A 115,343-nucleotide genomic window follows, 5' to 3' on the forward strand; every position below is an offset into this window, starting at 1 on the left:
GCCTCCATCAGTTTTCGGCACTAGCAACAAGTTTTCAAGAGGTGCAGTTTCCGGGGCATTCTCTCTTTTGATTTTAAAAGTATAGGTGTGAAAATTCGGTCCGTTTTCTATGTAGATCACATCATCAGTATCTATAGAAACTCCGTTTCAGATGTTTACCAATTTACCTTGCACATTGAGCTGTTTCTTCTCTATCGCTGTTTCTGCCTTTTCAAGATTGGGCAAAAGCTGGCTTCTGTGCTTGGCTTCACTTAGGGAAATTCTTTGGGAAATAAGCCGCAGTTGGGTTTGTTGTTGCGCTTCTTCGTTGTGTAAGTCTTCGGTTCTGCAGGAATAAGCTGAATCACGATAGTATTATTTCATCTCCTATAAATTCTAATATCTTTTACAATAATATCTACAAACAAATTCCGTTCATTACTACTAAAACGATTACCATTCTTATTTTTATATTCTTGTATTTGATTTAAAGGAATTGGAGAGTCCCAATCAACAATAATTTTTGCTTTCTTATTTTTATAATAAGGATTAACAACAATGAATTCTGTTTGTAAAGCAGCAGCCTTTGGCTTACTAAATATATTTCGTAATCTTTTAATCTGTATGGGTTTAGCCCAACAGATAAAATCAAAAAATGGTCTATTGATTAAATGATCTTTTTTATATTTTTCTAGATATGTATTTAGATGGATATATGGATCATCATCTTTTATTGCTTTGGCTGCATTATGAGAAATGTAAAAATCTGCATTATAATTAAATTCTATATTTTTTATAATGTACTTTTTATATACATATTCTAATTCTTTAAAATTAGACAATTCATTTAAATTGTTTATTCTTTCACTTTCATAAAAAGGAGAGCTTTTCCATACAATATTAATTTTAAAACGACTTCCAAATTTTTTATTTACGTCAGTAAAATAAAGTTGACTATCATAATTACATCCTCTTATTTGAGTATATAAGCTTTGGGGTTGTAGTTTAATAATATCTTGCAAGAGCTTAGAGAGTGGCTGATTAATATACTGAGTTTTGTTAGCTTCAAATTGTTTCAAATAGTTTAGAGTGTCAATCTGAGCGTTGACTTTATATGATAAAATAATAAAGCTAAAAACTAAAAATATTTTTAGACAAGTCCTCATTATTTATAAACACGTATATCCTTTACAATCTTACCCCCATAATAATTTCTTTCATCATCTGTGAAATAAAAACTATTTTTATTTTCATAAAAATCTGTTTCTGATGCTGTTAAAGGAGTCTCCCATACAATTACCAATATAATATTACTTGAAAAGGATTCATCCATCTCACAAAATAAAAATTGTGAAAAAGGAGTCACATTTATATTTTTTGCGTTTATACCTGCCCAAACTGAGATAGGTTGTATTTGCGTCATATTATTTAGCAATTTTGAAAAAGGCTGATTGATATACTGAGCCTTATTAGCTTCGAATTGCTTCATATAATTTAAAGTATCTAGTTGCGCTGACATTTTTAGACTTACAAATAAAAATGAGCAAAATAATATTTTATATAAGGTTTTCATTTTTTTTAATTTTAAAGATTACAGTTATCTGTCTTATTATAGATTGATTTTTTAGGATTATTCGGATCTTTCAGTTCTTCAACAAAAATAGGTTTAAAATCACCATTGGCATCTTTTTTACTTAGTCCAATCCCTGAATTATACTTTTTCAAAACAAATGCCATCGCAAGTTCATAAGCCTCATTTTTAGATTTGCCTTGTTTTCTAAATGATCTAAATACTTCATAAAAAGTAATACCAATCTTTTCTCCTGCATCCCATATCTTTGTATCAGAGTCAAGATATGTATTTGGAGGGTATTTTTCTTTAAATTTATCAAAAAGATACTGATCTGTAATTGTATATACATATTCACTTCCTTCATAGGCTATTGTAAAATAATGATCAAAATCATTGTTTATTTTATTGGCCTCAATAAACGTGTATACATCTGCGGCTGAGGGTCCCGCAAATTCCACATTAGGGTGAGTATGTACACCTGCTTTTACTTTGAAATTGGGACTTTGTGCCACTATACTAACGTGTGTTCCGGAAAAATCTTCAAAAATAGGAGTTACCTGTTCGTTACCATTAGAATCTACACCCAATGAAAAAGATTTTTCATTAGAATTTGTACTAATATTTACTTTTACTTCAGCTAATCTTCCACTGGCTTTAGGCTTTGCCAAGAATTCTTTTGCCTTATTATTTTCAGCAACAATTTTTTCACAAGGATTTACTTTTGATGGCGGCATATCACTCGGTTGTGTAGGAAAACCAGTACTACACCCGTTCGGGTTCGTAATCCCAACTTCACTGGGATTATTGGCTACCGTGGTACAGTCTGGTGGTGTTCCCGGGTCTGTGTTGCCATTTCCTCCCGGTCCTGTTCCTGAACCTCCAGGACCTCCAGGATAATCGATCACTTCTGGAAGTTCCTCCATGTTGCAACCTCCCGTAATTATTGTGTAAACACCAGGTGGCGTATCGGCTTTGCATTTTGGCCACTGACTTACATTTGAGGCATTATGCACATTGTCACTACAGGTCACATAAATAGTTTCCTCATTCCAATTGCAGGTCATCTTTGCCAATTGTCCACCACTATTAAAACTTCCGTTTGCCAATTCGCTAATTGTCGTTTTTCCGTTGGTATTTACCGGCTCTCCGTTTCTTACTTTCTCTCTTTCTTGAGGAGTAAAATTGTAGGTTACCAAAAACTCTTTATAGCCTCCATCAGTTTTCGGCACTAGCAACAAGTTTTCAAGAGGTGCGTCTTCCGGTGTATTCTCTCTTTTAATAATAAAAGTGTACGTGTGAAAATTCGGTCCGTTTTCGATATAGATCACTTCATCGGTATCTATAGAAACTCCGTTACCATAGTTGATTACCTTTCCGTTGATATTCGTTTTAGAATTTTTAAGCCCCTCTTCTGCCTTTTCGATTTCAGGAAGAAGCATGCTTCTGTGTTTACTTTCATCCAGAGAAATCCTCTTTGAGGTAAGCTGAAACTTTGCGCTGTTGTTATAAGTTTCGTTTTCGTTGAGGTGATCTGTCCTGCAGGAAGAGATGGTAAGTGCGACCAAAAGAATCAGGCAGAGCCTGAGAAATAGATTTTTCTTCATTGTCATTTGTTTTTAAAGGGTTAAATATATCAATTTTTCTTAACTCCACAAATATGTGACAAATATTCTAAAAATAATGAGAAGAAAATTACTGGTTTCCGTATTATTTTTCTAAAAGAAAATTTATGTACTTTTGAAAAAAATACTTCGATTATGACACTGGGAGAGAAGCTGAAAAAAGCGAGAATCAACAAAAACTTTACGCAGGAATATCTTGCCGAGATGCTAAACGTTTCGCAAAAGACCTATTCTAATTTTGAGAACGACAAAAGCAAGCCCGGCTTTTCTCAGGTAGAAGAGATGGCAAAAGTATTAGACGTGAGCGTTCTTGATTTTTTAAGTGGAGACAGTATAACAGTTAATCAGAGTGATAATAAGGTTGCAATAGCTCAAAATTATGCAGCTATTAATAATTCGGATAAGCTTATCGAGCAATACGAAGAGCGGATAAAAGAGCTGAAAGAGCAGGTAGAATACTGGAAAAACCAGTCTCAGGGAAGTAAATAGCTTTCCTCCTCTCCGGAAAGCTTCCTGCATCCTGCAGCAGGTTTTCCGGTAACCGGGAAAGTTCCATGCACGCTGCAGGAAGATTTCCGGAAGCAGGGAATGTGTACCGCAATATGCAGCAGATATCTCCGTTAACTAAAAAAACAAATTTTAAAAAAATATGAACGCAATTGAACTAAAATTACTTCGAAACGCAGAATATCTGCAGTACGTAAAAGACTATTTGGGAATTATTAACCTGAACAATCCTACACAGCTAGGGATTGATGTAAAACTTAGCACTTTTACAAATAAAATATCCGAACTGGAATCGCTTTATAAAAAAGCTTTAGCCAGCGAAAAAACTCAGGAGCTTCTACTTATTGATGAAAGAAGGGATGCAGCCGTTACCGGCTTAAATTATTTTCTGCTTTCTCAGACCTATCATTTTGAAATTACAAAGCGAAAAAATGCACAGCTTCTTTTGGACAATATGAATCTATACGGAAGCAGTATCGCCCGCCTCAATTATCAGGCAGAAACTGCTACCATCAACAACATCATCCGCGACTGGGAAAACAAGCCCGAACTCATTGCAGCTATTTCAACATTTAACCTCACAGAATGGGTTTATGAGTTGAAAACTTCCAATGAAGAGTTTAATACAAAATATCTTTCAAGAACTCAGGAATATGGCGATGCAAGCCCGGAAACCATTAAACTGAAAAGAGAAGAAACAAATGTTGCCTATTATGCACTGAGAGACAGAATAGATACACTTCATCTCTTGGTAGAAACCCCGCCTTCACCTTATGCTACCGTTATCAACCAGCTTAATGCATTGACAGATCAGTATAATAAACTGCTTGTAAACAGAACTGACAGTTCGGTTTCAGGGAATGCGGAAAATCCGACTGCTTAAATATGATAGGTTTTATTATTTAACACAAAGTTGTTTGTCATTCCGGTAGGAATCTAAACTTAAATCATTAGTTTGTCATCGCTGAGATTCCTCCGGAAATCGAAGATTCGACGAAGTCAATGACAAACTAACTGTTAATCTATCGCAAAAATTATAACAAATTCAAAGCTTAAAAACAAAAATCGCCCGCATCAAAGATGCGGGCGATTTTATATATTAACAAAATTAAATTACTTCAATTTCTTCTTCACAGCAACCTCCTCGTATACTTCAAGGATGTCGTTCTGCTCGATGTCGTTGTAACCTTTAAGGTTCAGACCACATTCGTAGCCTTTTGTAACCTCTCTTACGTCGTCTTTGAAACGTTTCAAACTTTCTAGTTCACCGTCAAATTTCACAATACCGTCTCTTAGTAATCTTACTTTAGACTGTCTTGTTACTTTTCCGGTAAGAACCATACAACCTGCAATAGTCCCCACTTTAGAAATCTTGAATACTTCTCTAATTTCTACGTTACCGATAACCTGCTCCTGAATTTCCGGAGAAAGCATTCCCTCCATCGCTTCTTTTACTTCGTCAATCGCTTTGTAGATAATAGAATATGTTCTGATCTCGATTTCTTCACGGTCTGCAAGTTCTTTAGCATTTGCTCCAGCTCTTACGTTAAATCCGATGATAATTGCATCAGATGCTGCCGCTAAGTTGATATCAGATTCAGTGATCTGTCCAACACCTGAGTGAAGAATTTTAACACTGATTTCTTCTGTTGACAATCTCTGTAACTGATCAGAAAGTGCTTCCACAGAACCATCCACGTCACCTTTAAGGATAATATTCAATTCTTTGAATTCACCTAAGGCAATACGTCTACCCAATTCTTCAAGCGTCGTATGTTTCTTGGTTCTGATTGATAATTCTCTTTGTAACTGCTCTCTCTTGTTTGCAATCGCTTTACCTTCACTTTCGTCAGCATAAACTCGGAATTTATCACCTGCAGTAGGTGCTCCGTCTAAACCTAAGATCGTTGCAGGGATTGATGGACCAGCTTCTTCAAGGTTTTTACCTCTCTCATCAAGCAAAGCTTTTACTTTACCGTGATTTTTACCAGCTACTACATAATCTCCTACTTTTAAAGTTCCTGTTTGTACCAACATCGTTGCCACATAACCTCTTCCTTTATCTAAAGATGCTTCAATTACAACTCCGTTTGCAGCACGCTCAGGATTAGCTTTCAATTCAAGCATTTCTGCCTGTAACAATACTTTCTCCAATAAAAGATCCATATTATTACCCATTTTAGCTGAAATTTCCTGCGCCTGTACATTTCCACCCCATTCTTCTACCAAAATATTCATTCCGGAAAGTTGCTGACGGATGTTATCAGGATTTGCATTCGGCTTATCTACCTTGTTGATTGCAATAATCATTGGTACACCTGCAGCCTGTGCGTGAGAAATAGCTTCTTTTGTTTGAGGCATTACATCGTCATCGGCAGCGATTACGATAATTGCAATATCGGTAACCTGTGCTCCTCTCGCTCTCATCGCTGTAAAGGCTTCGTGACCTGGTGTATCTAAGAATGTAATTCTCTGACCATTTTCCAGTTTCACATTGTAAGCCCCGATGTGCTGAGTAATTCCACCAGATTCACCTGCGATAACATTGGTTTTTCTGATGTAATCCAATAATGAAGTTTTACCGTGGTCAACGTGTCCCATTACGGTAACAATCGGTGCTCTTGGTAATAAACTTTCTTCTGTATCGATTTCGTCTTCTGAATCTGTATCTTCAAGATCAGCATCCGAGAATTCAATTTTATAACCAAATTCATCAGCTACCAACAATAAAGTATCGGCTTCTAATCTTTGGTTCATCGTAACCATTACTCCAAGAGAGAAACATGCAGAAATAACCTCAGTTGCACTTACATCCATCAAACTTGCCAGCTCTCCGACAGTGATAAATTCAGTAACTTTTAGTGAAGTATCTCTAGCATCTGCTTCTTGCTGAAGATTATCCTGTTCTCTACGGTAAGATCTTTTATCTTTTCTGTGCTTAGATGATTTAGACTTACCTCCTTTATTGGTTAATTTCTCAAGCGTTTCCTTAATCTGGTTTTTAACTTGTTCGTCTGTTAATTCAACAGGCATGGTTCTTTGACCAGGTCTATTATTGTTCCCAAAACGGTTTCCACCTTGTCCCGGACCACCTGGACGGTTTTGACCACCCTGTCCTGGAGGTCTGTTCCCTTGAGGACCACCTGGACGGTTTTGACCACCTTGCCCCGGAGGTCTGTTCCCTTGAGGACCACCTTGTCCCGGAGGACGGTTTCCACCTGGGCCGTTTTGACCTTGAGGACGGTTTTGTCCGCCTTGATTATTTCCGCCTTGTTGGTTGTTCCCATTATTTTGGTTAGGACCACCTGGCTTTTCAATTCTTTTTCTTTTCTTTTTGGCTGCATTTGGCTTTGGCGCAAACTGCGTTAAGTCAATTTTTTCACCAACGATTTTAGGACCGTCAAGCTTCTGATAAACAGTTTCTATTTTCTGAGGCTCCTGAGATTCTTCAGGTGTAGATTCAGGTTTTTTCTCTTCCACTTTTTCTACAGGCTTTTCAACCGGCTTAGGTGTTTCTTTTACTGGTTCAGCAGGTTTAGCAACTTCTGCTTTTACCTCTTCTGTTTTAGGCTTGTCTTTTCTGGCAGGTCTGTTTCTATTCCCTTCAATCTGTGACAAATCTATTTTATCTAAAACTTTAAATTCCTGTTTTTCAGGAGTAGCTTTAACTTCAGAAACCGGTGCTGCTTCTTCTTTAGTAGCTTTTACCTCTTCTTTCACCTCCTTCACTTCTACTTTCTCTTCTTTCTTTTCTTCTACAGGCGCAGCTGGAGCAGGAGTTGGTTCTTCTGCAGCAGGTTCAGCTTTTTTAGGCTCAAGATCAATTTTGCCTAAAATTCTGGTTTCTGGTTTTGTATTAGCTTTAGCTCTTATTACTTCAGGTGCTTTTTTCTCTTCCATTTCCAGTTTTTCTTCCGGAACTTTAGAAATAACCACCTCATGGGAAGCTTTACGTTGCTCGCCATCTTTGGCAAACTCAGCTTCCAATGCAGAATATGCCGCTTCTTCTAATTGAGCGTTAGGATTGTTTTCAACCACAATATCTTTAGACTGTAAAAACTCTACCAGCCTAGACATTGATATGTTAAATTCCTTAACCGCTTTATTTAATCTTATTTTTGGCATCTATATTATTTACTGTTTTTTTTAATTCTTAAAATTAAAGTATTCTTTTACTGTTATTAAAATTTATTTCTAAATATTAATCTTCAAATTCCTCTCTCAAGATACGCTTCACGTCATCAATGGTTTCTTCTTCCAAATCTACCATGTTTAAAAGACTTGCCGTATCCTTATCCAACACAGATTTTGCAGTTGTAAGACCTACTTTCTTAAACTCATCCAAAATCCACTGTTCAATATCATCATTAAATTCTCTCAAGTCTACATCATCATCTTCGCTAGCTTCTCTGAAAACGTCTATTTCGTATCCAGAAAGCCAAGAAGCCAGCCTGATGTTTTGTCCTTGCTTACCGATAACTTTAGAAATCTCTTCAACCGGAGTATAAACCAATGCATAGTTTGTATCCTCGTTGATTTCAATTTTATTGATGGTAACATTTCCTAAAGCTCTCTTTACCATAATCTCAGGGTTTTTAGACCACTGAATTACATCTATGTTTTCGTTTCTTAATTCTCTTACGACACCGTGAATTCTAGAACCTTTCACACCAACACAAGCTCCTACAGGATCGATTCTATCGTCGTAAGCATCAACTGCTATTTTTGCTTTTTCACCAGGAATTCTCACTGCTTTTTTAAGCATAATTGTTCCGTCCTGAATTTCCGGAATCTCTAATTCCAATAGTTTCTCTAAGAATTTCGGCGCTGTTCTTGAAATGATAATCTGTGGTTTTGAACCCTTAAAATCAACTGTTTCAACAATAGCTCTGATGTTTTCTCCTTTTTTGAAGAAATCTGAAGGAATTTGATTTTCTTTAGGTAAGATAAATTCGTTCCCTTCATCGTCTAACAAGATTACATGTTTGTGACGGATGTGGTGAATTTCACCAATTACAATCTCCCCGATTCTGTCTCTGAACTGCTCATACAACATTGCGTTGTTATGCTCCTGCAATTTTGTTGCTAAAATCTGTTTCAGCGTCAAAATATTTCTTCTTCCTAACTGAGCAACCGGAATTTCCATTGTAAAATCTTCACCCACTTCAAAAGTCGGATCGATTTTTTTCGCTTCCGTAATTTCAATCTCAAGATCGTCGTCTTCAGACATTTCGTCTTCAACGATTGTTTTATTTAAAAATATCTGAAAATCTCCTTTATCAGGATTTACAATTACATCAAAGTGATCATCAGAATCAAATCTTTTTCTCAACAAAGTTTTAAGAGAATCTTCAATAATCGCCATAAGATCAATTTTACTGATCCCTTTTTCGTCTTTAAAATCACCAAATGATTCAATCAACGCTATATTATCCATGTATCTTTTTTTCTTTTAAAATTTAAGTACTACCAATGCTTTCTTTATCTCAGAGTAAGGAATTTCTTTTTCCTCCTCCACATCTACTTTACCTTTACCTACTTCTTTCGGTTTGCGATAACGCAGTACAAGAGTAATTTTTTCTTCATTCACTTTTGCAAGCTCACCTTCAACTTTTGAAGAATCATTCAGCAAAATTTCAATTTCTCTTCCGATATTTTTTTCAAACTGTCTCGGAATAGAAAGAGGCTCGCTTAATCCTGCAGACATTACCTGAAGGCTGAAATCATGCTCTTCACGATCCATATTAAACTCTATTGCACGGCTTGCATCCAAACAATCCTGTACAGTAACACCATTGTCACCATCCAAGATTACGGTAATATCGTCGCCGGCAGAAAACTTCAAATCAATTAAGAATAAATCTTCTCTCGTCTGAAGAAAATCATTCAATAATGTTTCAATATTTTTTCTAAACTCCATATTATTAATGCTGATTTACCAGTACGAAAAAAGGCTTTCTCTTCGAAGCCTTCTCATTTTTTCCGTAAATCTTATGCAAATATATGACAATTTTATAAAACATACAAACAGACTTCATAATCAACAGAATAAGAATTTCACAAAATTTAAAAAATACAATAATTCTAAAGCCTTCTAAAACAATATATCATTTTAATTCATGATATTTAATAAGTTATTATTCATTTAAAAAGACAGTGAAACAATTTTTAGTATTTTTGTCAGGAATTTTATAAAAACATATATTTTGAATATAACAATAGTAGGAACAGGCTATGTAGGTTTGGTTACAGGAACTACCCTTGCAGAACTTGGCAATTCGGTTTATTGTGTTGACATCGATGAAAAAAAAGTAGAAGGAATGAAAAACGGCGTCGTACCTATTTACGAGCCGAATCTTGAAGAAATGTTCCTGAGAAATATTCAGGCAGAAAGATTATTTTTCACCACTAATTTAAGAGAAGCTTTAGATAAAAGCGAGGTTATTTACCTTGCACTACCTACTCCACCCGGAGAAGACGGCTCTGCAGATCTTTCTTACGTATTAAAAGTAGCTAATGATATTGGCGAAATGATGACGAAATATAAAGTTATCGTTAATAAAAGTACGGTTCCTGTAGGAACAGCGAACAAAGTAAGAGAAACTATTGCAGCGAAAACAACGATTGATTTTGATGTTGTTTCAAATCCTGAATTTCTAAGGGAAGGTTTTGCTGTAGAAGACTCGATGAATCCTGCAAGAGTAGTTGTAGGATCAAGCTCTGATAAAGCGAAAGATATTATGGCTAAAATTTATCAGCCATTTACCAATACCGGAATTCCTATTATTTTTATGGATGAAAAGTCTTCCGAACTTACAAAATATGCTTCCAACTCATTTTTAGCGGTAAAAATTACGTTTATGAATGAAATTGCCAACTATTGTGAAAAAGTTGGTGCTGATGTAGATAAAGTAAGGCTAGGAATGGGAAGTGATGACAGAATTGGTCATAGATTCTTATTTCCCGGGATCGGATATGGTGGAAGCTGTTTTCCGAAAGATGTGAAAGCTTTAATTAAATCAGGAAAAGATGATGATTTTAATTTTCAGATTTTAGAAGCTACTGAAAAAGTGAATATTTCTCAAAAAGTGATTCTTGTTTCAGAAATTGAAAAATATTTCGGGGGGAATATTGAAGGAAAAACTATTGCTATATGGGGATTGGCTTTCAAAGCTAACACGGATGACATCAGAGAGGCATCTTCTTTAGATAACATCGAATTACTTCTTCAAAAAGGTGCAAAAATAATTGCTTACGACCTCATCGCTGAGGAAAATGTAAGAAAATTATTAGGCGACAAAATATCTTATGCAAACACAATGTATGATGCCTTGGAAGGATCAGATGCTTTGTTCATTGCCACAGAATGGCCGGAATTTAAAAATCCTAATTTTGATTTAATGGCCAAAAAGATGAATAATAAAGCTATTTTTGACGGCAGGAATATATATCCTTTGGAAGTTCCTGAGCAAAATGGGTTTTATTATAAGAGTATTGGAAGAAAAACGATTAAGTAAGAGTCAAATAAAAAGAATCAAGTTTTAAACTATAATTTTGAAAACGCCAAAAGCAAAGCTATCGGCAAAAAGCATATAATAAATATGAAAAACATTATCATTACAGGCGGAGCCGGTTTCATTGGCTCACATGTTGTAAGAGAATTTGTAAAAAATAATCCGGAATCTACCATCATCAATCTTGATGCTTTAACGTATGCCGGAAATCTTGAAAACTTAAAAGATATTGAAAATGAACCTAATTATGTTTTCGAAAAAGCAGACATCACAAAACCTGAAGAATTAAGAAAGGTTTTCGAAAAATATAATCCGGATGCAGTAATTCATTTGGCTGCAGAAAGCCATGTGGACAGAAGTATTACAGATCCGATGGCATTTATCAACACCAATGTAAATGGAACTGCCAATCTTTTGAATCTTTGTAAAGAATTCTGGACTTTAAACGAAGATCACACCCACGGAAGATTCCCAGATGAAAAGAGAACAAATCTTTTCTATCACGTTTCTACAGATGAAGTTTACGGGAGTTTGGGCGAGACAGGATTTTTCTTAGAAACAACATCTTACGATCCACAATCTCCATATTCGGCATCAAAAGCAGCTTCTGACCATTTGGTAAGAGCTTACGGAAATACTTACGGAATGCCGTTTATTGTTTCTAACTGTTCGAACAATTATGGCCCGAATCATTTTCCTGAAAAATTAATTCCGCTTTGTATTTCAAATATTATTAACGAAAAGCCTTTACCAATTTACGGTGACGGAAAATATACAAGAGACTGGTTATTTGTAATTGACCATGCAAAAGCAATCCACCAAATTTTCAATGATGCTAAAACAGGAGAAACTTACAATATCGGCGGTTTCAACGAATGGCAAAATATTGATTTGGTAAAAGAATTAATTAAGCAAATGGATGAAAAGTTAGGAAATCCTGCAGGACATTCTGAAAAATTAATTACTTACGTAAAAGACAGACCGGGTCACGACAAACGTTATGCAATTGATGCAACAAAATTAAATTCTGAACTAGGCTGGAAACCTTCCGTAACTTTCGAACAAGGATTAGGAAAAACAATCGATTGGTTCTTGGGAAATAAAGAATGGCTGGAAAATGTGACCAGCGGAGATTATCAGAAATACTACGAAAAGCAATACAACTAATAACCCACAAGATGAAAGGAATAATATTAGCCGGAGGTTCCGGAACCAGACTTTACCCTCTTACCATTGCCGTAAGCAAACAATTAATGCCTGTTTACGACAAACCGATGATTTATTATCCTCTATCTACTTTACTTTTAGCGGGAATTAAAGATATTTTGATTATCACTACTCCACATGATCAGGCAGGATTTATCAAGCTTTTAGGAGATGGCTCACAAATCGGATGTAATATTGAATATGTAGTACAGCCAAGTCCAGATGGATTAGCACAGGCTTTTATTTTGGGAGATCAGTTTATTGGAAATGATTCTGCAGCATTGGTTTTAGGAGATAATATTTTTTATGGTTCAGAAATGGGAACTTTATTGAAAAATAAGACCGATCCAAATGGCGGTGTTGTTTTCGCATATCACGTTTCAGATCCTGAGAGATATGGAGTTGTAGAATTTGATGACAACTTCAAAGCTGTTTCTATTGAAGAAAAACCGTTGCACCCAAAATCAAATTATGCAGTTCCAGGATTATATTTTTATGATAATGAAGTTGTAGAAATTGCCAAAAACATTCAGCCTTCTCCAAGAGGCGAACTTGAAATTACTGATGTAAACAATGTTTATTTAAGCAAAGGAAAACTGGAAGTTGGTGTTTTAGATAGGGGTACTGCTTGGCTAGACACCGGAACATTTGATTCTTTAAATGATGCTTCAGAATTTGTAAGCGTTATCGAAAAAAGACAGGGCTTTAAAATAGGATGTATTGAAGAAATTGCTTTTAGAAACGGATTTATCAATGAAGAGAAACTTCTTGAGACTGCCGTGAAATATGGTAAAAGTGGGTATGGGGAATACTTAAAGAAACTTGTCATTAAATAATATAAATTATTTAACAAAATACACCAAGCTATTGACTAAAGTCAGTAGCTTTTTTGTTCAAAAAAAATAAATATTATTATATTTACTCTGCATTTATCTGAATATGAAGAAGATTTCACGATTCAGTAAACTATAAATCGATTAATTATTTTAAATTTGTAAAAATTCCCCACAAATGAATGAACCACAACAGAAGTGGACAGAAACTATTGAGTCTAATCACTCTTTATTTCAACTCAATTTAAAAGAAGTATGGCGATACCGTGACTTGGTCTTAATGTTTGTAAAGAGAGATTTTATTTCGTCTTTTAAGCAAACAATTTTAGGCCCGCTTTGGTTTTTCATCAATCCTATTTTAACTACTATAGTTTTTACACTTGTTTTTGGAAACATTGCTAATTTGCCAACAGATGGCATTCCTCCTATACTATTTTATTTGGCAGGAAACACACTTTGGGGATATTTTAGCACTACAATGCTAAGCGTATCAAATGTTTTTACAGGAAACGCAGGGATGTTCGGAAAAGTATATTTTCCTAGACTAGTAACTCCGATTTCTACAATTATCTCAAGTTTCATGCGACTTGCTATACAGCTACTCCTATTTTGGATCGTTTTGGCGTATTACATATCCAAAGGTGAAGTACAACCAAATTCTTGGGCATTTTTCTTTCCTGTTTTAATTATTTTTTTAGCTTTATTTTCTTTAGGATTAGGAATGATATTTTCCTCACTTACTACAAAATACAGAGATTTGTCTTTATTATTAGGGTTTGGGGTGAGTTTATTCATGTGGTTTACACCTGTTATTTTGCCAACCTCATTAGTAAAACGACAATTAGGAAGTTACGGTTTTTTGGCAGATTTGAATCCTTTAACACCTATTTTTGAGTGTTTTAAATATGGATTTATTGGTTCCGGAGATTTTAATATCACAAGACTTTTATTTAGTTTTATATTTATCATTATTATATTATTAATCGGAATTGTTATTTTCAATAAATCTGAAAAATCATTTATAGACACTGTTTAAAGGAGTGATGATAATTATCACTAAATAGTTGATTAAAAATTTATATTAAATTAAACACATGCTTGCACTAAAGGCAGAAAACATATCGAAACAATACCGACTCGGACAGGTAGGAACAGGGACATTAACTCATGACCTCAATAGGTTTTGGCATAAAGTAAGAGGAAAAGAAGACCCCTACCTTAAAATAGGAGAATCTAATGATAGAAGTACTAAAGGCGGCTCAGAATATGTGTGGTCACTTCAGGATATTAATTTTGAAATCCAACAAGGTGATGCCGTTGGAATTATTGGCAGAAACGGTGCCGGAAAATCTACTCTTTTAAAACTTCTCAGTAAGGTCACAAAACCTACTACAGGAAAAATCTATACCAATGGCAGAATTGCTTCACTTTTGGAAGTAGGAACAGGTTTTCACCCTGAAATGACAGGTCGCGAAAACGTCTTTCTTAATGGTGCTATTTTAGGAATGACTAAAAAAGAAATTACCCGAAAATTTGATGAGATCGTAGATTTCTCCGGAGTTGAAAGATACATAGATACTCCAGTAAAAAGATATTCTTCCGGAATGTACGTAAGGTTAGCTTTCGCTGTTGCAGCTCACCTAGAATCTGAAATTCTTATTGTTGATGAGGTTTTAGCAGTAGGAGATGCAGATTTTCAAAAAAAATGTTTAGGAAAAATGGGTGATGTTACAAAAGGAGAAGGAAGAACAATTCTATTTGTAAGTCATAATATGGCGGCTGTGAAAAGTCTTTGCAACAACGGAATTTTATTAGATAAAGGTAGTGTTGTCTCTACTGGAAATATTATAGAAGTGGTGAACGAGTATCAAAAAAACTCTAATCTTATCCAAAATTATTATTCTTCCGGCAATATTAGCGAGAGCATCGGGAACGAAAATATTAAAATTTTAGAATTTTCAATTAAATCTAAAAATACTGAGTTAATTACTATCTCTTCTGAAATTGCAGGAAAAATAGTATTCTATAATGTTCGAGAAAATATAAATTTAGATTGTACAATAGAACTTTTAACTTTTGAAGAAATTCCGGTTTTTCACACCGGCTGCATTCTTAGCGAAAATAGAGACTCAAAAAAAGGGATTTACACCTTAGACTTTGCAATTCCAAGTGGACTTTTGAATGCGGGTAATTATTATTTTAAAGTAATCTTTGGCGAAAATCAAAGGTATATTCTCTATATAAATGAACAAATTTGCAGTTTTGAAATTATGAATGAAAGTTCATCATCAAACAGCTCTATATTACCTGGAATTATAAGACAAAACCTAAATTTTCAAATTAACTATGAGCCACAATTATAAAAAACCAACACTCATTGATTTTTCCAGAACAGGAGACCGTTCTACTGGCTATATTTCAATTGCTGAAAAAGAAAGACTTCCTTTTGTTCCTAAAAGAATATACTGGACGTATTTTACACCCGAAGATGTTGTAAGAGGTTTTCATTCTCATCACAATTTGGAGCAAGTACTTATTGCAATGGCAGGGAAAATAACTTTGAATATTGAAACAAATGATGGAGAATTATTTGAGTTTATCTTAGATTCTCCGGACAAAGGAGTTTATATACCAAAGCAATGTTGGCGTACAATGAAATACAGCCACAATGCTGTTCAAATGTGTATTGCAAGCATGGAATACGATGAAAGTGATTATATAAGAGATTATAGCTTGTTCAAAAAATAATATCAGCAAAAGTTTTGGAAGTTATAAAATATACTGAAGAATTCCGAAAAGACTGGGAAGAATTTATTACCACCGCTATTAATGGTAATTTTTTGCATTCCAGAGCTTTCTATGATCATAATGAGCAAAATATAAAAGATGATTTTTCGCTGCTTTTTATGAAAAAAAATAAAATTGTGGCAGTACTTCCTGCAATTATTTTTACCAAGGATGGGAAAAAAATTATAAATTCTCATGCAAGAAGTACATATGGTGGTTTTATTATATCAAAAGGCATTGGAGTTAAAGACGCTTTAGAGCTTTTAGATTTAACACTTAATGTTGCCAAAGAAGAATTGGCAGACGAAATTGTTGTTAGAAATCCATTCAAAATATTTTACGAAACCATTAGTGAAGAAACAGATTATGCAATGTGGTATTATGGTTTTGAGATCAAGTATAGAGAGCTCGAAACATATATAGACCTAAGACCTTCTATTGATGTTATAAAAAAACAGTATGATAAGGGCACTAAATACAATACTGTAAAAGCCTGGAAAAATGTACAGGTACAGGAAACAGAGGATTTCGAAGGATATTGGGATATTTTATCTAAAAATCTCTTTGAAAAATATCAAAAACAGCCTACACATTCTATTGAGACTATACTAAATCTTCGCAATAATGTTGGGAAAGAAAAAGTTAAACTATTTGGTGCTTACCACGAAAATATTTTGATTGCAGGTTGCGTCATATTTGTTTTAAACAAAAGCATTCACGCACAGTATATTGCACAAGACAACAGTTATCAAGAATTCAGACCAATTAATGCAATTATCGATTATATTATTGATTGGGGGAAACAAGAAGGTTTCAACTTCTTCAATTTGGGAACTGCAAATGAAAATGAGGGTAGATTTATCAACGAAGGGCTTTTCCATTTTAAAGAAAGCTTTGGAGGAAGAGGAGTATTAAGAGAAACTTTATACAAAAAATTACATTAAATATGGAAAAACAAAAAAAACTAATTATTGTAGGATTGGGCGAAACTGCCGAAATCGCATACGAGTATTTCACCTACGATTCTCCTTACGAAGTAATCGGGTTTAGTGTAAATAAAGAATTTCTTACAGAAAACAACCCATATCAACTTCCTGTTTATCCTTTTGAAGAATTAGAAAATTTATTTCCACCGAGTGAAGTAGATGTTTATGTTGCTGTTTCGTACGTTCAACTAAACAGAGTCAGAAAAAAAATGTTTCTTGAGGCAAAAGCAAAAGGATATACTTGTGCAAGCTACATCAGCAGTAAAGCTTTTGTTTGGAGAAATGTACAGGTTGGAGAAAACGTGTTTATTTTTGAAAACAATGTAATTCAACATCATGTAAAACTGGGAGACAATATCATTTTATGGTCGGGGAATCATATTGGTCACAGAACAGAAATTCAAGACCATGTTTATATTTCTTCGCACGTGGTAATTTCTGGTTTTTGCGTTATAGGAGAAAGTTCTTTCTTGGGAGTAAACAGTACTTTTAATGATAATATAACATTAGGAAATGACAATATTGTTGGTAGCGGATCTCTCATTGTGAAAAACTCTGAAGATGGAAAGCTATTAGTAGGTTCTCCTGCAAGACCAAGTTCTAAGACAAGCTATGAAGCTTTTCAAGTTTCTGAAGAATATTTATAATGTTTAAAAACGTTAATAAATTACTTTTAATTAAATAAGTACTTTTTTATGAATTGGGAAAAGATTGGTGCTTTTGATGCACAAAAGTATACTAACAATTGGTTTCAACATTCAGCTTTGCAACCTACTCCGATTGTTTTAGAAAATGAAATTAGAGTTTTCTGTGGCTTTCGAGATGCTTCGGGTATCTCAAGAGTAGGTTTTGTAGATTTGGATATAAATGACCCATCAAATATTTTGAGAGTTAGCGATAATCCTGTATTAGATGTCGGTACTCCTGGGTGTTTTGACGACAATGGTGTTGTTCCAAGTGCAGTTTTAAGCTTAAAAGGTAAGATATACCTTTATTATGCAGGATATCAAATCCCAAAAAATGTGCGATTTTTAGTATTCGGAGGACTTGCAGTAAGTGATGATTTTGGCAAGACTTTTACAAGATGCTTCAACGTACCAGTTTTAGACCGTACTCAAGATGAACAGCTCTTTAGAGTTGCTCATTCTGTATTAGAAATTAATAATGAATTTCATGCTTTTTATGGAGGTGGGTCTGATTTTGATTCTGGTAAAGACAAAACATTACCTAAATATGATATCAGACATTTAAAATCCCAGAACCATGACGAATTTCCCAAATCAGGAAATACTCTCCTTAAATGTGAAAAAAATGAACATCGTTTAGGGAGACCTTATGTGTTTAAAAATAAAAATCTGTATGAAATGTATTTTGGTTATGGTACCGAAGAAAATCCATATTGGTTAACTTCGGCGGTGTCTAATGATTTAGAAAACTGGCAAAGAAATCAAGAAAGAATCATTCCAAAAGGTAGTGATATGAATGATGATAAAATGCAAGCATATCCTGCTGTTTTTGAAGTAAATGAGACAAAATATTTACTTTATAATGGTAACGATTATGGCAAGTATGGCTTTATAATATGCAAAGAAATTTGATGTTACGAGGTAATTTTATATTGAATATATTTTAAAGATGATTAAATTTTTAGACCTTCAAAAAATTAATTTAAGACATGATGATGAGATTAAAGCTCGTATTCATCAGGTTTTATCAAGAGGTTGGTATCTTCTGGGAGAAGAAAATAAAATATTTGAGAAAAATCTCAGTCAATACATTGGCTGCAGAGAAATAATTGGTGTTGCAAATGGTTTAGATGCCCTTCGTCTGATTCTGAAAGCCTATATTGAATTAGGAATTATGCAGGAAGGTGATGAAATTATAGTTCCAGCCAATACTTATATTGCAAGCATATTAGCAATTACAGACAACAATCTTGTACCTGTTTTAGTAGAACCTGAAATCAGCACCTACAATATTGATATTTCGAAAATAGAAGAAGCAATTACACCAAAAACCAAAGCAGTATTAATTGTTCATTTATACGGTCGAGTTGTATTTTCTAATGATATACAAAAGATAACAAAAAAGCACAATCTAAAATTAATAGAAGATAACGCTCAAGCCATAGGAGCAAAATATGATGGTACGAAGACTGGAAATTTGGCTGATGCAGCCGGATTCAGTTTTTATCCGGGTAAAAACTTAGGCGCTCTTGGTGATGGTGGTGCTGTTTCTACAAACGACGCCTTATTAGCAAAAACGATTCGGGCATTAGCCAATTATGGTTCTGAAGAAAAATATGTCAACCAATTTAAAGGCTTAAATTCTCGTTTAGACGAAATACAAGCCGCAGTGCTAGATGTAAAACTAAAGTATCTTGATACTGATAATGATATAAGAAGGCAAATTGCAGAAAAATACATTTCCGGAATCAAAAATTCAAAAATTATCTTACCCGAAAATCCTCATGATGAGCATGTATGGCATGTTTTTGCAGTGAGAACGACGGAAAGAGAAAGTTTTCAGAAACATCTTTTTGAAAATGAAATACAATCTTTAATACATTACCCGATTCCTCCGCATAAACAACAAGCATATAAAGAATTAAATCATTTAAGCTTTCCCATTACGGAACAGATCCATAAAGAAATAATCAGTTTACCTATAAGTCCCATAATGACAGATGAAGAAACAGATTATGTCATCAAAACAGTAAATGAATGGCAGTAAGTGATGCTCCTTTAGTTTCCATTGGTGTTTTATGTTACAATACAGGAAAATATGTAGTAGAATCTCTTGATTGTATTAAAAGACAGAATTATCCTAATGTTGAACTTATCATCATTGATGATTGTTCCACTGATGAGGTTTCTGTTTCATATATTAAGGATTGGCTAGACCAAAATCAAGATTTAGGTTATAAAACTTATGTAAATTTTAGACAGAAAAATGAAGGTGTGCATGCCGGTTTAAATGAAATTTTAGATAAATCAACCGGTAAATATTTAGCTTTTATTTCTGATGATTTATGGAGTGATGATAAATTAATTAAACAAGTAGATCATTTAGAAAAATTAGGAGAGGATTATGCATTATACTATGGAAAAATGCTATCAATAGATAAAGACAGTCAACTATTAAAAGAAGAAAAACATCAACATTATTTCCCGAGTGATAGTGAATTGCCTAAAGGAGATGTTTTTGCGCATTGCATTAATAATTTTAGCTTTTGGATTCAATCCTGTACTATGAGATTGGATTTATTAAAAAAAATTAATTTTAAATTTAATGAAAATTATATTTCAGAAGATTGGCATTTAATCTTAGGGATTGCAAGAAATTATAAAATTTATGGTGACAGCAATGTGAGTGCATACTATAGATGGCTTGAGAATTCTATTACACGCCAACTTTGGCAAGAAAAAAACATGCACAATATTTATTTTTCACAATTTGATATGATCTTTTCTTTTCTAAATCATAGTAAAAACAATTCTTTAGATAATCTAGTGATTACTAAAAAACTTATGAATTTACTACTAGGAATAAATTGTTACAATTACACAATAAAATTGACTCTATTAAGAAAGTATTTCTTATTGGTTTCCAAATCCAAAAACAAGCGATATCTTATTGAAAGATTTTCACAGATTTTAAAAACTATGTACAGATGAATTTGCCCAAAATATCTATCATCACGCCTTCATATAATCAGGCACAATATCTGGAAGCAACAATTTTGTCTGTTTTAGGACAAAATTATCCTAATTTGGAATATATCATAATGGATGGTGGAAGCACAGACTCATCTGAAGAAATCATTAAAAAATATGAGAATAATCTCGCATATTGGCAATCAAAAAAAGATAGAGGACAGGCAGATGCCATTAATCAAGGATTTGAAAAATGTACCGGAGATATATTAATGTGGCTAAATAGTGATGATATGCTCATGCCTAACATCCTCCATTTTGTCGCTTCAAAATATTTGGAAGATCCTTCTAAGATTTATTTCGGCAACTGTATACATTTTAAAAATGAAGATAATCTTATTACTTGGGGAAGTGATGTCATTAAAGATGTCGAAATGTTGCGTTTAAATGAAGCAGACTATGTAATTCAACCATCATCATTTTGGTCAAAAGATATTTGGAAATCAGTTGGGCCTCTAAGTGAAAATGTTCATTTTGGCTTCGACTGGGAGTGGTTTTTAAGAGCCGAGAAAAAATACACCCTGCAACCTCTTTCTGAATGTATATCTTTATACCGTTTTCACAAAGATCATAAATCAGGAACAGGAGGTAATAAAAGACAATTGGAACTGTTAAAAATATATCAGCAATATAATCCTCATTTTGGTAAACTTTTTCAACTACTCATGAATGAAAATATGGATGATGTGAAAAATTTCTCAAATTATAAAATAAGACTTAAGAATAAAATTGGTCGAAAAACAAGTTTCATTCAAAAACTGAAACTTAAAAACCCTAAGTACCAGGAATTTTCAGAAAGAGAAATCAATCAATTAATAAAAATGCTTTGATCCTTTTGTTAATAATTTTTTTTGAAAAACGCACACATAAAAATGATTTACCCCAAAATATCTATAATTACTCCGAACTTTAATGGTGGAGATTATTTAGAAGAAACCATAAAATCAATAATTGATCAAGACTATCCCAACTTGGAATATATTATTATTGACGGTGGAAGTACAGACAATTCTATTGATATTATAAAAAAATATGAGAATCATTTGGCTTATTGGGTAAGTGAACCTGACAATGGGTTATACCATGCAATTCAAAAAGGTCTGGAGAAATCTTCTGGAGAAATTATGGCATGGCTAAATTCTGACGATATATACCACAAAAAGGCATTATTTACTGTTGCTGAAATTTTCACAAATTGCAAACCTGTAAAATGGCTGCAAGGTCTTCCCACAACAATAGATGAAAAAGGCAGAACTATAGCAACAGAAAAATTTAAAAGTTGGTCTAAATTAGATTATTATTTAGGAAAATTTGAATGGATCCAGCAAGAATCAACTTTTTGGCACCGCGATTTATGGCTTCAGGCAGATTCGAAAATTAATTCTAATTTAAAACTTGCCGGAGATTTAGATTTGTGGCTCCGATTCTTTAGATATGAAAAGCTTTATGTAACAAGCGCCTTAATTGGGGGATTTAGGCAAAGATCAAAAAACCAGTTATCATTAGACCATTTAGATAAATATTTAATAGAAGCTAGGTCACAAATTTCACTCGAGATAGAAAATAATTTAACAGTAACTGATAAAAAAGCTTTAGAAAATATTATACGCTATAGTAAGAAAATAAATTCTTCAAACAATAGAATATCATTCTATATCAACAGAAAAAAATATGGCAGTAAAATTAATTTTCTTAGAGAAAAATTTTTCAAAGCACCGCCTACTATAGTATTCGACAGATCTACACAGTCTTTTATTCTAAATAAAGTATCGATATAAAAACATTTACAATGTCTCCAAAAATATCCGTTATTACCGTCAGCTACAACAACAAAGAAGGTCTTGAAAAAACACTAAGTAATGTGATTTCACAGAGTTTTTCAGATTTTGAATATATTATAATTGATGGCGGTTCGCAGGATGGAACTAAAAATATTCTTGAGAAATACTCAGACAACATCACTTTTTGGGTAAGTGAGCAAGACAAAGGAATTTATAATGCGATGAATAAAGGAATTACTGCTGCAAAAGGTGAATATTTAATATTCATCAACAGTGGTGATCATTTCTACGATGAAAATTCTTTATCTGTGGCTGCAAAACATTTATCTGGAGAAGACATTATCTATGGTAATTTAGAATTGGCAAGTGATGAGCATACTTATATTAAAAAATATTCTTCAGAATTATCATTACTTTATTTCTACGATGAATCTCTTCCTCATCCCGCCACATTTATCTGTAAAAAAGCATTTCAAAAATGGGGTAATTATGATGAAAATCTTAAAATAGTCTCAGACTGGAAATGGTTCCTGATATCGATATGTACACATAAAGCAAGTTTTAAACATATTGATGAAACAATTTCAACGTTTTATCTTGATGGCCTGAGTTCCAATAAACAAAATCAAGAAAAAATAAATTATGAAAAAGAACTTACGTTTTCTGAGTATTTTCCAATGGCAAAATATGATTTACAGAAATTGTCAGCATTACAGAACGAAAATAAAAGACTCTTAAACGCAGAAAATAAATTTAATCATCTGAAAAAATACAGGCTTGTAAAACTCCTGCACTCCCTCGGATTGATAAAAATTCCGCAATAAAAATCTAAACACATTACAGAGGATAATCATTATATTTTTAAAATTATAAACTAAGCTAAATCAGGCTGAGATTTATTACATTAACACCTCTTAACAAACTATCTTTATAGCTGATTTTTTAATATCTTTACTGCTCTAAAACACAGTATGTCTCAGGCCTTTATTTCCATTATCGTTCCGTGCTATAATCAAGAGAATTATCTTAATGAATGTTTAGAATCTGTTTTTAAGCAAACATATAGTGACTGGGAATGTTTCATCATCAATGACGGCAGTACAGATAATAGCGAGGCAATTGCAAAAAACTGGACTCTTAAAGACTCTCGCTTCAAATATTATAAAAAAATTAATGAAGGACCATCTGCTGCAAGAAATTTAGGCTTAGAAAAATCTTTTGGAAACTGGATTCTCTTTTTGGATGGTGATGATGTAATGAGTGAAGATAAATTACATACATCTTTATCATATTCTGAAAATCACGACATGATAATTTCAAATTTTGAAATGTTAACAGGTAACATCACATCTAAACCTTTTTCAGATCTCAAAAAGTATGAAATCAACCTTGAAAATATTGTAAGAAGATGGGATATTGATTTTAACATTCCGATTCACACGATACTTTTCAAAAGAGATTTAATTAAAACAATAACCTTTAAAAAAGAACTGAAAGCAAAAGAAGACTGGATATTTTGGATTAGTATCTTTAGTAAAAATACTCCTTCAGTCCATTTTATAGATGAAGCCTTGGTTAAATACCGTCAACATCAAAATGGAATTTCAAAAAATTTCATCAGTGTATATAACGACAGTCAAAAAGCTAACGAATTTATTTTCAACACTTTTGAAGACAATATTAAAAAAATGTTATTCGAACGTCTCAATACGCAAAATTACATTCTTAATAATGAAAATCTAAATCAAAAAAACTATATAAGACAACTACAGAATACTAAAGTTTTAAAATATTACCTTAAATTTAAGTCACTGTGGTATCCCAAAAAGTAAATATCTCTGTAGCACTTTGCACTTATAATGGTGAAAAATATCTTTCTGAGCAGTTAGACAGTATTCTTCAACAATCAATTTCTGTAAACGAGATTGTTGTCTGTGATGATAGATCTACAGATAAAACCTTAACTGTCCTTAAAGAATACCAACGCAAACATCCTTCTCTTTTCAGTATTATACAAAATTCTGAAAATCTTGGGTACGTAGATAACTTTGAAAAAGCCATTAATCAATGTTCCGGAGACTTAATTTTTTTATGTGACCAAGATGACATTTGGCGAGAAAACAAAGTAGAAATCACTCTTGATTATCTGAAAAAAAATCCTGAGAAAAATGTTTTTTGCCATGATTTGGAATTATTATTTGATAAGGATAATATTTCTAAGTCAGAATCTTTTTGGAACAGTGAAGAATTTAATAAGGATTTCGATAATTATGAAATATCAGAATACCTTCTTTATAAAAGGAACGTCTTTCCAGGGATGACAATGGCCATTACAAAAGAAGCTAAAAATAAATATTTACCCCTGAAAAAAGTAAACTCTACCATTATTCATGACTATGAAATTGTTCTAAAATCATGCAATGATGGAAAATTCATAATGATGCCTGAAGTTTTATCTGCTTACAGAATTCATGATGGCCAGAATATAGGATTTAGTAACAATAAAAGCCAAAAAGACAACTTATCTGAAATTTACGATACAATTAAAAGACTTAAATTTGTAGAAAATTCAGTAGCTGATTTAAATTTGAATATAAAACTTTATAGTAATTATAAAAAAAAATGTGCATCTGATTATAAACAATTTATTAATAACCTTTCGTTTCCAAAAAATATAATAACCCATTTGAAAATGAAATATTATTATAAAATCTTAACTTTTTTAGACTAGAAAAATATAACTAATGATTATAGGAAAAGGGCTTATTGCAACATCTTTACAAAATATAGACTCCGAAAATATTATATTTTTTGCTTCAGGAGTATCTAATTCTTTAGAAACAAGAACCTCAGAATTTGAACGAGAGTTTTCACTGCTTCAAAATAGTATAGAAAACAATAAAGAGCATCAAATCATTTACTTTTCAACTTTAAGTGTAAACGATCAATCTAAACAAGACAGTCCTTACGTAATTCACAAACTTAATATTGAGAATTTCATAAAAAATAATTGCAAAAAATACCTTATTGTAAGGGTAGGAAATGTTGTCGGAAAAGGAGGCAATCCAAACACTCTTTTTAATTTTCTTAGAGAACAAATAAATAATGAGTCTTCTTTTGTCTTACACAACAAAGCGACTAGAATACTGATTGATATTGATGATATTTCTGAGTTCCTTTCCCACCACTCCTCCACCTTAACCAATCAGACCATCAATTTATCTTTCCCGTATAATTACAGTTTAAAAGAAATTATATCTTCAATTGAGGAAGATATTGAGAAAAAAGCTGTTTATAAAGAAACGGAACTGGGAGATTCTTACAAAGTAGATTTTAGTGACCACACAAAAGTTTTTTTCTCAAAATTTAGTTCAGATGAATATTTAAAGAAACTTATTCAAAAATATTATTAAGCCCAAATATGCCTAATATTCAAATCATTATTGTTACTTATAATGCCATGAAATGGGCAGAAAGATGCTTTAAAAGTTTACAGCAATCAACAGTTGCTGTACATACTATTGTGATAGACAATGGCTCTTCTGATGGTACTCAAAAATATATTAATGCTAATTTCCCGGAAGTTACTTTCATACAATCAGAAAAGAACTTAGGGTTTGGAAAAGCAAATAATATAGGAATTGAAACAGCATATAAAAACGGTGCAGATTTTTTTTATTTGATGAATCAAGATGCCTGGATTTATCCGGATAGTATTGAGAAGCTATTAAAAGTTTATCATGAGTTTCCAAATAAAGACGAAATTGGTATAATGAGCCCAATGCAGATTGATGGTTCCGAGAAACTTTTGGATATTTTTTTAGATAAATATATCGCAATTAATTTTGAGAAAACGCGATTAATTTCAGATTTTTATTTTCAGACTGTAAAAGATTATTATGAAATAAGCTTTGTAAATGCCGCTCATTGGCTCATTCCTAAAGATACGATAGATACAGTTGGCGGATTTAATCCTTATTTTTTTCATTATGGTGAGGATAATGAATACGTAAACAGAGTTCACTTTCATCAAAAAAAACTTCTTCTCATTCCCTCGAGCAAAGTTGTACACGATGGAAAACAAAATTTAAGCAAAGTAGATTCTAATCTTTTTCAGGATTTAACTATAGAAACTAAAATAATAAATCCTAATCTATCAGATTCTTTACAAAAAGAGAAAAAAGCACTGAAGCAAAGTATGGTAAAAAGTTCTCTTACAGGTAATATTGCACAATATAAAAAATTGCTTCAGAAATATAAAAAAATAAAAAAAGAAGAGAAGAATTTGTATGAAATAGCTTTATTAGTAAAACAACGGAACTCTACGTTTCTTAATATTTAATAATTTACGTATTTTTGGACTCACACAAAAACATTATAAGGTGAAAATGAAAATCACGATTGTAATCCCAGTTTATAATTCTTCACGATTTCTTGATAAAACACTTAAAGCAGTTGATGATCAAAAAAAAATTTCCAATTGGGACTTAGAATTAATCTTAGTTGAGGATGGAAGCCCTGATAACAGTTTTGAAGTAATAGAAAAACTTTCCGACCATTATGATTACATAAAAGCAGTTAAGTTATCTAGAAATTTCGGACATCAGATAGCCGTAAAAACGGGTTTAAGCTACGCAACAGGTGATTACATCGCTATTATTGATGATGATTTACAAGATCCGCCTTCTTTACTTCCACGATTTTTCCAAGAGCTTGACAATGGATATCAAGTTGCTTATGGAGTGAGAAAAAAGAGAAAAGAGAGTGGAGCAAAAAAATTAGCTTACACAAGCTTTTATCGTTTGCTCAACTCTATAAGCGACACCAAAATTCCTTTAGACTCGGGCGATTTTTGTGTAATGACAAAAAACATTAAAGATAAAATGCTTTCGCTAAATGAGCAAAATCCCTACCTCAGAGGAATTAGAGCATGGGTAGGCTACAAGCAAGTTGGTGTGGAATATGAAAGAAGCGGAAGAATTGACGGAGAGTCTGGTTATTCATTGAAAAAGCTTATTAAAATAGCAAAAGATGGCATATTCTCTTTTTCTTCATTGCCGTTACAGGTTATTAGCTTATTAGGGAATATTGGATTATTTATCTCATGTGTTTTTACAATATTTACGATAATAAGATATTTTAATAACAAAATTGATGTTGCTGGTTATACAACGCTTATCATTATGATTATGTTTTTTAACTCAATCTTACTTATTTCCTTAGGAATAATTGGGGAGTATATCTATAGAATTTATAACGAAGTAAGAAGTCGCCCCTACACAATTATTGAAAAAACGATTAATATATAAACAACCGACAAATTGACTTTTGCCAAACACAAATTCGTACCATCAAAGATTACACGATCATGAAAGAAAATATAAAAAAAATCCTTAAACCAGAGAGCCCCTATGAATATAAAGACAAAAAATTTGTTTTTACTCCTTTTGAAGAAGAAATAGTTTCCGATTCATTAGATAAGATTAAAACATTTTTCAAAAATTTTCAGGCTTTTTATGATTTTTTGATTTACATTATTTCACCCCAGTATCCTTCTCGATATTTTTTTTTAAAAAAACTGTTATCTAAGACAAAAAACAAAAATGAAGTTATTTTAAATCTTGGTAGTGGTTACACAGATTTAAGAGATGACATTATAAATGTAGACCTTATCCCTTACAAACCAGTGGATGTTGTCTGTGATATTACTCAACTTCCTTTTAAAGATAATAGTGTTGATCAAATAATCAACATTGCTGTTCTTGAGCACGTTCCCAATCCTCAAGCCGTAATTTCAGAAATTTACAGAGTTTTAAAACCTGGAGGAAAGCTTCTTTGTGAAATCCCATTTATGCAAGGATTTCATGCTTCGCCTTATGATTTTCAAAGATTTACCTATGAAGGTATTAAAGTGCAATTTAAAGACTTTAAAAATCTTAAAATTCACGCTAATAGTCCTACGGGTGGAATGCTATGGCTGCTTCAGGAATGGATTGCCATGTTGCTGTCTTTTGGTATAAAACCATTACACAACTTAATTTTAATTATATTAATGTGTCTTACATTTCCAATTAAGTTTCTAGATGTAATTTTGCAAAAGCATCCTTTAAGTAAAAATATTGCTTCTGCTTTTATTTTTGAATGCGAAAAATAATACGGATGAATAAGATACTACAAAATTCAGGTCTTACACTTTCCTCTTTTATATTCTTTATCGGAGCTCTATTTTTAGCTTGTATTACATATATGAATCTTGACCAAGGCTTTATCTTTAATGACGAAGCCTACTATCTCTCTTACTACAAAAATCAAGGTGAAAGCTTAAGCTTCGACAGAACAAATTTTTTCAGAATATTTAAATTTCTTTATACTCCCAACATATATATTTTCAGGATAATATCGATTACCGCATTAGTTTTGAGTAATTTTTTGTTATTCTTTTCTACTCTAAAATATTTTGATTTCAAAAAAAACATCTTTCTTTTAAGTTTCTTAGGAATTCTGATAGGGTTTGAAACATGGAGCATCAGTAATTTAATTTTACAACAGTATATTGGAAATACAATTTTAGTAAACTGTGGAGTTTCATTAATTCTTTTATCATTTGTTTATCAAAAAAAATGGATTCTTACAATAGCCGGATTTGTAATTTCTTTCATTTTATTTAACGGAAATTCACACAGCATTATAGTTATTCCTATCATGCTTTATCTATTCTTTCAAAATCCAAAGCAATGGAAATTAGTATTTCTCTATTTTTTCATTGGCTTTGCTACAGGAATTATCATTTATTTTACTTTTTTAGATACTCTTGATAATTTCATGGATCAATTAAAGTTTTTAAAAGAGTACTTACCATTTCATAGAAAACAGCATTCTAAAACTTTTATGGTTTTGTGGTGCGTTTATTTATTTTTAAACGGAATTTTACCTCCACTTATAATTGGTTTACTATTTTGGAAATTTAAATTTAAGATAGAGATACTTGATAAAATAATTGCATTTATTGGTGTACTTTGTCTTGCTCTTTTTATATTTTTTCAAACATATTATATTTTCTCTTTTATTTCATTTACTCATTTATTAGTCCTTCGATTTATTTTAGATAAAGAAATCTCTAAAGAGAGTAAGTATTTAATTCTTCTACTTTTAGTTATACCGTATTGTCTTGCATTTGGTTCACAAACTTGGTTTCATATACGTTTAAACGCATATAAATTTTACTATTTTTTAATAATTTTGGTGATCATCAACAGGCTGTACAAAAATAAATTATGGATGTTGGGTTATCTTATTTTTATTTGCACAATGATCATTAGATTTCCAGATATTTTACATGACAAAGGTTGGAAAGATTTTGTATTTACTGAACAAACCGAAAAAGTTCAAATTAACGGATACGATTTATATTTAGATAAAGGAAGAAAAAAAGACATTGAAGATCTTCGCCCTTATCTTCAAAATCAAAAAGACATTATCTATTCGAGCAATCATTTAATGGGGTATTTATATATTTTGGATGCCTCCCCTCCTATTTATTATTATTTTACATTAAAAGATTATTTAAGTTTTATCATTAAAAAAATGAATAAAACTCCAGATGATTTCATTTATATTGAAAGTGATGATTACCCTTTTAGTCCAAAAGAAATCATACCTTTAAAGTTTGTACATAATCCAGAAAACTACAAGATTGTAAAAACCGGACGTTTTACCTTATATATTCCTTCTCAGAGAATCAACAAAAATTAATTACAAATGTGTGGAATTGCAGGAATTATAGGCAGCAATGCAAAAAACTATCACGGAGAACTTAAAAAAATGACCGATGCAATGGTGCATCGCGGTCCCGATTCTTCTGATTTTGAATTTTACGAAAATGCAGCATTAGGTCATCGCAGACTTTCCATCATAGATCTTTCTGAAAATGGAAAACAGCCCATGTTTTCCAGCACAAAAAACGAATGTATTGTTCTGAATGGTGAGATTTACGGTTATCAAAACATAAAAGCACAATATCCCGAATATCCCTATCGCGGAAGTTCTGATACGGAAGTTATTTTAGCGATGTACCAAAGAAAAAAGGAAAATTTAATTCATGATCTTCCCGGTATGTTTGCTTTTGCCATTTGGGACAACGAAAAACAGGAATTATTCTGTGCAAGAGACCGTTTCGGTGAAAAACCTTTTTTCTATGCTTTCGGAAAGAACAATGAATTTATTTTTGCTTCTGAAATCAAAGCAATTTTAGCTTCAGGACTTATTCAGCCGAAAGTAAATCAGGAAGCAATTTCTTATTATTTACAGTATGGATACGTAAGTACTTATCACAGTATCTATGAAAATATACACACACTTCCTCCTGCTCATCAGTTAATTTGGAAGGAAGGAAAAATCAATGTTTCAAGATATTATAGTTTGCCTGCAAAAGACAGAATATTAAGTTTATCTGATGCTAAAGAAGAATTCACATACCTTTTAAAAAAAGCAGTACAAAAACAACTTATTGCTGATGTAGAGGTCGGGAGTTTTTTAAGTGGCGGACTAGATTCTTCATCAATTGTTGCTTTAGTGGCGGAGTTTTTACCTAAACAAACCACAATCAGTTTTGGCTATGACCATGAAGATAGTGAATTGAAATATGCCAAGGAAATCGCAGAAAAGTACAAAACAAATCACGTTGAAGTGCATGAGAAAAAAGAAGATTTGGCAACTTCACTTTTAAAAATTTCTCCGTTTTTTGATGAACCATTTGCTGATATATCTTTTATTCCGCATTTTGAAATTTGTAAAAATGCAAGAAAAAATCTTACCGTGGTTCTTTCGGGAGATGTTGGAGACGAATTATTTGGAGGCTACAACTTTTATAGAGTTGAGAATCAACTAAGAAAGCATTTTAGCTATAAAAATATTATTGCTCAGTTTGGGTTAAATTTATATCAGAAAGTAAAGCCTATTTCTTTTCTTTCCCAAAAAAACTTACAACATGAAAACATTCTGGATTTTCATAAGAATTTTGTAAGAAATTCATTTAATCAAGAAGAAAAAAAGGCATTGGGAATTACATCAACATATTCTCAACCTTACAGCTTCAGTGCAAATCCCGATTCATTGAATGACATCATGAGATTGGATTTAGAAGGTTATGTTCCTGGGAACATGATGGTAAAATCAGATAGAATGGCAATGGCAAATTCTTTGGAAGTAAGAACTCCTTTCCTTGATCTGGATTTTGCAGAATTTTGCATCCAGCTTCCTGAACAATTAAAAATCGATAACGAAAATGACAAAATCATTCTTCGTGAAGCTATGGGATCTTACTGGACTGAAACGATTCGAGGGCGGCAAAAACAGGGTTTCGGAATGAGTATAAAAACTTGGTTCGAAGAAGAAAATCTGATTAACCTCTCCAACAGTTTATTGAAAGACTCGAATCAAAAAATATTTAATTATATTGATTTTAAAGCAAGTCAAAAGTTCTTAAATAAAGATCACAAACATTGGAATTTGCTACAGTTAGCTCTTTGGGCACACAATAATCAAAGTATTTTGTAATGTTGGATGTTTCTGTAATTATTCCTGTTTACAATGCAGAGCAGTTTTTAGAAAAAGCTGTAGAATCTGCTGTACATTTTAATGAAGTAAAAGAAGTTATTTTAGTTGAGGATAAATCAACAGATAATTCTCCGAAAATTTGCCTGAAATTAGCTTCACAAAATTCTAAAATAAAATTTTTTCAACATTCTGATAAAGGAAATCACGGAGCTGGAGCAACAAGAAATTTAGGTATAGAAAAAGCAGAAGGAAGTTTCATCACATTTTTAGATGCAGATGACTATTATCTTCCCAATCGTTTTGAAGCTGAAAAAGAAGTTTTTAAAAACCCTAAATTTGAAGGCGTTTTTGGAGCGATTGGTATAGACTATTTAACAGAAAAAGGAAAACAGGAGTATCAAACAAAATTTAAAGATTCTCCGCTTACAACAGTAAAATACCATGCTGAAGGTGAAGAAATTTTCAAAGGTTTATTAGGTTTTACGTCAAAAACATTTGGTACATTTTTTCATTTAAATACTTTAACTATAAAAAAAGCTGCTTTAGAAAGAAACAATCTTAGATTTAATGAAGATCTTCGTGTTCATCAAGATTCTGACTTTATTATAAAACTCGCTTACCACTGTTATTTAAAATCAGGAATTATCGATAAAGCCGTTGCTATAAGAGGAATTCATGATGACAATAGAATCACAAAAATTATTCAATATTCCTCTCAATATAATCAGAGGCAACAAATTTACTGGAAGTCTTTGTACGATTGGGCTGTTGAAAACAAATTATCTTCAGAATACAAAACGAGAATATATTTAAATTATAAATCCTTCGATTTGTCTCAGAAAAAAGGATTTAAAAAATATTACAACATTTTAAAAGAAGTAATAAAAAACCCTGAGATATTTAAAACAAAATACCGTTTCAATTATTATAAATAAATGAAAATCTCCGTCATCACACCCGTTTATAACGCTGAAAAATACATCATTCAAGCTGTAGAATCTGCTCTTCAGTTTGAAGAAGTATATGAAATAATTTTGGTTGAAGATAAATCTCCGGATAATGCATTGCAGGTTTGCAAGCAATTAGCTGAAAAATATAACAGAGTAAAACTATTTCAACATCCAGATAAAGGTAATCACGGAGCTGGTCCAACTAGAAACCTAGGTTTAGAAAAAGCAACCGGAGATTTTATTGCATTCTTAGATGCCGATGATTACTATCTCCCAAATCGTTTTGATGCAGAAAAAGAATTATTTAAAGACCCCAAAGTTGAAGGAGTGTACGGAGCTTTAGGCGTTCATTACTATTCTGAAAAGGCAAAAGAACAATACTACAGCCTTTTTGGAGATAATTTAACGACAGTTTATAAGAAACATGATCCGAAAGATGTATTTCCGGGACAGATTCATATGCGAGGAAGTTTTGGGCTTTTCAGTATTGATTGTTTAACGATAAGAAGAGACTCAATGATGAAAAAGCTGAAACCTTTCTTTAAAACTACTTTAAGACTTCATCAGGATACCGAATTTTTATTCAGACTCTCTTATTATCTTGATCTTTATCCCGGAATTTTAGATAAAGCCGTTGCGGTAAGAGGCGTGCATGAAAATAATAGAATTACAGCAGTAGATTCAAAGAAAATAAAACCTGCTACAACAAAAGTTTTACTTTGGAAAGAAGTGGATGATTGGGCAAAAAATGAAAATACAATTCCTGAAGAGGTGAAAATGCATATTAAAAGAATACATCGTAGCTACAGAATAGCTCTTGCTCCTACATCAAAAAAATGGGGTATGATTGTAAGATACCTTATCACAGATTACAAAAGCATCCGTTCTGGGCTTTACAATATTAATTTCAGAGAAGATTTATTTTAAATTTTTCTGACTTACAAGAATTGAATCTGCAATTTGTGCTGTAAATATCTTTCCGGATTCTTTATACATATGATTTCCGTCTGTATAAATATAATTTTTAGCTTGTGGAGAAAAATCGAAGAATTTCACATTCTGTTTTTCCGAAATCTCATTAATTGTTTTGCTGAAATCTGCCCAATAATAAGTTTCAATTTCCATCATTCTTTCAGAAGCAGGAATTCTTACTACATATACAGTTCCCTTAGTTTTTAGAAAATCTATCATTTCTTTAAATGAAGTTAACCTTTCTTGTGAATGTCTTTGAACTTTCACTAACTCTTCATATTCCTTAATTTTCTTACCTTCTCTTATTACTACCGTATCAGGATGAACATTCACAGTAACTTCCATCCAACCATCTTTATGCAAATAAGTATTAGATTTTGCGACAGCTTCTCTCTCTTTGTAAATGTAAAACCAGCTTCTAGGATAATGTTTTATAAGGTATTCATAATTCGGACTTTTATCATAAAAATGCATATCCGCCAATGCAGATTTCATTTCAGGATATTCAGCTTCATTTTTAATGTCTTTATCTAATGAAAGGCTCCAGGGATCAACAGTCAGAATAAAAATACCTTTTTTTGTTTCCTGATTAATTTTCTTTTTAACAGCCTCCAAATAAACTTTACCGTAAGGAGATTCTGCAATACTAAATGCAAAATTATTAAACCTTTTATCCTTACCCAATTTAGAGTCTAAAACATCAGGAACAACAGCCTGAACACCTCGCGAATCTCCCAAGATCATAGAAGAAGGTTTTGTTCCGGTATAATGCATGTAATTATCATCCGTATTACCATCTGCAAAAGTTCCTAAAGAAAGCAATACAGCAACAATACCAATTATGTAAAATGAAATTTTAAATAAAAATCTTTTCATAACTTAAAATTGTTCATAAATAAAGTTACTGTTACCAAACATACCAAAATACATGATCATAAAAATCAGAAACACATACAACAAATTTCTTAGAAAAGGATTGAATCTACTTATTTCCAAGCCATGTTCTTTATCTTTATTAATCCAATCAATGAGAATCAAAATAAAAATAAATCCTAAAATCTTTACTTTAATAAACTGCGGAATTGAGAATAATGAAAGACTGAAAATTCGTCCATACATTCCCGCCGCATCTGTAAGATTTGGTGCAGCAAATAAAATAAATGCAAAACAAACCATCATCATCGTCAGTAAGATGTTTCCCAATTCCTGAAAAGTTGGAACCGACTTTAAAAATTTCTTCTTTTTATTAAGTTTATTTGTGAGAATTAAAGGTATGTAATAAAGCCCATGAAGAAGCCCAAAAAGAACAAAAGTATATCTCGGACCGTGCCACGCTCCAATTAATACAAAATTTAAAATAATAGCAGCAATAAGACCTTTCTTTTCATAATCTCTGAACTGAATAACCAAAGGTGTAAAAACATAATCTGTCAACCATGAAGTAAGCGAAATATGCCATTTTCTCCAATATTCAGCAATATTCTGGGCAAAAAGCGGGAAAGCAAAGTTCTTGGTAATTTTAAAACCTAATAATCTTGCAAAGCCAATCGCCATATCAGAATAACCCGAAAAATCTGCATAGATTTCGAAAAGGAATAAAATCGCTCCAAAAGCAACCGTACTTCCCGAAAGATGATGATAATTCTGAAATATTTCCTGAGTAATAGGAGTGATACTATTAGCAACAACAAGTTTCTTAAAAGCTCCGTACAAAATTTGTCTCGCCGCATCCGCTCCATTTTCGTAAGTAAAAACTCTTGTATTCTTCAACTGAGGAAATAATAAACGTCCTCTGTCAATAGGTCCCGAAATCATGCTCGGAAAGAATGCGATATAATTAAAAAATACCAAAGCATCAGTTTCTGGCTTAAGCTTTTTATTCTTAATATCAAGAAAATAGCTTATCATTCTGAATGTATAAAAACTGATTCCTAATGGTAAAGCTATATTTAAAGTCAAGGTATTTTTAATTCCTAATAATTCTGCAAAAGAATCAATAAAAAAATTAAAATATTTAAAGTAAAATAATGTTCCTATTGCTAATACTAAGCCAATATTCACATAAAATTTCTTTTTATTACCTTCATGTTCATCAATTTTAATTCCTAAAAAATAGGCAATCGCTGAGCTTCCGATAAGCAATATTAAAAATCTCCAATCACCAAAACAGTAAAAGACGTAGCTTGATAACAGGAGCAGAATATTTTGCAGTTTCATGTTTTTCTGAAAGAACCAGTAAAGCCCGAAAACTGTGGCAAAAAAAAGGGTAAAAGCAATAGAGGTAAATTGCATTATTTGTGTTTAAAAATTCAATTTAATAATATGAAGCATCTAAAAAAATATGATTCCCGTTAAAATGTTTTCCTCCGTTTATACAAAGATCGATGACATTTGAAATATCCTTACTTTCCAGATTTTCTTTAAGTGGATATCTCGAAAGTATATTTTCTTTCATTCTTTCGTCCATGTTTTTATGAAAGTCTGTAGGAATAAATGAAGGCGAAATAGAGTTACAGGTAATTCCAAATTTCACATTTTCTATCGCCCAACTTTTACTCATTTGTTGCAAATAAGCTTTATTTGAATTATAGACAGACGTTCCCATTGCCGGAGAATTCAGAGATGAACTAAGAATATTAATTATTCTTCCAAACTTCTTTTTTCGAAAAATTGCTATACATTCTTGAGTAATTTGTAGTGTAGGAATAATGTTATTTTTAAAATCATTTAAAAATTTTTCGGTCTCGGTTTTATGAAAATATGTATCTATAAAACTTCCGTTGTAGTAATTATTAATGAGAATATCGGGTGAAAAATCTTCAATTTCAGCAGAAAACCTGTCTATTTCAGATGACGATTTAAAATCTATCTGATATGCTTTTGCATTGTTGTACTGAGATTCTATTTCCTTCGCAGATTCTCCGGAATTAAAATATGTAAACAATACTTCATACCCCTTTTCCAGAAGAAATAAGTTAATTGCTTTTCCGATTCCGGATGATCCGCCCGTTAAAATTACTCTGTTCACGTTAATTCTTTTATTTGTATTCTGCCTGTAGCTACGATTTTATTTTCGTTATTGATAAATTTAAATTTAAATATATTTACATACACCGCTTCAGATTGCTCTTCAATAATGGCTTCAAAATTCAAAATATCATTCAGATAAACAGGGTTTTTAAAATTAATATTCTGAGAAAGAATCATCACATTTTCCGTTGGTAAAAGTTCACCAATAAAAAAAGACAGAAAGCCGTTCAGAATATTGCCATGCATTACTTTAGACTTGAAGCCTTTATTTTGGGCAAATTCTTCATTCGTATGCAATGCATTTTTATCTTCAAAAACAGAAATAAAGCCGTTATAAATTTTGTCATCAACCTGAAATTGATGTTGAAATTTCTGATTTAGCTGAAGTACCATTACTTTTTCAAAATACAATCAATCATCTCTCCTACATTATTCCAGCTTTGGATTTCTGAAGAAGTAAAACGTATTTTAAATGCTTTCTCTATTGCCACAATTAACTGAATATGAGAAAGAGAATCCCATTCTTCGATATCATCTGCAGTTGTATCTTCAGTGATAATGATTTCATCATTATCTAATTCTTCACGAAAAATCTCTGTTAATTTTCCAATAATTTCCATTCTATCTGTTTTTAAAATTTTTATTAAGTGTTAAATCTATAATTTGTACTGTATCTGAATTTTTTCTAATTATAAAAATACTTCCGTTACCGTAATATAGAGAATCTTTATTATTATTTTTTAAATATACCGTTCTCAGCTCGTCTTTTATAATTGTTTTATCATAACTATAAAGCATGTTTGCTACCACCTCGGAAGATTTGATGTCAACAACAATATTTTTAACTTTTTCTTTACCTTTAAAAGAAGCAAACTTAAATATATCATTCGAGAAATTGCTTTCAAATTTATATTTAATATTAACATACATCGTTATTCCAAAAAGAATAACAGAAAGAATGACAAAATATTTTTTAGCTTTTTGAAAAACTGATAAAATAAAAATCATACTAAACAAAACATAGGGCGCCATAAATCGGGGTTCAAGCCCTGAGAAAAAAGTCCTATATCTTAGCAAAACCATATAACAATAATAAAAAATGGCAAGCAAAAAAACAAATAACAGAAAATGTGGATGTTTTTTATAATTTTTAATATAAAAAGCAAAAGTTCCAAGTAATAAAAATAAAACTATAAAAAAATATGGATGATATTTCCTTTTAAATTCAAAATAATGACTGATATCAAAAGATCTATTGACCACACTTATTAAACTATCAGAATTAGGTGTTCTATTCTCACCGGTAATAGTTCCGATATAATAAAATCTTAAAAAAAGTACCGTTAAAAGCAGAGCTGTTGTAAGAAGTAGAAAAAATGTTTTCTTATCTATTTTAAAACCATTTAGATACAAAAAACAGAAAGGAATCATAAATATTCCGGCATGTTTAGTTTCTACTAAAAACCAAAATAGCAAAGTTAAAAGTATACAATCTTTTAGACTATAGCTAAAGTTCTTAACAACATATAATAACGCAATAATCAAACATATAAAAAGTGGTTCTGAAATAGCCGTGGTATAAATTCCATGAAAAATCATTAAAACCAAAATTGCTATCGTATCACTATGGTTACCTTCAATTATTTTCGCCAGCAGTTTATAAGATATGATAAACAGTACTAGATTAATAATGAAAAGAGAAATTTTAAAAGGTATGCCAAAAACGGAACTAAATGCAATGAATATTGGATATCCTAAAGGCCACATGGTACTGTATTCTCCGTTAGAAAAATAAAGCTTACCATCTTTGATACCATTTGCAAGATTTACATAATCATAAGAATCTCTTGATAAGGAGAAAAAAAACCAACAAAAAACTGAAAATACCAGCAACAAAAAAATTTCTAAAACAAAATCTTTTTTGATACTTTGTAAAGATTTTTTCATTTACAGTTGATATAAACGTTATTATCAATATAAGCTTCTACATTCAGAATCCATTTCCCTTCCTTTTCTATAAATCCTAGTTTTTCATAATGATCTTTTACCATTTGATTTTTAGAAGTCGGAATATATTCTCCTACAATGTATTTAAACCCTTCCTTTTTGGCGGTATTTACAATTGTATTTAACGTAAAATCTTCCATACCTCTTTTTAAAACACGGCAACTCATCAACCAAGTATTGATAAAAAGTGTTTCAGAGTCATTCTTTTCCAAAACAACTACGCAGATTAATCCGTTGTCACCATATTTGTCTTCTAGTGTAAAAGAAATCGTATAATGACGATCCGAAGTCATTAAATTTTCTACTTCCTGTTCTGTATATCTTACAGTTCTCAAATTAAATTGATTAGAACGCTGTGTAAGCTGAGAAACTCTTGGTTTTGAGAAATTATTGAAAGGCTGCACATCAGAAACCATATTCATGCTTTTAAGAAAATCTTCTACATTTGTAAAACTTTCCAAGGCAATAGTTCTCTGTGCTTCAATTTGATATTGTTTGGTTCTTTCAGCATCATTTTCAGACACACTCGCTGTTTCAAAAAGATTTAATCCGTATAAATATTCTAAATATTCTGCAGGATCTTCCGGTAATTCGGGAACACAAACATCCGGAAGATTTTCTCGTACAAGATTTCGTTCGAAAGGATTATCATCTAAAAAAACCATAGAGTCAAAGCCTATATTTAAAATGCTTTGAATTTTTCTGATATTATCTGCTTTATTATCCCAATTAGCAACAAAAACAGCAATATCATCCATTTTTAAAACCATATCGGGATGTTTTTCAAACGGTTCTTTTGCTTTATCTTCATCGTTTTTGCTGCAAACTGCCAAAATAACACCCCTTTTTTGAAGTGCTTTTACCCAATATTGAAATTCAGAAAAAGCTTTTCCAATTCCCAAACTTCCAATTTGGATTTTTTCTAGTCCGTCATCACCAATAATCCCACCCCAAGTTGTATTGTCGAGGTCTAAAATTAAACACTTTTTAAATTTACCTTCAATGGAAGAAATTATGCTCGTAATATGATGAGCAACAATTGGCAAAGCATCCAAAGACAACACCATCTCGGTATTGATATAAATATTTGGAGAAAACATAAAATCTCTTCCCCATTTATTTTGTATTGAAACCAAATCAGCTATAAAAAGATTATTTTTCTTTAATGCTAATTCTGAAAGCAGATAATTGAGCTTATTTTGTTGGAAAACAAACGAAGATTCTACCTTATTCGAAAAATTTCCAAAAACCTGATTATTAATTCCAGAAAAATTAGTGTAAATCAGTCTACTTTTTGTTCTGTTCTGAATTGTTTCATACAATTCATCTACATAATTGATTTTATTTTGAGCAAAATTTAATTGACTGTCGTAAGATTTGTAGTATTGATTTAGTAATTTATGAGATGACTCAAAAATAATGGTATAATCAGCATCAAATTCATAATATTCTGAAGTAGGATCAAGAATCTGACGAGAAATTTGCCCAAAATCAGCTTCAAAAATATCAAAATTAAAATTTTCTTTAACACCGCTACCTTTTAGTGCTAAATTTAAAAACTGGGTGGCTGTATCGCCCAATAAAGCTATCTTTATTTTTTTACAATTTTCATTTTGCGATTTTGCAAACTTTTTTAATTCTGAAAATGTACTGTGCATGAAACTTATTATTTGATGAAAACTCCTATATATTTCCCTTCATATTCTACCACAGTAGGAATAATCATTTCATATTCACAAAAATCCTGAAAGGCAGAATTGTCATTAATATCGTCTGAAATAAATACACCCCCTTTTCGTAATCGTGGATAAAGTGTTTCATAAGCCCATCTCATTCCTTCATAAGACTTATCAGAATCATAATGAATAACATCAATCTCACCGCTTTCCTTTAAAATTTTCGGTAAAGATTCTCGATCAGCATGACGAAAAAGTTTCCAGTTTGTTTTTAAATCGTCAGGCACGATACAACCAACATATTGATCACCATTTTGACCTAAATATGGCATATCTGAACTGTATAAAGTTCCGTTTCTTTTTTGCAAAGAAGTAAGAGTAGCAAACGAACTCCATCCATAGGCAACACCTGTTTCAATAACATTTTTTGCCTGAGTAAATTCACATGCGCTATATAAAAGTTCCAAAGCTCCTGCACCTCCCATTTTTATTGGGCAATTATTTTGCTTCTCTAAAGCTTTCTGAAATTCCTGAGGATATTTTTCTGAAAAAAGCTGAAAATCTAGATCAAACAATTCACTTATCGCATTTTCTTGACTTACAGCAACTTGAGAAGCCCAAAGATTCGTTTTTTCCTTACCTTTAAAAGCACTGTTTCTGTTAAAAATATTTTTGATGATTTTCCTTCCTAATTCTGGATAAAGATCCGGCCTTTTAAGATAACCTATAAAAGTCTTAAGAACTCTTGTTATTTCGCTCAATGTGTTTGTTTTAATTGTTACAAAAATAAGATTTTTATCTGATTTATTATTTTTAAGAATAATTATATTTGTGAAAAATTTATTAACAAAAACCATGATGAAGTTTTCTGTTCTCGTTGCCAACTACAACAATGGCAAATTTTTCAAAGATTGCTATGAATCTATACTAGCACAGGAATATAAAAACTGGGAGGTTGTTATCATTGATGATTGTTCCACAGATGATTCGGTAGAGATTATCAAAAATATAATTGGCAATGACGAAAGGTTTAAATTATATGAAAACGACGCAAATTATGGGGTTGGAGTTACGAAATCAAAATTAATAGAACTTGCAACCGGAGATTTTTGCGGATATCTTGATCCTGATGACGTTATAAAACCTAATGCATTAAAAAGTCCCGTAGAAGTTTTCAAAAAAAATAAAAACATTGTTCTTACATATTCCAGGTTGGCAAAATGTGACGAAAATCTTAACATTTTAAATGAATTTAAATCTGCAATGCAGGTCCCGAACGGAAGTAAAGTGTTTTTTAATTTTCCTATTCAGATTGCTCCTTTTGTAGCTTTCAGAAGAGATGTTTATTTGAATAAAACCAACAAAATCAATCCCGAACTTAAAATCGCAGAAGACCAAGATTTATATTTTAAAATGTATGAAGTAGGAAAAGTGCATTTTATTGATCAAACCGACTATTTATATCGAGCACATTCGGGAGGAATTTCGCAAAATGATAATAAGCAAAAATCTTATGAATATTATGCCCGTTCGATTTGGGAAGCCATGAAACGAAGAAACATTTCGCACATCAATGGCAAACCAATTCCTGAAAGCTATGAAAACACACAGGAAATTTTTGATATACTGGAGTATCAGAATAAAATTCCTTTCAGAATTAAGAAAAAAATTCTCGTAATTTTACAGAAACTATTTGGGTAATGAATGAAAAAAAAATAAAGGTTCTTTTCAGGCATCGCTCTATGGAAATGGGTGGTGTTGAAAAAGTGATTCTAAGCATGTTGAATAATCTTAACAAAGAAAAATTTGACATGACTATTTGTTTAAATATCAATCAGGGTGATCTTCGAAATGAATTTCCAAATCACGTTAGAAAAGCATTTATTACGAAAGGAAAAGAAGATTTATCAAAATGGAAGATCATAAAAAACATCCAGTTAATCAAAAGAAATCTCAAACTTAAAAAAGCACAAAAAACTCCTCAAATCGCTCAAAGAATTTTAAATGAAAACTACGATGTAGAAATAGCTCCTACTTATGCGGCATTTTCTTCCGTATTAAATTCAACTAATAAAAAGTCAAAGAAAATTGGTTGGTTTCATTCTGACATCACTCTTCCAAAGCTACAACCTTTAGTCCCTGAAATATTAAAGCAAATTCCTCAGTTTGATTATTTTATTTTTGGATCGCAACAGACAAAAGATATTTTGATTGAAACCTATCCAAATCTTAAAATACCTCAAAATAAAGTTGTAAAAAATGCCATCCCAATTGAAGAAATAAAAGAAAAAGCTAATAACTTCAAACCAAATTTTCCAGAAAAACCTGTTTTTGTATCGGTGGCAAGACTTCACAGTCGTAAAGGATTTCATAAACTAATGGACGCACATGCAAAGTTATTAAATGACGGCTTTGATCATCACATTGTTGTAATTGGCGATGGTGATGAAAGAGAAAATCTAAAAAAGCAAGCAGAAACTTTAGGAGTTACAAAAAGTTTTGAGTTCTTAGGCTCTCTACTCAACCCTTATCCGTACGTGAAAAATGCAGATTTTTTCATTTTACCTTCAGAATCCGAAAGCTGGCCTTTGATAATTGCAGACTGCCTTATTCTTCAAAAACCTATAATTTCGACAAATGTGGGTGGAATACCCGAGATGATTATTCAGGAAAAAACTGGATATCTCATCAATTATGATACAGAAGAAATGTATGGCGCTATGAAAAAATTCATTACCGAGCCTGAATTTGTTGAAAGTATAAAACAAAATTTGACAGATATAGAAAAACAGTTTGACAATCAAATAATATTCGATTCAGTAGAAAATCTTATTGAGAATTTAGTAAAATCATAAATATGATATATTTCTATAGACTTATAATAAAGGTTAATGTAATAATTAAAAACCTTTTAAAAAAAGCAACTCTCGAGACAGCCAAAAGGAAAGGTTTGCGGGTTGGGAAAAATCTGTATATTGAGGGAATCCCGAATTTCGGATCAGAACCTTTTTTAGTTGAAATAGGAGATGACGTAACTATTGCTGAAAATGTCTCGTTTATCAACCATGGTGGTGATGCGAGAGTTACAAAAAAAATAGAAAAATTTGCAGACGGACGTTTTTTTGGAAGAATAAAAATTGGCAATAATACTTTTGTTGGTAAAAGTACTATTATAATGCCCGGAATTTCAATAGGAAACAACTGCATCGTTGGTTCATTAAGCCTTATAAGCAGCTCTATTCCAGACAACACTGTATACGCAGGTGTTCCCGCTAAATTTATTTGCACAATAGAAGATTACGGTGATAAACTCTTACGAAACAATATCAATTATCCTCGTGAATTAGAATCTGATCGTCAACAATTGGAAGAATATATAAAAAAACATTTACCTCATACTTACAAACCTGTAAAAAAATAAATGCCACAAAAAAAGAAAATCCTCATTCGTATTGGCTCACTTCGTCATGGTGGTGCGGAAAAAGTTTTGACGACTTTTCTAAAAAATCTTCCGGAAGATAAGTATGAAATTGATTTACTTTTAAATTTATATTCAGGGAAATATTTAGATGAAATTCCGAAGTGGATTACTATTATTTTTCTGAATAAAGGTGAAATGATTACCACTAATAGAATTCAGGATATTCCGAAAAAAGCGGCAAGAGTTTTTTATCAGAAATCATTAAAAAAGTTCCCAAATCTTCTTTATAAAAGAAAACTGAAAGGTAAAAAATACGACATTGAATTCGCTGCAATTCACGGAATGCGAGATGAAATTTTAAATTCTCCGTTGAAATCTTCAAAAAAAATAGTTTGGATTCACAATGATCTTTCGCAAGTAAAAGGATATTCTTCAGATGAAATTAAAAAATTTTTCAAATTTGACAAAGTCATGGTGATTTCAGAAAAAATTGAGAAATTATTCTTTGATTTGGCCGAAAATGAAAATCAGAAGCAAAAAATCATTAAGATTTACAATCCTTTAGATACTGAAGAAATCTTAACAAAGGCAGAAAAACCAGTTGTCAATTATCAATTTGACCAAACCATTCCGACTTTTATTTCTGTAGGGACAATTTTTCCACAAAAAGGCTTTGATAGACTTTTGAATATTCATAAAAGATTGATTGATGAAGGTTTATTTCATAAAATTTTAATCATTGGAAATGGTTTAGATTTTGAAAATATTAAAAAGCTAAAATCTGAGTTGAATGTTGATGAAACTGCAGCAATGTTAGGCTTTACAGACAATCCTTATCCCTATTTTAAAAATGCTGACTTTTATATTTTAAGTTCGAGATATGAAGGTTTTCCGACAGTTTTGTTTGAAGCTATTACTTTAAAAAAGAAAATTATTGCGACAGAAGTTTCCGGAGTTAATGAAATGCTGAATAATGGCGAACTTGGATTAATTATCGAAAATTCTGAAGAAGGAATATATTCGGGAATGAAAAAAGCGCTACTACAACCTCAAGATTTTGAAGAATATTCTGAAAATTTAAAAAACTACACAATTCCTTTTAATCTCAAAAATTCTGTTGAAAAAATAACTTCAGTTTTAGATGAGTTATAAATTTTAAAACTAAAAACACATTTTATAAATTTGTCCTATGGCAGAAAATTACTCTATTATACAAAAAGATTTTTTCAGAGAAAGCGGAAAATGGTTGACCACTTTTCAAATCTGGCTAAAATGCTTTAATCCCAATCTTCATTACGTTTATGTTTTAAGAAAAAGCCAAAAACATCAAGAAACGCCTTTTTTAGGACTTTTTTGGAGACTTGTATTAAGACATTTTCAAATTAAATACGGGTTTCAAATCTATCCTGAAACCAAAATTGGCGAAGGTTTTTATTTGGGACATTGGGGAATGGTTGCCATTAATCCGAAAGTGATCATCGGAAAAAACTGCAATATTGCACAAGGCGTAAGCATCGCACAATCTAATCGTGGAAAACAAAAAGGCACCCCAAAATTAGGCGATGAAGTTTGGGTTGGTCCCAATGCAGTTATTGCAGGCGGAATCACGATTGGAGATAACGTAATTATCGCTCCAAACACTTATCTTTCGGAAGATGTACCGAGTAATTCTTTGGTAATCGGAAATCCTTGTAGAATCTTTAATATTGCAAACGCAACTGAAGATTACATCAACAATAAAGTTTAATTTTTTCTCTGTTTTACAGTGAAAATTCTTGCCATTAATTTTTGATCAGATTTTCTGTAAAAAGAACTGATTGTTTTCACTTTATTATCCTGAAGCTGCTCTACAGAATTTAGAATATAAACAATTTTATCATTCTTATCGCAGTTTGCGTAATACATAATATCTCGGAAAAGCGTAAAATAATTTTCCTCGTGATCTATTTCTTGAATTTTATTAAAATACTGAAGCTCACAAAAATCATTGATAACCGGATAAGAGGCAAAGTATAAAAGCCCTACTCCATTGAGATCATAATAAGGATTTAAGGAATATTCATATCTAAAAATCTCATCTTCAGTAATATTGAATACATAATTTTTGTAAAAGAAAGTCTTCAATTCTTCTTTTTTAATCAACCTATACTCATTTCCGAAAACAGGGAATTCTGAAGTTTGCGGAATGCTGCAAAACTCAACTGCAGGCTGACTTTTGGCAAGGCTTTTATTGTCACCTGTAGATTTTCTTATCGAAAAACTGGTCATCATTTCGATAAGAAGATTATTATCATTAGAGTCAAAGTTTATTTTACTGAAAAACATTCCCATTCCATATCTTGAAATTTCTGTTTTAAAAGCAAAAGGATCATTTTCCCGAAAATCACTCAGATTTGTATTACCAGTAATTCTTATTCTTACAAAAGTGGCATAAAGTCGGTTTCCAACGTCATCCTTAAGATCGGCCGATGAAGAATCTAGACCTTTGCAGAGTAAATCCCAATGCAGACTTCCCGATTCTTTAAAAAGCCAGTTTTCAGATAAAGCTTCAAGACACATTTGAGGCATATTTATATTTTGTTCCTCTTTTTGAAATGCAATATTTTGTGTCTGAAAATTATTTATTTGTGAAGCATCCTGTTCTTCTGCATAATCTAAAACATCATTCAGATTTTTGAAAGCAAGCCATTCTTTATTGGGAATCATTCTGCCTAATTTGGTCTCAATTTCAACACGAAGAGAAACCAAATCAATACTGTCTATTTCTAAGTTTTGAAAGTCTTTACTAAAATCAGCAGTATCAAGATTGGGTAGAAGTCGGGTAATAATGTTTTTCATCGTTTTTATTGTGATGCAAAATTATTAAATTTTGTTAAAAAGGTTTGTAAATTAGCTAAAATTAATACATTTGTATAATTATTGATTCAGTCTATTGAATTTGAAAATAATTTAAACGAAATAAATAATTATAATCTTTAAAATTTTAATTGATGAAGAATTCGTACGAAGTTATTTTCGAAAACAACAGAAAATGGGTAGAATCTAAGGTTGCAGACAATCCGCATTTCTTTGAAGATCTTGCCAAAACTCAAAACCCTGAGTATCTTTACATAGGATGTTCAGACAGTAGAGCAACGGCAGAAGAGCTAATGGGAGCCAAACCGGGTGAAGTTTTTGTTCACAGAAACATCGCCAATGTTGTTAATACTTTAGATATGAGTTCCACTGCAGTGATACAATATGCAGTAGAACATTTAAAAGTAAAACACATTATTGTTTGTGGACATTACAATTGCGGTGGTGTAAAAGCAGCAATGACGCCTCAAGATTTAGGACTTTTAAATCCTTGGTTGAGAAACATTCGTGATGTTTATAGATTGCATCAAGCAGAATTAGATTCTATCGATGATGAGAGCAAACGTTATGACAGGCTTGTAGAACTAAATGTTCAGGAGCAATGTATTAACGTAATTAAAATGGCTTGTGTACAGGAACGATATATCTTAGAAGAATATCCTGTTGTTCACGGCTGGGTTTTTGACCTTAGAACGGGTAAAATTATAGATCTGGATATTGATTTTGAGGAAATCTTAAAAGACATTCAAAAGATTTACAATCTTACAAGCTCTGATTGGGTCATGAGCAGAAAGACGGAATAATCTTTCTAAAAATTTGAGTGAAAATGAAATTCTGGAGTATCATTACATTACTGTTTATCATCAACTTTACAGCCTTGCCGAGCATCGCTGCAATTTGCGGGTGGAAATTACAGAGAACTAATGTAATTTTAAACGAAGAAGAAACTCATTCTCATTATTCATCATTTACCGTTTATGAAAAGACTTTGCCAAAGACTTTAAACGTACATGATTTTCTGAAGTTTTTCGAGCCTGATCTCGAGCACAGCTCTTTTGTGCTGATTGATGATTCCTGTCATCTTTCACCATTTCTTACCATATTTTCTCCACCTCCGGAAGCTTAATTTATATATATTAACAAATATTCATATCAGATTTGATGTTGAATAGATGTCCATTTTAAATTAATTTCCAATTTTTATTACCGAAGATTTCATTAAAAATCAATCGGTTACACTAAGTATTTTTCGCTGTCATGAAAAAAACAAATTCATTATTTGGAGGAATTAAGGAGAATTTCCCTTCAGGCCTCGTTGTATTTTTAGTTGCACTTCCTTTATGTTTAGGAATTGCTTTAGCATCTGGTGCACCACCATTATCCGGCGTTATCGCAGGTATTGTGGGAGGTTTGGTTATCGGCGCAATCAGTAATTCAAACATTTCGGTTTCAGGGCCTGCTGCAGGTCTTACGGCCATTGTTTTAACGGCGATTACCGATCTCGGAGCTTTTGAGCTATTCCTTTGTGCAGGTATTATTGCTGGTCTTATTCAGTTATTTTTAGGTTTTGTAAGAGCTGGAAGTATTTCCAATTATTTCCCTAATAATGTAATTGAAGGAATGCTTGCCGCGATCGGAATTATTATCATTTTAAAACAAATTCCGCACGCATTAGGTTTTGATAAAGATTATGAAGGTCACGAGTCTATTTTTGATAAAGGATTAAATTTCAATTACTTTTCAGAACTTTTAGGAGCAATCCATCCAGGAGCAGTCATTGTAACCGTTGTTTCAATTGCTTTACTTTTAGCCTGGGACAAAATTCCAGTTTTAAAAAGAATGAAAATGCTTCCAGGAGCTTTAGTTGCCGTTGTAGTTGGAATTTTATTGAATGAATTATTCAAATTATCAGGAAGTTCTTTGGCAATCGGTAAAGAGCATTTAGTTTCTTTGCCTGTTCCTCAAAGTCTTGATGATTTTAGCAACTATATTACACTTCCAGATTTTTCAGGTTTTTTAAGCTGGAAAGTTTGGCTTACAGGTACAACCATTGCTGTAGTTGCTTCTATTGAAACACTACTCTGTATTGAGGCTTCAGATCGTTTGGATGTTCAGAGAAGAATTACTGATACTAATTTAGAACTAAAAGCTCAGGGAATCGGAAATTTAATCAGTTCATTTATTGGAGGATTACCAATGACATCAGTAGTTGTAAGAAGTTCAGCGAATGCCAATGCAGGAGCAACGTCAAAAATATCGACAATTATTCATGGATTTTTATTGTTGATTTGTGTATTATCAATTCCAGTTATTTTAAATCTAATACCTTTTGCAACACTCGCTGCTGTATTACTTTTGGTAGGATATAAATTGGCAAAGCCAGCAACATTCAAACATTTCTGGCATTTAGGAAAATTTCAGTTTATCCCATTTCTGGCAACAGTTATCGCTGTAGTGTTAACAGATTTGCTGAAAGGTGTAGGAATTGGTTTGGCGATTTCAGTTTTCTATATTTTACAGGGAAATATGAAGCGTGCATACTATTTAAGCCGTGAAAAACTAAGTGACGCAGACGGAATTACAATAAAATTGGCAGAGGAAGTATCTTTCTTAAATAAAGCTGCTATTAAAAAGACATTGAAAAACATTAAATCAAACTCTACGGTAACGATTGATGCGAGAGGAACATCATATATCGCAACAGATGTATTGGAAATGATCCAGGATTTTGCCAACATCCGAGCAAAAGAAGAAGACATTAATGTGGAACTATTAGGCTTCAAAACTTCGTATAAAGATTACGAAACCGATGAAGATTCTCACATCGTCATTACCCATAAACGAGCTATGTAAGCTCAAATAAATTTTTTAACTTTAATTTTAAATAATAATTCAAAAAATAAATAAATTCATATGAAAGCACATACATCAGAAACTCAGTCTACGATTACTCCTGAAAAAGCATTACAATTTTTAAAGGAAGGAAACCAAAGATTTGTAGGAAACTTAAAAGCAAACAGAGATCTTTTGGAGCAGGTAAATGCAACTCGTGAAGGGCAATGGCCTTTTGCAGTAGTTTTGAGCTGTATTGACAGCCGTACTTCTGCAGAATTAATCTTTGATCAGGGATTGGGAGATGTTTTTAGTATCAGAATTGCGGGAAATTTTGTGAATCAGGATATTTTGGGTTCCATGGAATTCGGTTGTAATGTAGCTGGTTCTAAATTGGTTGTTGTTTTAGGTCACACAAAATGTGGAGCTCTAAAAGGCGGATTAGACGCTGCAAAAATCGAAGGTATGGGAATGGATAACCTAAACCATTTAATTGATCATTTCGACCCAATTATTAAAACGATTATCAATGAAGGTGAAGAGCGTTCTTCAGCGAATGCAGATCTTTTAGAAAGGCTAAATCAGCACAATGTAAAGAATGCAATTGATGATATTCGTAAGCAAAGTTCTACTTTAAAGCGACTTGAAGAAGAAGGTAAAATTAAAATCGTAGGAGCTAATTATGACGTTGAAACCGGCGTTGTAACTTGGTTATAATTAACTTATCTTTATAAATAAATCGGGCAGAATTTGTTTTCTGCCCGATTTTTATTTACCATTAAAAGCAGACATCGTATTGCCAATTCCTGCAAAAACAAAAGACAAACAAGCTTTTGCAAATTTTTCTATTCTTTCGGGCAGTTTTTCATTTTCTTCTTCATTCCAAGTTCCTAAAACATAATCAACCTGTCTTCCTTCTGAAAATTCAGCCGAAATCCCAAAACGTAATCTTGCATAATTTTGAGTCTGCAAAACTTCATGAATGTTTTTCAAACCATTATGACCTGCATCAGAGCCTTTCATTTTCATTCTTAAAGTTCCGAAAGGCAAAGCAAGATCATCTGTAACAATCATTACATTTTCCAAAGGAATATTTTCTTTCTGCATCCAGTATTTTACCGCATTTCCTGAGAGATTCATATACGTATCCGGTTTTAAAACCAATACCTTTCTTCCTTTATATTTTCCTTCTGCCATCCAACCGAAGTTTGTTGTGTTGAATGATGATTCTAAAGTTTCTGCGATTTTTTCAGCAACTTTAAAACCTATATTGTGACGTGTATTTTCGTATTCTGGGCCTTTATTACCAAGACCGACAATTAAATATTTCATGAGAAATTTTTTGCAAAATTAAGGGTTCTGAAATAAAAAACTCAACCCGAAAAGGATTGAGTTTTAAATATTCTTAAAGAATTTTATTTTTTACAAAGGTTTGTAGAAGTAATTAACTTTAAAACCTTGAGTAACATAAGTTTGAGGATCATATCTATAATCAGTAGTGAAAGGAACTGTAACCGGAATTGACGGAACCAAATCTGTTATAGCCATTCTTTTAGGATTATTTGGAGACATAATCAAAGCTCTGTTGTCATTTACCTTCGTAGAGATAAGTAATGAAACCTTGTATGCAAATGGTAATAATGTATAACCATTTATCTGAGAATCATAATTTGTAAACGCAAAACCATACTTTTGAGTTGGAGCATTAGCTACACCTCCTGTATAAGTCCCTATATTTTTCAAAACTTCCGAAACATTATCACCTGAATAACTGTAAGAAGCTTTAGAATAATCTGTGTAAACAAAACTAGGAATATCTGCACCCCATTTTGAATCAATCGTTACCATTTTACCTGTAGTAGCACTGTATGTAAGATTGTGAAGCGCTTTGGTTTTTGCAAAAACCGCATATACACCAACAGTAGCCGGAGGAACTGGTGCAGCTCTTCTGTAGACTGTTCTGTTTTCAGAAATCAAAGTAAGTCTGCTTAAATTCCCGTAAGTATATTGTTGAGTATAAGAAGTACTGTCGGTATCTAAAACACCGTCTCCATCAGAATCTAAAAATCCATTAAATGTAATTTTACTGATTTTATCTCCACTCCATTCTACATTTATTACAGTATTTTTCGGCTTTTTAACTCTAGAAAGTAGTAAGCCATTGTATTCATATTCTGCAATTGTTCCCACATCTGTTATTTCTCTTGATAAAGCTCTAGGCCCAATCAAACCAGTATTTTGGTTCAAATCCAAAAGAGGATTTCCTTCTTCATCAGTCAAATCTTTACAAGAATGTATAGAAGATAGACCTGCAATTAGCACAACAAAATAAAAAAGTCTTTTCATAATCTAATGGGATTATTTAATTTTTCACAAATATAATTTTTTTTTGTATAAAAATCATATAATTATTGATATTCTAGCAAAACTAATAATAAAAATATCTTTATAACGCCTTATAAATATACTTTTGACTTTGCGTCTGATCTGAAACCGGATAATTTTGAGTATCATACAGATAAGTATAAGTTCCCGGAATTGATGGAGCCGGAGCAGGATATACAATGCTAAAAGTCTTAAGATTATTTGCTGATAATGAAGAAAAGTTATTAGGATGAAGTAAACTCCACATTACAAAGAATGTTTTAGGTAAAGTACTGTAAGGATTTATTTTATCATCATAAGTAGTAAAATTATAATTATATCCTGCCATCGCAGTCGACATATCTGGAACACCTGCTGAGTTGGTGATTCCTGATTCTGTGACTAACTTTGTTATATTATCTCCTGTATTTGTAATAGTGTAATTGGTAAAATGTGTGTAAGTACTTCCTGATTTTTTCTTTTCAACAATTTTCGTCATTTTGCCCGCTCCATCGTAGGTGTATGTGTATTCACTACTCAAATTTGGCATTGTTCCCAACATTGTTTCACAAGTTGTATAATTGATTTTCCCACCTGAATCATAAGTAACATTATAAGTATACGTCATGCTACCAGTCGGAACAGCCCCGTTGACTTCCTGCGCAAACTTCACTTTTGTAATTTTTCCTGAGGTATAAGTAACTGTTCCCACCAAGAAAGAATTTGGCTCGCTTGCTTCTTTGAAGATTGCTTTTTCAAGAACATTTCCGGTAGTTACATATTCCTGATTGGTGACATTATTTACATTTATTTTATGTAAAATTCGTGGTCCGGTAATCGACGGTGCGCTTGCTCCTCCACTTCCAGTATTACCATTATTGTTTACAGTATTATTAATAGGATCTGCGGTAGTATTATCGCAAGAGAACATAAAACCAAGAAGTAGAGCTCCTACTCCGGTAATAAATTTGTTTCTGTTCATAAAGTTTTAGTTTTTTTTTAATCACACAAATATAATTTATTTTCAATACCGTTGGATTTATTTTAAAATTTTAACAAAAAAATATCCAAAACTTAAAGTTTCAGATATTTTACAATTTATTTTTGATTAAACTAAATTCCTAAAATAGATTTCAATAAAACATTTACCTCATCTACATTTTTCACTTTATCTTTTCGCATCATCAGATTATTTCCGTCTTTTCCTACTTTTTCTTTCAATTGAGCTTGTGCAGGATTTTGAGTTAAATAAGATATAATATGTCTGAATTTATCGGTCTGATAAAACTTATCTTGCGGATTACCCGGAAAATATCCTAAGAAAATTCCGTTTTTCATGACGATTTTTTCAAAACCAATGTCTGCGGCAAGCCACTTTAAAGCAACACTTTTCAATAGATTGATAACTTCATTCGGCAAAGTTCCGAAACGGTCTTTCAATTCAGCTTCAAATTTGGTTAAATCTTTCTCGTTATCAATTTCAGCTAATTTTTGGTAAAGCAATAATCTTTCTTCAGTACTCGAAACATAAGAGTCGGGAAGCATCAATTCCAAATCAGTATCAATATTTACTTCTTTCACCGATTTGAAAAGCTTGTTTCGGTCTTCTTCATTTTCGAAAAGATTTTCAAAATTTTCATCGTCTTTCAATTCTTCCAGCGCTTCCTGCATCATTTTCTGATACGTTTCAAAGCCCATTTCATTAATAAATCCGCTTTGTTCACCACCCAATAAATCTCCGGCTCCACGAATTTCCAAATCTTTCATCGCGATCTGAAAACCGCTTCCCAAATCTGAAAACTGTTCGATCGCTTCCAGTCTCTTTCTTGCATCGGAGGTCATCATATCAAAAGGGGGCGTAATCAGGTAACAAAATGCTTTCCTGTTGCTTCGCCCGACTCTCCCCCTCATTTGGTGAAGATCTGCCATTCCGAAACGTTGCGCATCATTAATGAAAATCGTATTCGCATTGGGAACATCTACCCCACTTTCAATAATCGTGGTTGCCACCAAAACATCGTATTTTCCATCCATAAAATCCAAAACATTCTGCTCCATTTGCTTTCCTTCCATTTGTCCATGCGCGGTAATAACTCTTGCATCAGGAACCAATCTTTGAATCAATCCGGCAATATCTTTTAAATTTTCAATTCTGTTATTGATGAAATAAACCTGTCCGTCACGCTGCAATTCATAAGAAACCGCATCACGAATAATTTCTTCATCAAAACCTACAATCTGTGTTTCCACTGGTTGTCTGTTTGGCGGTGGCGTTTTGATGACCGAAAGATCTCGTGCAGCCATTAAAGAAAACTGTAAAGTTCTCGGAATCGGTGTCGCCGTCAATGTTAAAGTATCAACATTGGTTTTCATTGTTTTGAGCTTATCTTTTACAGAAACTCCAAACTTGTGTTCTTCATCAATAATTAATAAGCCTAAATTTTTAAATTTCACTTTATCTGAAGCCAATTGATGCGTACCAATAACGATATCCATTTTTCCATCTTCCAATCCTTTTAAAGTTTCAGATTTTTGTTTTGCAGTTCTGAAACGGTTTAAGTAAGAAATATTTACCGGAAAATCTTTCAATCTTTCTTTGAAACTTCTATAATGTTGGAAAGCCAAAATTGTAGTCGGAACCAAAATCGCAACTTGTTTACCATCTGTGGCGGCTTTAAAAGCTGCACGAATCGCAACTTCCGTTTTTCCGAAACCTACGTCACCACAAATCAAACGATCCATCACGCCTTCATCTTCCATGTCTTTTTTCACATCAAGAGTGGCTTTTTCCTGATCTGGAGTGTCTTCATAAGCAAAACTTGCTTCCAATTCATTTTGAAGATAAGAGTCGGGCGAATATTGAAACCCTTTTGCGGTTTTTCTTTCCGCATATAATTTAATCAAATCAAAAGCAATCTGTTTTACTCTCGCTTTGGTTTTCTGCTTTAAAGATTTCCAGGCTGGAGAACCAAGTTTGCTTAAGACTATTTCTTTTCCGTCGGGACCATTGTATTTTGAAATTTTATGAAGTGAATGAATACTTACATATAATAAATCACCATTTTTATACGTCAATTTAAAACATTCCTGAATTTTTCCGTCATTATTGACTTTTACCAATCCCATGAATTTTCCGATTCCATGATCGATGTGAGCTATAAAATCTCCTACTTTTAAAGACATTAAATCTTTCAGCGTTAACTGTTCAGATTTTGCAAAAGCATTTTTGGCTTTATATCTTTGGTAACGGTCGAAAATCTGATGATCGGTATAAACCAAAATTTTATGATCCGAATCTACAAAACCTTCATGCAATTCAGATTTAAAGCTTTTAAAAGAAATCTGATGTCCCAATTCTTCAAAAATAGATTCGAGTCTATCTTTTTGTTTATCCGTAGAAAACGAAATCCAGATTTCAAAACCCTCTTCTTTTTTTTCCTGCAAATCTTCAATAAGCAGTTGGAAATTTTTATGAAAAGACGGTTGAGCAGTTTGATTTAATTTTACCTCAACAGATTTTGTACTTTCAATACCAACACTGCTAAAATCAATCGTTTTGAATTTTTTATAGTCGAAAAGAAACTCTTCATCCGAAATAAATAATTCCTGCGGAGTTCTGTGAGCAATATCTTTGCTTAAACCATCATATTTTTCTAAAGATTTCTCATAAAAACTTCTCAGTTTCTGCAAACCGACAATTCCGTTTTTGGAAATAACAAAACTATCTTTCGGTAAAATTTCAAGGAAAGAAACTCTTGTTCCCGAAACCGAAAAATTCATATTCGAAACCAATTGAAATCCGTCTACTTTATCAATAGAAAGCTGAGTTTCGATGTCAAAAGTTTTAATATTCTCAACTTCATTTCCAAAGAACGTAATTCGATAAGGTTTTTCGTTGGAATAAGAAAAAACGTCGACAATTCCACCACGAACGGAAAATTCGCCCGGTTCAGAAACAAAATCGGTTTGATTAAACTGATAATGATTCAGCAATTCATCCACAAAATCAAAATCTAACTGATCGCCGGTATTTATGTTGTGAGAAATCGCTGTAAAATCTTCCTTTCTTAAAACTTTTTCAGACAATGCTCCAATGTAAGCAACAATGACTTTCGGTGATTTTTCTGAATTTATTTTATTTAAAACTTCAGTTCGCAAAACCAAATTGGCGTTCTGAGTTTTTTCAACCTGATAAGGCTCCAAATGTGTTGCAGGAAAATAAAGCACATTTTCTTTTCCAAGCAAATCTTCCATTTCACTATTTGCATACAATGCTTCTTCTTTATCATCAACAAGAAAAAGCAAAGTTTTTTTGTGTGTAAGAAAAAGTTCGGCAGCGAAAACCGAAGCCGAAGAACCCGCACTTCCCCTTACCGAAAGATGCGATTGAGTATCTATTTGTGCAAAAATTTCTTTTCCAAATTCTTTTTTAAGCAGATCCGGGAGAAACTTTTCGCTGATATTTTTTAACTGCATAAATAATATAGATATAAACGACAAAAGCGATTTCGAGAGTTACCCGAAACCGTTTGATTAGGTCAAAGATACGTTATTTTTTATTTTTAAATTCTTTCAGCCAGACAAATCAAATTTCAACCCAAAAATCTATTTTTCTTAATTTTTAAACAAAAAAGCTTAAAAAAAGTTAAAATAATTCGCAATTTCAATTTGGGCACAATCTTTGGAAATTCAATTCTAAATAAACCAAAAAATAAAATATTATGAAAAATGTATTCAAAATTTTAGGAGTTTTCGTACTTCTATTTACCGCCTTTTCACTTTCGTCGTGTAGAGACGATGACGATCCTGCAGACAATGATTTTTTCGCTGGAACTTATAAAGGAAGTGTTTCTTATACAGACAGTGACAACAATATTTCTACAGACAACGGTGAAGTATTCGTAACTAAAATAGCAAGTGGAACCAAATACAATTTCAGGTTTTCAAACGGAATTCCTGAATTAAACGGTCTGGAATTTCAAAAACAAGGCGACAATACTTTAGTTATGGTAAATTCTAATGCATTAGTGTATGTAAGAATTGACAATAACGAATTAAAAATGATTTATACAGTGGATGGCAAAACATGGAGAGCCAACTGTACAAGATAATTTAACGACTATTCATTCATATGTTTGTCCGTTTCCAAATTTTGGAGGCGGGCTTTTTTATTTTTCTGGAATTAATTTCAATTTAAGAAGTGATAAAATTTAGTTAAGATTTAATAAAAATAAATTTGCAATCAGTTTTTTCCTAAATTTACTTTAGTAAAAAAATTAAACAAATGAAAAAATTTCTCACTGCAATGTCAATCGTTTTAGGATTAGGATTTGCAACTGCTCAACAAGTTGCTCCGGCAACAAAAACCACGGTTACTAAAACTGTAAAACCAGTAAAAGCTGCAGAACCAACTGCTGCAAAACCTGCACAAAAACTTAAAAAAGACGGAACTCCAGACAAAAGATATAAAGAAAACCAAAAGCTGAAGAAAGACGGAACTCCGGATAAAAGATACAAAGTCAACAAATAAAAAAGACAGATAGCTGTCATTCATAATCAAATTTTCAATAAACCGATGCCTAGAACATCGGTTTTTTTTAGTTTAAAATATTAAATTATTTCTGTAGATTCTCTACTTATTTATAAATTTGAACCATGTTAAACTTTCTAAAGAAAAATGCGGCGTTGATTTGGGCAAAAAAACATGTTCAAAAAGCAGAAGAATTCAAGAAAAATGGTGAAAAGAATCAGGAGAAATTATTACTATCTCTTGTCGAAACCGCTCAAAAAACTCTTTTTGGAAGAACACATACTTTTGAAACCATTAAATCTGTAAAAGATTTCCAAGAAAAAGTTCCGGTTGCCGATTATGAAGATTTAAAACCATATATCGAAAAAGTAAAACGCGGACAACGAGATATTTTATGGATTGAAACTCCAGAATATTTTGCTAAAACTTCGGGAACGACTTCAGGCTCAAAATACATCCCAATTTCTAAAGAAGGAATGCCTTTTCAGGTAAAAGGAGCTCAGAGTGCGCTTTTCCATTACATTGCCAAGAAAAACAACGCTGATTTTGTTGGCGGAAAAATGATTTTCTTACAAGGAAGTCCGGAACTGGAGGAAGTTTTCGGGATTCAAACCGGCAGACTTTCAGGAATTGTAGCTCATCATATCCCAAATTATCTTCAGAAAAACCGTTTGCCAAGCTGGGAAACCAACATGATGGAAGACTGGGAAGCCAAAGTTGACAAAATCGTTGAGGAAACCGAGAAAGAAAATATGACATTGATTTCAGGAATTCCGCCTTGGCTGATTATGTATTTTGAAAAACTGATTGAGAAAAACGGTAAAAAAATAAAACAACTTTTCCCAAATCTTCAACTTATCGTTACAGGTGGTGTAAATTACGAACCTTACCGTGATAAAATGGAAGAACTTTTGGGTGGAAAAGTAGATATTGTACAGACATTTCCAGCTTCGGAAGGTTTTTTTGCATTCCAAGATGATTATACAAAAGAAGGTTTGCTACTTTTAACCAATCACGGAATTTTTTATGAATTTATTCCTTTAGAACAATATGGAAAACCTGATGCACAAAGATTAACTTTAAAAGACATTGAACTTAATAAAGATTATGCTCTGATTTTAACGACCAATTCCGGTTTGTGGGCATATTCGATTGGTGATGTTGTGAGGTTTATTGATAAAAATCCGCACAGAATTTTGGTAAGCGGAAGAACGAAACATTTTACTTCGGCTTTTGGTGAACACGTTATCGCTTTTGAAGTAGAAGAAGCTGTAAAAGCTACGGTCGAAAAATTTCCTGCTCAGATTACTGAATTTCATTTAGCTCCGGAAGTTAATCCTGAAGAAGGTTTACCCTATCACGAATGGTTTATTGAGTTTGAAAAAGAGCCTGAAAATTTAGATTTATTTAAAAATGAATTGGACGATCAGCTCAGAAAACGCAATACCTATTATGATGATTTAATTTCAGGAAATATTTTGCAGAAACTTCATATTTCTAAGCTTCAGAAAAATGCTTTTCAGGAATATGCAAAATCTCAAGGGAAATTGGGTGGTCAAAATAAAATTCCGAGATTGGCAAACGACAGAAAAATCGCAGATTTACTGAAGGTTTATAAAAAATAACACACCATCAAATAACTATTTATGAAAAGAATTTTGTCCGTTTTAATAATCATTTCAATTACATCTTGCAGTTCGCTAAAATACAGCGCCACAAAAAATCCTGACAATTATAAAAATATAAAAGCAGGAAACAAATACACCTTTCATCAGACTGATGGAAGCAAAACTCCAATGATGATAAGTTCGATTTCTAAAGACAGCATTATCGGAACCAAAAAAAATGAAAGAATTGCTATTGCAAAAACCAATATTACTGAGATAAGAAAAGACAGAACTGCGGTTGCCGTCGTTGCAACAGCCGGAGGAATCGCTGCTGTAACGATATTAGTTGTTGGGATGACAAAGGCTACAAAAGATTTGGCCGACACTGCGGCTGCTTTTGGAAGCGGTTTAAATTAATTCAAATAAAATAATCATTCAAACATAAAATTTCTTCATTTTCTAGTTTAATCTTACAAAAAATATGAGATTTTCTTTTTTAATGAAAACATATATTCAAAAAAAATTATAAATTTGGAAAACTAAAAAATTGTAATGAAAGCATCTGTACTTTTAAAATCATCATTATTTACGTCTTTATTTGTAATTTCATCTTGTGCAACGACAAAGTACAGCGAAGATATTGCGCAAAATAACTATTCAAACCTTGACGCCGGAAAAATCTACGTTGTAACGCCAAGAGACGGTTCTAAAAAACAAACTATTTTGTTCCGAAACATCGATGGTGACAACATTATTGGTACAAAAGGAAAAAAAGACAGTACAGAGGTTATTATTCCTAAATCTAATATTGCATCCGTAAAAGACAGATCCCAAGGAAGAGTTGTAGCAGGAGCAGCGGTAATCGGAGCGGCTGGTGTTGCAGCAATCGTAATCAGTTCTTTGAGAGCCGACTAAAATAGACAACATCTTTCAAAAGATATTTTATTTATCATTTGAAAACTGAAAATAGTGATAGCCTTAAATGAATATTTAAGGCTATTTTTGCGCATGATTTCTTTATTGCCGCTCAAAACATTACAAAATGTTGAATTCAGAAATCTTCTTACCGGAAGATTTTTTATTGTTTTAGCTTTCAGAATGCTCGCTACTTTATTGGGATGGTGGGTTTATCAATTAACAAAAGATCCTTTTTCCATAGGACTTATTGGTCTTTCTGAGGTAATTCCAGCAGTAAGCTGTGCTTTGTATGCAGGTCACGTAATTGACATGAACGAAAAGAAAAGACTTCTTCTAATTTGTAATTATGTCTATGTTTTTCTCATCAGTTTACTAATGATTCCTGCGTTTTTTGATGTGGAACTTCATTTTTCAGGACACGAAATCACTTATTTCATCTACGGTGTTATTTTCTTTACGGGAATCGCAAGAGCTTTCATAGGTCCAATTGTTCCGTCAATGATTCCTAAAATTGTAGAAAAAGTAAATCTTCCGAGTGCAATTACTTTAAATCAGGCAACTTTCTTGGTTTCATCAGTTTGCGGTCATGCCGTTGGTGGATTTTTGATCGGATTTTTCGGCGTGAAATGGACTTTATTAGTAATAATTTCACTTTTATTGGTTGCTTCTTTATTTTTTTGGCAGTTGAAACAACAGTTTTCAGAACATAAGAAGGATGAAATCAAAGTGCTGGAAAGTATGCGTGAAGGAATTGCTTATATTTTTAAGACTAAAGAAATTTTAGGAGCGCTCTGTCTCGATATGTTTGCAGTACTTTTTGGAGGTGCCGTTGCGTTGATTCCGGTTTTTGCGACAGACATTTTGAAATCAGGAGCAGAAGGTTTTGGGCTATTAAATGCAGCTTCAGATATTGGTTCGATGATTATTATTACTACATTATCGTTGATTCCTTTAAGAAAAAATCAGGGTAAAATTTTGTTGGCTGTCGTTGCAGGATTTGGATTGTGTATTATTGGTTTCGGATTATCGCATTATTACTGGCTTTCTTTTATGTTTTTGGTTTTAAGTGGAATGTTGGATGGAATTTCCGTCGTAATCCGAGGAACGATTGTTCAATTGAAGACTCCTGATCATATTCGGGGAAGAGTTTTGAGCGTGAATTCAATTTTTATTATGTCAAGTAATGAAATGGGACAATTTGAAAGCGGTTTGGCAGCTAAACTTTTAGGAGTTGTAAGATCGGTAGTTTTCGGCGGAAGCATTACGATTTTAATTGCATTACTTGTGGGAAGTACAAATCCTAAATTGAGAAAAATGCAATATTAAACACATTATACCGTTATGCTATGATATACAATAAAAACTTTAATATAAGATTAATAATTTTTTTATATTTGTATTAAATAATTTTTCAAAAATGAAAAAAACTCTACTCATTTTTTTAACAATCATTTCACAAATGATTTTTGCACAGTCAGACTGCCCTACAGCAATTTCTGTATGTGGAAATTCTGATATTTCGTACACCCCTTCCGGGCCGGGAAGTATTATCGAAATTTTAAACAATCCGGGCTGTTTAAATCAAAACGAACACTTTTCGGTGTGGTACACTTTTACGATTGCTACTTCAGGAACTTTAGCATTCGTTATTGATGCCAATAATAATCCCGACGATTACGATTTTGCAGTGTATGGTCCTAATAAAACCTGTGGTAATCTAGGTGCACCAATAAGATGTAACTATGCCGGATCTTCACCTACAGGAAACACAGGCCTTACATTGGGACCACCTCCTTCAGCTTATTTTAATCCTCATTTGGATGTAATAGCGGGTGAAACTTATTATCTTATCGTTGATAACTTTCAAAGTACAGCCAATGGTTTCTCATTAAGCTGGAGCGGAACAGCAACTTTGGCTTCACCTTTTAATGATCCTGCATTAATTACAAACCCATTTATTACACCTGGACTTCCAAATGCTGATCCATTATTACCAAATGAAGTGGTAGTTTGTTCAAATCCTGCAACTTTTAATTTCAGCACATTATCAAGTGGTATCATTAATGGTAATACCAACTTTACAGTATCATATTATTACAATACGAATGATATGTTAGCAGGAATCAACGCTATTACTGCGCCAATTATTGTTAACACAACAAGCACATACTACTACAGTATTGGATATACAGATCCTACTAACCCAGCCAATCCTATCAATAAATGTAAACAAACGGGAAGGTTTAAATTTAAGAATGGTGCCATAACAGCAACTGACGCAACCCTGACTGAATGTAATAACAATAATACAGGAACCGCTGTTTTTAATCTTACAACAGCCAATGTTATTGCCGATCCTACATACGTGAAAAAGTATTACGAGTCTATGTATGATCTTAATAACAATTTAAATGAAATTACAAACCCATACCAATACACTTCTGGAGGAGGATCTATTTTTGTATTGGTAACTACTCAGTATGGATGTACTGATGTTGCAGAGGTTAAATTAAATTTCTATCCGGTTGCAACAGGAACTGAAGCTACACTAAGGTCTTGTTTTATAGAAACAAATCCTTCAACAGCTGAATTTAACCTTACTGTTGCTACTATAAATAATCCTTCAGGTACTACGAAACAGTATTATCCATCAATGACTGATGCGATTAATCAAACCAATGCAATTATAGATCCTCTTCACCATATTGCACCAAACGGAGTGATTTACATCAGAGTAATAACAGCGAATAATTGTTATACAGTTGTAAAAGTTAATTTAGTTGTGATTCCACCTGTGTATTCTACAGTATTAGTAGACAAAATTATATGTATTGAAGATAGAACTACTTTAGATGCAGGAACTGGTTTCAGCAGCTATTTATGGAGCACTGGAGCTACTACACAAACGATTTCGAATGTGGGGGTAGGAACTTATTGGGTAAAACTTAAAACAGGTGATTGTACCGCAACACAAAAAGTAAAAGTATACGCTTCAGAACAACCTGTAGTTAGTAATATTGAAATTTCAAGCAATACAGTAACAGCATATGTTACAGGAGGAGCTCCTGCATATCAATATTCACTTGATAATGTAAATTGGCAAGACTCTAATGTTTTCAATAATATAACTAGAGGTGATCACACAATCTATGTAAGAGATTCATATGATTGTGAACCAATACAAGTAGGTATTGTTGTACCAAACTTAATCAATGTAATCACTCCAAACGGAGACGGAGTAAACGACGTTATTGATTATTCTGCATTGGCAGGAAAACAGAATTTAATTCTTAGTATTTTTGACAGATACGGAGCTAAAATCTATCAGGCTGACAAAACCAACGGATACAAATGGGACGGTTCTGCAACTGGTACCAAAAAAGTTCCGACAGGAAATTACTGGTATTCTGTTACCTGGAATGAAAATAATAAAACCAGCACACCAATCAAATTCTCAGGATGGGTATTGGTAAAAAACAGAGAATAACATTTTCATCAATTATAAAAAAGTCGCTTATTTAGCGGCTTTTTTTTGTAATTGAATGATAATCTTTATATTTAATTAAATTTTATTTAAATTTGTATTTAAAATTATTTAGAAATGAGAAAATTACTACTCTTTTTTATATTAATAACATCGCAACTATTCTATTCACAATCTGATTGTGTTTCTGCAATTCCCGTTTGTGGAAATTCGGGGGTATCATATACACCATCTGGTCCCGGAAGCGTAATAGAAGATTTGGGAGGTTGTTTAACAGACGATGAAAATTTTTCAGTCTGGTATACTTTCACCGTTGCAACTTCCGGAACATTAGCATTCACCATTGATGCAAATAATAACTCAACAGATTATGATTTTGCAGTTTACGCGCCTAATGCAACCTGTGCAAGTTTAGGAGCACCTATCAGATGTAATTTCTATGGAGTTTCTCCTACCGGAAATACTGGTTTGGAGCTTACAGATAGTGGAGTAGCTTATTATGAACCATACTTAGATGTTGTTGCAGGGCAAACTTATTATTTAGTTATTGATAATTATAGCAATGCTATAAATAGTGGTTTCTCTTTAATTTGGGAAGGAACAGCAACATTGTCATCAGCATTTTCAGACCCTACTTTAGCACCAAATCCGTTCATTGCTCCAGGAACTCCAAATCCTGCGGGGGGGCCAAACTTAGTACCAACATGCCCACTTCCTGGTCAATATGATTTCTCAACATTAACTACAGGAATCTTAAACGGTAACACTAATTTCGTCGTTAGCTACCACACAACAGCCAATGATGCATTATCTGGTACTGCTCCAATTACTACTCCAATTACAGTGAATGGAACAGATACTTATTACTATAGCATTCGATATCAGGATCCGGCAAACCCCACAAACCCTTTGAACAATTGCCGACAAACAGGAACTTTTAAATTTATTTTGGGAGTAATACCTGTGAAAAACGCAACTGTTTTTGCTTGTGCTAACAACGGCGCTACTACTGCAACATTTGATCTCACGACTGCAGACGTATATTTTGACACTACAGCAATTAAGAAATTTTATCTGACGATGGCAGATCTTAATGCAGGAATCAATGAAATTCAAAATCCAAATAACTATAATTCTGTTGAGAAAAGAGTATATGCAAAAATAACAACCAATGCAGGATGTACAGGAAACGTTTATGTTGATTTGAAATTCCATCCAATAGTAATTGTAAATGAAGCTACTATTGAAGAGTGTTTCTTACCAATCAATACAAGTACAGCATCATTCAACTTAAATTTAGCCAACGTAACTTCGCAGCCTAATACAACAAAAAAATTCTATCTTACATTAGATAATGCGGTTAACGGAACAAATGAGATAAGCAATACCTATATATCATCAAATTCTTCTGTATATGTAAGAGTATTTTCTCAAAATGGATGTTATGCAATTACAAAGATTAACTTAAAAGTTTTAACTCCTGTAAATTCTACCGTCCTTAAAGACAAAACAATTTGTTTAGAAGACAGAACAACTTTAGATGCGGGAGCAGGCTTTGACGGATACGAATGGAGCACCGGTGCAACTACACAGGTAATCTCAAATGTAGGAGTAGGAGCTTACTGGGTAAAATTAAAAACTGGAAAATGTTTTACGTTACAACAAGTACACGTTTACCCAACACAAAAACCTGTTATTGCTAGTTTAGATATTAAAAACAATACAATTACTGTGAATGTTACTGGTGGTTCTGCACCATATCAATATTCTTTAGATGGAACGAACTGGCAAGATTCTAACTTATTTACGGGATTACCAAGAGGAGAAAATAAGATTTTTGTAAAAGATTCTTACGACTGTAACCCGGTTCAGATTCAAGTGACAGTACCTAATCTAATCAATGCGATTACTCCAAACGGAGATAATATGAATGATGAAATAGATTATACCGCTTTAGCTTATAAAAAGAATCTTGTATTCACAGTTTACAACAGATATGGAAATAAAATCTACGAAGCTGATAAAATAAGAAACTTCAAATGGAATGGAACTTCGGGAGGTAAAAAAATCCAAACAGGAACTTACTGGTACACTATTACTTGGAATGAAGATGACGCAAATAATACTCCAACAAAATACGATGGATGGGTATTGGTAAAAAATAGAGAATAATAATATTTTCAAAATCAATAAAAAATCACCTCAGCAATAGGGTGATTTTTTTTATTAACATTGAACCTCATCTGTTTACCGCAGTTGCATTATGTTTTTCATAGAATTGTTAGTTACTATTTTAAAATTATTTTCTAAAAAAACTATCTTTGCATAATGGCGCAGAAAGAAACACTATCCTCTCTTACACAAGGAAACTTTGCTAGAGAATTGTCGATTGCAGATGGAAAAATGCCTCCTAATGCTGTAGATTTTGAAAGATTGGTAATTGGTACTTTTTTAATTGATAAAAAAGGACTCGACCATTCTATTGATTTACTTACGCCAGAAGTTTTCTATGATCCTAGACATCAGGTTATATTTTCTACAATTTTAAAATTATACGAAGGTAACCAACCTGTCGACATCATGACTGTTATTCAGGAAATGAAAAAGACAGACAAACTAAGCTCTGCAGGCGGTGATCATTACATTATTGAACTTACAATGGGAGTAAGTTCATCTGCACACATCGAATATCATGTACGTGTAATTCTTGAAAAGTATATATTAAGAAGTTTGATTAATGTTTCAGCGAACGTAATTGACACTTCCTACAAAGAATCAACAGATGTTTTTGAACTTTTAGATAAAGCCGAACAATCTTTTTTTGAAATCACCAACGGAACCATCAAAAAAGGTTTCGATACCGCCAATACTTTAGTAAAAGAAGCTATTGACATTATTAAATCATTAAAAGATAAAGAAGGAATTTCTGGTGTACCATCCGGATTTAGAGATGTTGATAAAGAAACTGGAGGTTGGCAAAATTCCGACCTTATTATTGTTGCGGCACGTCCTGCAATGGGAAAAACAGCCTTTATTCTATCAATGGCGAGAAATATTGCAGTTGAGTATAAAATACCAATGGCATTATTTTCATTAGAGATGGCATCGGTACAGTTAATCACCAGAATGATTGCTTCCGAAACAAAAATTTCATCAGAAAAACTAAGAAAAGGAACGTTGGACGATGAAGAATGGCAAAGATTATTCTCGAATGTCTCTGAATTAGAAAACGCACCTTTATATATTGACGAAACTCCTTCCCTTTCCATATTTGACTTTAGAGCAAAATGCCGAAGACTTGTAATGCAACACGGAGTAAGACTAATCATGGTCGATTATCTTCAGCTGATGACAGCAGGAGGTGGAGGAAAAGGAAGCGGAAACCGTGAACAGGAAATTTCAATGATTTCCCGTTCATTAAAAGCGATTGCAAAAGAATTAAACGTACCTGTAATTGCACTTTCTCAGCTTTCAAGAAGTGTGGAAACCCGTCCCGGAAAACGACCTCAACTTTCAGATTTGAGAGAATCAGGAGCAATTGAGCAGGATGCGGATATCGTTTCATTTATTTTCAGACCAGAATATTATAAAATTACAGTTTGGGATAATGACGAAGAAGGAGCAGAAACATCTACCGAAAATCAGGCAGAATTGATTATAGCAAAACACAGAAATGGTGCCACTGCAGATGTAAGATTGTCTTTCCTGAAACATTTTGCGAAATTTGGAAATATTGAGGATGCAACCAATGGTATGGGGTATTCTAATCCAATGGGTGAACCAAGTGGTTTTGAAAAAATTAAAACAACCATTCAACCAGGAGCAGCTTTTGATTTACCAGACACTTCAAAACTTTCAGGTTCTTCCATGAATGATCTTGATGATGAAGAAGATTTTCCTTTTTAAGGTTAAAAATTAGTTTAAGACTAATATCAATTATGTCTTTTTTAAATTTTAATCTAAACCTTAATCTCAAATGAGAATCGAAATATACACAGACGGAGCCTGTAGCGGAAACCCCGGAAAAGGAGGGTACGGAATTCTAATGCGAGTTCCTGAAAAAAATTATCAGAAAACATTCTCCAAAGGTTTTAGAAAAACTACCAATAACCGAATGGAACTTTTAGCTGTCATCACTGCACTGGAAAAGCTAAAATCTACTGAAAATGACATCCATGTTTTTACGGATAGCAAGTATGTTTCTGATGCTATTAATCAAAATTGGATTTCTGGTTGGGTTAAAAGAGGCTGGAAAAATGTAAAAAACCCGGATCTTTGGAAGAGATTCATCACGCTTTATAATGAACACAATCCAAAAATGCATTGGGTAAAAGGCCATGCAGGACATTTTGAAAATGAACTCTGCGATAAACTCGCTGTTGCTGCCGCAAATTCACCAAATCTTGAAGTAGATGCGTATTTTGAAGGTTTGGAAAACAATTCTCTATTTTGAATAAAAACAAGACAAAGCATATCATATTCAACTTTTCGTTATCATTAATATTTTTTATTACAAAATAATCAAACTTTTTTACAAAATTAACAGGTTGTATACATTTATTAGTTAAGATTTAATATCTTTACACGTCTAATTTAAGTATCCTATTAAATGAATAAAAAACTACTCTTTTATTTTAGCCTTTTTGTACTTTGTATTTCCGGAAAACTTTCTTCTCAAACTTATCAGCTTACAGGATCACCTATTTCCACAACAGGTTGGACTATGGTGGCACCTACAGTTATAGGAACCCCTACAGATTTTATTCAGTTAACTCCGGACACTAACAACCAGTCAGGTTCTATAAGGCTAAACAACCCCATTAATCTAAAATTCTGTGATAAATGGCGTGTTGAATTTGATTTCAGAATGGATTCTAACCAAACCGCTAACGGAGATGGTCTTGCCTTTTGGTATTTAGCCAATCCTCCTGTGGCGAGTGTATTAGGTTCAGGTCTTGGCGTTTCACAAAATGCAATCGGTCTCATTGTAGGTTTTGACACCTATAATAACACTACAACTGCAGTAATGAGTAAAGTGCATGTTGCTTATGGGCAAGTTGCCAATACAACCGACAATAATAACGTAGAATTCTTCAATACTGCAGGAAGTTCTTTCCATTCACCGGATATGAATACTACACTTCCCTTTCAGGGAGCCACTTATAAACATGTTGAAGTAAACGCAACTGTAAATACATCAATTCCAAATACATGGAATATCACAATCAAAATTGATGGAAATACGATCTGTAATCAACCATTTACAGCATCCGGAGCTGCTGCCACAATGACACAAGGATACTTTGGGTTTTCAGCTTCTACAGGAGGAAACAGATCTAGACATTCGATTAAAAATGTAAAAATCTATACCGATAAAGTAAGCTTATTAACACCATCGGTTACACAGTCTTTCTGTCCTAACCCGTCAACAGGTTCTGGAACAGTAAATTTAACTTCTTTCAATTCTCAGTTTGTTACAAACCCGGCAAATTACACTTTCACTTATTTAGTTGGAGGTACCCTGGTATCAAGCCCAACTACTTTTCAGTTTACGGCAAATACAACGGTGAATGTTATTATTAAAGACAATTCAGCTTTGCTTTGTGATAATCCCGATGGAACGATACAACTTAATCTAGCACCATTTACCGCCACAAACGTTACACTTTCAGAATGTAATAATAATGGAGCTTTAACCGCAACCTATAATCTAAGTTCGGCGAATGTAACTGGAGTTCTTGGAGCTACTAAAAAATACTATAGAACTTTAGCAGACCTAAATGCAGGAATAAATGAAATTACAAACTTTACAGCGCATGTTTCCGCACCTGGAAAAGTGTATGTGAAAGTTACTACTCCACAAGGATGTACAGGAAATGCTGAAATTACATTAGCTTTCCATCCACTTCCTGTAGTAAAAGATGCAATTTTAGAAGCTTGTTTTAATGAAATTAATCCAACAACAGCAACTTTCAACCTAACAACAGCTAATGTTACCACAGAAACAGGAATTGTAAAACAATTTTATACTTCTTTGGCTAATGCATTAAGTGGGACGAATGAAATTATTCCTTCTATTGCATACATAAGCCAAAGTACGGACGTCTATGTAAAAGTAACTAATACAAATGGCTGTTATGTTATTAAGAAAATCTCGCTTAAAGTAGTTACTCCTGTTAAATCATCTATATTGAAAGACAAAACAATCTGTATTGATGAAAGAACAACACTTGATGCAGGATCTGGTTTCGCAGGTTATTTATGGAGTACCGGAGCAACTACTCAGTCTATTTCGGGAGTACCTGTTGGAAATTATTCTGTAGTATTAAAAACAGGAAATTGTTTTACAATTCAAACTGTAAATGTAAAAATGGCTACAAACCCTGTCATTTCTACTATTGACATCAACAATAATACGCTTACTGTAAATGTTTCAGGAGGAACAGCTCCTTATAAATATTCTTTAAACGGAACTAATTGGCAAGATTCTAATATATTTAATGGCGTACCACGTGGTGAAAACAAAGTTTTCGTAAAAGATTTTTATAATTGCGAACCTGTACATGTACAAATTACAGTTCCGAATATCATCAACGCAATTACTCCTAATGGTGATAACGTAAATGATTTCATCGACTACACCGCATTAGCTTATAAGAAGAATCTTGTATTCACTGTTTATGACAGATATGGAAACATGAAGTATCAAGCAGATAAAATAAGAAATTACACTTGGGATGGAACTTCCGGAGGTAAAAAATTATCTACAGGAACTTATTGGTACTCCATCACATGGACTGAAAATGACGCAAACAATACACCTACGAAATACAATGGATGGGTATTGGTTAAAAATAGAGAATAAAAACATCGGCACCACTCACGTAAAAAGTGGTGCCTTTTTATTTTCATATTCACAAAATCTATAATAGAAAGCTAAGATTCAAACTTTGCAAAGATATATTTTAAGATACTCTATTGCTACTTTATGACCTAAAGCACATCTATTTAAAGCAAAAAAACAGATAATTTTACCAAACAATAAATCTATTAAGTTAAAAATGAAAAAAGTTTTACTCCTCAGTTTTTTGTTCGTTTTATCAATCATTAACCAAGATTTAAAAGCTCAAACCTATCAACTTACAGGTAGTCCTGTAATCAACACAACAGGATGGGACATTGTTCCTTCAGCATCTGCAACTGGTGATTTCGTACAGCTTACAGCAGATCAAACCAGCCAATTTGGAGCTATTAAGCTATCAAATGCCATCAATCTTAAATATTGCGATAAATGGAAAGTTGAATTTGATTTCAGAATCGATGGAAACGGAACCACAGCATACGGAAGAGGTGACGGTCTTACTTTCTGGTATCTTTCAAACCCTCCAACTGCATTTACAACAGGAGGTGGATTGGGAATTCCAGCTAATGCAAACGGATTAATGGTTGCGTTTGATATATTCAATAATTCTACGGAAGGACAAATGAGCAAAGTACACGTTCTTTACGGAACCAATAATGTACCTGCAGGAAATCCTAATATTGAGTATAATATGACTGCAAACAGTACTTTTCACTCTGCAGATCTTAATCCTACACAACCTTTCGTAGGTGCAAACTACAAACACGTAGAAGTAAATGGTGAGATTGATCCAAATAATCCCAATATTTGGTTAATTCAAATCAAAATTGACGGTGTTATGATTACCAACCAATCTTTCACTGCAACTGGCGGAGCAATTGGTATGACTCAAGGTTATTTCGGGTTTTCAGCCGGAACGGGAGCTGCAAGTGCAAGACATTCAATCAAAAATGCAAAAATATTTATTGATAAAGTGCCTATTCTTCAATCTACAATTACTCCTTTTGTTTGTACAAATCCTGCAACAGGAAATGGTTTCGTAAATTTAACTTCGTATGCTAATCAATTTGTAAATAATCCTGCCAATTACATTATTACTTATTACGTTCTAGGTAATCCTGTTCCTATTGCAAATCCTACAAACTTTCAATATTCAGCTGGTACTACGACTATTCAGGTTGTTGTAAAAGACCCTTCCTCTACTTTGTGTGATAACGGAGACGGTAAAATTATTTTAAACCCAACTCCATTTGCCGCAGCAGACGTCACAATGACCGCTTGTAATAACAATAATGCAGGAATAGCCTACTATAATTTAAATAATGCCGCATTAACAACTCTTCCAGGAGTAACGAAACATTATTACCATACTTTATCTGATTTAAATGCCGGAATTAATGAAATTTTAAACTGGGCAAACTTTCCAGCAGCACACGGAACAACAATTCACGTTAAGGTAACAACAGCTCAAGGTTGTGTTGACAATGCCATCATAACACTTAATCATTACCCTACAGTTACTGTAACCAATGCTACTTTAAGATCTTGTTTTATTGAGACCAATCCTTCTACAGGTTTATTTAATCTTACAACAGCAAATGTTACTACTCAAGCAGGAACAAAACAATACTATCCTTCTTTAACAGACGCTGTCAACGGGACGAATAACATTCCGGATCCTCAAAATCATACTGCTCCAAACGGAGTTGTTTATATAAAAGTAATTGACGGAAACGGATGTTATGCTATTGCACAAGTTACATTAGTTGTTATCCCACCAGTTTATTCAACTGTTTTAAAAGATAAAATTATTTGCATAGAAGATAAGACCACTCTAGATGCAGGAACAGGATTCAGCAGTTATTTATGGAGTACAGGAGCAACTACACAAACTATTTCAAATGTGGGAGTTGGAACCTATTGGGTAAAACTTAAAACAGGAGATTGTACTTCAACGCAAACCGTAAAAGTTTTCGCTTCAGAACAGCCTGTCGTTACTTCTATCGATGTAAATGCTACTACAATTACAGTGTATGCAAATGGAGGGACACCTGCTTATCAATATTCATTAGACAATGTTAATTGGCAGGAATCTAATATTTTCAAACAATTATCAAGAGGAATTCACAAAATTTACGTGAAAGATTCTTACGATTGTGAGCCAATGGAAGTTGAGGTTACCGTACCAAATATCATCAATGTAATTACTCCGAATGGCGATGGTCTTAATGATTTTATAGATTATTCAGCTTTAGGAAGCAAAATTGATTTAACATTTAACGTTTACGATCGTTACGGAACAAAACTTCACCAAGGTGACAAAACCAATAATTACAGATGGGACGGAACCGCAAACGGCAGAAAAGTTCCTACAGGAAGCTACTGGTATTCTGTAACATGGAATGAAAACAACAAAACCAGAACTCCTGTAAAATTAGCAGGTTGGATCATGGTTAAAAACAGAGAATAATTTTTTTTCATACTATACTTAATTTGAAATCACTTCTTTCGGGAAGTGATTTTTTTATTTAGAAAATATCCAAATAGATTTTGTTTAAAACAAGCTTTATTCCGCTTCAATTCTTAAATTTGTCTTATGAATTATTTGGAAGCTTTAAGCAGAAGATATTCTGTAAAAAAATTTAATCCTGATTTGACGATTCCTCAGGAAACACTTCTCAGTATCTTAGAGTCAGGAAAATTGGCGGCAAGCTCTTTAGGATTGCAGCCTTATAAAATCTTGGTGGTGGAAAGCAAAGAAATGAAAGAAAAACTTATTCCTGCATTCTATAATCCATCACAAATTTCCACTTGTTCACATCTAGTGGTGATTGTTTCAAAAAAAATGATTGAAGAAAATTACATCAATGGTTATTTTAATCATATTTCAGAAGTCAGAAATATTGAATTGGAAAAGCTTGATCTTTTTAAAAACAGCATCAACAATCACGTAAGCCAGAAAAACGAAGACGAACTTTTCAACTGGGCAGAAAAACAATCTTATATCGTTTTGGCAAATTTGATGTATGCTGCAGCGATTGAAAACATCGACACTTGCCCGATGGAAGGTTTCAGACAAGATTTAATTGAAGAAATTTTAGATATTGATTCTGAAAAAGAAAAAGTAACCGTCACATTGGCATTAGGTTACCGCTCTGAAGAAGATCACTTCCAACACATGAAAAAAGTAAGAAAACCAAACGAAAAATTGTTTAAATTTATTTAATTATTTAGACAGTTGTCTTAAAGCAAGAATATGATAAAAGCGGATGTATTAGTGATTGGTTCCGGGATTTCCGGATTATCTTATGCCATAAAAGTTTCCGAACAATTTCCCGATGCCAAAATAATCATCGTAACAAAGTCTGACGAAGACGAAAGTAATACAAAATATGCTCAAGGCGGTTTGGCGGTGGTTACCGATTCTAAAAACGATAATTTCAACAAACATATCGAAGACACGATGAGAGCCGGAGATGGCGAAAATAAACGTGATGTTGTAGAAATGGTTGTAAAAGAAGCTCCTGCAAGATTTAACGAAATCGTTGAATGGGGCGCAAATTTTGATAAGAAAAACGGCGAATTTGCTTTAGGTAGAGAAGGCGGTCACACAGAAAATAGAATTGTACATCACAAAGACATCACCGGTTTTGAAATAGAAAGAGCTTTACTTCAAACAGTAAAAAACAGCCCAAATATTGAAATTCTTGACCATCATTACGTTATTGATATCATTACTCAGCATCACGTTCCTGGAAAAGAATTAAATGAAGGCGAAATTAATTGCTACGGAGCTTATATTTTAGATGAAAAATCTAAATCCATTAAAAAAATTACTTCCAAAATTACTTTAGCTGCAACGGGAGGAGCAGGACATGTTTATAAAAACACGACCAATCCAACAATCGCTACAGGAGACGGAATCGCTTTCGTTGCCCGTGCAAAAGGAAAAGTGACCAATATGCAGTATTATCAATTCCATCCGACTGCTTTATACAGTAAACTTGATGGGATGCTGTTCTTAATTTCTGAGGCAGTTCGTGGTGATGGTGCTAAATTAAGAACCAAGAGAGGCGAAAAATTCATGCATAAATATGATGAAAGAGAAGAATTAGCTTCAAGAGATATTGTTGCAAGAGCTATAGACGCTGAAATGAAAATTACGGGAGACGAATTTGTTGGTCTAGACTGCCGTGAAATGAATCACGAAAAATTTTTAGAACATTTCCCAAATATTTATAAAAAATGTAAAGACGAAGGAGTTGATCCCTTTACTCAATTGATTCCTGTAGTTCCGGCTTGTCATTATTTGATGGGCGGAATTGAGGTTGATAAAGACGGACAATCTTCATTAAATAATCTTTTTGCTGTTGGTGAATGCACAAATTCCGGGCTTCACGGTGCAAACAGATTGGCATCAAACTCATTATTGGAAGGTTTGGTTTTCGGTCACAATGCAGCCATGAAAACTGTAGAATTATTAAAAGAAAACAATTTCAATTTCGACGATTTAAAAGCCGTTCCGGAATGGAATGAAGAAGGAATGAAAATTATTGACGAAATGGTGATTGTTTCTTACCTCAGAAAACAACTTCAGGAAATGATGAGCGACTTAGTAGGTATTGTAAGAAGTAACAGCAGGCTCAAAATGGCTTTAAGAAAACATTCTGAAATCGCTGCTGCAGTTGATGAGATTTACCACTACTCTATTCTTTCACCTCAACTTTCAGAATTACGAAATTTAACAACTGTTGCCCATCTGATTATTACCCAATCGATGGAAATGACTCAGAATAAAGGTGCATTTTACAATAAAGATTTAGTTCAAGCATAATTGATTATTAATTTTAAATCCTTAAAAAGGAAAATTTAAAGTTTATTATAAATTTTGGATATGCTGGAAAAAAGCAATGAACAATACATCAGTTGGATTTTAGATTTAAAACAAAAAATCCAGCAAAGCCAAATCAAAGCGGCAATTCAGGTGAATTCTGCTTTGATAGAAATGTATTGGGATTTGGGAAAGGAAATATCCGAACGAAATTTTGAAAATACTTATGGTTCAGGATTTTTTTCACAGCTAAGCAAAGACTTACGTATAGAATTTCCTGAAATAAAAGGTTTTTCTGAAAGCAATCTAAAATACTGCAAAAGATTCTATCTGTTTTATAATCAAGAAAATACAAATCGTCACCAAGTTGGTGACGAATTCACGAATGAGGATAATCAAAATCGTCAACAATTTGTTGACGAATTGATAAATAATATCTTTCTAGTTCCATGGGGTCATCATGTCACCTTGATGACTAAATGCTCAACTTCTAAAGAAGCTTATTTTTACATCAAAAAAAAAATAGAGAATGGTTGGAGTAGGGCTGTTTTACTCAATATGATTTCGGGAAAATTGATTGAGAGTCAAGGAAAAACTATTAATAATTTTTCAAAAACACTTCCCGAATACGAAAGCGAATTGATACGCGAAACATTGAAGGATCCTTATATTTTTGACTTTATAAATATTACAGAAACCTATAAAGAAAAAGAATTAGAAAATGCTTTAACCGAAAACATTTCAAAATTTTTGATAGAATTGGGAAGCGGATTTGCATTTGTGGGAAAACAAGTTGAAATCTCAGTTGGGAATCAGTCTTTTTTTATTGATTTACTTTTTTATCATATTAAATTAAAAAGATATATCGTCATCGAATTAAAAACCGGACATTTTGAACCGGAGTTCGCTGGTAAATTCAATTTTTATGTAACTGCCGTTGACAAACAAATGAGAGACGAAAATGACAACGCAACCGTTGGAATGATCATCTGTAAAGATAAAAATGAAATTATCGCAGAATATTCTCTCACAGATCTTCATAAGCCATTAGGAATTTCTTCCTACGAACTTAAAAAAATATTACCCGAAAATTTCAAATCTCACCTTCCATCAATTGAAGAAGTGGAAAATGAACTAAAAAAATTACAATAATGAAAAGACCAAGCTACGCTACCGATAAAGTTTTAAAACAATTCATTAAAAATGCTTTGGAGGAAGACATTCAAGATGGCGATCATTCTACATTGTCTACAATCCCTAAAGATCTTCAGCAAAGTGCCAAACTTTTAGTTAAAGAAAACTGCATTTTGGCCGGTGTTGAATTGGCTGAAATTATTTTTAAAACGTTCGACAAGAATTTAAAAGTTGAAAACTATATCAAAGATGGTGAAGTAGCAAAAGTGGGTGACATCGCATTTATTGTTACAGGAAGTGCAAGATCTATTCTTTCAACTGAAAGATTAGTTCTAAATTGTATGCAGAGAATGAGTGGTATCGCAACTTTAACTCATGATTGGGACTCACGATTGATTGGTTCCAAAACAAAACTTTTAGACACGAGAAAAACTACTCCCAACTTCAGAGTTTGCGAAAAATGGGCAGTTGCAATCGGTGGCGGAACCAATCACAGATATGGTCTTTATGACATGATTATGCTGAAAGACAATCACATCGATTACAATGGAAGCATTACCAATGCTGTGAAAATGGCAAAAGACTATGTGAAAAAATCTAAGAAAAAACTTAAAATAGAAGTTGAAACCCGTAATCTTGAAGAAGTACAAGAAGCTATTGATGCAAAAGTTGACAGAATCATGCTCGACAATATGGATGTTGCCACAATGACCAAAGCAGTACAATTGATCAACGGGTCTTGCGAAAGTGAAGCTTCAGGCGGAATTACAAGAAATCAACTGAAAGATATTGCCGCTACAGGAGTAACCTACATCTCTGTAGGAGCGCTTACACACTCGGCTGACAATATAGATTTGAGTTTAAAAGCACATCAATAAATCATTACATTTTTAATAAAAACAAAGGCTATTTGTTAAAAATTAAATAATATGATTTTTTTCACATGAAAATTCATATTTTCTATTTTTTACTGAAAATCAACACATTAAGCTTTGTTAAGAATCGTTAAAAATTAACATTCAGTTAATAATAGTTAAATTTTATTTGTCGAATTTTGCTGAAAATTTAATTCTAACTATTACTTACGATTATGAAATTAATCAACAAATCGATGCTAACTGTGATAATTTCACTTTCTACAGCTAGCGTTTATTATGCACAAGAGGCTAAAGATACCATAAAAGACGAAAGGTCTAAAGATATCGAAGCGGTTGTGCTAACAGGAGTTGCCGATCTTGCTAAAGACAGAAAGACTCCAGTTGCAGTTTCTACAATTAAAGAAGCACAAATTGTTGAAAGATTAGGAAACCAAGAATTTCCTGAAATTTTAAAATCCACACCATCAATCTACGCTGCAAAAGGCGGAGGAGGTTTTGGTGATGGTCGTATGAATATCCGTGGTTTCGATACAAACAACACTGCTGTAATGATTAACGGGGTTCCTGTTAATGGTATGGAAGATGGTGCTGTATATTGGAGTAACTGGTTAGGATTATCAGATGTAACTTCAGCAATGCAGATTCAGAGAGGTTTAGGTTCTTCAAAATTAGCTATTGCTTCTGTTGGAGGAACAGTAAACATTGTAACAAGAGCTGCTGACAAGAAAAGAGAAGGTAATGTTTTACTAGGAGTTGGTAATGACGGCTACTTAAAAACTTTATTCTCATACAACACAGGTAAATCAGCTAAAGGTTGGTCTACTTCATTCTTAATGGCTAGAACTGCAGGATCAACATATATTGATGGGTCAGAATTCGAAGCTTACAACTATTATTTTGCTTTAGGTTATCAGCCTAATGAAAAGCACGATTTCCAATTTACTTTTACTGGAGCACCTCAAAAACATATGCAGAACTTCCAAAGTTCAATTGCAAACTTTATTAAATACGGAAATGGAGTAGATGAGCCAAACAGAAGATACAACTCTAACTGGGGTTATTTGAATGACGAAGTAATGTCTCAAACTGTAAACTTCTACAGTAAACCGGTAGCATCAGTTAACTGGGATTGGAAAATCTCTGAAAGATCAAAATTATCTTCAGTTCTTTACGGATCTTGGGGTAGAGGTGGTGGTACCGGAGTTATAGGAAGCATTAACGGTTCAAGTATCAATAACCTTCCAAAAACTGCTGATGGTTTAATTAGATTTGATGACATTCAGGCTTGGAACCAAGGACAAAATGTAACTTGGAATCCTGCTGTAGCTAATAACACAGGAATCAATGCGATAAACAAAACACCTGGCGTTGCTACAAGAACTAATGGTCTCGTAAGAAGAGCAAGTGTAAACTCTCATGACTGGTATGGATTACTTTCTAATTTCCAACATAAAATTAATCAAAATTGGAACTTCTCAGGAGGTATTGATTTAAGATATTACTATGGTTATCACCCAGGTGTACTGACTAGTCTATGGGGAAATAATAAGTATATTGAGAAAGATGATATGAATAACCCTGGAGGTTATGATGTAACTTTAGTACAAAACGCTGCACCTTCAGCAAATCCTTTTGCTAAATCTGTTAAAGATAAAAACCAAATTGTTTACAGAAACTATGATGGCGAGGTACTATGGGGTGGACTTTTCGGACAACTTGAATATTCAAATGATAAAATTTCAGCGTTTGTTCAAGGTTCAGTTTCAGAACAAGGTTATAAAAGAATCGACAACTGGTTAAAAGACGGAGTAATCCAACAAGGCCAAGCTGTTACACAAAAAACAGACACTAAATTTCTTTTAGGATTTAATGCTAAAGCTGGTATTAACTATAATATTAACGAGCAGCATAATGTATTTGCTAATGTTGGATATTATGAAAAGCAACCTTTATTTAATTCTGTTTACAACTCTCCACTTGCTCCAGCTTCAGGAAACAACCCATTAATTAATACAAATGATGGAAGAGCTACTGGAAATCAACAAATTGTAAACCCACTATTAACCAATGAGAAAATTGCTTCAGCAGAACTAGGTTATGGTTTCAGAAGTGGAATCTTCAATGCTAATGTTAATGCTTATTATACTTCTTGGAAAGACAGATATAATAGATTCACAGGTCTTACAGTACCTAATCCTGCAGGAGGAAACTATAACAGACCTTATGCAAACCTTACAGGTATTCATGAAATCCACATGGGAATTGAATTTGAAGGAACAATAAAAGCTACGGATTATTTATCTTTCAACGCAATGTTCTCTATTGGAGACTGGAAATACAAAGGAAATGCAAGTGGAAATCTTTATGACGAAAACGGAACTCCTATTGCTTTAAATGGTAAAACTGATGTAGAATTTGCATTAGATAAAGTAAAAGTTTCAGATGCTGCACAAACTACTGCTGCATTAGGATTTACTTTAAAACCAATTAAAGACTTAAGCGTATTTGCTAACTGGAACTATTATGACAACTATTATGGATTGATCAATTTCAGCGACATTTACGTTCAGCCTAATGGAAACATTAGTAATAATGGTAAAAAAGGAGCTTTAGAATATCCTAGCTATAATCTATTTGATTTAGGTATGTCATATTCTTTCAAAGTTGGAAATGGGCAGAGAATTGTACTAACTGGTAACATTTATAACCTATTTGACACTACTTACATCTCTGATGGTAAATCTTCTACACACGTAAAAGATGTTGCAGACTTCAAAACATCTACCAATACAGATGCACAAGCACAGGCATTGTATAATACTTATATTAACAATCCGCAAAACTTCTACAAAGGTTTAGATACAAGCAATACTGTTTACTTCGGTTTCGGTAGAACTTGGGCAGCTTCAATTGCATTTAAATTCTAATAAATTCACTTTTATTAAATACCAAATCCCAGCTTTATCGCTGGGATTTTTTTATATTTGTACACTTTAAAAATAGAAAAAATAGAAGTATGGATTTTTACAAAATTTTACTGAGTGCCCATAAAGGTTTTGCTTATTTGGAACTTGGATTAACCGCCCTATTTATCATCGCTTTATTAACCGTAATGTTCGGATATAGCGGTAAAGTAAATAAGTTACTAAAGAAAGTTACTTTATTTACAATGATCTTTTTCCACGTTCAGTTTACAATCGGAATCATTATGCTGGTTATGAACTTTACTAAAGGTTTGGATATGGGATCAGTCATGAAAAACGCTGATTTGAGATTTCAGTATGTAGAACACCCATTTTCTATGCTTATTGCTGCAGTTTTGATGACCATCATTAACAAGAAAGTAAAATCTAATGATACCATTTCTTTAGGAATTGTAATCATGGGATTAATCGCAGTAGGTTTATTCGCATTTGCGTTTCCGTGGACAAGAGTCTTCGGAGCTTAATTTATATTAACTTAAATTTTATTTAAACAACAATGAAAGTAGCTGTAGTAGGTTCAACAGGAATGGTTGGACAAGTGATGCTTAAAGTTCTCGAAGAGAGAAACTTCCCTGTAACAGAATTAATTCCGGTAGCTTCGGAAAGATCTATTGGTAAACAGGTGAAGTATAAACAGGTAGATTACACTATCGTAAGCATCGACGACGCTATAGCTGCCAAACCTGATATTGCAATTTTCTCTGCAGGAGGTTCTACTTCTTTAGAATACGCTCCAAAATTTGCTGAAGCTGGAATTACCGTAATTGATAATTCTTCAGCTTGGAGAATGGATCCTACTAAAAAATTAGTCGTTCCTGAAATCAACGCAGACGTTTTAACAAAAGAAGACAAGATTATTGCAAATCCGAACTGTTCTACGATTCAGTTGGTCATGGTTTTAGGCCCGTTGAATAAAAAATACGATTTAAAAAGAGTCATTGTTTCTACTTACCAATCGGTGACAGGAACAGGAAAAGCTGCTGTAGATCAATTGAACGGAGAAATTTCTGGTGACGATTCTGTTGCTAAAGTTTATCCTTATCAAATCTTCAAAAATGCTTTGCCACACTGTGATGTATTCTCTGATGACGATTATACTAAAGAAGAAATTAAATTAATGAAAGAGCCTAAAAAAATATTAGGTGATGATACATTCAATTTAACGGCAACTGCGGTAAGAGTTCCGGTTCAAGGAGGTCATTCTGAAAGCGTTAATATCGAATTTGAAAACGAATTTGAATTAGACGAAGTAAGAAAAATCTTATCTGAAACTTCTGGAGTTATCGTAATGGATAACGTTAAAAACAACGAATATCCAATGCCTTTATATTCAGAAGGAAAAGACGAAGTTTTCGTCGGAAGAATCCGAAGAGATCTCTCACAACCAAAAACACTCAATCTCTGGATTGTGGCAGACAATCTGCGAAAAGGCGCTGCAACAAACGCAGTACAGATTGCAGAATACTTAGTAGCAAACAACTTAGTATAAACTAACAAAAAAGAAAAGAGTCTCCAAAAGAGATTCTTTTTTTTATCGAATAATTATTTGGTTGTTAGTAATTAGTTGTTAGTTGATGGATAAAAACTTAATCAGTCCCGAAGGGACGACTTTCTAAAAAATAGGATAAAATCCTATCAATAATATGAATATGTAGAAAATGATGACAAAGAACATCAATAAAGACAAAATCGGTTTCCAAAAGCTCATTGCGGTTTTCGGAATCATTCTCTTTGTAGGTAAAATTATCGCTTGGAAACTTACAGATTCCGATGCTGTATTCTCTGATGCAATGGAAAGCATTGTGAACGTCATCAGTGCTTTTATGGGTTTATATTCTTTGCATTTAGCTTCAAAACCTAAAGATGAAGATCATCCTTACGGGCACGGAAAAGTAGAGTTTGTTACCGCAGGAATAGAAGGCGCACTTATCGCGATTGCCGGAATTATGATTATTTACGAAGGCGTCAACAGCTTGGTAACCGGAAGAGTTTTGAAAGGTTTAGATTGGGGAATTGCTATTATTGCAGCAACTGCGATTATCAATTATATTTTAGGCTATATCTCTATTAAAAAAGGCGAAAAAGAGAATTCTTTAGTGCTAATTTCCTCCGGAAAACATTTACAGTCGGATACGATTACAACATTGGGAGTGGTTATCAGTTTAGTTATCGTTTACTTCACCAAAATTTATTGGATTGACTCTGTCGTTGCCCTAATCTTTGGTTTTTACATAATTTTTGTCGGTTATAAAATCGTCAGAAAGTCACTGCGAGGAATTATGGATGAACAGGATCCCGAACTTTTAAACAACATCATTCAACTTTTAGAAGAAAACAGACATATAGAATGGATAGACATTCACAACATGAAAATCCAGCAATTCGGCTCCTCACTTCACATCGATGCTCACATCACACTACCGTATTATTACAGCCTTCGAGAAGCTCATCAGGAAATGGAAAACGTCATTCTTCTTTTAGCCAAAAATACCAAAAGAACAGTCGAGTTTAATTTCCATATGGATGATTGCAAGACGATTTCCTGTCCGGTTTGTCAGATTTTTGATTGTCCGGTGAGAGAATTACCATTTGCAAAACGTATAAAATGGACTCCCGAAAATGTGACCAATGTTGAGAAACATACAGTATAAATTCTTTATTCTATCTTAAATATACCGTCTGCTTTTACTTTTATTAATTTTTGTTGCAATTCTTCTACAGTGTATCTCTGATGGTCAATTTCGACATACTCTACTGTACGATACCATCTGTAATTAGAAGTTTGCTCAATTCTACTGGTAGATTTCGGAGGTAAATTGACAACAATTACAGAATCTGAGATTTTCTGCTCAAGTAATTTTAGTTTGTCTTCATTTTTATATTTAAAAAATTTTGCAGACTTAATACGGTCTATAAATTTCAATGTGTAATTTGGTGCTTTCATGTTACTAATTTTTCTATTATACTTAATAGTAACCACTTTCATCTCATTGGTGAGATTTTGAACGTAAATATTCGTTCCAATGCTGCACCCTGTCAATAAAAAAAGCAACGAGAAATAAAAACAAACTTTGCTCAAAAGAAATATTCATTTCATAAAATGAATTTAATTATTATTTGCTAGAATCTGCTTTCTGTAATAAAAAAGTGGGATGATTAGAAGTAAAATCAAAGGCTGTATAACAAACCTTCTCATATAAAAAGAAAAAAGATATCCAATATCAAATTTATTGTATATGCAAAAAAGATAAATCGGAAAGGTAATAGCAAAAATTATCGTAATCAAAACCGCTCCCTGTATCGTCCATTCTTTGTTTTTAAACATAAAATGAATAATGATACATGAAAATATTAGATTTAAAACAAACCTGAAAACATGACTTCCAATCAGCTTTCCCCATTCAAAAGCCGGAAAAGCTTGAGACTTATCTGCTTCATGAAAAAAATTCAAAAAAGGATCATAGAAAATCTGATCTTCGAGCATTCTCACACCCATAAGTCCACAAATCCCAAGGAACACTAAAAACCAACTAAGAATTTTCATTTTTTAAAGCAAAAAATTTAATCCAAACTAACCAAAGAGCTACAACACTTCCATAGATTATAGCAGGAAATGCATAATCATGTGCCATCTTTCCGTATTTAGTATAATCACTATACACGATATTAAGTCCTGCAATTCTTAAAACATTCATGATATAAAGTATCAAAAAACTTACTGCAACAAAAACGAAAGTTTTAGTTCCTTTATAAAACGCAAAAATAAAAGCTACAAACAGAATAATTACCGAGATTGCATTACAACCTTCTACCATTCTGGTAACAAAACCGGTTCTTACATGAAACCAAATCTGTTGTTTTGGAACATCATCGTAAAGAGCTGAAGGAAAACCTAATGCATTTTGAAGAAACATCACTTGTCTCGCAATCAATCGGGAATATGGATCAAGACCAAATTCTTTAAAACTGTTGAGATAAAACTGATACGCAAAAAGTAACACCAAATAAATGATGATGAAACGCAACAAAATTCCCAAAACAGGTTTAAAGTCTTTTAACATACTGCAAAGATAGCAATTAGCACGTAAATTAGTATATTTGTTACCATATTATGACTTCGGAAAACGCAAAAATATTTTTTGAAAACCATTTTGGTGAAAAATCTGCTGAATTTATCACTTTAGCTCAAAGCGGTTCTGCAAGAGTCAATTTTTTGGCTCAAAATCAAAATGGAAAATACATTATTACCTATAACGAGAATATTGCCGAAAACGAAAGTTTTCTTTATTATTCACAAATTTTTTCTGAGTTAAATCTCAATACACCAAAGATATATTCTGTTTCAGAAGATAGAAAAATTTACATTCAACAGTTTTTGGGTGGAAGAACTTTTTCAGAGATTATTGCCGAAGAAAGTTTGTCTGAAAATGTAAATTCTCTAGTGAAACAAACGCTCACAAAACTTTTTGAACTTCAAACAAAAACAGAAGGGAAAATAGATTTTCAGAAGACCTTTGAATATGAATCTTATGATGAACTTCCAATCATGCACGATTTATATTATTTCAAAAACTTCGTTGTTGATGTTTTAGAGTTGGAATATCATAAGTCTACTCTACTGAAAGAATTCAAGAAAATCGTTTACCTCATCGAAAACCTCGAACCAAAAGGTTTAATGATCCGTGATTTTCAGGCAAGAAATATTATGGTGAATGAAAAAAATGAAGTTTCGTTTATCGATTATCAATCTGCAATGAAAGGTCCGTTGATGTATGATGTGATTTCATTTCTGTTTCAGGCTAAAGCTAATTTTCCGGAAGATTTCAAAAATGAAATGCTCGAATTTTACATTCAACAGTTTGAAAATAAAGAAATTCAAATTCAACTAAGAAACTCGGTGAAACCAATTCAAATGATGAGATTCTTACAGGTTTTGGGAGCTTATGGTTTCCGCGGATTGATTCAAAGAAAACAACATTTTATTTCAAGCATTGAAAAAGGGATTGAAAACATTTCAGAATTTGCGCAAAACTGGGAAATGATGAATGATTTTCCAGAGCTTAAAAAAGTGATTGAACAATTAAGGTTGAAAAAAACAAAATTGAAAATTGAGGAAATATTAAACCATTAAGTTTTATATTTAAGAAGTTAAGAATATTAAGCTGTATGACAAAAAAAGAAGTTACTCAATTATCTTATGAGATTACAGGGTTGGCAATAAAAGTTCACAAAACACTTGGACCAGGATTGCTTGAAAGCATTTATGAAGAATGTCTGAAAATTGAGCTTATTAATAATGGGTACGATGTAAAACAGCAGCTTCAGGCAACAATTAATTATGAAGGAGTAAATATTGAAACAAAGTTAGTTGTTGATTTGCTTGTTAATGATTTAGTAATCTTAGAATTAAAAGCAATCGAAGAAATACTTCCAATTCATGAAGCACAATTGCTTACCTACATGAAAGTTCTCAAAAAACCTCAAGGATTATTGATTAATTTCTTTACAAATAACATCACGAAGTCATTAAAACCTTTCATTAATGAATATTTTAAAGCACTTCCCGACTAAAATTTTGATTTATCAAAATTCTTAATTAAACTTAACTGCTTAAATAGACCTTAATGGTTCAAAAATAATTTAATAAAAAAATAACAACATGCTACACATAGACATTCACAGTTTTTCATATAAAAAAGGAGGAATACCAAAAGATGATTCCGGGAACGGAGGCGGATTCACATTCGATTGCCGCGGAATTTTAAACCCAGGAAGAGTTGAAGAATATAAAATCCAGACCGGAAATGACATTGGTGTTCAGGAATATTTGGAAACAAAAACCGATATGCCTCAGTTTTTAGAATTAATTAAAAATTTAGTTTCCATAAATATTGATAATTATTTGGGAAGAGGTTTTGAAAATCTTCAAATCAATTTTGGTTGCACAGGAGGTCAGCACAGATCGGTTTATTCGGCTATAAAAATTGCTCATTTCATCGAAAAAAAATACGGCGAAAAGGTAGAAATAAGTCTTCATCATGACGAACAGCACCAACTCAATAATAAATGATGATTGATAAATTATAAATGATTTAGCAATCTAACTATCAATTATCATTCATCACTTATCAATTATATAAAATGAAGGCATTAATTTTTGCTGCAGGAAAAGGAACCCGCTTAAAACCTTTTACAGATCATCATCCGAAAGCTTTGGCTAAAGTAAACGGCATTCCGCTTTTGGAAAGAAATATCAAATATCTCAAAGGTTTCGGAATTACAGATTTTGTCATTAACATTCATCATTTTGGTGATCAGATTGTTACCTTTTTAAAAGAAAATAATAATTTCGGCTGTAAGATTGAAATTTCAGATGAGTCAAATGAACTGTTGGAAACAGGAGGCGGCTTGATTTTTGCTAAAGAATTCCTTAATCACGGAGAAGATTTCCTAATCATGAACGCTGACATTCTCACGAATATAAACATCGATGATTTCGTAAAATACCATAAAGAAATTAAAGATTTTGTTACCTTAGCGGTTTCAGACAGAGAAAGTTCTAGAAAATTACTGTTTAATGATGATTTGGTTTTGAGAGGATGGCTTAATATACAAAGTGGAGAACAGCGTCTTGCGGAATTCAACAAGGGATTCAGACCTTTGGCTTTTAGCGGAGTTCACTGTATAAATCCCGTGATTTTTGATAAAATTAAGAGAACGGGGAAATTTTCTGTGATGGAAGAATATCTGGATTTAATGCAGACCGAAAAAATTCATGGTTTTGTGCACGACAGCATTTTAGTGGATGTGGGAAGACCTGAATCTGTGATTGAAGCAGAAAAATATTTTAAATAATTTGAATGAAAACTGAAGGAACAAGAGACGAAAGTATAGAAAATACAGAATTAGATATCAACGAAACAAAACTTCAAAACAGCCTGAGAGAAAAAAACTGGGACGAAACCATTACCAAAGATAGCTGGATGGTTTTTAAAGTGATGGCTGAATTTGTCGATGGTTATGAAAAAATGGCGAGAATAGGACCTTGTGTTTCTATTTTTGGCTCTGCAAGATTGAAACCGGATACCAAGTATTACAATATGGCTGTTGAGATTGCCGAAAAAATCACAAAAATTGGTTTTGGAGTAATTACAGGAGGTGGTCCCGGAATTATGGAAGCTGGAAATAAAGGCGCTTTCAATGCTCAGGGAAAATCGATTGGTTTAAATATCGACTTGCCTTTTGAACAGCATTTTAATCCTTATATCAACAAATTATATTCATTAAACTTCGATTATTTCTTTGTAAGAAAGGTGATGTTTGTAAAATATTCGCAAGGATTTATCGTAATGCCCGGTGGATTTGGAACTTTAGATGAACTGACAGAAGCAATGACATTAATTCAAACTAATAAAATTGGAAAGTTTCCGATTGTTTTGGTTGGAAGTGAATTTTGGAGTGGTTTATTAGACTGGTTTAAAGAAACTTTACTTACAGAAGGGATGATTTCTGAAGGTGATCTTGATCTTTACCGCGTGGTAGATACGGCAGATGAAGCGGTTGCACATATTAAGGCTTTTTATGATAAATATTCTGTAAACGTTAATTTTTAATTGGCACCAAATTTGACCCATTTTATTTAGCAATATGCTACAAATTTATAAATTGAGATGAAAAAATTTTTATATATATCGAGTATTTTTACATTTTTAACATTGATGAGTTTCACGGTTTTTGATTTCTATTCTTCGATGACGAAGGTTGATTACATCGACGGAAGCAAAACTTTGAAGTTTACAACTAAAATGAACACAAGTCATATTTCTGATGCCATTAAAATCAACAGAAATACTGCCGGTTTTGAGGCGGAAGTAAAAAAATATGTAAACAATAATTTTGATGTATTTGTAGATGGTTCTCCGAAAACTTTAACCTTTACAGGAAGTCAAGTAAGTGGAGAAACGGTTTGGGTATATTTTGAAACTGGAGGTGTTTCTGACATTAATAGTCTAAAGATAAAAAATACGATACTTTTAAGCGCTTTTCCAAAGCAAATCAACCTAGTGAACATTGCTTATAAAGGAAATCAGAAAACAATGAATTTTCAGCGCGGAAAAGAGGTAAATGAAGTGGATTTTTAGAAAGTATTAGATTTAAAATCATATAACCATTGCAATTGCAGTGGTTTTTTTTATGTTTGATATTTTATTATGATTAAATTTTGCGAATAAAGGTAGCGTTTCTACGGAGGGCATTGTTTGTAGGGTCTTATTAATTTCTACAAAGGTTTTGCTTCAATTGAATATATCTAATTTGACGTCATGTAAATAATCTAAACTTTCTTATTACCATATTCAACTTAAAGTTAATTAGTTACTTTCAGTTTAAGATAAATCCTAAAACATATCAAAAAAACAAAAAAAGACGAACATTACTGTTCGTCTTTTCTATTTATAAAAGAATCAATTAATTATTGACCTTTGATTTTGAAGTCATCAATTTCCCAAGTTGCTGCAGCAGCACTTGTTGAAGTATATTTGAATGCAATTCTTACGTTTTTACCTAAGAAAGCAGCTAAATCTACGTTTCCTGAGCTTACCCAGTCACCAAATGCAGCATTGTTTGTATCTAATGCAGCAGGTAAAAGCACCCAAGTTGTAGTCGCAGGATTTCCTGTATAGTTTTCTGTAGCGTAAACCTGAAGAGCATTTCCAGCATATCTTACATCAGACGTAAAGCTTACTGCTGCTTTAGTTTTACCCACTAAACTTACTGTTTTAGAAATTAACCAGTCTTCATTGGCTGGATTTGATAATGGAGCACTCATTACTGCATAGTAATTAGTTCCATTACCTTGGTTAGAAGTATTCCAAACCTGAGTACCTGCAACATTTACCGTTGTCCAATCTGATCCGAAACCTCCAGCTGCAAAATCATCTTTGTATATTACTGCAAGCGGAGTATAAACTGAACCATCACATCTTGGATCATCCAAATCAGCTCCTAAAACATCTGTAATCCATAATTGGTAAGTACCATTGAATACACTTAAAACACCATAAACATCACCTTTTCCAGATTCGATAACCTGACCTGCAAAATCTGCAAAGTTACTTGTTCTTAAAAGAACTTTATTACCAGAACAGTCTTCTAAAGTTCTGTTGGTCACTGCACCTGAAGCATATACTTTTTCTAAATCTCCTGCAATGAACTGAAGATTTTTAATCTTAACCCATTTACCTACATCTGCCATTGTAAACTGACTGATTGTTTTTTCTGTAGAAGTAACGGCAGTAATTGCTTTTTTAGAATCAAAGAAATATTTGTAAACATCAGTTTCTGCAATTCTACCAACTGCTCCACTGAATGGAGTTCCTAACTGAATTTCTCCATTAACCGCTCCTACGTATAAGTTTTTAAGTTTTACATAAACTTCTTTACCTACAACAAATCTAGGATCATTAAACATATCGGCTTTATCAATGTTAATTCTGATACCTCCTGTAGCATCTTCTACGTAGATATATTTGAAAAGGTTTCCAGATTTATCATTTGCAGTTACTTTAGCTTTAAGAACAAAATCTCCTGTAATTAAAGTAAGCGGGCTCGTTGCCAATTGTTTAACTTCCGCAACCGTTTTTTGAGTCAATCCATTATCGCTGTATTCACAAGGATTTGACGTAAGACCATCAATTCTAGGGAATTTAGTCATATCAAGATCTGTAGCCTTGTTAATATACATTTGGTAAGTACTGTTGAATTTACTGTAGATACCAACAAATTTACCATTTCCTGAAGGTAAAATCTGATTAGCAAATGATGCATAACCACTATTTCTTACCACTCTTGTTGTTGCTGTACTATTATCTCTAATAGTTCTATCAACCGTAACTCCGTTTGGAGCATAGTTAGTACATAAAATTCTGCTATCGAATTCAGCATTATTCATTTGAATCAAACATCCGATATATTGGTCGTTTGCAGAAACCATCTGTAGAGAAGTCATTACCTTAGGAACAATATTCGCTCTTATAGTACAAGATCTGAAAATTCTAGATGGTACCAATTTTTCAGGAATTCTTGATACTGAAGTTGCTGCTGTTTCAGTTCCATTTTTCACTCCTAATTGTACTACTCCACCGTAAGTTCCTAAAGATAAACCAGCAAGTTTAACATAAATTTTAGAACCTTGAGGATAATTTGTATAAGTACTTACCGCATCTACACTGATTACAAATCCTTGAGTTGGGTTTTCCGGTTTATCCTGAATATAAATTGTCTTGTAAATATTCCCAGTTTCGTCAGTAGACGAAACGTACCCTTCTACAATATCAGTAGAATTATCTGGAAAAGTGAAAGCTGTAGTTGTATATTTCGCTCTTAATTGAGTTAGCGTCATTGTAGCAGTAAGATCTGTACACTGATATCCATCAAGATTAGGCTCATCATATTTATCGTCATGCACACAACCTGTAATAACAAGCGCTGCAAAGATTACGAAAATATATTTTAAAATTGAATTATATTTTTTCATTGTAGTCTCTTTTTTAGAATCTTAAATAAACATTTGTAAAGAACGTGGTTCCTCTGTCATACCAAAGTTTTGGTCCGAAATATGGTGTTTGTCTCTGAGATTCCTCAAGTACACCAGGGAAATTAGCCAATCTACCTTGCTCAAATCCTCCTGTTACATAATTTCTGTTATTCAGAATATTATTTACAGATACGCTGATTCCTAATCTGTAATTACCAAATTTGAAAGATTTTCCTGCATTAGCATTCAACATAAACTGATCATCAAATTTTGTCTGCTTTGTTAATTGCTGAATCAATTCTGGTGTAGCACCTGGATAAGGATCATTTGTCGCAGGGTTTGTGTACATGTAAGCTGTCTTATTTAATGCTGAGAAATCAAGATATTGATCCATTAAATAATTTGCAGATGCACCAACCCACCAATATTTTGGTGAATTGTATTTCAAACCAAAAGAAAATGCTTTTTGAGGAGTTCCTGCTACTTTATAATCTTTAATATTTGCTTTTCCATAACTTCTAAAGTCATTTAAGTCATCAAAAGAATAAACATCAGGACGGTTTGTGTATTTGTATTCACCGATACTTGCAACCCCGGTCGCATTTAATGTAGGTGTAATTTTTACGTCAAAACCAAGTTCAGCACCGATGTATCTTTTATCAACACCTGTCATTGCTTCGTTGATCAAAGTGTTTACAGATCCTGTTTGATCACTTACCGCTGCATAATATCTTGAAATTTCTGTAGAATTACTAATTGTAGTATAGTAACCTGAAATTCTCAATTTTAAAACCTGACTTCTTAAGATATAGCTCAAATCATTTGAATTAATGATCTGATTTTTAACTCCCGGAGTCAAATAATCTACAGCTCTTGGGTTGATATACAATTCATTCAATGTAGGAGCTAAACTAAAGAAAGCACCGTTGTAAACAATGAAGTTTTTACCATTGATTTTGTAAGTAACCTTACCTTTCAAACCTGCATCTAAAGCATCATATATAGAACTCTTTCCTTTAGAATTGTTTTGGAAACTTGCCAAACCGCTTCTGAAGTGACCATCTCTTTGAGATTCAGAATAAGAACTGAAAATAGACGCTACAACGTTAAATTTATTGAAATCTACCTCAGATGATACATTTAAAGAGTAATGATTTTTAGATAACTCATAAGAATACTGAGTTCTGTCTCCTACTCTTACTTGTGTATTTGCATCATCCGTATTGTACTGTACATCATTGTTGAATGCATTTAAATTATAAGCATATTCCGCACCCAATAAATCTTTAACTCTTCTAAAATTATCTGATTTTAGATTCTGATAATTAAAGTTAACATTCAATTTCCAGTTTTCTTTTAATCTTGTATCAAAGTGAGATGCAAAATTGAAAGTTTTATCTTTATTTACATCTTCTACAATACTGTAAACTGCACCTCTCTTACTACCATCCATATTTTGGTTGTTAAGATAGTTTGCCTGATAAAGACTGTTCCAATCGATTTGAGATTGCGATCTGAATTCATCTGCAGTTAAAAGCCCGTAGCTTGGTAATTTTCTGTAATAAGTAGGATTCGGATCAGCTGCATGGAACCAATCTAGTCTACTTCTTGCATCGCTTCCGATTTGGTAAGAAACTGTATTGGTCCAGTTAGAGTTTTTCCCGATTTTTAAATAATCAGTAAGCATGAACATTGGTTCAAATACTTTTCTGATTCTTGAGTTTCTTTTTTCACCGTCTTGCCATCCCCAATACGAGTTGTAATCTTTACCCATGATGTCATAAACTTCTTGAGTATTTGGTGAGTTTGAAGCTCTGTATGTAGGAGAACCGAAACCTGTGAAGTTAATTGAATGTCTTTCACTGAATTTTTTCTCAACTGATGCAAAATATGCATAAGCATCTTGGTAAACTCCATCAATGATTGCCTGATCTCCCCATCTTCTACTTCCAGAAAATGTAAATGCCCAACCACTTTTGCTCATTCCTGAAGAATAAGTTGCCATTGCTCTGTGCAAATAACTTCTGTTTGTAAATGAATACGCTAAAGATGTTTGTTTTCTATAAGAAGAAGCTCTTGTATTATAATAAGCTACACCTCCTAAATTACCAAAAGTATATTCTGATGGCGTAATGTTATCTACATTTTCGAAAGGATATCTTGTTACATCATTTAAACCTCCCCAGTTGCTGAAGTCGATTCTTCCATCATCATTTTTAGACATAGAAACTCCGTTGAATAATACATCTTCAAAACGGTTATCTACCCCTCTTGGTCTAAACCAATAAGCTCCTAATTCAAAAGCAGAAACATTTTGAAATGCATCTCTACCAGAACTCAAAAGTCCTACTGTAGGCTGCATTGCAGAACCTCCGTCTTCTGTATCGTTTGCAGAATCGTCAATCACAACTACTCCGGCGTCTGTTGCCAAACTGTTGTTTAGCATAATAACACCTAAGTCTTTTCTTTTCTCATCGGCAGTTACATCAAATTCTAAAATTTTAGATTCAAAATTTGGTTTTGTAACGGTAATAAGATAATGTCCTGGCTTCAAATCTACAAACTGGAAGTAACCGATTTTATCAGCAGTTACATCATCAACAGATTGTTCAAGATCAACCTCTGCTCTCTCTACAGGCTTACCATCCTGACCTTTAACATACGCAAAAACAGTAGTTTGTGCATAGTAGTAAGATGCAGGCAATAAGGTAAACAAAGAGATTAGGGATAGTTTTTTAATCATAATAAACTTATTTTAAAACACCTTCTTTATTTAAGGGGCAACAAATTTAGGATTATTTTCATTAACTAAAACATTTTTAGCATTTTATTCTATTAATTATTCTTAACAATCATTAATTCTCTCAATAAAACGCCTCATTTATGATTGAAATCAAAATGCATTTCTTAAGATTAATTTAATCTTTAAATGATTTTAAAATTTGTAATTTTACCCCCTCAAAATTTTGAATTATATAATAACATGAAAAAATTCGTATTCATTTTTGCAGTTTTATGCTTTACTTTTAGCTTTTCTCAGCAAAAACAAGTTAAAAGAGCAACAATAGCTTTTCTGAATGTAGAAAACCTTTGGGATACCATTGCTTCTGCAGATTATATTGATGGAACTTTACCTTTTTCCAATCCTAAATTCCACAGAAGTGTACCTATTGATTCTTTAAAGTTTCTAGAAACGACAGAAGATTATAAAGGAGAATGGGTTAACGAACTTTTAGTAGGAAAAAAAGTAATTCGTCACCAGATTTTAGCGACTGACTTTACTGTAAACAGTCCTAAAAGATGGGGAACAAAATATTACAATCAGAAATTAGCAAACGAAGCAAAGGTGATTTCTGAATTGGGAAGACAATATACTAATGACAATCCTACAATTTGTGGTCTTATCGAAGTAGAAAACAGACAGGTTATTGAAGACCTGATTAAGCAACCGGCTTTAGCAAAAAGTAACTACGGAATTGTTCATTATAATTCTTACGATGCAAGAGGAATCGACATTGCTATTATATATCAAAAAAACAGATTCCTTGTACAGAATTCTTACACAAAAGAAATTAAAGTATACAACGAAGACGGAAAAAGACAATACACAAGAGATGTTTTGGTAGCAATCGGTCTTTTGGATGGTGAAAAAATTGCAGTATTTATGAATCACTGGCCTTCAAGAAGTGGTGGTGAAGCAGCTTCTCAACCAAGAAGGAATGCTGCTGCAGCTGTTTTGAAAGCAGAAATGGATAAATTATCAGTTGATTATCCTGGAATTAAATTAATTTCAATGGGAGATTACAATGACGATCCGGTAAGCCCGAGTTTGAAAAAACATTTGGGGGCAGTTGGTGACCCTAGTGAGTTATCAGACAAATCGCCTTACTATAATTTAATGTACAAATTATATAAAAACGGAGTTGCTTCTTTGGCTTATAGAGACGCTCCGAATTTATTTGATCAGATTATTGTTTCTAAGAATTTTTATTCACCGGAAAAACTAACGCCTACTTACACTATTTTCAAGGCAGAAATTTACGCTCCTTCTTATTTAGTCAATAAAGAAGGACAATGGAAAGGTTACCCACTTCGTTCTTGGGACGGCGACAGATTTACCGGAGGTTACAGCGATCACTTCCCTGCTGTTTCGGTTGTTCAGAAAGAATACATCAAAAAATAAAACAAAGGCACTCTATTTGGAGTGCTTTTTTTGTATAAATCATTCATTATGAAAAATTTAATCATCATATTATTTCTAATAATTATTCCTACTAATTCATTTGCACAGAATGCTCCTAAAAAAGAAAAAGAAGACACTGTAATGAAACCTGAGAAAAATGATGACGGCGAATGGGAATTAACAGTAATTGATACGCAGTTTGATTATTTTATGAATGCTGTTGCACGACCAATCAGTCAATATTCTGAATCTTATTTAAAAAGCAGAAATACAATGTTGGTTACAGAATGGAATTCTTATTTTACATTGGGAAGATACCGCAACATTGTAGAGTCATCCATCGATTATGACCCAAGAGAAAATTACGGAATCAAATTTGAGTATAAGTTATATCAGGTTTTCGTTTATGTAAACTGGCAATATAAATTAAAAATGAGTGGACTCGGAGCGAGCGATATATTTAGATAAAATTCACAAATATTTATTTCTTTCTATCAAAATTTTGATTAGTTTTGTTATTCACCAAACATTGAATCAGATTCAATAAAACTAATAACAAAATATCCATGAAAAACCAATTACTTTTTTTAGCAATTCTGCTATTACCTATTTCTATACAATTTCAAAATAGTTCAATTACCTGAGGACTAATACGTACAAAAAGATCAAATGTAATTTTTATTAATTAGAAATTATATAATTTTTTTTGATTTAAAGCTTTAATTTTTATAATGAAAGCCGAATTTATATTGCTTAAATAAAGGACCTCTTCAGGAATAAATCACCTATTATTCAATTACTCTTGATATAAAGAGTGAAATTTCAAAACAAAAACTTGGCATTCTAATTAAATATTCAATTATTAACTATGAAAAAACAAATTTTATTATTGGCAATTATTACCTCAACTGTATTATCTGCACAACTGTATTCTCCAAACGGCGCTCCAATTAGTTCAAATCCTGGTACTGGAAACGTTGGAATTGGCACTTCAAATCCATCATCAAAATTACAAGTTATGGGAGATATAAGTTCTACAGGAGGATCACCATTAAACATCGGATTTAATGTATATGATCAAGCAAACGGAATTGCAAACTATGGAATGTCTTATCTAGGAATATACCCGATAGGAAATGGTGCTTTGGGACCTGGCCTTGGATTATCTGGCTATTACGGATTAAGCTTTTTTACAGGTATTAACGAGAGATTAAGAATAGATGGATCTGGCTTTGTAGGAATAGGAACCATTACACCGCAACACAAACTAGATGTAAAAGGTGATTTTAATGTTGAATCAAATGGCAACACATTCGCTTATCCTGGCGGCGCTGACTTAGTTTTAAAATCTCCAGCAAGAGGAAATAATGGTTCTGGAAGGGCTTTAGTACATGATTTTGGAAATATTTTATCTCTAAATTTTGATAATGATTTCACTGGAGGCACAAAAATAGGAAACACTTTCTTAGTAAAAGGAGACAACGCTTCTCTGCAAGGAAAATTTGAAGCAAAAGAAATAAAAGTAACCCTGACTCCAACTGCCGATTTTGTTTTTGCGGAAGATTATAATCTTCCAAAATTAGAAGTTGTTGAAAAACATATTAAAGATAAAAAACATCTACCTGAAATCGCTTCGGCTAAACAAATGGAAAAAGAAGGAGTAAATGTTGGAGAATTTCAAATTAAGCTTTTGCAAAAAATTGAAGAGCTTACTCTTTATACAATTGAACAAAATAAAAGAATAAAAGAACTAGAATCTAAAATTAATAAAAACTAAAATTTACTACTATGAAAAAACTATCCAGTTTACTATTTTTACTGATCATTCAAAATGTTTTCTCTCAGTTTTTTACAGCTTCAGGAAATCCTGATCAATATGTTCCTGTTGTATTTAGACCTACAACTCCAGATGGAGGAAATAGAACATTTTTTATTTCTCGTCCAAATATACATGAAGATATTATGTGGAGCGCCCATGGTGTTGTCGCTATTACAGGAATTGGAAATGGTTGGGGGTCAAATGGAAACAGTTTAAGTGTAAACAATTTCACCTATGGTACAGAATCTGGAAATGGAACAGCCATAATATCTTTTTTAGGAAGAGTAGTTTGTGCACAGGCCAACAATGATATCGTTGTTTATTTAAGAGGAGGGTTAAAATATTATTATGTAAATGCTACACTTATTTCTGATACAGGTTCGCATCAAGATCAAGCAGGTCAAAACCTAAGTACTGTATCGATAAATGATCCAATGTACAACTTACCAAAAGGTTCATATTTTGGCACATTTGATATCAATGCACAGACCTCAAACTTCGCTTCTATCGAAAATGGCAATGTTGGAATAGGAACATCAAAACCTCAATATAAATTAGAGGTAAATGGAAAATCTTCATTTGAAGATAATATGAGAGTTAATGCAAAACTAGAAGCCAAAGAAATAAAAGTAACCCTTACTCCAACTGCTGATTTTGTTTTTGCGGAAGATTATGACCTTCCAAAATTAGAAGATGTTGAAAAACACATTAAAGAGAAAAAACATTTGCCTGAAATCGCTTCTGCTAAACAAATGGAAAAAGAAGGAGTGAATGTAGGAGAGTTTCAGATTAAGCTTTTACAGAAGATTGAAGAATTGACTCTTTATACGATTGAGCAAAGTAAGCAACTAAAAATTCAAAAAGAAGAAATAGAATTGCTTAAAAAACAAATGAATTCTAACAATCAAAAAAATAGATAATCTATGAAAACAAAGATATATCTTCTGCTACTCCTCATAAGCTTGGGAACAAGTTTCTTTCATGCTCAAGGAGAGAATGACAATTGGTATTTTGGAAAAAAAGCTGCTTTAAATTTTTCAAATATTACGACTCCTATCGCTTTAAACAATAGTCAAATGGAGTCATATGAAGCATGTGGAACAGCAAGTGATGCAAGCGGCAACTTACTGTTTTACTGTAATTCGCAAACCATTTGGAATCGACAACATCAGCCAATGCTTAATGGAACAGGTCTTTTAGGACATCCTTCCGCGCAACAACTTGCAATTGTGAAAAACCCTGCAAATGCAAATCAATATTACGTTTTTATTGCTACCTCCAACAATGGTAATATTAACGCATATAATAAAATTGTATATTCAATTGTTGACATGTCACTGGGTCCATTAGCAAATGGGGTACCACTAGGAGACGTCTTACCAAATTTCAAAAATATACCTGTGACTGACAATATTGGAAATACTTTTGAATCAGAAGCAATCACAATTGTTGGTGGGACCAACGCATATTGGATTCTTATTCCTAACGGAAATAATCTCTACAGTTATAGACTTGATAATACCGGGTTTTCTAATGGTAATCCCATCATCAGTAATCTAAATTTTCCAGTTACATTAGGTGCAACACAACTCTTCAGTATTAAAGCATCTCCAAAACTAAACAGTCAAAATTTTTCAAATTATTTATGCGTATCACATTGGCAAGATAATGCGGGTGTAAGTTCTCCGCAAAGTATTAATAGAGTTGTTTCTTTCGATTCTAATTCTGGATCTATAACCAATGATTATTCCCTTAATGTAAATGCAATTCGAAGTTATCAACCGGAGTTTAATAGCAATGGTTCGGTTTTGTTTTTGGCACATACATCAATATTTGCAATTGATTTACAAAATTCTACTACTAGTAATGTTATTTCTATGCAAATTTTTAATGGTCCACCAGAAAATTGGCAATCTCCTTTTGGCTTTACAACTCTTCAGCGCAATAAACATGGTAATATTTATGTAAATAAAATTACCAATGGATTTTTAGGTATTATAAATAATCCTAATGTTTATAGCCCAAATATGAGCGTAACAATGAACTCTCTGAATTTAGGTAATGGAATTGCACAATATGGTCTTCCTCAGTTAATTCCTCAACTTGAACCTTTTGTGTATTATCCTTGTATTGATGATTTAACATTAACCTCAGAGCCCAACTTAAATTTTAATTATGAAATTGGAACTAAAATAACAACTAAAGAGAAATATATTTTAGGTTCTAGACATAATATTACAATGCAGGCAGGAGAAAGTGTTAATCTTTTACCAGGAACTGACATCCAATACGGAGCTCAATACTACGCTTTTATTGCACCTTGCCGAAAAAAAGAAGCCAAATCAGGACTTACACAAAATAAAAATCAAAGAGGAATGGTTTTAGAATTAGACAAAGAAGAAAGAAAGACTTTAGAAAGACAAATTGATATTTATCCAAATCCTGCATCTACATTCATTAATATAAATTCTGAAAATGAAGAGGTTATTTCGTGGGAATTATTTGACATCTCAGGAAAAAGTATTCTGAAAGCTAGCTCAACTCAAGTAAATGTACAAGGTCTTCCAAAAGCTTCTTATATTTTAAAAATAAATACTAAAAACAAACAAGTAATAAAAAAGGTGATTGTAAAATAAAATAATTCAAGTGATAAAAAAAGGTTCAGAAATTTCTGAACCTTTTTTTATTTACAGTAAGCTAAAGATTATTTGTTGAATAATTCCTCAACTTTATCCCAGTTAACAACATCGAAGAATGCAGATACATAATCAGGTCTTCTGTTTTGGTAGTTTAAATAGTAAGCGTGCTCCCAAACATCTAATCCTAAAACCGGAGTTCCTTTTACATCAGCAACCGGCATTAATGGATTATCTTGGTTTGGAGTAGAAGTTACAGATACAGATCCGTCTTCATTTTTCACTAACCAAGCCCATCCTGAACCAAATCTTGTTTTAGCAGCATCAGAAAAATCATTTTTGAATTTTTCAAGACCACCATAATTTTCGATAGCAGCTTTTACGCTTCCTACAGGTTCTTTGCTTCCTCCCGGAGTTAAAATTTCCCAGAAAAGAGAGTGATTAAAGTGACCTCCACCGTTATTTCTTACCGCTGGTTTTTCAGAACCGTTTTTACAAACATCTTCGATGGACTGTCCTTCAAGATCAGTTCCTTCAATTGCTTTATTTAAGTTATCAACATATGCTTGGTGATGTTTTGAATGGTGGATTTCCATTGTTTTTGCATCAATTGTTGGCTCTAAAGCTTCGTAAGCATATACTAATTTTGGTAATTCAAATGACATAAGTTTATTTTTAATGTTATGACTCAAAGTTAGCCAATATTTAAGCCAATATCAAAAATTGCAGATTATTTTAATAAATCTTTAACATTGACAATAACGAATACCTTTTTAACGGTAGATTTTTATTTATTTTTGTTTTTATGAGGAAAATATATTTTTTGTTAATTATTTCAATTTTAACGAGCTGTAATTCAGGAGAAAAAATCTCTTCTGAGGAATATTTAGTAATCAATAAAGCCATTGGTCATATTTTACAACCTTACGGAACAACTTCTACCAATACCGAAGAACTTAATGAGATTGCGCGAGAATACAATATTGATGTTACCCGAATAAGTCAGGAAGATGCAAAAAAAATTAATGAAGTCATTTCAATGAGGAGAGGATATGAATTTGCCCTTGAAGATACCCTTTCCGAAGCCGACAGTAAAAGTGGAAAATTTATGTATGAAATGAAATTCGACAGCATCATTCCAAGTAAGGAAAAATTGCCAAAAACCGTGATGGATAGTTCCATGCTCAGATTTCCTGAAAATTACACCAGAGTAAAAACAATAAATAATCCTGAAAACTTTTTAGGTAAAATAAAATTAGAGCGAGTTATATTCGATAAGTCGAATGAAAAAGCGATGGTCTTTTTTACTAAATGTAAAAAAATGGAGAATAAAGAATGTATATTCGGTACAATCAGCCTCATTAAAACACACAACGAATGGTTTATTCGCCATTAACAAAGCAAAAAGCAGTCAAATCTGACTGCTTTTTTTATATTTAAAGTAAAAACTTTTATTTATTCATCGACATCAAGAACTCTTCATTGTTCAAAGTTCCTCTGATGTTTTTGTTAACAAATTCCATTGCCTCAATAGGATTCATTTCCGAAAGATATTTTCTGAAAATCCACATTCTTTGTGAGGTAACTTCATCTAACAATAAATCATCTCTTCTCGTACTTGAAGAAACCAAATCGATGGCAGGATAAATTCTTCTGTTGGCAATTTTTCTGTCTAACTGAAGCTCCATGTTTCCGGTACCTTTAAATTCTTCAAAAATAACTTCATCCATTTTAGAACCCGTATCAATTAAAGCCGTTGCAACGATTGTTAAAGAACCACCATTTTCAATTTTTCTCGCAGCTCCGAAGAATCTTTTCGGTTTGTGAAGCGCATTTGCATCAACACCACCAGAAAGTACTTTTCCTGAAGCAGGAGTTACTGTATTGTAAGCTCTTGCCAATCTGGTAATTGAATCTAAAAGAATCACAACATCATGACCACATTCTACCATTCTCTGAGCTTTTGCCAAAACAAGATTTGCCACTTTTACGTGTTTATCTGCAGCTTCGTCAAAAGTTGAAGCAATTACTTCTGCATTCACGCTTCTTTCCATGTCGGTAACTTCTTCCGGACGTTCGTCGATCAAAAGAACCATCATATAAACTTCAGGATGATTAGCTGCAATTGAATTTGCAATATCTTTCAGCAACATTGTTTTACCTGTTTTCGGCTGTGCAACGATCATTGCTCTTTGTCCTTTTCCGATTGGTGCAAAAAGATCAACGATTCTTGTTGCTATTGTAGAATTATCTCCGGAAAGATTAAATTTCTCTTCAGGGAATAATGGCGTCAAATATTCAAAAGCAACACGGTCTTTAATGTAAGCTAAATCTCTACCGTTAACCTCAGTTGGTTTTAATAAAGAAAAATATTTTTCACCTTCTTTTGGAAGTCTTACAATTCCTCTTACAGTATCACCGGTTTTTAAACCAAAATTTCTGATTTGTGCTGTTGAAACGTACACATCATCTGGCGAAGAAATATAAGAGAAATCTGACGAACGTAAAAATCCATAATTATCAGGAAGAATCTCTAAAACCCCTTCAATACTAACCATTCCGTCGAAGCTGAACTCTTTTCTCTGCTCTTGCTGCTCCTCTTGTCTTTCAGAATGCTGCTGTTGCTGTCTATTCTGATTAGGATTTTGGTTTTGATTAGGATTATTTTGATTAGAATTCTGATTTTGGTTATTGTTCTGATTTTGGTTATTGTTCTGATTTCTATTTTGATTTTGAGAATTTCCACCGTTTTGTTGTGGATGGTTTTGACCTTTTTGATTTGGATTTTGAGCCTGACTTTGAGGTCTTCTAGGTCTTTCTTCCTTTGCTTGTGCAGGTGCACTAGATTGAGAATCTGTATTTATAGGAAGTTCTATTGTTCCTTGTGCTTCAATCTCGCTGCTTTTTGCAGGAGGCGAAACTCTTTTTCTTTTTTGTCTGTTTTCTGAAGGAGCAGGTTTTTCTTCAGTCTCGCTTTTTGGAGCTTCAGCTTTTACTTCTTCCACAGGAGTTTCTTCTGTTTTGGCAACTTCCGGCTCTGGTGCAGGTTGAGTTTCTTTTACTTCAGTTTCAACTTTAGGTTTTGCAGTTGTCTTCTTTGGAGCTGCTTTCTTTGGAGCTGGCTTTACCACTTTCTCAGCTGGTTTTTCTTCCGCACTTGCGGTTGGAGCTTCTGTGGTATTGAAATAATCTTTTGTAACTTTAGGGTTGGAAGCCTGAAAATCTAAAATAGCGAAAATTTTATCATTATCATTGCTGGTTCTTGCAACCTTAACGCCCAAATCTTTTAGGATTTTAGCCAATTCCGTTACGGATTTTGACCTTAACGTTTCTATGTTAAACATATTTATGTGAAAATGTAATTAGTTGTGAGTAAGAAAAGTAAGTCGGGTGACTTTTGTTTTCAAGTACATTGTATGTTGCAAATCTACACTTATTTTTGAATTGTGCAAAATTTATGTTATTTTTGCTTCTGAATTTGAAATTCTATGTTACAGAGAATACAAACAATATGGATTTTGCTGTCGGTTTTAGCAGCAGCTTTCCTATTTATTACCGGACATGACGTCGATGTTTTCGGAACTTTCCCGATTATTGATGTTGCTTCTATCGTTTTAGTTATAATAGGAGCATTAAGTTTGTTTAGTTTTAAAAACAGAAAAAGACAAATCTTGCTGAATAATATCAGCATTATTATAAACGCTTTGTTGATTGGTGTATTGGTGTATTGGGTACAAAAATTATCCGGAGGAATAGATTTTCCTGAGAAGGGTATTGAGCCAGTTTTCCCATTAATTGCGGTAATCTGTTTGTTTTTGGCAAACGTATTTATCAAAAAAGATGAGAGGCTCGTAAAATCTGTAGACAGACTTCGATAACCTTACAACGATTTTTTGAGTGAGAACGGCTTCCTTTTTGGGAGCTGTTTTTTTATTTCCCGCAGATCTCACAGATTTACACAGATGATTAAAAATAAATCAGTCACAATTATTTTCCTTGTGTTACTTATTTAAACGAAGTGCCTTTGTTTATCTTAAAAATAATTTTTCTTTCAAAAAGACTTTTTTTAGCATTGCGATAATTAAACGCAAAGCAAGACTGAGAAAATTAATTAATGTTATGAAAATAAGATAGACAAGGGCTTTTCACTTATTTCCGAAATACAAAATTTACAAAAAATTATTAATTTATTTAGACATCTGCAACATTTCATTTAAATCTGCGACTATTCAATTAATATTAAATCAAAGAAATAATACATCCTAAATTATGAAAAAACTAATCTATCTTTCCCTATCATTTTTCGCAACTTATGCTTTTGCACAGGACGTTTCTGAAGAGAGAGTAAAAACTGTTATCTCAACTTTAGCTTCAGACGAAATGAAAGGCAGAGAAATTGGCACTCCAGAAAATGACAAGGCCGCAGAATATATCGCAAAACTTTTCAAGGAAAACAATCTGGAATACTGTACAGGAAAGTCTTACTTAGTTCCATTTGATTATCAAGGAAAAACAGCTTATAATGTTTGTGGAATTAAAAAAGGAAAATCAGAGAAAATATTAGGGTTTTCAGGACACTTTGACCATATTGGTAGTAATGATAAACCGGGAGACAATATTTATAACGGAGCAGATGACGACGCAAGCGGAATTACAACTCTGGTAGGAATTGCCGATTATTTTAAAAATAAAAAACCTGAATTCTCAATGGTTTTTATGGCATTTAATGGCGAAGAAAAAGGAATGTTGGGTTCGATTGCTATTTCTGAGGATAAAAAATTAGATCACATCTACAATAATCTATCTGCTTTATTCAATTTTGAAATGGTTGCTACAGAATCAGAATTTGGGAAAAATACAGTCTTTATTACAGGTGACGAGTTTTCCGATCTTGATGAGCTGTTTAACCAAAATGCAGTTAACAGTTTAAAAATTCATCCTGATCCTTATGCAAAACAGCAGTTGTTTTACAGATCAGATAATGTGAGTTTTGTGAAAAAGAAAATCATTGCTCATTCTATTTCTACTGCAGACATGAGTAAAATCAAGCATTATCATCAGGCAAACGATGACATGAGCATTGTAAATTCTGAAAATATGACGCAGATTATCAATAATTTTGCGAAGACTTTGGAGAAATTAAGCCCAAAAAACTTTAATCCTAAGTATAATGATAAAGTAAAATTCAATTAAGAACGTCTTATCATTATATTTTAATTAATTTTGCTATCCAATTTTATTGAATGAACGAATATAAAAAAATACTAAAATTCGCAAGACCACACCAGAAATACATCTATGGAAGTTTATTCTTCAATTTAATGTATTCACTATTTCAAATTGCCTCATTAGGAACAATTTTGCCGGTTTTGGGAATGCTTTTTGGCACCATTAAACGTGAACAGTTCGTATCTGCTCCAGTATATTCCGGAGATCTTGTAGATTTATTTTCTTATTTGAAGAAATATTCCAATTACTATATTCAGACTTTGGTTGATGATTATGGTACTTTGAATGTTTTGGCCTGGCTTTGCGTAATTACTGCATTCATGTTTTTATTGAGAAACCTTTTTAGATATTTAGGTTCTTATTTATTGATCAACTATCGTGTAGGAGTTACTAAAGACCTTCGTGGTGCCATGTATCGTAAAGTTTTGGCCTTGCCTGTTTCTTTTTTTACAGAAAGCCGAAAAGGAGATATGATGTCTCGTATGTCAAATGACGTAGGCGAAGTAGAAGGAAATATACTTGGGAGTTTGGTAGATTTAATCAACGCTCCGTTTATGTTAATCAGTACGCTAATCAGTCTTTTCTGGTTGAGTTCTGAATTAACGCTTTTCTCTCTTTTGGTTTTACCGGTAATGGGAACAATGATTGCTTTAATCGGGAAAAGTCTTAAAAAAGATTCTCACGAAGCTCAAAACGAAATGGGAACGATCTTCTCTATTGTTGATGAAACCTTGAAATCATCTAAAGTTATCAAGATTTTCAGCGCTGAGAAAATAATGGACAACCGCTTTATGGGTTCCATGCAAAAATGGATCAACAGTTCTATCCGATTAGGCAGAAAAAAAGAACTTGCTTCGCCAATAAGCGAATTTTTAGGATCTGTTACCTTTTTAATCATCGCTTGGTATGGTGGAAAACAAATTATTGTAGACCAAAGTATTGCTCCTGAAGATTTTCTTGTATTTTTAGGAATGTTCTTCCAGATTTTACCTCCGGTAAAAAGTTTGTCATCTTCTATCTCTAATGTTCAGAAAGGAGAAGCTTCTCTACACAGAGTTTTAGAAATTCTTGATGCTGATGTGAAAATTGAGGAAGTTGCAGAACCTGTTTCAATTTCTACTTTAGAGAATCATATTGAATTTAAAGACATTGGTTTTTATTACGATAAATCTAATTTAATTCTAAAAAACTTCAGCCTTACCATTCCAAAAGGCAAAACGGTTGCCTTAGTCGGACAAAGTGGAAGCGGAAAGACGACAATCGCCAATTTATTAGCAAGATTTTACGATGTTTCTGAAGGTCAGATTTTAATTGACGATACTGACATTAAACATTTAAAAATCAGTGAATACAGAAAACTTTTAGGAATGGTTACTCAGGAATCTGTATTGTTTAACGACACCGTTTACAACAATATTTTGATGGGTAAACCAGAAGCAACAAGAGATGAAGTAATTGCAGCAGCAAAAATTGCCAACGCAGATTTATTTATTTCACAGCTTCCGAATGGTTACGACACCAACATTGGAGATGACGGAGGAAAACTTTCAGGCGGACAAAAACAGAGAGTTTCCATTGCAAGAGCAGTTCTGAAAAACCCACCGATTATGATTTTGGATGAAGCAACTTCTGCTTTGGATACAGAATCTGAGAAATTTGTACAAGACGCCCTTGAAAAAATGATGGAAAACCGTACTTCTTTAGTGATTGCACACAGACTTTCAACCATTCAAAAAGCAGACTGGATTGTGGTAATGGAGAAAGGCGACATTGTAGAACAAGGAAGCCACCAAGATTTAATGGCAAAAAGAGGCACATATCACAAGTTGGTAGAGCTTCAGAACTTTGACTAAAAATATTTTAAATCTAATTTAAAATGAATCCCATACAAGAGTACTTCTACAGAATCGATGAGCCTGAAAGAAGTACTCTTTTGTTTTTAAGAAAGAAAATCTTAGAATCTGATACCGAAAACATTACAGAAACTTTAAGCTTTGGACTTCCATTTTTTAAGTTTAAAAAGAAAATGCTGTGTTACCTTTATTACAGCAAAAAACATAAGAAACACTACATTAGTTTTTATCACGGTGACCGATTAGATCATCCTTTACTCATCAGTGAAGGCAGAAAGAAGTTCAAAATCCTTTTAATTGATGAAAATGAGGATTTGCCTGTTGAATTAATTTTAAGCCTGATAACCGAGGTAAAACAGTACATCAAATAAAAAAGAGAAACCAATTGGCTTCTCTTTTCTGTTATAATGAATGTTGAAATTACTTTTTAATAATCTTGTGCTTAAACTGAGTTCCGCCTTCAAGTGTAATATCCAGCAAATAATTTCCTGATGGATAAGCAGAGAAATCAATTTTTGAATCTTTCGTTTCATTCAATCTTCTTCCGTCAAGCGAATAAATAATTACATTTCTTACTTTTTTATCTGATTTAATATTCACAAAATCCGCTGTAGGATTTGGATATACTGAAACATCTACTGTAGAAACATCTTTCACAGACAACAACTGATTGTTACTCTGCATATAAATAGAAAGCACTATTCTTCCATCTTGCCCGTTGAAAACAGCAGCAGGAACCTCATATTTCAAAGTATGACTTCCACCCGAAAGGGTAAGTGCAGTAAAGCTTCGGATAGGCACCGAATCTCCCGGACACCAGTTGTTCCAACCCATCCACCAAATAGAATTTTGCGGACTGGGTCCATATATTCCGTTCCCTTGTGTGTTGTACATTCTGTAAGGTTCACAAGATTTACCTCCCGGAGTAAAAGTTAAAACCTGATTATTATCTAAAGAAACAAAATTCTGTCTTCTTACATATTCTTCACCTCCAGAATTGGCGCCGTGTGGTGTAGAAATAATGAAAAATTTAGCATTACCTGTACTTTGGTTTAAATTAAAATTCACCAGTCTTACAGTTTGCCCAGGTGAATCTGTATTGTTATAATTATTCAGTTCATTTGAATCTAATAATGGAAGCAAATTATTGTAAGAAGTTGTAATTGCAGGATCATTTGAGGTAACAAAATCAAGCGTTCCGGCAAATACATCATTTCTTCCCGAGCAACCTGCGACTTGCGTATTTGCAGCATAAGGAACTCCGAAAACATCAAGCTCTACATACATATCGTAGGTATTTCTTAAAGCCGTATTACTGAAAACAGAATACAAATTATCTACTTCATAACTATAAGGAACAGAAGTCGGAGAAATGTTCTTATTCATGAATGGTGTAATATACCTTCCGATTTCAATTCTTTTCACTCCTGTATCACTTAATGTATAAGTCGGTTGGTTTTTCGGAACTAAAGCAAGGTGTACTCCACCAATTCTATCGTAATTGTCACAAAGTGCACCGATAGAAACATTCATTGTAATTTTATTTTGGAAAGAATTCAGCTCTGCATCAGTCAGTTTCTTAGCATATCTGTAATTGGCAAGTCTAATGGTATTCGCAGGAACAGGATTGGAAACATTCGATGCGTATCCGTCATAAAAGACGATTTGAGAAAATACATTGATGTTGGTTTGAGCATACATTTTAAATAGTCCAGTAAAGACCATTAAAGGAAGTAGAATTTTTTTCATTTAAAAAATTAGATTTTAGATTTCACATCAAATCTACAAATTAAAATCACAATTATCACACATAAAGTATTAAATGAGTATCAAAATAACAACAAATCATAAATATCAATAAATTTAATTAAATCTATCCAGCTAAAAAACCATCTTGCTATCCTCTTTTTAATATTAAATAAAATACTTTTTACAACCATTATTATAAAACCTATGCATCATTTACATAAAACATAAGCAAAAGTTATTCAACTCTTGCGCAGAAGTTCACCAACTCTTGCGCATCACCAATTATCAGTTTAAAAAGAAATTATTAAACACAAAAAAGACTGCTTCTTTTGAAACAGTCTCAGATATTATTTTTAATGAAATATTAATCTCTCATTTTGGCGATTACATCGATTCCGCCTTTTGTTTTATCTCCGATTTTACAAACGATTTCGGTGTCTAGAGGAAGGAAGATATCCATTCTTGAACCAAATTTAATAAAACCGAATTCATGTCCTGCTTTCGCAGCATCACCTTCATTACAGTAGAAAACAATTCTTCTCGCTACATATCCTGCAATCTGTCTGAAAACCACTTTATGGTTGGTTAAACTTTCTACAGCAACCGTTGTTCTTTCGTTTTCAGTAGAAGATTTTTCGTGCCACGCAACCAAATATTTTCCAGGATGGTATTTCTTATAAATTACATTTCCAGAAACCGGATATCTACAAATGTGAACATTCAAAGGAGACATAAAGATAGAAACCTGAATGGCTTTTCCTTTGATAAATTCGTCTTCTTCTACTTCTTTTATCATGACAACCTTTCCGTCTACCGGAGCGATTACATTTTCCACATGATCTAAAACATCACGATTCGGAACTCTAAAGAACCAAAATACCAAACCGTAAATTACCAATAACGGGATAATGATCAGTAAAGACCACATTTCAAAGAAATAGATAGACGCCGCTGCAACCAGGGCAAAAAGTATCGTTGCGACCGTAATCGTTCCTTTCGATTCTTTATGTAATTTCATAACAGGATATTAAATGTTTTTGTTGCGTTGAAACATACCTTCACAACTCTTTTATAGGTTTAAATAAATTTTGATAAAATAAAGTACAAATATACAACAGGAACGCAAATTAAAAAACTATCAAGCCTGTCTAATACTCCACCGTGCCCTGGAATAATGTTTCCACTGTCTTTCACTCCGAAATTTCGTTTCAATTGGCTTTCAACCAAATCTCCCAAAGGTGCAAATGCAGCAATCAGAAAACCTACCACCATCCAGTTTCCACGAAGCTGCGGTTGGTATTGTTCTACAAAATAAGAAAGCACTAATGTTAAAACAACTCCGCCAATATAACCTTCCCAAGTTTTTTTAGGTGAAATTGTAGGTGCCATTTTATGTTTCCCAAAGAACTTTCCAACCAAATAAGCAAAAGTATCACTGCTCCAAATCAGGATGAATAAGAATATGACTTCCAGTGAAAAGGTATTGTCGATAGAAGAAAATTTAGGCAAACCTAAAGCAAATGAAAACGGTAAAGCCACGTAGATTACTGTGAAAATAAGCTTTCCACTATCAATGTATAATTCGTTTGAGAATTTAAATAAAGTAACGACGGCGATCACTGTAAGAGAAAGCGCCAATATTTCCCATAATCTGAAGTCGAAATAAAACCCATGCTGAAAATATCTTTTTGAAAAGAGATAAAACACGAAAATAACTAAAGGAAAAACAATCCATTTTTCATAACCGTTCCCAAACTTCATAATCTTCATACATTCCCAGGTTCCGACCAATAGTAGCAACGTGATTAAACCGTAATAAAGATATTGCTGCTGAACAAGTCCCGGAGAAACCGAGTCTAGCAATTGTGCACCAAAAGGTGTCGCACAAAGGAATATAACGGCTACATAAACCAGCCCTGAAATTGTTCTCTGAATAAGATTTTTGTCCAAAATTTAAAATTTAGAAAGCGAGGCTAATCTTCTATTAAAAGTAAGAAAAGCTTCGTATTATTGTTTGTAGCAGGATCCAGCTTTGAGTGGTTTCCGCTGATTGAAGTAAGGTTTTTAATGTTTCCGGTACGTTTGATTTTACCCATTGCATCGTTCAGATTATTCACAATCTGAGAAACATTTGCCATAATGATAATTTTACCCGGAAGTCTAGAAGAATGATAATGCAGAATATTATTGTGCGAAAGCATGATTCTGCCATCGTACGCAATAAGATATTCGCAAGTGATAAAAGCTGCATCATTATGCGATTCTAACTGAGCGCTGTGATTGACTTTAACAACATTTAAAAATCCCTCAAGATCTTTGTCACAACAAAACACAGAACTAATACCCTCGATTTTTAAAATCTGATTTAAGGTCTGCAGCGCCTCTGCTTCGTCTGCACAGTAGTTGAAAAAGCCTCCTGAATGCGTAAATAATTGCGCAAACTTATAATCGAGATCTGCATTTTTCAGCGAATCTCCAAGCTTCTCCAGACTTTGCTTCTCATCATCTTCAGGCTGGTTGGTAAGTTTGCTTACAATTCTTTTAAATAAACTCAACTTAGTATATTTTTAGTCAACTTAATACAAAAATAGAAAATATAATTATAATTAATCTAAAAATATAGTTTTAAATAACAAAAACCCGACAAATTAGCACTTGTCGGGTTTTATATTTAAAATACAGATATAAATCTAGATTTGTGTAGGACTTTCCGGAGCTTGAATTTCTCCTTCCTTAAGATCCTGATCATTTCCTTTCTCTTCTTCTTTTTCAAAAATAGGAATTATGGTATTGGTAACAGGTTTTTCTGTCAATTCCGGATCCCAGGCTCTTTTACCGAAAATATCTTCAAGATCTTCACGGAAGATTACTTCTTTCTCCAGCAATTTATTTGCTAAAGCATTTAGCTTATCTTTGTTTTCACTAAGAATTCTTACTGCTCTTTCATATTGGTTTTCAATAATCGCTTTGATTTCCGCATCGATTTTAGAAGCGGTTGCCTCAGAATAAGGTTTCCCAAAACTATATTCAGATTGACCTGAACTGTCGTAGTAAGAAATATTACCAATATTCGGACTCAAACCGTAAATTGTTACCATTGCCTGAGCTCTTTTCGTCACCGTTTCAAGATCAGAAAGTGCACCTGTAGAAATATTATTAAATATCACCTCTTCTGCTGCTCTACCTCCCAAAGTTGCACACATCTCGTCCAACATTTGTTCAGTCGTCGTCAACTGTCTTTCTTCAGGAAGATACCACGCTGCTCCTAAAGATCTTCCTCTCGGAACAATAGTAACTTTCAGAAGTGGTGAAGCGTGCTCTACCAACCAGGAAATTGTAGCGTGACCTGCTTCATGAAAAGCAACTCTTCTTTTCTCAGATGGCTTAATTGCCATATTTTTCTTTTCAAGACCACCGATAATTCTGTCTACCGCATCAAGGAAATCTTGTTTGTTTACAGATTCATGGCTGTTTCTAGCTGCGATCAATGCTGCTTCGTTACAAACATTTGCAATATCTGCTCCACTGAAACCAGGGGTCTGTTTTGCCAAGAAATCTCTGTCTACCGTATCATCAAGTTTGATTTTCTTTAAATGAACATCAAAAATCTCTCTTCTCTCATGCAATTCCGGAAGATCTACATAAACCGAACGGTCAAAACGACCAGCTCTCATTAATGCTTTATCTAAAATATCAGCTCTGTTGGTCGCTGCCATTACGATAACGTTCACATCGGTACCAAAACCATCCATTTCTGTAAGAAGTTGGTTAAGGGTGTTTTCTCTTTCGTCGTTTCCGCCTGAGAAATTGTTTTTACCTCTTGCTCTACCAATTGCGTCAATCTCATCAATAAAAATAATTGCTGGAGATTTTGCTCTTGCCTGTGCAAACAAATCTCTTACTCTTGAAGCTCCTACACCAACAAACATTTCAACAAAATCTGAACCTGAAAGTGAGAAAAACGGAACTTTAGCTTCACCTGCTACAGCTTTTGCTAATAAGGTTTTACCAGTTCCCGGAGGTCCTACTAAAAGAACTCCTTTAGGAATTTTACCTCCTAATTTTGTATATTTTTCAGAATTTTTCAAGAAATCTACAACTTCCTGTACTTCTTCTTTTGCTCCTTCCAAACCTGCAACATCTTTAAATGTTACCTGAATTTTTTCTTTTTCGTCGAAGAGCTTAGCTTTAGACTTCCCGATTGAGAAAATCTGTCCTCCAGGACCGCCTCCGCTTCCCATTTTTCTGAAAAGAATAAAATAGAAAAGACCAAGAATGGTAATCCAGATTAAAGCCTGAATAAGAATGCTCATTAACGGGCTCTCTCCTTCAGCATAATCTTTGCTTGTTTTTAAGGCAGGGTTTTCTGCTTTAAGTGTTTCAAAATTCTTTAAGAATAATTGTAAATCACCGTATTTCAGTGTATAGTCTGCTTTTGGAGTCATTCCCAATGAAGAGAATGGGTTTGAACTTTTTTCCTGAGTTTTTACAGTAGCTGTTTTTGCTTCTTTTGTTAAATAAACCTCAGCATTTTGTTTCTGTTTATCAATCAGCACTTTCTGAATTTTCCCAGCCTGCATTTCTTTGAAGAATGTATCTTCATCAATTGATTTTGCAGTGTTGTCGCCTAAAGAATTAGCTACAAAAAATAGCACAAGTGCTATAATCATGATGGGGAAAAACCAGTTAAATCCTTTATTATTCATTTATATTTTTTAAAATTTATATTTCATTTTCTATTCTGGTGATTTTTGCATCTCCCCAAAGCTCTTCGATATCGTAATATTCACGAGTTTCTTTTTGGAAAATATGTACCACCACTGTAACGTAATCTACCAAAACCCACAATGAGTTTTCTGTACCTTCTACGTGCCAAGGTCTATCCTGAAGATCATTTCTTACTTTTTTCTCAACGCTTCCTGCCAATGCAGAAACCTGAGTATTTGAGTTTCCGCTGCATATGATGAATGTTTCTGCTACCGAGTTTTCAATTTTAGAAAGATCGAAAATCATAACATCTTCTCCTTTTACATCCTGGATAGCTTCAATAATTTTATCTATTAGCGCTTGCTTTTCTACTGTTTTATTCATTAAAATATACTATAATCTGCAAATTTATTGTTTTTCTTTTACTTTAGCCTTACTTTTAGGCTTTTAAAGTCTTAAAGTTTTCTTAAATGAGTGACCTGTTTTACCGCAACGAGTGTTCTTCTACTAATGACGAAATATCTCAAGTTTTACTTTATCCAAAATCAAATTTTATTGGTCTTTTTACATTTAATCAAACAAAAGGACGGGGACAATATGGAAATACGTGGACATCAACAGCTGAACAGAATCTTGCATATACATTGGCTGTAAAAACCTCATGCATTCAGCACTCGGATTTTATGTTCAATTATTATACCGCAATCACCGTACAAAACTTTCTTGCCAATCTGACTGAAAAGATAGTAAAAATAAAATGGCCGAATGATATTATTGTTCAAAATAAAAAAGTTGTCGGTATATTGATTGAGAAGAAGAAAATCAATCAGGAAAATTATTTTATTATAGGAACAGGAATCAATATTTTACAGGAGAAATTCGATGAAATTTCTAATGCTGGTTCACTTTTAACGCAAACCGGAGAAAGATTTAATCTAAATAAAATTGCAGAAAGTTTTCATGAATTTTTAGTTGAAAAATTAAATAATATTCCAAGTGAAAATGAAATTTTAAACCAATTTAATTCAAATCTGTTTAGAAAAGATGAAATTTCTGTTTTCGAATTAGATAAAAAGCGACAAAATGGCATTATAAAAAATGCTGATGAAAACGGTAATATTTGGATAGAATTGGAAGAATCCGGATTGAAATCTTTTTATCATAAAGAAATCAAACTTCTTTACTGATTTGCACGTTTTATATATAAAAACAAAGTAATCGGAAAGAAAATAATATTCGGAAACCACATCGCCAAAGCAGGAGACATGCTTTTGTTCTCAGAAACCACTTTTAAAGCCTCAAAAGAGAATACAAAAACGAACGCCAAAGAAATACCAATTGCCAAGTTGATTCCTAAACCTCCTCTTTTCTTCTGAGACGAAAGCGAAAGGGCTAAAAATGTAAGAATGATAATAGAAACAGGCATTGAAGTACGCTGATGAAACTCGTTTAAGTGAGAATTCAGGTTGCTATTTCCTTTTTCTTTCTCACGGTCGATGAATTTTATCAATTCAGGAGTTATTTTATTCTGTCCTAAAAGTTCGTTTGGAAATAATTCTTCAGGATCTTGACCGTAACTCTTTTTCAACTCAAAACCCTGTCCTAGTTTCTCTGAATCGTCTTTATTGATTGTTTTTTCTAAATAACTGTTAAGTACAAAATTCTTTTTCTCTTTATCCCAGAAAACATCAGTTGCTTTAAGCTCGTAAATCAGTTTACGGTTTTTATCAAATTTTTGGTATAAAAAGCCATAACCTCTCATCTCCCTTTTGTTCCAGGAATTGATGAAAATATATTCAGTCTTGCTTAGTTGCGCAGAAACCGGAGCTGTTCCTAAAACTTTTTCTTTCGCAACAGCATTATAGGTGTAAGCTTCGAGTTGGTTTTTCTGGACATTTGCCCAAGGCAAAATCATGTGATTAACAAACAGAGAGATAATTGCTATAAAAAGTGATGTCAACAAATACGGTCTTGCAAACCTGTGAAAACTTGCACCACTACTTATAATTGCAACAATCTCAGTATTATTTGCCATTCTTGAGGTAAAATAAATTACCGATATAAATACAAGAATTGCTAAAAAGGTCACCACCAAATTGATGATCCAGAAAGGATAAAAATGAATTAAAAAGTAATTCAGATCAAGTTTCGCATCAATTTCGGTCGCTTTTTCAATACGCGGAATTTTCTGCTGAACATCGATTACCAAGACTACAATAGACAACAATATCAACATGA

Annotated in this window: 105 protein-coding genes (1 of these 105 running past the window's edge); 72 read left to right on the forward strand and 33 right to left on the reverse strand. The window is 32.9% G+C overall.

What is annotated here, in order from left to right; translation table 11 throughout:
* Positions 1-359: 359 nt before the first annotated feature.
* From OF897_RS00005 to OF897_RS00015, 3 genes are all read right to left on the reverse strand, one after another.
* Positions 360-1,058, reverse strand: a complete 699-nt coding sequence (locus OF897_RS00005; RefSeq protein ID WP_267263635.1) for a hypothetical protein — start codon at positions 1,056-1,058, stop codon at positions 360-362.
* Positions 1,059-1,144: 86 nt separating this feature from the next.
* Positions 1,145-1,552 carry a hypothetical protein gene (locus OF897_RS00010; RefSeq protein WP_267263636.1) on the reverse strand — a complete coding sequence of 136 codons (408 nt, stop codon included), beginning with the start codon at positions 1,550-1,552 and terminating at the stop codon, positions 1,145-1,147.
* A gap of 11 nt (positions 1,553-1,563) precedes the next feature.
* Complete coding sequence (locus OF897_RS00015; protein ID WP_267263637.1) at positions 1,564-3,156, reverse strand: hypothetical protein; 1,593 nt, start codon at positions 3,154-3,156, stop codon at positions 1,564-1,566.
* Positions 3,157-3,309: 153 nt separating this feature from the next.
* Between OF897_RS00015 and OF897_RS00020 the strand changes: the two genes are divergently transcribed.
* On the forward strand, positions 3,310-3,663 hold the full coding sequence (locus OF897_RS00020) for a helix-turn-helix domain-containing protein (protein ID WP_267263638.1): 354 nt from the start codon (positions 3,310-3,312) through the stop codon (positions 3,661-3,663).
* Between the two features lie 160 nt (positions 3,664-3,823).
* Positions 3,824-4,564, forward strand: coding sequence for a DUF6261 family protein (locus OF897_RS00025; RefSeq protein ID WP_267263639.1), 741 nt, complete (start codon positions 3,824-3,826; stop codon positions 4,562-4,564).
* A gap of 230 nt (positions 4,565-4,794) precedes the next feature.
* Here the strand turns inward: OF897_RS00025 and infB are convergent, their stop codons facing one another.
* From infB to rimP, 3 genes are all read right to left on the reverse strand, one after another.
* Positions 4,795-7,806 carry a translation initiation factor IF-2 gene (infB, locus tag OF897_RS00030; protein ID WP_267263640.1) on the reverse strand — a complete coding sequence of 1,004 codons (3,012 nt, stop codon included), beginning with the start codon at positions 7,804-7,806 and terminating at the stop codon, positions 4,795-4,797.
* 76 nt (positions 7,807-7,882) lie between these two features.
* The gene (gene nusA / locus OF897_RS00035; RefSeq protein WP_267263641.1) at positions 7,883-9,118 is read right to left on the reverse strand and encodes a transcription termination factor NusA; all 1,236 of its coding nucleotides are present in this window, start codon (positions 9,116-9,118) and stop codon (positions 7,883-7,885) included.
* Positions 9,119-9,133: 15 nt separating this feature from the next.
* Complete coding sequence (gene rimP / locus OF897_RS00040) at positions 9,134-9,601, reverse strand: ribosome assembly cofactor RimP (protein ID WP_267263642.1); 468 nt, start codon at positions 9,599-9,601, stop codon at positions 9,134-9,136.
* A 286-nt stretch (positions 9,602-9,887) separates the two neighbouring features.
* On the opposite strand from rimP, the gene OF897_RS00045 reads away from it, so the two are divergent.
* From OF897_RS00045 to OF897_RS00160, 24 genes are all read left to right on the forward strand, one after another.
* Entirely contained in the window at positions 9,888-11,198 is a 1,311-nt protein-coding gene (locus OF897_RS00045; protein WP_267263643.1) for a UDP-glucose dehydrogenase family protein, read from the forward strand.
* A gap of 84 nt (positions 11,199-11,282) precedes the next feature.
* On the forward strand, positions 11,283-12,362 hold the full coding sequence (rfbB, locus tag OF897_RS00050) for a dTDP-glucose 4,6-dehydratase (protein WP_267263644.1): 1,080 nt from the start codon (positions 11,283-11,285) through the stop codon (positions 12,360-12,362).
* A gap of 11 nt (positions 12,363-12,373) precedes the next feature.
* The gene (gene rfbA / locus OF897_RS00055; RefSeq protein WP_267263645.1) at positions 12,374-13,237 is read left to right on the forward strand and encodes a glucose-1-phosphate thymidylyltransferase RfbA; all 864 of its coding nucleotides are present in this window, start codon (positions 12,374-12,376) and stop codon (positions 13,235-13,237) included.
* Between the two features lie 175 nt (positions 13,238-13,412).
* Positions 13,413-14,270, forward strand: coding sequence for an ABC transporter permease (locus OF897_RS00060; RefSeq protein ID WP_267263646.1), 858 nt, complete (start codon positions 13,413-13,415; stop codon positions 14,268-14,270).
* 58 nt (positions 14,271-14,328) lie between these two features.
* On the forward strand, positions 14,329-15,597 hold the full coding sequence (locus OF897_RS00065) for an ABC transporter ATP-binding protein (RefSeq protein WP_267263647.1): 1,269 nt from the start codon (positions 14,329-14,331) through the stop codon (positions 15,595-15,597).
* On the forward strand, positions 15,581-15,982 hold the full coding sequence (locus OF897_RS00070; protein ID WP_267263648.1) for a sugar 3,4-ketoisomerase: 402 nt from the start codon (positions 15,581-15,583) through the stop codon (positions 15,980-15,982). The genes OF897_RS00065 and OF897_RS00070 overlap by 17 nt, the downstream gene beginning before the upstream one ends.
* A gap of 14 nt (positions 15,983-15,996) precedes the next feature.
* On the forward strand, positions 15,997-16,965 hold the full coding sequence (locus OF897_RS00075; protein ID WP_267263649.1) for a GNAT family N-acetyltransferase: 969 nt from the start codon (positions 15,997-15,999) through the stop codon (positions 16,963-16,965).
* Positions 16,966-16,967: 2 nt separating this feature from the next.
* Entirely contained in the window at positions 16,968-17,654 is a 687-nt protein-coding gene (locus tag OF897_RS00080; RefSeq protein WP_267263650.1) for an acetyltransferase, read from the forward strand.
* Between the two features lie 48 nt (positions 17,655-17,702).
* Positions 17,703-18,605, forward strand: a complete 903-nt coding sequence (locus OF897_RS00085) for a glycoside hydrolase family protein (protein ID WP_267263651.1) — start codon at positions 17,703-17,705, stop codon at positions 18,603-18,605.
* A gap of 37 nt (positions 18,606-18,642) precedes the next feature.
* The gene (locus tag OF897_RS00090; protein WP_267263652.1) at positions 18,643-19,740 is read left to right on the forward strand and encodes a DegT/DnrJ/EryC1/StrS family aminotransferase; all 1,098 of its coding nucleotides are present in this window, start codon (positions 18,643-18,645) and stop codon (positions 19,738-19,740) included.
* The gene (locus OF897_RS00095; protein ID WP_267263653.1) at positions 19,731-20,684 is read left to right on the forward strand and encodes a glycosyltransferase family 2 protein; all 954 of its coding nucleotides are present in this window, start codon (positions 19,731-19,733) and stop codon (positions 20,682-20,684) included. The genes OF897_RS00090 and OF897_RS00095 overlap by 10 nt, the downstream gene beginning before the upstream one ends.
* Entirely contained in the window at positions 20,681-21,553 is an 873-nt protein-coding gene (locus OF897_RS00100) for a glycosyltransferase family 2 protein (protein WP_267263654.1), read from the forward strand. Before OF897_RS00095 ends, OF897_RS00100 begins: the two co-directional genes overlap by 4 nt.
* Before the next feature lie 21 nt (positions 21,554-21,574).
* Entirely contained in the window at positions 21,575-22,501 is a 927-nt protein-coding gene (locus tag OF897_RS00105; RefSeq protein ID WP_267263655.1) for a glycosyltransferase family 2 protein, read from the forward strand.
* A gap of 11 nt (positions 22,502-22,512) precedes the next feature.
* A complete protein-coding gene (locus OF897_RS00110) occupies positions 22,513-23,328 on the forward strand; it encodes a glycosyltransferase family 2 protein (RefSeq protein WP_267263656.1) in 816 nt (271 codons plus the stop codon).
* Between the two features lie 147 nt (positions 23,329-23,475).
* On the forward strand, positions 23,476-24,336 hold the full coding sequence (locus OF897_RS00115) for a glycosyltransferase family 2 protein (RefSeq protein WP_267263657.1): 861 nt from the start codon (positions 23,476-23,478) through the stop codon (positions 24,334-24,336).
* Entirely contained in the window at positions 24,318-25,235 is a 918-nt protein-coding gene (locus tag OF897_RS00120; protein WP_267263658.1) for a glycosyltransferase, read from the forward strand. The genes OF897_RS00115 and OF897_RS00120 overlap by 19 nt, the downstream gene beginning before the upstream one ends.
* A 13-nt stretch (positions 25,236-25,248) precedes the next feature.
* Positions 25,249-25,917, forward strand: a complete 669-nt coding sequence (locus OF897_RS00125) for an NAD-dependent epimerase/dehydratase family protein (RefSeq protein WP_267263659.1) — start codon at positions 25,249-25,251, stop codon at positions 25,915-25,917.
* Positions 25,918-25,925: 8 nt separating this feature from the next.
* Complete coding sequence (locus OF897_RS00130) at positions 25,926-26,846, forward strand: glycosyltransferase family 2 protein (protein WP_267263660.1); 921 nt, start codon at positions 25,926-25,928, stop codon at positions 26,844-26,846.
* 46 nt (positions 26,847-26,892) lie between these two features.
* Complete coding sequence (locus OF897_RS00135; RefSeq protein WP_267263661.1) at positions 26,893-27,813, forward strand: glycosyltransferase family 2 protein; 921 nt, start codon at positions 26,893-26,895, stop codon at positions 27,811-27,813.
* A 59-nt stretch (positions 27,814-27,872) separates the two neighbouring features.
* Positions 27,873-28,658: a class I SAM-dependent methyltransferase gene (locus OF897_RS00140; RefSeq protein ID WP_267263662.1), complete on the forward strand. Its 786-nt coding sequence runs from the start codon at positions 27,873-27,875 to the stop codon at positions 28,656-28,658.
* A 5-nt stretch (positions 28,659-28,663) separates the two neighbouring features.
* Positions 28,664-30,256, forward strand: coding sequence for a hypothetical protein (locus OF897_RS00145; RefSeq protein ID WP_267263663.1), 1,593 nt, complete (start codon positions 28,664-28,666; stop codon positions 30,254-30,256).
* 6 nt (positions 30,257-30,262) lie between these two features.
* Positions 30,263-32,059 (forward strand): asparagine synthase (glutamine-hydrolyzing), encoded by a 1,797-nt coding sequence (asnB, locus tag OF897_RS00150; RefSeq protein WP_267263664.1) that lies wholly within the window; start codon positions 30,263-30,265, stop codon positions 32,057-32,059.
* Positions 32,059-32,994, forward strand: coding sequence for a glycosyltransferase family 2 protein (locus OF897_RS00155; protein ID WP_267263665.1), 936 nt, complete (start codon positions 32,059-32,061; stop codon positions 32,992-32,994). Before asnB ends, OF897_RS00155 begins: the two co-directional genes overlap by 1 nt.
* Positions 32,995-33,936 (forward strand): glycosyltransferase family 2 protein, encoded by a 942-nt coding sequence (locus OF897_RS00160; protein ID WP_267263666.1) that lies wholly within the window; start codon positions 32,995-32,997, stop codon positions 33,934-33,936.
* Here OF897_RS00160 and OF897_RS00165 read toward each other — a convergent pair.
* From OF897_RS00165 to OF897_RS00200, 8 genes are all read right to left on the reverse strand, one after another.
* On the reverse strand, positions 33,928-34,857 hold the full coding sequence (locus OF897_RS00165; protein WP_267263667.1) for a hypothetical protein: 930 nt from the start codon (positions 34,855-34,857) through the stop codon (positions 33,928-33,930). The two genes, OF897_RS00160 and OF897_RS00165, sit on opposite strands and share 9 nt — an antisense overlap.
* Before the next feature lie 3 nt (positions 34,858-34,860).
* A complete protein-coding gene (locus OF897_RS00170; protein ID WP_267263668.1) occupies positions 34,861-36,198 on the reverse strand; it encodes an MBOAT family O-acyltransferase in 1,338 nt (445 codons plus the stop codon).
* Positions 36,199-36,295: 97 nt separating this feature from the next.
* The gene (locus tag OF897_RS00175; protein WP_267263669.1) at positions 36,296-37,009 is read right to left on the reverse strand and encodes an SDR family oxidoreductase; all 714 of its coding nucleotides are present in this window, start codon (positions 37,007-37,009) and stop codon (positions 36,296-36,298) included.
* On the reverse strand, positions 37,006-37,404 hold the full coding sequence (locus OF897_RS00180) for a MaoC/PaaZ C-terminal domain-containing protein (RefSeq protein ID WP_267263670.1): 399 nt from the start codon (positions 37,402-37,404) through the stop codon (positions 37,006-37,008). The genes OF897_RS00175 and OF897_RS00180 overlap by 4 nt, the downstream gene beginning before the upstream one ends.
* A complete protein-coding gene (locus tag OF897_RS00185) occupies positions 37,404-37,631 on the reverse strand; it encodes an acyl carrier protein (protein WP_267263671.1) in 228 nt (75 codons plus the stop codon). Before OF897_RS00185 ends, OF897_RS00180 begins: the two co-directional genes overlap by 1 nt.
* Before the next feature lies 1 nt (position 37,632).
* Positions 37,633-38,958 (reverse strand): hypothetical protein, encoded by a 1,326-nt coding sequence (locus tag OF897_RS00190; RefSeq protein ID WP_267263672.1) that lies wholly within the window; start codon positions 38,956-38,958, stop codon positions 37,633-37,635.
* Positions 38,955-40,676, reverse strand: a complete 1,722-nt coding sequence (locus tag OF897_RS00195) for an HAD-IIIC family phosphatase (protein ID WP_267263673.1) — start codon at positions 40,674-40,676, stop codon at positions 38,955-38,957. The genes OF897_RS00190 and OF897_RS00195 overlap by 4 nt, the downstream gene beginning before the upstream one ends.
* 8 nt (positions 40,677-40,684) lie before the next feature.
* Positions 40,685-41,455, reverse strand: a complete 771-nt coding sequence (locus tag OF897_RS00200; RefSeq protein WP_267263674.1) for a class I SAM-dependent methyltransferase — start codon at positions 41,453-41,455, stop codon at positions 40,685-40,687.
* A gap of 94 nt (positions 41,456-41,549) precedes the next feature.
* Here OF897_RS00200 and OF897_RS00205 point away from each other — a divergent pair, with 94 nt between their 5' ends.
* From OF897_RS00205 to OF897_RS00225, 5 genes are read left to right on the forward strand one after another with little or no spacing between them, the layout of a single operon-like run.
* A complete protein-coding gene (locus tag OF897_RS00205; protein ID WP_267263675.1) occupies positions 41,550-42,395 on the forward strand; it encodes a glycosyltransferase family 2 protein in 846 nt (281 codons plus the stop codon).
* A complete protein-coding gene (locus tag OF897_RS00210; protein ID WP_267263676.1) occupies positions 42,395-43,549 on the forward strand; it encodes a glycosyltransferase in 1,155 nt (384 codons plus the stop codon). The genes OF897_RS00205 and OF897_RS00210 overlap by 1 nt, the downstream gene beginning before the upstream one ends.
* A gap of 2 nt (positions 43,550-43,551) precedes the next feature.
* Positions 43,552-44,115 carry a DapH/DapD/GlmU-related protein gene (locus OF897_RS00215; protein WP_267263677.1) on the forward strand — a complete coding sequence of 188 codons (564 nt, stop codon included), beginning with the start codon at positions 43,552-43,554 and terminating at the stop codon, positions 44,113-44,115.
* Positions 44,116-45,267 carry a glycosyltransferase gene (locus OF897_RS00220; protein WP_267263678.1) on the forward strand — a complete coding sequence of 384 codons (1,152 nt, stop codon included), beginning with the start codon at positions 44,116-44,118 and terminating at the stop codon, positions 45,265-45,267.
* A gap of 37 nt (positions 45,268-45,304) precedes the next feature.
* Positions 45,305-45,862, forward strand: a complete 558-nt coding sequence (locus OF897_RS00225; protein WP_267263679.1) for a serine acetyltransferase — start codon at positions 45,305-45,307, stop codon at positions 45,860-45,862.
* On the opposite strand, the gene OF897_RS00230 is transcribed toward OF897_RS00225, so the two are convergent.
* The gene (locus OF897_RS00230) at positions 45,859-46,953 is read right to left on the reverse strand and encodes a Pnap_2097 family protein (protein WP_267263680.1); all 1,095 of its coding nucleotides are present in this window, start codon (positions 46,951-46,953) and stop codon (positions 45,859-45,861) included. The genes OF897_RS00225 and OF897_RS00230 overlap by 4 nt on opposite strands.
* A gap of 152 nt (positions 46,954-47,105) precedes the next feature.
* On the opposite strand from OF897_RS00230, the gene OF897_RS00235 reads away from it, so the two are divergent.
* The 4 genes from OF897_RS00235 (at position 47,106) to OF897_RS00250 (ending at position 50,520) form a co-directional block, all read left to right on the forward strand.
* Positions 47,106-47,774 (forward strand): carbonic anhydrase, encoded by a 669-nt coding sequence (locus OF897_RS00235; RefSeq protein ID WP_267263681.1) that lies wholly within the window; start codon positions 47,106-47,108, stop codon positions 47,772-47,774.
* 23 nt (positions 47,775-47,797) lie between these two features.
* Positions 47,798-48,097 carry a hypothetical protein gene (locus tag OF897_RS00240; protein ID WP_267263682.1) on the forward strand — a complete coding sequence of 100 codons (300 nt, stop codon included), beginning with the start codon at positions 47,798-47,800 and terminating at the stop codon, positions 48,095-48,097.
* Between the two features lie 131 nt (positions 48,098-48,228).
* Positions 48,229-49,824: a SulP family inorganic anion transporter gene (locus tag OF897_RS00245; RefSeq protein WP_267263683.1), complete on the forward strand. Its 1,596-nt coding sequence runs from the start codon at positions 48,229-48,231 to the stop codon at positions 49,822-49,824.
* A gap of 60 nt (positions 49,825-49,884) precedes the next feature.
* On the forward strand, positions 49,885-50,520 hold the full coding sequence (locus OF897_RS00250; RefSeq protein ID WP_267263684.1) for a carbonic anhydrase family protein: 636 nt from the start codon (positions 49,885-49,887) through the stop codon (positions 50,518-50,520).
* A gap of 51 nt (positions 50,521-50,571) precedes the next feature.
* Here OF897_RS00250 and pth read toward each other — a convergent pair whose 3' ends face one another.
* From pth to mfd, 4 genes are all read right to left on the reverse strand, one after another.
* On the reverse strand, positions 50,572-51,135 hold the full coding sequence (pth, locus tag OF897_RS00255) for an aminoacyl-tRNA hydrolase (protein ID WP_267263685.1): 564 nt from the start codon (positions 51,133-51,135) through the stop codon (positions 50,572-50,574).
* A gap of 90 nt (positions 51,136-51,225) precedes the next feature.
* Positions 51,226-52,149, reverse strand: coding sequence for a hypothetical protein (locus OF897_RS00260; RefSeq protein WP_267263686.1), 924 nt, complete (start codon positions 52,147-52,149; stop codon positions 51,226-51,228).
* 100 nt (positions 52,150-52,249) lie between these two features.
* Positions 52,250-53,149 (reverse strand): hypothetical protein, encoded by a 900-nt coding sequence (locus tag OF897_RS00265; protein ID WP_267263687.1) that lies wholly within the window; start codon positions 53,147-53,149, stop codon positions 52,250-52,252.
* A gap of 131 nt (positions 53,150-53,280) precedes the next feature.
* Complete coding sequence (gene mfd / locus OF897_RS00270) at positions 53,281-56,643, reverse strand: transcription-repair coupling factor (protein WP_267263688.1); 3,363 nt, start codon at positions 56,641-56,643, stop codon at positions 53,281-53,283.
* Between the two features lie 245 nt (positions 56,644-56,888).
* On the opposite strand from mfd, the gene OF897_RS00275 reads away from it, so the two are divergent.
* The 20 genes from OF897_RS00275 to OF897_RS00370 all read left to right on the forward strand — a co-directional run bounded on the left by OF897_RS00275 (position 56,889) and on the right by OF897_RS00370 (position 83,046).
* A complete protein-coding gene (locus OF897_RS00275; RefSeq protein ID WP_267263689.1) occupies positions 56,889-57,278 on the forward strand; it encodes a hypothetical protein in 390 nt (129 codons plus the stop codon).
* A 173-nt stretch (positions 57,279-57,451) separates the two neighbouring features.
* On the forward strand, positions 57,452-57,697 hold the full coding sequence (locus OF897_RS00280; protein ID WP_267263690.1) for a hypothetical protein: 246 nt from the start codon (positions 57,452-57,454) through the stop codon (positions 57,695-57,697).
* Between the two features lie 125 nt (positions 57,698-57,822).
* On the forward strand, positions 57,823-59,322 hold the full coding sequence (locus OF897_RS00285) for a GH3 auxin-responsive promoter family protein (RefSeq protein ID WP_267263691.1): 1,500 nt from the start codon (positions 57,823-57,825) through the stop codon (positions 59,320-59,322).
* A 21-nt stretch (positions 59,323-59,343) separates the two neighbouring features.
* On the forward strand, positions 59,344-59,721 hold the full coding sequence (locus OF897_RS00290) for a hypothetical protein (protein ID WP_267263692.1): 378 nt from the start codon (positions 59,344-59,346) through the stop codon (positions 59,719-59,721).
* A gap of 135 nt (positions 59,722-59,856) precedes the next feature.
* On the forward strand, positions 59,857-60,219 hold the full coding sequence (locus OF897_RS00295) for a hypothetical protein (protein ID WP_267263693.1): 363 nt from the start codon (positions 59,857-59,859) through the stop codon (positions 60,217-60,219).
* A 93-nt stretch (positions 60,220-60,312) separates the two neighbouring features.
* Positions 60,313-61,548: an MFS transporter gene (locus OF897_RS00300; protein ID WP_267263694.1), complete on the forward strand. Its 1,236-nt coding sequence runs from the start codon at positions 60,313-60,315 to the stop codon at positions 61,546-61,548.
* Between the two features lie 91 nt (positions 61,549-61,639).
* Positions 61,640-63,709: a T9SS type B sorting domain-containing protein gene (locus OF897_RS00305; protein ID WP_267263695.1), complete on the forward strand. Its 2,070-nt coding sequence runs from the start codon at positions 61,640-61,642 to the stop codon at positions 63,707-63,709.
* Positions 63,710-63,823: 114 nt separating this feature from the next.
* The gene (locus OF897_RS00310; protein WP_267263696.1) at positions 63,824-65,878 is read left to right on the forward strand and encodes a T9SS type B sorting domain-containing protein; all 2,055 of its coding nucleotides are present in this window, start codon (positions 63,824-63,826) and stop codon (positions 65,876-65,878) included.
* Positions 65,879-66,034: 156 nt separating this feature from the next.
* On the forward strand, positions 66,035-67,612 hold the full coding sequence (gene dnaB / locus OF897_RS00315; protein WP_267263697.1) for a replicative DNA helicase: 1,578 nt from the start codon (positions 66,035-66,037) through the stop codon (positions 67,610-67,612).
* Positions 67,613-67,682: 70 nt separating this feature from the next.
* Entirely contained in the window at positions 67,683-68,159 is a 477-nt protein-coding gene (gene rnhA / locus OF897_RS00320) for a ribonuclease HI (RefSeq protein ID WP_267263698.1), read from the forward strand.
* A gap of 156 nt (positions 68,160-68,315) precedes the next feature.
* A complete protein-coding gene (locus OF897_RS00325) occupies positions 68,316-70,571 on the forward strand; it encodes a T9SS type B sorting domain-containing protein (RefSeq protein WP_267263699.1) in 2,256 nt (751 codons plus the stop codon).
* Between the two features lie 196 nt (positions 70,572-70,767).
* Positions 70,768-73,038, forward strand: a complete 2,271-nt coding sequence (locus tag OF897_RS00330) for a T9SS type B sorting domain-containing protein (RefSeq protein ID WP_267263700.1) — start codon at positions 70,768-70,770, stop codon at positions 73,036-73,038.
* Positions 73,039-73,164: 126 nt separating this feature from the next.
* On the forward strand, positions 73,165-73,794 hold the full coding sequence (locus OF897_RS00335; RefSeq protein WP_267263701.1) for an NAD(P)H-dependent oxidoreductase: 630 nt from the start codon (positions 73,165-73,167) through the stop codon (positions 73,792-73,794).
* A 30-nt stretch (positions 73,795-73,824) separates the two neighbouring features.
* The gene (gene nadB, locus OF897_RS00340) at positions 73,825-75,402 is read left to right on the forward strand and encodes an L-aspartate oxidase (protein ID WP_267263702.1); all 1,578 of its coding nucleotides are present in this window, start codon (positions 73,825-73,827) and stop codon (positions 75,400-75,402) included.
* 60 nt (positions 75,403-75,462) lie between these two features.
* On the forward strand, positions 75,463-76,551 hold the full coding sequence (locus OF897_RS00345) for a PDDEXK nuclease domain-containing protein (protein ID WP_323808996.1): 1,089 nt from the start codon (positions 75,463-75,465) through the stop codon (positions 76,549-76,551).
* Complete coding sequence (gene nadC / locus OF897_RS00350; protein ID WP_267263703.1) at positions 76,551-77,411, forward strand: carboxylating nicotinate-nucleotide diphosphorylase; 861 nt, start codon at positions 76,551-76,553, stop codon at positions 77,409-77,411. Before OF897_RS00345 ends, nadC begins: the two co-directional genes overlap by 1 nt.
* 212 nt (positions 77,412-77,623) lie before the next feature.
* A complete protein-coding gene (locus OF897_RS00355) occupies positions 77,624-80,338 on the forward strand; it encodes a TonB-dependent receptor (protein ID WP_267263704.1) in 2,715 nt (904 codons plus the stop codon).
* Positions 80,339-80,427: 89 nt separating this feature from the next.
* Complete coding sequence (locus OF897_RS00360) at positions 80,428-80,859, forward strand: hypothetical protein (protein WP_267263705.1); 432 nt, start codon at positions 80,428-80,430, stop codon at positions 80,857-80,859.
* A 32-nt stretch (positions 80,860-80,891) separates the two neighbouring features.
* Entirely contained in the window at positions 80,892-81,884 is a 993-nt protein-coding gene (locus tag OF897_RS00365) for an aspartate-semialdehyde dehydrogenase (RefSeq protein WP_267263706.1), read from the forward strand.
* Between the two features lie 172 nt (positions 81,885-82,056).
* Positions 82,057-83,046, forward strand: coding sequence for a cation diffusion facilitator family transporter (locus tag OF897_RS00370; protein ID WP_407648266.1), 990 nt, complete (start codon positions 82,057-82,059; stop codon positions 83,044-83,046).
* A gap of 5 nt (positions 83,047-83,051) precedes the next feature.
* Here the strand turns inward: OF897_RS00370 and OF897_RS00375 are convergent, their stop codons facing one another.
* The 3 genes from OF897_RS00375 to xrtF all read right to left on the reverse strand — a co-directional run bounded on the left by OF897_RS00375 (position 83,052) and on the right by xrtF (position 84,456).
* Positions 83,052-83,339, reverse strand: coding sequence for a hypothetical protein (locus OF897_RS00375; RefSeq protein WP_267263708.1), 288 nt, complete (start codon positions 83,337-83,339; stop codon positions 83,052-83,054).
* Positions 83,340-83,501: 162 nt separating this feature from the next.
* Positions 83,502-83,939, reverse strand: a complete 438-nt coding sequence (locus OF897_RS00380) for an exosortase F system-associated membrane protein (RefSeq protein ID WP_267263709.1) — start codon at positions 83,937-83,939, stop codon at positions 83,502-83,504.
* Positions 83,926-84,456 carry an exosortase family protein XrtF gene (xrtF, locus tag OF897_RS00385; protein ID WP_267263710.1) on the reverse strand — a complete coding sequence of 177 codons (531 nt, stop codon included), beginning with the start codon at positions 84,454-84,456 and terminating at the stop codon, positions 83,926-83,928. Before xrtF ends, OF897_RS00380 begins: the two co-directional genes overlap by 14 nt.
* A gap of 50 nt (positions 84,457-84,506) precedes the next feature.
* Here xrtF and OF897_RS00390 point away from each other — a divergent pair, with 50 nt between their 5' ends.
* The 6 genes from OF897_RS00390 to OF897_RS00415 all read left to right on the forward strand — a co-directional run bounded on the left by OF897_RS00390 (position 84,507) and on the right by OF897_RS00415 (position 88,536).
* On the forward strand, positions 84,507-85,526 hold the full coding sequence (locus OF897_RS00390; RefSeq protein ID WP_267263711.1) for an aminoglycoside phosphotransferase family protein: 1,020 nt from the start codon (positions 84,507-84,509) through the stop codon (positions 85,524-85,526).
* Between the two features lie 35 nt (positions 85,527-85,561).
* Complete coding sequence (locus tag OF897_RS00395) at positions 85,562-85,966, forward strand: GxxExxY protein (protein ID WP_267263712.1); 405 nt, start codon at positions 85,562-85,564, stop codon at positions 85,964-85,966.
* A gap of 88 nt (positions 85,967-86,054) precedes the next feature.
* Positions 86,055-86,465 carry a RapZ C-terminal domain-containing protein gene (locus OF897_RS00400; protein ID WP_267263713.1) on the forward strand — a complete coding sequence of 137 codons (411 nt, stop codon included), beginning with the start codon at positions 86,055-86,057 and terminating at the stop codon, positions 86,463-86,465.
* A gap of 71 nt (positions 86,466-86,536) precedes the next feature.
* Positions 86,537-87,250 (forward strand): nucleotidyltransferase family protein, encoded by a 714-nt coding sequence (locus tag OF897_RS00405; RefSeq protein ID WP_267263714.1) that lies wholly within the window; start codon positions 86,537-86,539, stop codon positions 87,248-87,250.
* A gap of 5 nt (positions 87,251-87,255) precedes the next feature.
* On the forward strand, positions 87,256-88,008 hold the full coding sequence (locus tag OF897_RS00410) for an LOG family protein (RefSeq protein ID WP_267263715.1): 753 nt from the start codon (positions 87,256-87,258) through the stop codon (positions 88,006-88,008).
* A 57-nt stretch (positions 88,009-88,065) separates the two neighbouring features.
* Positions 88,066-88,536 carry a DUF6702 family protein gene (locus OF897_RS00415; protein WP_267263716.1) on the forward strand — a complete coding sequence of 157 codons (471 nt, stop codon included), beginning with the start codon at positions 88,066-88,068 and terminating at the stop codon, positions 88,534-88,536.
* 329 nt (positions 88,537-88,865) lie between these two features.
* Here the strand turns inward: OF897_RS00415 and OF897_RS00420 are convergent, their stop codons facing one another.
* Both OF897_RS00420 and OF897_RS00425 read right to left on the reverse strand, forming a co-directional pair.
* Positions 88,866-90,929, reverse strand: coding sequence for a DUF5689 domain-containing protein (locus tag OF897_RS00420; RefSeq protein WP_267263717.1), 2,064 nt, complete (start codon positions 90,927-90,929; stop codon positions 88,866-88,868).
* Positions 90,930-90,942: 13 nt separating this feature from the next.
* Entirely contained in the window at positions 90,943-93,672 is a 2,730-nt protein-coding gene (locus tag OF897_RS00425) for a carboxypeptidase-like regulatory domain-containing protein (protein ID WP_267263718.1), read from the reverse strand.
* A gap of 240 nt (positions 93,673-93,912) precedes the next feature.
* Between OF897_RS00425 and OF897_RS00430 the strand changes: the two genes are divergently transcribed.
* The 5 genes from OF897_RS00430 (at position 93,913) to OF897_RS00450 (ending at position 99,567) form a co-directional block, all read left to right on the forward strand.
* A complete protein-coding gene (locus OF897_RS00430) occupies positions 93,913-95,112 on the forward strand; it encodes an endonuclease/exonuclease/phosphatase family protein (protein ID WP_267263719.1) in 1,200 nt (399 codons plus the stop codon).
* 48 nt (positions 95,113-95,160) lie between these two features.
* Positions 95,161-95,580, forward strand: a complete 420-nt coding sequence (locus OF897_RS00435) for a DUF6146 family protein (protein WP_267263720.1) — start codon at positions 95,161-95,163, stop codon at positions 95,578-95,580.
* 400 nt (positions 95,581-95,980) lie between these two features.
* Positions 95,981-96,889, forward strand: coding sequence for a hypothetical protein (locus tag OF897_RS00440; RefSeq protein WP_267263721.1), 909 nt, complete (start codon positions 95,981-95,983; stop codon positions 96,887-96,889).
* 11 nt (positions 96,890-96,900) lie between these two features.
* Positions 96,901-97,851, forward strand: coding sequence for a hypothetical protein (locus OF897_RS00445; RefSeq protein WP_267263722.1), 951 nt, complete (start codon positions 96,901-96,903; stop codon positions 97,849-97,851).
* A 3-nt stretch (positions 97,852-97,854) separates the two neighbouring features.
* Entirely contained in the window at positions 97,855-99,567 is a 1,713-nt protein-coding gene (locus OF897_RS00450) for a T9SS type A sorting domain-containing protein (protein WP_267263723.1), read from the forward strand.
* A gap of 68 nt (positions 99,568-99,635) precedes the next feature.
* Here OF897_RS00450 and OF897_RS00455 read toward each other — a convergent pair whose 3' ends face one another.
* Entirely contained in the window at positions 99,636-100,232 is a 597-nt protein-coding gene (locus OF897_RS00455) for a superoxide dismutase (RefSeq protein WP_267263724.1), read from the reverse strand.
* A gap of 158 nt (positions 100,233-100,390) precedes the next feature.
* Here OF897_RS00455 and OF897_RS00460 point away from each other — a divergent pair, with 158 nt between their 5' ends.
* Positions 100,391-100,963 carry a hypothetical protein gene (locus OF897_RS00460; RefSeq protein WP_267263725.1) on the forward strand — a complete coding sequence of 191 codons (573 nt, stop codon included), beginning with the start codon at positions 100,391-100,393 and terminating at the stop codon, positions 100,961-100,963.
* A gap of 55 nt (positions 100,964-101,018) precedes the next feature.
* On the opposite strand, the gene rho is transcribed toward OF897_RS00460, so the two are convergent.
* A complete protein-coding gene (rho, locus tag OF897_RS00465) occupies positions 101,019-102,911 on the reverse strand; it encodes a transcription termination factor Rho (protein WP_267263726.1) in 1,893 nt (630 codons plus the stop codon).
* 144 nt (positions 102,912-103,055) lie between these two features.
* On the opposite strand from rho, the gene OF897_RS00470 reads away from it, so the two are divergent.
* From OF897_RS00470 to OF897_RS00485, 4 genes are all read left to right on the forward strand, one after another.
* Positions 103,056-103,445: a DUF4293 family protein gene (locus tag OF897_RS00470; protein WP_267263727.1), complete on the forward strand. Its 390-nt coding sequence runs from the start codon at positions 103,056-103,058 to the stop codon at positions 103,443-103,445.
* Positions 103,446-103,836: 391 nt separating this feature from the next.
* On the forward strand, positions 103,837-104,760 hold the full coding sequence (locus OF897_RS00475; protein ID WP_267263728.1) for a M28 family peptidase: 924 nt from the start codon (positions 103,837-103,839) through the stop codon (positions 104,758-104,760).
* Between the two features lie 50 nt (positions 104,761-104,810).
* Positions 104,811-106,649 carry an ABC transporter ATP-binding protein gene (locus OF897_RS00480; protein ID WP_267263729.1) on the forward strand — a complete coding sequence of 613 codons (1,839 nt, stop codon included), beginning with the start codon at positions 104,811-104,813 and terminating at the stop codon, positions 106,647-106,649.
* A 23-nt stretch (positions 106,650-106,672) separates the two neighbouring features.
* Positions 106,673-107,020, forward strand: a complete 348-nt coding sequence (locus OF897_RS00485) for a DUF1801 domain-containing protein (RefSeq protein ID WP_267263730.1) — start codon at positions 106,673-106,675, stop codon at positions 107,018-107,020.
* A gap of 49 nt (positions 107,021-107,069) precedes the next feature.
* Here the strand turns inward: OF897_RS00485 and OF897_RS00490 are convergent, their stop codons facing one another.
* From OF897_RS00490 to rsfS, 6 genes are all read right to left on the reverse strand, one after another.
* The gene (locus OF897_RS00490) at positions 107,070-108,398 is read right to left on the reverse strand and encodes a peptide-N-glycosidase F-related protein (protein WP_267263731.1); all 1,329 of its coding nucleotides are present in this window, start codon (positions 108,396-108,398) and stop codon (positions 107,070-107,072) included.
* Between the two features lie 364 nt (positions 108,399-108,762).
* A complete protein-coding gene (locus OF897_RS00495) occupies positions 108,763-109,416 on the reverse strand; it encodes a phosphatidylserine decarboxylase family protein (protein ID WP_267263732.1) in 654 nt (217 codons plus the stop codon).
* A gap of 59 nt (positions 109,417-109,475) precedes the next feature.
* A complete protein-coding gene (locus OF897_RS00500) occupies positions 109,476-110,348 on the reverse strand; it encodes a phosphatidate cytidylyltransferase (protein WP_267263733.1) in 873 nt (290 codons plus the stop codon).
* 23 nt (positions 110,349-110,371) lie between these two features.
* The gene (locus OF897_RS00505) at positions 110,372-110,953 is read right to left on the reverse strand and encodes an LUD domain-containing protein (RefSeq protein WP_267263734.1); all 582 of its coding nucleotides are present in this window, start codon (positions 110,951-110,953) and stop codon (positions 110,372-110,374) included.
* A 135-nt stretch (positions 110,954-111,088) separates the two neighbouring features.
* Positions 111,089-113,104, reverse strand: a complete 2,016-nt coding sequence (ftsH, locus tag OF897_RS00510) for an ATP-dependent zinc metalloprotease FtsH (protein ID WP_267263735.1) — start codon at positions 113,102-113,104, stop codon at positions 111,089-111,091.
* A 16-nt stretch (positions 113,105-113,120) separates the two neighbouring features.
* Positions 113,121-113,489 (reverse strand): ribosome silencing factor, encoded by a 369-nt coding sequence (gene rsfS / locus OF897_RS00515; protein ID WP_267263736.1) that lies wholly within the window; start codon positions 113,487-113,489, stop codon positions 113,121-113,123.
* A gap of 86 nt (positions 113,490-113,575) precedes the next feature.
* Between rsfS and OF897_RS00520 the strand changes: the two genes are divergently transcribed.
* Positions 113,576-114,292, forward strand: a complete 717-nt coding sequence (locus OF897_RS00520; protein ID WP_267263737.1) for a biotin--[acetyl-CoA-carboxylase] ligase — start codon at positions 113,576-113,578, stop codon at positions 114,290-114,292.
* Here the strand turns inward: OF897_RS00520 and OF897_RS00525 are convergent.
* Positions 114,286-115,343, reverse strand: the 3' portion of a protein-coding gene (locus OF897_RS00525; RefSeq protein WP_267263738.1) for an LptF/LptG family permease. It continues 55 nt past the right edge of the window; the window shows 1,058 of its 1,113 coding nt (coding positions 56-1,113); the start codon falls outside the window, past its right edge; it ends in the stop codon at positions 114,286-114,288. The genes OF897_RS00520 and OF897_RS00525 overlap by 7 nt on opposite strands.

This window comes from Chryseobacterium formosum, from assembly GCF_026460885.1.
Taxonomy (GTDB): domain Bacteria; phylum Bacteroidota; class Bacteroidia; order Flavobacteriales; family Weeksellaceae; genus Chryseobacterium; species Chryseobacterium formosus.

What these genes read in the sequence shown, in the direction of transcription:
- OF897_RS00010 (WP_267263636.1), bottom strand. Translation starts at nt 1,552, where the DNA reads ATGAAAACCTTATATAAAATATTATTTTGCTCATTTTTATTTGTAAGT.
- OF897_RS00015 (WP_267263637.1), bottom strand. Translation starts at nt 3,156, where the DNA reads ATGAAGAAAAATCTATTTCTCAGGCTCTGCCTGATTCTTTTGGTCGCA.
- OF897_RS00020 (WP_267263638.1), top strand. Translation starts at nt 3,310, where the DNA reads ATGACACTGGGAGAGAAGCTGAAAAAAGCGAGAATCAACAAAAACTTT.
- OF897_RS00025 (WP_267263639.1), top strand. Translation starts at nt 3,824, where the DNA reads ATGAACGCAATTGAACTAAAATTACTTCGAAACGCAGAATATCTGCAG.
- infB (WP_267263640.1), bottom strand. Translation starts at nt 7,806, where the DNA reads ATGCCAAAAATAAGATTAAATAAAGCGGTTAAGGAATTTAACATATCA.
- nusA (WP_267263641.1), bottom strand. Translation starts at nt 9,118, where the DNA reads ATGGATAATATAGCGTTGATTGAATCATTTGGTGATTTTAAAGACGAA.
- rimP (WP_267263642.1), bottom strand. Translation starts at nt 9,601, where the DNA reads ATGGAGTTTAGAAAAAATATTGAAACATTATTGAATGATTTTCTTCAG.
- rfbB (WP_267263644.1), top strand. Translation starts at nt 11,283, where the DNA reads ATGAAAAACATTATCATTACAGGCGGAGCCGGTTTCATTGGCTCACAT.
- rfbA (WP_267263645.1), top strand. Translation starts at nt 12,374, where the DNA reads ATGAAAGGAATAATATTAGCCGGAGGTTCCGGAACCAGACTTTACCCT.
- OF897_RS00060 (WP_267263646.1), top strand. Translation starts at nt 13,413, where the DNA reads ATGAATGAACCACAACAGAAGTGGACAGAAACTATTGAGTCTAATCAC.
- OF897_RS00065 (WP_267263647.1), top strand. Translation starts at nt 14,329, where the DNA reads ATGCTTGCACTAAAGGCAGAAAACATATCGAAACAATACCGACTCGGA.
- OF897_RS00070 (WP_267263648.1), top strand. Translation starts at nt 15,581, where the DNA reads ATGAGCCACAATTATAAAAAACCAACACTCATTGATTTTTCCAGAACA.
- OF897_RS00080 (WP_267263650.1), top strand. Translation starts at nt 16,968, where the DNA reads ATGGAAAAACAAAAAAAACTAATTATTGTAGGATTGGGCGAAACTGCC.
- OF897_RS00085 (WP_267263651.1), top strand. Translation starts at nt 17,703, where the DNA reads ATGAATTGGGAAAAGATTGGTGCTTTTGATGCACAAAAGTATACTAAC.
- OF897_RS00090 (WP_267263652.1), top strand. Translation starts at nt 18,643, where the DNA reads ATGATTAAATTTTTAGACCTTCAAAAAATTAATTTAAGACATGATGAT.
- OF897_RS00095 (WP_267263653.1), top strand. Translation starts at nt 19,731, where the DNA reads ATGGCAGTAAGTGATGCTCCTTTAGTTTCCATTGGTGTTTTATGTTAC.
- OF897_RS00100 (WP_267263654.1), top strand. Translation starts at nt 20,681, where the DNA reads ATGAATTTGCCCAAAATATCTATCATCACGCCTTCATATAATCAGGCA.
- OF897_RS00110 (WP_267263656.1), top strand. Translation starts at nt 22,513, where the DNA reads ATGTCTCCAAAAATATCCGTTATTACCGTCAGCTACAACAACAAAGAA.
- OF897_RS00115 (WP_267263657.1), top strand. Translation starts at nt 23,476, where the DNA reads ATGTCTCAGGCCTTTATTTCCATTATCGTTCCGTGCTATAATCAAGAG.
- OF897_RS00125 (WP_267263659.1), top strand. Translation starts at nt 25,249, where the DNA reads ATGATTATAGGAAAAGGGCTTATTGCAACATCTTTACAAAATATAGAC.
- OF897_RS00130 (WP_267263660.1), top strand. Translation starts at nt 25,926, where the DNA reads ATGCCTAATATTCAAATCATTATTGTTACTTATAATGCCATGAAATGG.
- OF897_RS00135 (WP_267263661.1), top strand. Translation starts at nt 26,893, where the DNA reads ATGAAAATCACGATTGTAATCCCAGTTTATAATTCTTCACGATTTCTT.
- OF897_RS00140 (WP_267263662.1), top strand. Translation starts at nt 27,873, where the DNA reads ATGAAAGAAAATATAAAAAAAATCCTTAAACCAGAGAGCCCCTATGAA.
- OF897_RS00145 (WP_267263663.1), top strand. Translation starts at nt 28,664, where the DNA reads ATGAATAAGATACTACAAAATTCAGGTCTTACACTTTCCTCTTTTATA.
- asnB (WP_267263664.1), top strand. Translation starts at nt 30,263, where the DNA reads ATGTGTGGAATTGCAGGAATTATAGGCAGCAATGCAAAAAACTATCAC.
- OF897_RS00155 (WP_267263665.1), top strand. Translation starts at nt 32,059, where the DNA reads ATGTTGGATGTTTCTGTAATTATTCCTGTTTACAATGCAGAGCAGTTT.
- OF897_RS00160 (WP_267263666.1), top strand. Translation starts at nt 32,995, where the DNA reads ATGAAAATCTCCGTCATCACACCCGTTTATAACGCTGAAAAATACATC.
- OF897_RS00165 (WP_267263667.1), bottom strand. Translation starts at nt 34,857, where the DNA reads ATGAAAAGATTTTTATTTAAAATTTCATTTTACATAATTGGTATTGTT.
- OF897_RS00170 (WP_267263668.1), bottom strand. Translation starts at nt 36,198, where the DNA reads ATGAAACTGCAAAATATTCTGCTCCTGTTATCAAGCTACGTCTTTTAC.
- OF897_RS00180 (WP_267263670.1), bottom strand. Translation starts at nt 37,404, where the DNA reads ATGGTACTTCAGCTAAATCAGAAATTTCAACATCAATTTCAGGTTGAT.
- OF897_RS00185 (WP_267263671.1), bottom strand. Translation starts at nt 37,631, where the DNA reads ATGGAAATTATTGGAAAATTAACAGAGATTTTTCGTGAAGAATTAGAT.
- OF897_RS00190 (WP_267263672.1), bottom strand. Translation starts at nt 38,958, where the DNA reads ATGAAAAAATCTTTACAAAGTATCAAAAAAGATTTTGTTTTAGAAATT.
- OF897_RS00195 (WP_267263673.1), bottom strand. Translation starts at nt 40,676, where the DNA reads ATGCACAGTACATTTTCAGAATTAAAAAAGTTTGCAAAATCGCAAAAT.
- OF897_RS00205 (WP_267263675.1), top strand. Translation starts at nt 41,550, where the DNA reads ATGATGAAGTTTTCTGTTCTCGTTGCCAACTACAACAATGGCAAATTT.
- OF897_RS00210 (WP_267263676.1), top strand. Translation starts at nt 42,395, where the DNA reads ATGAATGAAAAAAAAATAAAGGTTCTTTTCAGGCATCGCTCTATGGAA.
- OF897_RS00215 (WP_267263677.1), top strand. Translation starts at nt 43,552, where the DNA reads ATGATATATTTCTATAGACTTATAATAAAGGTTAATGTAATAATTAAA.
- OF897_RS00220 (WP_267263678.1), top strand. Translation starts at nt 44,116, where the DNA reads ATGCCACAAAAAAAGAAAATCCTCATTCGTATTGGCTCACTTCGTCAT.
- OF897_RS00225 (WP_267263679.1), top strand. Translation starts at nt 45,305, where the DNA reads ATGGCAGAAAATTACTCTATTATACAAAAAGATTTTTTCAGAGAAAGC.
- OF897_RS00230 (WP_267263680.1), bottom strand. Translation starts at nt 46,953, where the DNA reads ATGAAAAACATTATTACCCGACTTCTACCCAATCTTGATACTGCTGAT.
- OF897_RS00235 (WP_267263681.1), top strand. Translation starts at nt 47,106, where the DNA reads ATGAAGAATTCGTACGAAGTTATTTTCGAAAACAACAGAAAATGGGTA.
- OF897_RS00240 (WP_267263682.1), top strand. Translation starts at nt 47,798, where the DNA reads ATGAAATTCTGGAGTATCATTACATTACTGTTTATCATCAACTTTACA.
- OF897_RS00245 (WP_267263683.1), top strand. Translation starts at nt 48,229, where the DNA reads ATGAAAAAAACAAATTCATTATTTGGAGGAATTAAGGAGAATTTCCCT.
- OF897_RS00250 (WP_267263684.1), top strand. Translation starts at nt 49,885, where the DNA reads ATGAAAGCACATACATCAGAAACTCAGTCTACGATTACTCCTGAAAAA.
- pth (WP_267263685.1), bottom strand. Translation starts at nt 51,135, where the DNA reads ATGAAATATTTAATTGTCGGTCTTGGTAATAAAGGCCCAGAATACGAA.
- OF897_RS00260 (WP_267263686.1), bottom strand. Translation starts at nt 52,149, where the DNA reads ATGAAAAGACTTTTTTATTTTGTTGTGCTAATTGCAGGTCTATCTTCT.
- OF897_RS00265 (WP_267263687.1), bottom strand. Translation starts at nt 53,149, where the DNA reads ATGAACAGAAACAAATTTATTACCGGAGTAGGAGCTCTACTTCTTGGT.
- mfd (WP_267263688.1), bottom strand. Translation starts at nt 56,643, where the DNA reads ATGCAGTTAAAAAATATCAGCGAAAAGTTTCTCCCGGATCTGCTTAAA.
- OF897_RS00275 (WP_267263689.1), top strand. Translation starts at nt 56,889, where the DNA reads ATGAAAAATGTATTCAAAATTTTAGGAGTTTTCGTACTTCTATTTACC.
- OF897_RS00280 (WP_267263690.1), top strand. Translation starts at nt 57,452, where the DNA reads ATGAAAAAATTTCTCACTGCAATGTCAATCGTTTTAGGATTAGGATTT.
- OF897_RS00285 (WP_267263691.1), top strand. Translation starts at nt 57,823, where the DNA reads ATGTTAAACTTTCTAAAGAAAAATGCGGCGTTGATTTGGGCAAAAAAA.
- OF897_RS00290 (WP_267263692.1), top strand. Translation starts at nt 59,344, where the DNA reads ATGAAAAGAATTTTGTCCGTTTTAATAATCATTTCAATTACATCTTGC.
- OF897_RS00295 (WP_267263693.1), top strand. Translation starts at nt 59,857, where the DNA reads ATGAAAGCATCTGTACTTTTAAAATCATCATTATTTACGTCTTTATTT.
- OF897_RS00300 (WP_267263694.1), top strand. Translation starts at nt 60,313, where the DNA reads ATGATTTCTTTATTGCCGCTCAAAACATTACAAAATGTTGAATTCAGA.
- OF897_RS00305 (WP_267263695.1), top strand. Translation starts at nt 61,640, where the DNA reads ATGAAAAAAACTCTACTCATTTTTTTAACAATCATTTCACAAATGATT.
- OF897_RS00310 (WP_267263696.1), top strand. Translation starts at nt 63,824, where the DNA reads ATGAGAAAATTACTACTCTTTTTTATATTAATAACATCGCAACTATTC.
- dnaB (WP_267263697.1), top strand. Translation starts at nt 66,035, where the DNA reads ATGGCGCAGAAAGAAACACTATCCTCTCTTACACAAGGAAACTTTGCT.
- rnhA (WP_267263698.1), top strand. Translation starts at nt 67,683, where the DNA reads ATGAGAATCGAAATATACACAGACGGAGCCTGTAGCGGAAACCCCGGA.
- OF897_RS00325 (WP_267263699.1), top strand. Translation starts at nt 68,316, where the DNA reads ATGAATAAAAAACTACTCTTTTATTTTAGCCTTTTTGTACTTTGTATT.
- OF897_RS00330 (WP_267263700.1), top strand. Translation starts at nt 70,768, where the DNA reads ATGAAAAAAGTTTTACTCCTCAGTTTTTTGTTCGTTTTATCAATCATT.
- OF897_RS00335 (WP_267263701.1), top strand. Translation starts at nt 73,165, where the DNA reads ATGAATTATTTGGAAGCTTTAAGCAGAAGATATTCTGTAAAAAAATTT.
- nadB (WP_267263702.1), top strand. Translation starts at nt 73,825, where the DNA reads ATGATAAAAGCGGATGTATTAGTGATTGGTTCCGGGATTTCCGGATTA.
- OF897_RS00345 (WP_323808996.1), top strand. Translation starts at nt 75,463, where the DNA reads ATGCTGGAAAAAAGCAATGAACAATACATCAGTTGGATTTTAGATTTA.
- nadC (WP_267263703.1), top strand. Translation starts at nt 76,551, where the DNA reads ATGAAAAGACCAAGCTACGCTACCGATAAAGTTTTAAAACAATTCATT.
- OF897_RS00355 (WP_267263704.1), top strand. Translation starts at nt 77,624, where the DNA reads ATGAAATTAATCAACAAATCGATGCTAACTGTGATAATTTCACTTTCT.
- OF897_RS00360 (WP_267263705.1), top strand. Translation starts at nt 80,428, where the DNA reads ATGGATTTTTACAAAATTTTACTGAGTGCCCATAAAGGTTTTGCTTAT.
- OF897_RS00365 (WP_267263706.1), top strand. Translation starts at nt 80,892, where the DNA reads ATGAAAGTAGCTGTAGTAGGTTCAACAGGAATGGTTGGACAAGTGATG.
- OF897_RS00370 (WP_407648266.1), top strand. Translation starts at nt 82,057, where the DNA reads ATGACAAAGAACATCAATAAAGACAAAATCGGTTTCCAAAAGCTCATT.
- OF897_RS00375 (WP_267263708.1), bottom strand. Translation starts at nt 83,339, where the DNA reads ATGAAAGCACCAAATTACACATTGAAATTTATAGACCGTATTAAGTCT.
- OF897_RS00380 (WP_267263709.1), bottom strand. Translation starts at nt 83,939, where the DNA reads ATGAAAATTCTTAGTTGGTTTTTAGTGTTCCTTGGGATTTGTGGACTT.
- xrtF (WP_267263710.1), bottom strand. Translation starts at nt 84,456, where the DNA reads ATGTTAAAAGACTTTAAACCTGTTTTGGGAATTTTGTTGCGTTTCATC.
- OF897_RS00390 (WP_267263711.1), top strand. Translation starts at nt 84,507, where the DNA reads ATGACTTCGGAAAACGCAAAAATATTTTTTGAAAACCATTTTGGTGAA.
- OF897_RS00395 (WP_267263712.1), top strand. Translation starts at nt 85,562, where the DNA reads ATGACAAAAAAAGAAGTTACTCAATTATCTTATGAGATTACAGGGTTG.
- OF897_RS00400 (WP_267263713.1), top strand. Translation starts at nt 86,055, where the DNA reads ATGCTACACATAGACATTCACAGTTTTTCATATAAAAAAGGAGGAATA.
- OF897_RS00405 (WP_267263714.1), top strand. Translation starts at nt 86,537, where the DNA reads ATGAAGGCATTAATTTTTGCTGCAGGAAAAGGAACCCGCTTAAAACCT.
- OF897_RS00410 (WP_267263715.1), top strand. Translation starts at nt 87,256, where the DNA reads ATGAAAACTGAAGGAACAAGAGACGAAAGTATAGAAAATACAGAATTA.
- OF897_RS00415 (WP_267263716.1), top strand. Translation starts at nt 88,066, where the DNA reads ATGAAAAAATTTTTATATATATCGAGTATTTTTACATTTTTAACATTG.
- OF897_RS00420 (WP_267263717.1), bottom strand. Translation starts at nt 90,929, where the DNA reads ATGAAAAAATATAATTCAATTTTAAAATATATTTTCGTAATCTTTGCA.
- OF897_RS00425 (WP_267263718.1), bottom strand. Translation starts at nt 93,672, where the DNA reads ATGATTAAAAAACTATCCCTAATCTCTTTGTTTACCTTATTGCCTGCA.
- OF897_RS00430 (WP_267263719.1), top strand. Translation starts at nt 93,913, where the DNA reads ATGAAAAAATTCGTATTCATTTTTGCAGTTTTATGCTTTACTTTTAGC.
- OF897_RS00435 (WP_267263720.1), top strand. Translation starts at nt 95,161, where the DNA reads ATGAAAAATTTAATCATCATATTATTTCTAATAATTATTCCTACTAAT.
- OF897_RS00440 (WP_267263721.1), top strand. Translation starts at nt 95,981, where the DNA reads ATGAAAAAACAAATTTTATTATTGGCAATTATTACCTCAACTGTATTA.
- OF897_RS00445 (WP_267263722.1), top strand. Translation starts at nt 96,901, where the DNA reads ATGAAAAAACTATCCAGTTTACTATTTTTACTGATCATTCAAAATGTT.
- OF897_RS00450 (WP_267263723.1), top strand. Translation starts at nt 97,855, where the DNA reads ATGAAAACAAAGATATATCTTCTGCTACTCCTCATAAGCTTGGGAACA.
- OF897_RS00455 (WP_267263724.1), bottom strand. Translation starts at nt 100,232, where the DNA reads ATGTCATTTGAATTACCAAAATTAGTATATGCTTACGAAGCTTTAGAG.
- rho (WP_267263726.1), bottom strand. Translation starts at nt 102,911, where the DNA reads ATGTTTAACATAGAAACGTTAAGGTCAAAATCCGTAACGGAATTGGCT.
- OF897_RS00470 (WP_267263727.1), top strand. Translation starts at nt 103,056, where the DNA reads ATGTTACAGAGAATACAAACAATATGGATTTTGCTGTCGGTTTTAGCA.
- OF897_RS00475 (WP_267263728.1), top strand. Translation starts at nt 103,837, where the DNA reads ATGAAAAAACTAATCTATCTTTCCCTATCATTTTTCGCAACTTATGCT.
- OF897_RS00480 (WP_267263729.1), top strand. Translation starts at nt 104,811, where the DNA reads ATGAACGAATATAAAAAAATACTAAAATTCGCAAGACCACACCAGAAA.
- OF897_RS00485 (WP_267263730.1), top strand. Translation starts at nt 106,673, where the DNA reads ATGAATCCCATACAAGAGTACTTCTACAGAATCGATGAGCCTGAAAGA.
- OF897_RS00490 (WP_267263731.1), bottom strand. Translation starts at nt 108,398, where the DNA reads ATGAAAAAAATTCTACTTCCTTTAATGGTCTTTACTGGACTATTTAAA.
- OF897_RS00495 (WP_267263732.1), bottom strand. Translation starts at nt 109,416, where the DNA reads ATGAAATTACATAAAGAATCGAAAGGAACGATTACGGTCGCAACGATA.
- ftsH (WP_267263735.1), bottom strand. Translation starts at nt 113,104, where the DNA reads ATGAATAATAAAGGATTTAACTGGTTTTTCCCCATCATGATTATAGCA.
- rsfS (WP_267263736.1), bottom strand. Translation starts at nt 113,489, where the DNA reads ATGAATAAAACAGTAGAAAAGCAAGCGCTAATAGATAAAATTATTGAA.
- OF897_RS00520 (WP_267263737.1), top strand. Translation starts at nt 113,576, where the DNA reads ATGAGTGACCTGTTTTACCGCAACGAGTGTTCTTCTACTAATGACGAA.